General features: G+C 66.0%; 105 protein-coding genes and 1 tRNA gene (1 of these 106 cut by a window edge). 35 read left to right on the forward strand and 71 right to left on the reverse strand.

What is annotated here, in order from left to right; translation table 11 throughout:
• Positions 1–193: 193 nt before the first annotated feature.
• The 3 genes from E7V67_023665 to E7V67_023675 all read right to left on the reverse strand — a co-directional run bounded on the left by E7V67_023665 (position 194) and on the right by E7V67_023675 (position 2,882).
• Entirely contained in the window at positions 194–1,333 is a 1,140-nt protein-coding gene (locus E7V67_023665; protein WUR16333.1) for an IS481 family transposase, read from the reverse strand.
• Between the two features lie 166 nt (positions 1,334–1,499).
• On the reverse strand, positions 1,500–2,183 hold the full coding sequence (locus tag E7V67_023670) for a DUF4142 domain-containing protein (protein ID WUR12659.1): 684 nt from the start codon (positions 2,181–2,183) through the stop codon (positions 1,500–1,502).
• A gap of 207 nt (positions 2,184–2,390) precedes the next feature.
• Positions 2,391–2,882: a helix-turn-helix domain-containing protein gene (locus tag E7V67_023675; GenBank protein WUR12660.1), complete on the reverse strand. Its 492-nt coding sequence runs from the start codon at positions 2,880–2,882 to the stop codon at positions 2,391–2,393.
• 258 nt (positions 2,883–3,140) lie between these two features.
• Here E7V67_023675 and E7V67_023680 point away from each other — a divergent pair, with 258 nt between their 5' ends.
• The 4 genes from E7V67_023680 to E7V67_023695 all read left to right on the forward strand — a co-directional run bounded on the left by E7V67_023680 (position 3,141) and on the right by E7V67_023695 (position 6,361).
• Positions 3,141–3,917: a response regulator gene (locus E7V67_023680; protein WUR12661.1), complete on the forward strand. Its 777-nt coding sequence runs from the start codon at positions 3,141–3,143 to the stop codon at positions 3,915–3,917.
• A 112-nt stretch (positions 3,918–4,029) separates the two neighbouring features.
• Positions 4,030–4,410 carry a BlaI/MecI/CopY family transcriptional regulator gene (locus E7V67_023685; protein WUR12662.1) on the forward strand — a complete coding sequence of 127 codons (381 nt, stop codon included), beginning with the start codon at positions 4,030–4,032 and terminating at the stop codon, positions 4,408–4,410.
• Positions 4,407–5,651, forward strand: coding sequence for a M56 family metallopeptidase (locus tag E7V67_023690; protein ID WUR12663.1), 1,245 nt, complete (start codon positions 4,407–4,409; stop codon positions 5,649–5,651). The genes E7V67_023685 and E7V67_023690 overlap by 4 nt, the downstream gene beginning before the upstream one ends.
• On the forward strand, positions 5,648–6,361 hold the full coding sequence (locus E7V67_023695; protein WUR12664.1) for an SIMPL domain-containing protein: 714 nt from the start codon (positions 5,648–5,650) through the stop codon (positions 6,359–6,361). Before E7V67_023690 ends, E7V67_023695 begins: the two co-directional genes overlap by 4 nt.
• Before the next feature lie 4 nt (positions 6,362–6,365).
• Here the strand turns inward: E7V67_023695 and pnuC are convergent, their stop codons facing one another.
• Positions 6,366–6,923, reverse strand: coding sequence for a nicotinamide riboside transporter PnuC (pnuC, locus tag E7V67_023700; protein WUR16334.1), 558 nt, complete (start codon positions 6,921–6,923; stop codon positions 6,366–6,368).
• A gap of 216 nt (positions 6,924–7,139) precedes the next feature.
• On the opposite strand from pnuC, the gene E7V67_023705 reads away from it, so the two are divergent.
• Positions 7,140–8,672: a glycoside hydrolase 43 family protein gene (locus E7V67_023705; GenBank protein WUR12665.1), complete on the forward strand. Its 1,533-nt coding sequence runs from the start codon at positions 7,140–7,142 to the stop codon at positions 8,670–8,672.
• Here E7V67_023705 and E7V67_023710 read toward each other — a convergent pair.
• Positions 8,669–10,174 carry a tetratricopeptide repeat protein gene (locus E7V67_023710; protein WUR12666.1) on the reverse strand — a complete coding sequence of 502 codons (1,506 nt, stop codon included), beginning with the start codon at positions 10,172–10,174 and terminating at the stop codon, positions 8,669–8,671. The two genes, E7V67_023705 and E7V67_023710, sit on opposite strands and share 4 nt — an antisense overlap.
• A gap of 326 nt (positions 10,175–10,500) precedes the next feature.
• On the opposite strand from E7V67_023710, the gene E7V67_023715 reads away from it, so the two are divergent.
• Positions 10,501–11,685, forward strand: coding sequence for a S8 family serine peptidase (locus E7V67_023715; GenBank protein WUR12667.1), 1,185 nt, complete (start codon positions 10,501–10,503; stop codon positions 11,683–11,685).
• Between the two features lie 28 nt (positions 11,686–11,713).
• Here the strand turns inward: E7V67_023715 and E7V67_023720 are convergent, their stop codons facing one another.
• The 9 genes from E7V67_023720 to E7V67_023760 form a co-directional block, all read right to left on the reverse strand.
• Positions 11,714–13,354, reverse strand: coding sequence for a hypothetical protein (locus E7V67_023720; protein ID WUR12668.1), 1,641 nt, complete (start codon positions 13,352–13,354; stop codon positions 11,714–11,716).
• 154 nt (positions 13,355–13,508) lie between these two features.
• On the reverse strand, positions 13,509–14,288 hold the full coding sequence (locus E7V67_023725) for an enoyl-CoA hydratase (protein ID WUR12669.1): 780 nt from the start codon (positions 14,286–14,288) through the stop codon (positions 13,509–13,511).
• A 178-nt stretch (positions 14,289–14,466) separates the two neighbouring features.
• Positions 14,467–15,663, reverse strand: a complete 1,197-nt coding sequence (locus E7V67_023730) for an acetyl-CoA C-acyltransferase (GenBank protein WUR12670.1) — start codon at positions 15,661–15,663, stop codon at positions 14,467–14,469.
• Positions 15,664–15,684: 21 nt separating this feature from the next.
• Positions 15,685–18,072: a 3-hydroxyacyl-CoA dehydrogenase/enoyl-CoA hydratase family protein gene (locus E7V67_023735; GenBank protein ID WUR12671.1), complete on the reverse strand. Its 2,388-nt coding sequence runs from the start codon at positions 18,070–18,072 to the stop codon at positions 15,685–15,687.
• A 16-nt stretch (positions 18,073–18,088) separates the two neighbouring features.
• The gene (locus E7V67_023740; protein WUR12672.1) at positions 18,089–19,879 is read right to left on the reverse strand and encodes an acyl-CoA dehydrogenase C-terminal domain-containing protein; all 1,791 of its coding nucleotides are present in this window, start codon (positions 19,877–19,879) and stop codon (positions 18,089–18,091) included.
• 74 nt (positions 19,880–19,953) lie between these two features.
• On the reverse strand, positions 19,954–20,541 hold the full coding sequence (locus E7V67_023745) for a TetR/AcrR family transcriptional regulator (GenBank protein WUR12673.1): 588 nt from the start codon (positions 20,539–20,541) through the stop codon (positions 19,954–19,956).
• A 284-nt stretch (positions 20,542–20,825) separates the two neighbouring features.
• Positions 20,826–21,206 (reverse strand): S4 domain-containing protein, encoded by a 381-nt coding sequence (locus tag E7V67_023750; GenBank protein WUR12674.1) that lies wholly within the window; start codon positions 21,204–21,206, stop codon positions 20,826–20,828.
• A complete protein-coding gene (gene clsB / locus E7V67_023755; protein ID WUR16335.1) occupies positions 21,206–22,369 on the reverse strand; it encodes a cardiolipin synthase ClsB in 1,164 nt (387 codons plus the stop codon). Before clsB ends, E7V67_023750 begins: the two co-directional genes overlap by 1 nt.
• Positions 22,370–22,371: 2 nt before the next feature.
• Positions 22,372–23,181: an endonuclease/exonuclease/phosphatase family protein gene (locus tag E7V67_023760; GenBank protein ID WUR12675.1), complete on the reverse strand. Its 810-nt coding sequence runs from the start codon at positions 23,179–23,181 to the stop codon at positions 22,372–22,374.
• Between the two features lie 214 nt (positions 23,182–23,395).
• On the opposite strand from E7V67_023760, the gene E7V67_023765 reads away from it, so the two are divergent.
• Positions 23,396–24,073: a hypothetical protein gene (locus tag E7V67_023765; protein WUR12676.1), complete on the forward strand. Its 678-nt coding sequence runs from the start codon at positions 23,396–23,398 to the stop codon at positions 24,071–24,073.
• Here the strand turns inward: E7V67_023765 and nudB are convergent.
• From nudB to ubiE, 9 genes are all read right to left on the reverse strand, one after another.
• Positions 24,065–24,532 (reverse strand): dihydroneopterin triphosphate diphosphatase, encoded by a 468-nt coding sequence (gene nudB / locus E7V67_023770; protein WUR12677.1) that lies wholly within the window; start codon positions 24,530–24,532, stop codon positions 24,065–24,067. The two genes, E7V67_023765 and nudB, sit on opposite strands and share 9 nt — an antisense overlap.
• Positions 24,533–24,849: 317 nt before the next feature.
• Positions 24,850–26,655, reverse strand: a complete 1,806-nt coding sequence (gene aspS / locus E7V67_023775; GenBank protein ID WUR12678.1) for an aspartate--tRNA ligase — start codon at positions 26,653–26,655, stop codon at positions 24,850–24,852.
• 46 nt (positions 26,656–26,701) lie between these two features.
• On the reverse strand, positions 26,702–27,292 hold the full coding sequence (locus tag E7V67_023780; GenBank protein ID WUR16336.1) for a DUF502 domain-containing protein: 591 nt from the start codon (positions 27,290–27,292) through the stop codon (positions 26,702–26,704).
• A 21-nt stretch (positions 27,293–27,313) separates the two neighbouring features.
• A complete protein-coding gene (locus E7V67_023785) occupies positions 27,314–27,619 on the reverse strand; it encodes an FmdB family zinc ribbon protein (protein ID WUR12679.1) in 306 nt (101 codons plus the stop codon).
• 171 nt (positions 27,620–27,790) lie between these two features.
• Positions 27,791–28,423: a methyltransferase domain-containing protein gene (locus E7V67_023790; GenBank protein ID WUR12680.1), complete on the reverse strand. Its 633-nt coding sequence runs from the start codon at positions 28,421–28,423 to the stop codon at positions 27,791–27,793.
• Positions 28,423–29,991, reverse strand: a complete 1,569-nt coding sequence (ubiB, locus tag E7V67_023795) for a ubiquinone biosynthesis regulatory protein kinase UbiB (protein WUR12681.1) — start codon at positions 29,989–29,991, stop codon at positions 28,423–28,425. The genes E7V67_023790 and ubiB overlap by 1 nt, the downstream gene beginning before the upstream one ends.
• Positions 29,988–30,611 (reverse strand): SCP2 sterol-binding domain-containing protein, encoded by a 624-nt coding sequence (locus E7V67_023800; protein ID WUR16337.1) that lies wholly within the window; start codon positions 30,609–30,611, stop codon positions 29,988–29,990. Before E7V67_023800 ends, ubiB begins: the two co-directional genes overlap by 4 nt.
• A gap of 176 nt (positions 30,612–30,787) precedes the next feature.
• Entirely contained in the window at positions 30,788–31,777 is a 990-nt protein-coding gene (locus tag E7V67_023805) for a Tim44-like domain-containing protein (GenBank protein ID WUR12682.1), read from the reverse strand.
• 11 nt (positions 31,778–31,788) lie between these two features.
• On the reverse strand, positions 31,789–32,523 hold the full coding sequence (gene ubiE, locus E7V67_023810; protein WUR12683.1) for a bifunctional demethylmenaquinone methyltransferase/2-methoxy-6-polyprenyl-1,4-benzoquinol methylase UbiE: 735 nt from the start codon (positions 32,521–32,523) through the stop codon (positions 31,789–31,791).
• 196 nt (positions 32,524–32,719) lie between these two features.
• Between ubiE and E7V67_023815 the strand changes: the two genes are divergently transcribed.
• Complete coding sequence (locus E7V67_023815; protein WUR12684.1) at positions 32,720–32,974, forward strand: hypothetical protein; 255 nt, start codon at positions 32,720–32,722, stop codon at positions 32,972–32,974.
• 51 nt (positions 32,975–33,025) lie between these two features.
• Here the strand turns inward: E7V67_023815 and E7V67_023820 are convergent, their stop codons facing one another.
• Positions 33,026–34,294: an LLM class flavin-dependent oxidoreductase gene (locus E7V67_023820; protein WUR12685.1), complete on the reverse strand. Its 1,269-nt coding sequence runs from the start codon at positions 34,292–34,294 to the stop codon at positions 33,026–33,028.
• Positions 34,294–36,525, reverse strand: coding sequence for a TonB-dependent receptor (locus tag E7V67_023825; GenBank protein WUR12686.1), 2,232 nt, complete (start codon positions 36,523–36,525; stop codon positions 34,294–34,296). Before E7V67_023825 ends, E7V67_023820 begins: the two co-directional genes overlap by 1 nt.
• Positions 36,526–36,691: 166 nt before the next feature.
• Here E7V67_023825 and E7V67_023830 point away from each other — a divergent pair, with 166 nt between their 5' ends.
• Both E7V67_023830 and E7V67_023835 read left to right on the forward strand, forming a co-directional pair.
• On the forward strand, positions 36,692–37,729 hold the full coding sequence (locus E7V67_023830; protein ID WUR12687.1) for a LacI family DNA-binding transcriptional regulator: 1,038 nt from the start codon (positions 36,692–36,694) through the stop codon (positions 37,727–37,729).
• 17 nt (positions 37,730–37,746) lie between these two features.
• Positions 37,747–38,670, forward strand: a complete 924-nt coding sequence (locus tag E7V67_023835) for a sulfonate ABC transporter substrate-binding protein (protein WUR12688.1) — start codon at positions 37,747–37,749, stop codon at positions 38,668–38,670.
• A gap of 124 nt (positions 38,671–38,794) precedes the next feature.
• Here the strand turns inward: E7V67_023835 and E7V67_023840 are convergent, their stop codons facing one another.
• The 4 genes from E7V67_023840 to E7V67_023855 all read right to left on the reverse strand — a co-directional run bounded on the left by E7V67_023840 (position 38,795) and on the right by E7V67_023855 (position 44,385).
• Positions 38,795–39,214, reverse strand: a complete 420-nt coding sequence (locus E7V67_023840; GenBank protein ID WUR12689.1) for a DUF971 domain-containing protein — start codon at positions 39,212–39,214, stop codon at positions 38,795–38,797.
• Between the two features lie 8 nt (positions 39,215–39,222).
• Entirely contained in the window at positions 39,223–39,654 is a 432-nt protein-coding gene (locus E7V67_023845) for an HIT family protein (protein ID WUR12690.1), read from the reverse strand.
• Positions 39,651–43,664, reverse strand: a complete 4,014-nt coding sequence (locus tag E7V67_023850) for a DUF3683 domain-containing protein (GenBank protein ID WUR12691.1) — start codon at positions 43,662–43,664, stop codon at positions 39,651–39,653. The genes E7V67_023845 and E7V67_023850 overlap by 4 nt, the downstream gene beginning before the upstream one ends.
• A 226-nt stretch (positions 43,665–43,890) precedes the next feature.
• The gene (locus tag E7V67_023855) at positions 43,891–44,385 is read right to left on the reverse strand and encodes a YqaA family protein (protein WUR12692.1); all 495 of its coding nucleotides are present in this window, start codon (positions 44,383–44,385) and stop codon (positions 43,891–43,893) included.
• Positions 44,386–44,614: 229 nt separating this feature from the next.
• Between E7V67_023855 and ilvA the strand changes: the two genes are divergently transcribed.
• From ilvA to hprK, 4 genes are all read left to right on the forward strand, one after another.
• Positions 44,615–46,147, forward strand: coding sequence for a threonine ammonia-lyase, biosynthetic (ilvA, locus tag E7V67_023860; GenBank protein WUR12693.1), 1,533 nt, complete (start codon positions 44,615–44,617; stop codon positions 46,145–46,147).
• 146 nt (positions 46,148–46,293) lie between these two features.
• Positions 46,294–47,127: an NADPH-dependent 7-cyano-7-deazaguanine reductase QueF gene (queF, locus tag E7V67_023865; GenBank protein ID WUR12694.1), complete on the forward strand. Its 834-nt coding sequence runs from the start codon at positions 46,294–46,296 to the stop codon at positions 47,125–47,127.
• A 319-nt stretch (positions 47,128–47,446) separates the two neighbouring features.
• Positions 47,447–47,929 (forward strand): PTS sugar transporter subunit IIA, encoded by a 483-nt coding sequence (locus E7V67_023870; GenBank protein WUR12695.1) that lies wholly within the window; start codon positions 47,447–47,449, stop codon positions 47,927–47,929.
• A gap of 33 nt (positions 47,930–47,962) precedes the next feature.
• Positions 47,963–48,898 carry an HPr(Ser) kinase/phosphatase gene (gene hprK / locus E7V67_023875; GenBank protein WUR12696.1) on the forward strand — a complete coding sequence of 312 codons (936 nt, stop codon included), beginning with the start codon at positions 47,963–47,965 and terminating at the stop codon, positions 48,896–48,898.
• 113 nt (positions 48,899–49,011) lie between these two features.
• Here the strand turns inward: hprK and E7V67_023880 are convergent, their stop codons facing one another.
• A complete protein-coding gene (locus E7V67_023880) occupies positions 49,012–50,181 on the reverse strand; it encodes a fatty acid desaturase (protein WUR12697.1) in 1,170 nt (389 codons plus the stop codon).
• Between the two features lie 272 nt (positions 50,182–50,453).
• Between E7V67_023880 and E7V67_023885 the strand changes: the two genes are divergently transcribed.
• On the forward strand, positions 50,454–51,731 hold the full coding sequence (locus E7V67_023885) for a cation:proton antiporter (GenBank protein ID WUR12698.1): 1,278 nt from the start codon (positions 50,454–50,456) through the stop codon (positions 51,729–51,731).
• A gap of 57 nt (positions 51,732–51,788) precedes the next feature.
• Positions 51,789–52,652 carry an RNase adapter RapZ gene (gene rapZ, locus E7V67_023890; protein WUR12699.1) on the forward strand — a complete coding sequence of 288 codons (864 nt, stop codon included), beginning with the start codon at positions 51,789–51,791 and terminating at the stop codon, positions 52,650–52,652.
• A 34-nt stretch (positions 52,653–52,686) separates the two neighbouring features.
• Here the strand turns inward: rapZ and E7V67_023895 are convergent, their stop codons facing one another.
• The 21 genes from E7V67_023895 to E7V67_023995 all read right to left on the reverse strand — a co-directional run bounded on the left by E7V67_023895 (position 52,687) and on the right by E7V67_023995 (position 73,474).
• Positions 52,687–53,730, reverse strand: coding sequence for an amidohydrolase family protein (locus tag E7V67_023895; protein WUR12700.1), 1,044 nt, complete (start codon positions 53,728–53,730; stop codon positions 52,687–52,689).
• A gap of 13 nt (positions 53,731–53,743) precedes the next feature.
• A complete protein-coding gene (locus tag E7V67_023900; GenBank protein ID WUR12701.1) occupies positions 53,744–54,826 on the reverse strand; it encodes an enoyl-CoA hydratase/isomerase family protein in 1,083 nt (360 codons plus the stop codon).
• Positions 54,827–54,992: 166 nt separating this feature from the next.
• Entirely contained in the window at positions 54,993–56,174 is a 1,182-nt protein-coding gene (locus E7V67_023905; protein ID WUR12702.1) for an acetyl-CoA C-acyltransferase, read from the reverse strand.
• Positions 56,175–56,220: 46 nt separating this feature from the next.
• On the reverse strand, positions 56,221–57,138 hold the full coding sequence (locus E7V67_023910) for an alpha/beta fold hydrolase (GenBank protein ID WUR12703.1): 918 nt from the start codon (positions 57,136–57,138) through the stop codon (positions 56,221–56,223).
• A 62-nt stretch (positions 57,139–57,200) separates the two neighbouring features.
• Complete coding sequence (locus tag E7V67_023915; protein ID WUR12704.1) at positions 57,201–57,386, reverse strand: rubredoxin; 186 nt, start codon at positions 57,384–57,386, stop codon at positions 57,201–57,203.
• Positions 57,379–58,323 carry an alpha/beta fold hydrolase gene (locus E7V67_023920; GenBank protein WUR12705.1) on the reverse strand — a complete coding sequence of 315 codons (945 nt, stop codon included), beginning with the start codon at positions 58,321–58,323 and terminating at the stop codon, positions 57,379–57,381. The genes E7V67_023915 and E7V67_023920 overlap by 8 nt, the downstream gene beginning before the upstream one ends.
• Before the next feature lie 38 nt (positions 58,324–58,361).
• Positions 58,362–59,462, reverse strand: coding sequence for a fatty acid desaturase (locus E7V67_023925; protein ID WUR12706.1), 1,101 nt, complete (start codon positions 59,460–59,462; stop codon positions 58,362–58,364).
• Between the two features lie 14 nt (positions 59,463–59,476).
• Positions 59,477–59,806, reverse strand: a complete 330-nt coding sequence (locus tag E7V67_023930) for an acyl carrier protein (protein ID WUR12707.1) — start codon at positions 59,804–59,806, stop codon at positions 59,477–59,479.
• Between the two features lie 58 nt (positions 59,807–59,864).
• Positions 59,865–60,845, reverse strand: a complete 981-nt coding sequence (locus tag E7V67_023935) for an acyl-CoA desaturase (GenBank protein ID WUR12708.1) — start codon at positions 60,843–60,845, stop codon at positions 59,865–59,867.
• Positions 60,846–60,864: 19 nt separating this feature from the next.
• A complete protein-coding gene (locus E7V67_023940; protein ID WUR12709.1) occupies positions 60,865–61,812 on the reverse strand; it encodes an acyl-CoA desaturase in 948 nt (315 codons plus the stop codon).
• Between the two features lie 4 nt (positions 61,813–61,816).
• A complete protein-coding gene (locus E7V67_023945; protein WUR12710.1) occupies positions 61,817–63,670 on the reverse strand; it encodes a fatty acyl-AMP ligase in 1,854 nt (617 codons plus the stop codon).
• 169 nt (positions 63,671–63,839) lie between these two features.
• Positions 63,840–64,661 (reverse strand): hypothetical protein, encoded by an 822-nt coding sequence (locus E7V67_023950; GenBank protein ID WUR12711.1) that lies wholly within the window; start codon positions 64,659–64,661, stop codon positions 63,840–63,842.
• 31 nt (positions 64,662–64,692) lie between these two features.
• Positions 64,693–65,697: an aromatic ring-hydroxylating dioxygenase subunit alpha gene (locus E7V67_023955; GenBank protein ID WUR12712.1), complete on the reverse strand. Its 1,005-nt coding sequence runs from the start codon at positions 65,695–65,697 to the stop codon at positions 64,693–64,695.
• An 80-nt stretch (positions 65,698–65,777) separates the two neighbouring features.
• Entirely contained in the window at positions 65,778–66,857 is a 1,080-nt protein-coding gene (locus E7V67_023960) for a fatty acid desaturase (protein ID WUR12713.1), read from the reverse strand.
• Positions 66,858–68,046: 1,189 nt separating this feature from the next.
• Positions 68,047–68,397 carry a ribosome-associated translation inhibitor RaiA gene (raiA, locus tag E7V67_023965; GenBank protein ID WUR12714.1) on the reverse strand — a complete coding sequence of 117 codons (351 nt, stop codon included), beginning with the start codon at positions 68,395–68,397 and terminating at the stop codon, positions 68,047–68,049.
• Positions 68,398–68,481: 84 nt separating this feature from the next.
• Positions 68,482–69,942 carry an RNA polymerase factor sigma-54 gene (locus E7V67_023970; GenBank protein WUR12715.1) on the reverse strand — a complete coding sequence of 487 codons (1,461 nt, stop codon included), beginning with the start codon at positions 69,940–69,942 and terminating at the stop codon, positions 68,482–68,484.
• Positions 69,943–69,948: 6 nt separating this feature from the next.
• Positions 69,949–70,725: an LPS export ABC transporter ATP-binding protein gene (gene lptB / locus E7V67_023975; GenBank protein ID WUR12716.1), complete on the reverse strand. Its 777-nt coding sequence runs from the start codon at positions 70,723–70,725 to the stop codon at positions 69,949–69,951.
• A gap of 2 nt (positions 70,726–70,727) precedes the next feature.
• Positions 70,728–71,288 carry a lipopolysaccharide transport periplasmic protein LptA gene (gene lptA / locus E7V67_023980; GenBank protein ID WUR12717.1) on the reverse strand — a complete coding sequence of 187 codons (561 nt, stop codon included), beginning with the start codon at positions 71,286–71,288 and terminating at the stop codon, positions 70,728–70,730.
• Between the two features lie 9 nt (positions 71,289–71,297).
• Positions 71,298–71,900: an LPS export ABC transporter periplasmic protein LptC gene (lptC, locus tag E7V67_023985; GenBank protein WUR12718.1), complete on the reverse strand. Its 603-nt coding sequence runs from the start codon at positions 71,898–71,900 to the stop codon at positions 71,298–71,300.
• Positions 71,901–71,912: 12 nt separating this feature from the next.
• Positions 71,913–72,452 carry an HAD family hydrolase gene (locus E7V67_023990; protein ID WUR12719.1) on the reverse strand — a complete coding sequence of 180 codons (540 nt, stop codon included), beginning with the start codon at positions 72,450–72,452 and terminating at the stop codon, positions 71,913–71,915.
• Entirely contained in the window at positions 72,452–73,474 is a 1,023-nt protein-coding gene (locus tag E7V67_023995) for a KpsF/GutQ family sugar-phosphate isomerase (protein ID WUR12720.1), read from the reverse strand. Before E7V67_023995 ends, E7V67_023990 begins: the two co-directional genes overlap by 1 nt.
• 87 nt (positions 73,475–73,561) lie before the next feature.
• Here E7V67_023995 and E7V67_024000 point away from each other — a divergent pair, with 87 nt between their 5' ends.
• The 11 genes from E7V67_024000 to E7V67_024050 all read left to right on the forward strand — a co-directional run bounded on the left by E7V67_024000 (position 73,562) and on the right by E7V67_024050 (position 85,896).
• Complete coding sequence (locus E7V67_024000; protein ID WUR12721.1) at positions 73,562–75,541, forward strand: cation:proton antiporter; 1,980 nt, start codon at positions 73,562–73,564, stop codon at positions 75,539–75,541.
• 483 nt (positions 75,542–76,024) lie between these two features.
• On the forward strand, positions 76,025–76,225 hold the full coding sequence (locus E7V67_024005) for a hypothetical protein (GenBank protein WUR12722.1): 201 nt from the start codon (positions 76,025–76,027) through the stop codon (positions 76,223–76,225).
• 97 nt (positions 76,226–76,322) lie between these two features.
• Complete coding sequence (locus E7V67_024010; GenBank protein WUR12723.1) at positions 76,323–76,925, forward strand: hypothetical protein; 603 nt, start codon at positions 76,323–76,325, stop codon at positions 76,923–76,925.
• On the forward strand, positions 76,922–79,024 hold the full coding sequence (locus E7V67_024015) for a peptidase domain-containing ABC transporter (protein WUR12724.1): 2,103 nt from the start codon (positions 76,922–76,924) through the stop codon (positions 79,022–79,024). The genes E7V67_024010 and E7V67_024015 overlap by 4 nt, the downstream gene beginning before the upstream one ends.
• A gap of 50 nt (positions 79,025–79,074) precedes the next feature.
• Complete coding sequence (locus tag E7V67_024020) at positions 79,075–79,812, forward strand: YIP1 family protein (GenBank protein WUR12725.1); 738 nt, start codon at positions 79,075–79,077, stop codon at positions 79,810–79,812.
• Complete coding sequence (locus E7V67_024025) at positions 79,809–81,047, forward strand: efflux RND transporter periplasmic adaptor subunit (protein ID WUR12726.1); 1,239 nt, start codon at positions 79,809–79,811, stop codon at positions 81,045–81,047. The genes E7V67_024020 and E7V67_024025 overlap by 4 nt, the downstream gene beginning before the upstream one ends.
• Entirely contained in the window at positions 81,044–81,745 is a 702-nt protein-coding gene (locus E7V67_024030; GenBank protein WUR12727.1) for an ABC transporter ATP-binding protein, read from the forward strand. The genes E7V67_024025 and E7V67_024030 overlap by 4 nt, the downstream gene beginning before the upstream one ends.
• On the forward strand, positions 81,738–82,967 hold the full coding sequence (locus E7V67_024035) for an ABC transporter permease (protein WUR12728.1): 1,230 nt from the start codon (positions 81,738–81,740) through the stop codon (positions 82,965–82,967). Before E7V67_024030 ends, E7V67_024035 begins: the two co-directional genes overlap by 8 nt.
• 21 nt (positions 82,968–82,988) lie before the next feature.
• The gene (locus E7V67_024040) at positions 82,989–83,744 is read left to right on the forward strand and encodes an ABC transporter ATP-binding protein (protein ID WUR12729.1); all 756 of its coding nucleotides are present in this window, start codon (positions 82,989–82,991) and stop codon (positions 83,742–83,744) included.
• Positions 83,731–85,209 carry a hypothetical protein gene (locus E7V67_024045; protein ID WUR12730.1) on the forward strand — a complete coding sequence of 493 codons (1,479 nt, stop codon included), beginning with the start codon at positions 83,731–83,733 and terminating at the stop codon, positions 85,207–85,209. Before E7V67_024040 ends, E7V67_024045 begins: the two co-directional genes overlap by 14 nt.
• An 18-nt stretch (positions 85,210–85,227) precedes the next feature.
• Complete coding sequence (locus E7V67_024050; protein ID WUR12731.1) at positions 85,228–85,896, forward strand: thiol:disulfide interchange protein DsbA/DsbL; 669 nt, start codon at positions 85,228–85,230, stop codon at positions 85,894–85,896.
• A gap of 60 nt (positions 85,897–85,956) precedes the next feature.
• Here the strand turns inward: E7V67_024050 and E7V67_024055 are convergent, their stop codons facing one another.
• Positions 85,957–86,322 (reverse strand): hypothetical protein, encoded by a 366-nt coding sequence (locus E7V67_024055; protein ID WUR12732.1) that lies wholly within the window; start codon positions 86,320–86,322, stop codon positions 85,957–85,959.
• A 233-nt stretch (positions 86,323–86,555) separates the two neighbouring features.
• Between E7V67_024055 and E7V67_024060 the strand changes: the two genes are divergently transcribed.
• Genes E7V67_024060 through E7V67_024070 form a run of 3 tightly spaced genes read left to right on the forward strand, consistent with a single transcriptional unit; the run spans position 86,556 to position 89,639 of the window.
• On the forward strand, positions 86,556–87,659 hold the full coding sequence (locus tag E7V67_024060) for a catalase family protein (GenBank protein WUR12733.1): 1,104 nt from the start codon (positions 86,556–86,558) through the stop codon (positions 87,657–87,659).
• Between the two features lie 17 nt (positions 87,660–87,676).
• Positions 87,677–88,282: a hypothetical protein gene (locus E7V67_024065; GenBank protein ID WUR12734.1), complete on the forward strand. Its 606-nt coding sequence runs from the start codon at positions 87,677–87,679 to the stop codon at positions 88,280–88,282.
• Entirely contained in the window at positions 88,269–89,639 is a 1,371-nt protein-coding gene (locus E7V67_024070) for a Dyp-type peroxidase (protein ID WUR12735.1), read from the forward strand. Before E7V67_024065 ends, E7V67_024070 begins: the two co-directional genes overlap by 14 nt.
• 67 nt (positions 89,640–89,706) lie before the next feature.
• On the opposite strand, the gene E7V67_024075 is transcribed toward E7V67_024070, so the two are convergent.
• The 4 genes from E7V67_024075 to E7V67_024090 all read right to left on the reverse strand — a co-directional run bounded on the left by E7V67_024075 (position 89,707) and on the right by E7V67_024090 (position 94,134).
• Complete coding sequence (locus tag E7V67_024075) at positions 89,707–90,390, reverse strand: TonB family protein (protein ID WUR12736.1); 684 nt, start codon at positions 90,388–90,390, stop codon at positions 89,707–89,709.
• Between the two features lie 8 nt (positions 90,391–90,398).
• Complete coding sequence (locus E7V67_024080; protein WUR12737.1) at positions 90,399–91,553, reverse strand: sensor domain-containing diguanylate cyclase; 1,155 nt, start codon at positions 91,551–91,553, stop codon at positions 90,399–90,401.
• A 10-nt stretch (positions 91,554–91,563) separates the two neighbouring features.
• Complete coding sequence (locus E7V67_024085) at positions 91,564–92,415, reverse strand: MOSC N-terminal beta barrel domain-containing protein (protein ID WUR12738.1); 852 nt, start codon at positions 92,413–92,415, stop codon at positions 91,564–91,566.
• Between the two features lie 144 nt (positions 92,416–92,559).
• A complete protein-coding gene (locus E7V67_024090; protein WUR12739.1) occupies positions 92,560–94,134 on the reverse strand; it encodes an NYN domain-containing protein in 1,575 nt (524 codons plus the stop codon).
• A gap of 101 nt (positions 94,135–94,235) precedes the next feature.
• Here E7V67_024090 and E7V67_024095 point away from each other — a divergent pair, with 101 nt between their 5' ends.
• Both E7V67_024095 and E7V67_024100 read left to right on the forward strand, forming a co-directional pair.
• Positions 94,236–94,763 (forward strand): nuclear transport factor 2 family protein, encoded by a 528-nt coding sequence (locus E7V67_024095; GenBank protein ID WUR12740.1) that lies wholly within the window; start codon positions 94,236–94,238, stop codon positions 94,761–94,763.
• Entirely contained in the window at positions 94,764–95,987 is a 1,224-nt protein-coding gene (locus tag E7V67_024100; GenBank protein WUR12741.1) for a glycosyltransferase, read from the forward strand. It begins immediately after the preceding gene.
• 89 nt (positions 95,988–96,076) lie between these two features.
• Here E7V67_024100 and ychF read toward each other — a convergent pair whose 3' ends face one another.
• From ychF to E7V67_024155, 11 genes are all read right to left on the reverse strand, one after another.
• Entirely contained in the window at positions 96,077–97,168 is a 1,092-nt protein-coding gene (ychF, locus tag E7V67_024105) for a redox-regulated ATPase YchF (protein WUR12742.1), read from the reverse strand.
• 120 nt (positions 97,169–97,288) lie between these two features.
• The gene (locus E7V67_024110) at positions 97,289–98,905 is read right to left on the reverse strand and encodes a diguanylate cyclase (protein WUR12743.1); all 1,617 of its coding nucleotides are present in this window, start codon (positions 98,903–98,905) and stop codon (positions 97,289–97,291) included.
• Between the two features lie 13 nt (positions 98,906–98,918).
• A complete protein-coding gene (gene pth / locus E7V67_024115; protein ID WUR12744.1) occupies positions 98,919–99,503 on the reverse strand; it encodes an aminoacyl-tRNA hydrolase in 585 nt (194 codons plus the stop codon).
• A gap of 40 nt (positions 99,504–99,543) precedes the next feature.
• Positions 99,544–99,963: a DUF6691 family protein gene (locus tag E7V67_024120; GenBank protein WUR12745.1), complete on the reverse strand. Its 420-nt coding sequence runs from the start codon at positions 99,961–99,963 to the stop codon at positions 99,544–99,546.
• A gap of 1 nt (position 99,964) precedes the next feature.
• Positions 99,965–100,399 (reverse strand): YeeE/YedE family protein, encoded by a 435-nt coding sequence (locus E7V67_024125; protein ID WUR12746.1) that lies wholly within the window; start codon positions 100,397–100,399, stop codon positions 99,965–99,967.
• Between the two features lie 77 nt (positions 100,400–100,476).
• Positions 100,477–101,073 carry a 50S ribosomal protein L25/general stress protein Ctc gene (locus E7V67_024130; GenBank protein ID WUR12747.1) on the reverse strand — a complete coding sequence of 199 codons (597 nt, stop codon included), beginning with the start codon at positions 101,071–101,073 and terminating at the stop codon, positions 100,477–100,479.
• A gap of 161 nt (positions 101,074–101,234) precedes the next feature.
• Positions 101,235–102,185: a ribose-phosphate pyrophosphokinase gene (locus E7V67_024135; protein WUR12748.1), complete on the reverse strand. Its 951-nt coding sequence runs from the start codon at positions 102,183–102,185 to the stop codon at positions 101,235–101,237.
• A gap of 142 nt (positions 102,186–102,327) precedes the next feature.
• A tRNA-Gln gene (locus E7V67_024140) sits at positions 102,328–102,404 on the reverse strand.
• Between the two features lie 70 nt (positions 102,405–102,474).
• A complete protein-coding gene (gene ispE / locus E7V67_024145; GenBank protein ID WUR12749.1) occupies positions 102,475–103,377 on the reverse strand; it encodes a 4-(cytidine 5'-diphospho)-2-C-methyl-D-erythritol kinase in 903 nt (300 codons plus the stop codon).
• Positions 103,374–103,994: an outer membrane lipoprotein LolB gene (locus E7V67_024150; GenBank protein WUR12750.1), complete on the reverse strand. Its 621-nt coding sequence runs from the start codon at positions 103,992–103,994 to the stop codon at positions 103,374–103,376. The genes ispE and E7V67_024150 overlap by 4 nt, the downstream gene beginning before the upstream one ends.
• A gap of 7 nt (positions 103,995–104,001) precedes the next feature.
• Positions 104,002–105,798: a tetratricopeptide repeat protein gene (locus E7V67_024155; GenBank protein ID WUR12751.1), complete on the reverse strand. Its 1,797-nt coding sequence runs from the start codon at positions 105,796–105,798 to the stop codon at positions 104,002–104,004.
• 111 nt (positions 105,799–105,909) lie between these two features.
• Between E7V67_024155 and mutM the strand changes: the two genes are divergently transcribed.
• From mutM to mutY, 3 genes are read left to right on the forward strand one after another with little or no spacing between them, the layout of a single operon-like run.
• Positions 105,910–106,743 carry a bifunctional DNA-formamidopyrimidine glycosylase/DNA-(apurinic or apyrimidinic site) lyase gene (gene mutM / locus E7V67_024160; protein ID WUR12752.1) on the forward strand — a complete coding sequence of 278 codons (834 nt, stop codon included), beginning with the start codon at positions 105,910–105,912 and terminating at the stop codon, positions 106,741–106,743.
• A 13-nt stretch (positions 106,744–106,756) separates the two neighbouring features.
• Positions 106,757–108,679, forward strand: coding sequence for a dynamin family protein (locus E7V67_024165; GenBank protein ID WUR12753.1), 1,923 nt, complete (start codon positions 106,757–106,759; stop codon positions 108,677–108,679).
• A gap of 29 nt (positions 108,680–108,708) precedes the next feature.
• Positions 108,709–109,842 carry an A/G-specific adenine glycosylase gene (gene mutY, locus E7V67_024170; GenBank protein WUR12754.1) on the forward strand — a complete coding sequence of 378 codons (1,134 nt, stop codon included), beginning with the start codon at positions 108,709–108,711 and terminating at the stop codon, positions 109,840–109,842.
• Here the strand turns inward: mutY and E7V67_024175 are convergent.
• The 4 genes from E7V67_024175 to pilQ all read right to left on the reverse strand — a co-directional run.
• A complete protein-coding gene (locus tag E7V67_024175) occupies positions 109,839–110,129 on the reverse strand; it encodes a hypothetical protein (protein WUR12755.1) in 291 nt (96 codons plus the stop codon). The genes mutY and E7V67_024175 overlap by 4 nt on opposite strands.
• Before the next feature lie 82 nt (positions 110,130–110,211).
• The gene (locus E7V67_024180) at positions 110,212–111,342 is read right to left on the reverse strand and encodes a deoxyguanosinetriphosphate triphosphohydrolase (protein ID WUR12756.1); all 1,131 of its coding nucleotides are present in this window, start codon (positions 111,340–111,342) and stop codon (positions 110,212–110,214) included.
• A gap of 2 nt (positions 111,343–111,344) precedes the next feature.
• Entirely contained in the window at positions 111,345–112,991 is a 1,647-nt protein-coding gene (gene aroKB, locus E7V67_024185; GenBank protein WUR12757.1) for a bifunctional shikimate kinase/3-dehydroquinate synthase AroKB, read from the reverse strand.
• Between the two features lie 189 nt (positions 112,992–113,180).
• Positions 113,181–114,039, reverse strand: partial view of a type IV pilus secretin PilQ gene (pilQ, locus tag E7V67_024190; protein WUR12758.1) — the 3' portion only. It continues 1,283 nt past the right edge of the window; 859 of the gene's 2,142 nt are visible here — the last part of the coding sequence; its start codon lies off the right edge, out of view; it ends in the stop codon at positions 113,181–113,183.

A 114,039-nucleotide genomic window follows, 5' to 3' on the forward strand; every position in this document is an offset into this window, starting at 1 on the left:
GCTGGGCGGCCCGATAATCGGCGCGAAACTTCAGGGTCAGTCCCTAATGCCGCTAAGTTAAGGAAAATTATCAGCCAGCCGCGGACGTCTTTGCCCCCAAAAGCGGAGAGCTGGGGTCAGACCCGGCGGGTGTATAGCCGGGACACATAGGTAACACATGTCGGGAGACATGGGTTACACATGAAATTGCATTTTACGTCACGGCCTTGAGGTCCAGCTCCATTACTTTGTGATGGCAGAACCGGACCTCAAGAAGGCCGTCGTTGTCAGGATCGGGCCTGATCGCGACCGGCTGTCCCTGCATGCCCTCTCCGATGTAGTGGCGTTGATTGGCATACGAGATGTAGCCTTTCGCATCGACCTTTCTCACAATATCGCTGGATAGGTACTCGATGGGCCGCAAGACACTGGGCAGTTCGCGTCCGCTGCGCTCATACCGTGTGATCGGCGGCTTCATGCCTAAAGCGTGGTGGGGGCGAAGCATGTTGTATTTGTCACGCCACTCATCGAAGGCCAACTGGCACTGAGCAATCGAACCGAAGCCGCGACGATCAAGCAGCTCTAGCTTTAGAGTACGATGGAAGCGCTCATCTTTACCTTGCGTTTGCGGATGATACGGACGGCTATGGCTGATGCGGATACCGAGTCGAATGAGCCACACCTTGAGCTTTGTCAGCCCTTTGAGACCAGTACTTCCCCAAGGTGGACCGTTGTCAGCAGTAATTCGATCAGGCAGCCCGTAGCGCTCAAACGTCGCTTGCATCCCTGCCTGGACAGAGCTGAATCGCTCGTTAGAACAAGCGGTAAGGCAGACGCTATAGCGGGAATGGTCATCAAGGATGGTCAGCGCATGGCATCGCCCTGCGGCCTCTGTGGTCAGCCCGAAATGTCCTTTGAAGTCCATCTGCCAAAGCGAGTTCGGTAGGTCATGCTCGAAGCGTGTCGAGGCCAAATCCTGTTTAACCGGCGCCCCAATAACCTGGCAGCCATGGCGCTTTAAGATCGCGTCAACAGTGCTGTGGTGGGGGCGTGGCAGATGCTCGGGCAAGAGCTCACGCAGCTTGCGTGAGCCCCAGCATGGATTCTCCAAATGCAGCGCTAGCACCTGCAGCTCTAGTTCATCCGACGAGCTTGCAGGCGATGAGTGGGGTCTACGCGATTGCTCGAACAGCCCCTCCGCACCATGGTTGGCATATCGATCGAGCCATTTGTATGCAGTCTTCCGGCTGATTTGGAACGCCCGGCAGAGGGCAGCGATGTTAGCTTCCGGAGCTTGGGCGAGCATGACAAACTCGAGTCGGGACGACATAGTGGTGGACTCCTTCCAAGGTATAAGAGACGCCTGTTAGTTGCTGTGCAATGATCATAAAAGGTGTTACCTATGTCTCCCGACAAGTGTTACCTATGTCTCCCGCCCAAACACCCGGCGGGTCTGACCCCGGTTTTGAGCCTGGGGTTGAGGGATCCGCCTGCGGCCCTGTGAGTCTTACATCCTTAACTTACTTGACCGGCTTGGTGGCCGGGTTGGACGGATCGGCCGGGTTGTCGGTATTGCCGCTGCTCTCCTGTGCCTTCTGCACCTTGTCTTTCGATGCCGGCATCGTCGCGCTGCTGCCCGTCTTGCCGCTGCCGCTGGCGCCCATGGCCGTGCCGCTGTTGCCCTTCAGGCTGGCCGAGAGCTGCTGCACGTGGCCCATGTGCTGGTCGATCGTCGGCTGCAGCTTCGCTGCCAGGCCCTTGACGTCGCTGTCCTTCGCGTTCGACTGGGCCTTCGTCACGATCGTCTTGGCTTCCTTGTGGCTCTTCACGCCCGCGTGCTGCAGGTAGGCCATGTCGAACTTCTGGCCGGACAGGCCTTCCAGTTTCTTCGCCATCGCCTTGTGTTTGGCGTCCAGCTCGGTCGGCAGCGCCACGTTCTTGGCCTGGGCCACGGCTTTCACCTCATCCAGGCCCTTGCTGTGATCGTCGATCATCTGCTGGGCGAACGTTTTCACCTCGGCGTTCTGGGACTTTTGCAACGCCAGCTTGGCCGTTTCCACCTCGGCCATATTCGCCATCGCCATGTCCTTCAGCGATTTCTCATCCGCCTTGCCCAGCGACTGCGCATGGGCCGCGCCAATGCTCATCAACACCGCCAGCAACGGCACGCCCAGGAAACTCTTCCACATCCTTGCCTTGTTCATTCTGATTCTCCTATTGGTTACAGGTCAATCTACCGAAGAGGCCGCTTCCAGGATCTTATTCTTTTCTCACGTATGGAAATTCATTCTACGTTGGATGGCAGGGGAAGGTCGCACCGCACGCGGGTCAGCGGCCGGGACAAAAAAAGCCCGGGCGCCGGCCGCACGAAGGCGGCCGAAGCCCGGGCAACAGATGTCCGCGGGGGGCGGTTACAGCTGTTTGGCGGCCTGCGTCAGGCGCATGCGCATCACCTCGTTGGCGGCTGGTCCAGGCGCGAACATGTAGTCCTCGTCGCAGATGGCCCGGCCGCTGTTGGCGTCGATCAGGATCTGCGTGGCGGGTTCGCCGGTCTCGCGATTGACGACCAAGAGGCTCGCGCCTTCCGGCGCCAGGTGCTCGTTGCCCCAGGCGATGAAGGCCAGCAGCACGGGTTTGAAGGCGCGCCCCTCCTTCGTCAGCAGATATTCATAACGAGGCGGACGCGCGCTGTACTGACGCTTTTCCATCAGGCCGCCCGCGACCAGCCCTGCCAGGCGGCGCGTCAGCATATTGGGCGCGATCTTCAGGCTCTTCTCGAACTCGTCGAAGCGCGTCAGTCCATAGAACGCGTCGCGCAGGATCAGGATGCTCCACCATTCGCCAACCTTGCCGAGGCTGCGCGCGATCGGGCAAGGCATCTGGCCAAAATCGGTATGTTTCATACTTCCCTCCTACTGTTGCGTTTTAGTGAATCAGGCAGCTAGCCGTGAAGGCTATGTTTTAACCTGAAAAGGGCGTCCAGAAACTCACGAATAGTCACGTCTGCAGGATTTCACAGGGTAACCGTGCATCTATTATGTTGCACTGCGAGATGAGGCGCTTTTGCGGGAAGTGACAACGCCTTTGCCAGAGGCGAAAATAGATAAATATTTTTAAACTTGGGCATAATAGACAGCAAACTCATATGTAGTAGCCACGCCATGTACCTCACCAGCGATGCCACCGTACGCAATATACTCATCGTTGAGGACTCGGCATTCGAGCAGCGCATGCTGGTCGATCTGCTGAGCGAGATGCCATATCGCGTGTCGGTGGCGTTCAACGGCGAACAGGGTTATCAGCTGGCGCTGTCGCAGCACCCGGACCTGATACTGCTCGATGTGCGCATGCCGAATATGGATGGGTATGCGTGTTGCCGCTTGTTAAAAGCCAATCCGGTCACGCAAGATATCCCGATTATTTTCGTCAGCGGTATCGACTCGGCCGAAGACCGGATTACCGGGCTTTCCATCGGTGGCGTCGATTTCGTCTCCAAGCCTTTTACGCCGGGCGAACTGGCGGCGCGCATCCACGTGCACCTGAATCTGATGCGCCGCGCGCCCAGCCCACCGCCGGCCGATCCGGCCGCGCCCGTCGATCCGGATGCCGTGACGGTGCGCGCCGCCATGCACCTGATCGCGGACAACCTGGGCGCCCTGCCCAGCCTGGCGGAGATCGCCCGCAGCGTGGGGACCTACCGGGAAAAGCTGAGCCAGCTGTTCCGCGCCCACACGGGCAAGACGGTGTTCGCCTTCATCCGCGAAGAGCGCATCGCCCGTGGCCTGCAACTGCTGCGCGAAACCGACATGGACATCCAGGACATCGCCCTGCTGGTCGGCTTCCGCAACGCCGGCAACTTCGCCACCGCCTTCCGCGAGAAGATGGGCGTCACGCCAAGCGCCTACCGTCACGGTGCGGCGGAGGGCAGCCAGAACTAAACCTTTCGGTTTAGTCTTCTCGCTGGTCTGAGCCTGCGCTTCGGCTTTTCATCGAGAATAAGTATACATTTCGGTCTAGTTTGGCTATGCTGTCCAAAACACAAGGACAGCGATGAAACGACCCGACACCCCCAAACCCACCGCCGCCGAGCTGGAACTGCTGCAAGTGCTGTGGCCCCTGGGCGCCGCCACGGCGCGTCAGGTGCACGAGGCGATGCAACTGGAACGACCCGACCTGGCCTACGGCGCCGTGCTGCGGCTGATGCAGGTCATGCACGGCAAGGGCCTGCTGATTCGCGACGACAGCCAGCGCTCGCACATCTACGCCCCCGCCCAGCCGCGCGACGCGCTGCAGACCAGCCTGTTGCAGGACCTGCTGCAGCGCGCCTTCGCCGGCTCGGCCAAGGCGCTCGTGCTGGCCGCGCTGAAGACCGGCATCTCGAAAAAGGAGCGCGAGGAGATCGAGCGCATGCTGAAGGAGGACGAGCAATGAGCGCCCTGGTCGATGCCCTCGGCTGGACGCTCGTCCATTTCCTCTGGCAGGGTGCGCTGATCGGCCTGGCGACGGCCGCCGTGCTGGCACTGCTGCGCGACGCCGCGCCGCAGCAGCGCTACCTGGTGGCGTGCGTCGGCCTGCTGCTGTGTATCGCATGGCCGACCAGCCAGCTGACGCTGCGATTGCAAGGCGACCTGATGGTCCATGACGCGTATGCCGCGCTGGCCCCGACCGGGGTCGCCGCGGGCGCGCTGGCATTGAAACCCTATATGACGTGGATCGTGGCGGCATGGAGCGCGGGCAGCCTGGCGCTGGCGCTGCGCACGGTATTGGGCCTGGCCTGGATCGGCCGCAGCGCCCGGCACGGCGGCCGCGATCCGGCGTGGCAGGCCCGGCTGGCCGAGCTGGCACAGGCGATGGGAATGCGGCGCCCGGTACGGCTGCGCGTCGTCGAGCGACTGGCCAGCCCCGTCACGGCGCTGTGGTGGCGCCCCGTCGTGCTGGTGCCGGCCAGCCTGCTGTCCGGCCTGCCGCCCGAGCTGCTGCAGGCGTTGCTGGCCCACGAACTGGCCCACGTGCGCCGCCACGATTACCTCGTCAACCTGCTGCAGAACGCGATCGAGACGGTGCTGTTCTACCACCCGGCCGTCTGGTGGCTGTCGCGCCGCATCCGCCATGAGCGCGAGCTGATCGCGGACGCCATCGCGGCCGACCACGCCGGCGGTCCGCGCCGGCTGGCCATTGCCCTTTCCGAACTGGAGAAACGCCAGTTCACCCACCCCGAACCGGCCCTCGCGGCCAATGGAGGAGACATGATGGACCGCATTACCCGACTGCTGCGCCCCGCCCCCAGCCGTAAAGGCCCAGCCACGCTGGCCGCCGTCCTGCCCGCACTGGCACTGGCCACGGTCTGCGTCGCCAGCCTCGCGCAGGCCGGTGTCGATGTACCGGTGGAAAAGCCCGAGAAGCAGGCCTATATCGACTTCGCCACCTGCGCCAAGCCCGCGTGGCCGGCCGAAGCGCTGGCGGCAAAACAAACCGGCACCGTCACGCTGCGCTTCCTGATCGATCGCGACGGCAGCGTGGCCGACTCGCAGGTACGCAAGTCCAGCGGACATCCGTCCCTGGACGAAGCGGCGCGCGCCGGCATCGCCAAATGCCGCTTCAAGCCGGCCAGCAATGGCGGCAAGCCGGTCAAGGCATGGAACATGATGCAATACGTCTGGGTATTGGAATGATGCGGTCGATCGTCGTCGCTGGCATCGCGGCGCTGCTGGCAATGCCAGCGGCGGGCGCGGCGGAACTGCCCTCGTACCCTCTGGTTTCCACCGCCGGCAAAGCGCAAGCCTGGCTTCCCCCGGATCAGGGCGAGCTGCAGTTCGAGACGGGCGCCCAGCACACCAGCGCGGAGGCAGCCAGCGCCGCGCTGGGCGAGCTGTCCACCACCATCGCCACGCTGCTGGCGCAGCACGGCGTGGCCGACGCCGACGTCGACAGCGCGGAGCTGGCCAAGAAAACGGTCGGGCTGAGCAAGCCGGCGGCGGACGGCGCCACCTCGGCCTATGTGCTGACGCGCCACTACCGCGTGCAGGTGCGCGAGCTGGCGCGCTGGCCGGCGCTGGTGGCCGCACTGCTGGCGACGGAGCACGTGGACAGCCTGGGCGTCTCGTTCGACCGCAGCGACAGCGAACAGCTCAACCGCGACCTGCTGCGCCAGGCGGCCGACGACGCCCGCGCCAACGGCACGGCGCTGGCGCGCTCGTTCGGCCGCAAGCTGGGGCCGGCGATGGCGATCACACGCGGGCCGCTGGACAAGCTGTCGGCGCCCTTCATCGCGCAGGCGGCCGGCGGCGAGACCCTGCCGCGCGCGCCCGCCATGGCCAACTACGCTGTGCCGCCGTCGATCCCGTTCGCGCAGTCGGTGACGGCGATCTTCCGGCTGCAGTAGGCGTTCAGGTGGCGGTGCGCATCTGCCGCCGCCACCACCACCACGACACCAGCGCATTGACCCAGTACGCCGCGTACAGCACGGCCGTCAAGTTCAGCCCACGGCTGGCGTACAGCGGCACCGAGATCGTGTTCACCAGCAGCCAGACGGGCCACGTCTCGATGCGGCGCCCCATCAGCAGCAGCTGCGCGATCACGGAAAACGCCAGCACGGCGGAATCGATGAACGGCGCGTAGGCGTCCGTGAACTCGCGCAGCATCAGGCCATAGGCGGCGGTGGCCGCGATGCCGGCAACCGCCAGCTGCGCCAGGGTACGCACGCTGGCGGACGTGATCGGCAGCGGCGCGCCGCCCCCGCCGCGCAGCCACTGCACCCAGCCGACGATGCAGGTCAGGATGAAGAACACCTGCAGCGCCACGTCGGCATACAGCCGCACGTCGTGGAACAACACCGCGAACAGCGCGCAGCCGACGATGCCGAGCCACCAGGAATGGACATTATTGCGGCCGGCCAGCACGATCGAGACGGCCATGACGGCGTTGGCGGCGATTTCCAATGTCAACACGCGGCGACCCTTTCAAGTGAGGAGCGGCCATTGTCCCGGATGCGCCCGCAACAATCAATCGCTTGAGCACCAGGGCGCGACAGCGCTGCTATAGTCTGCCGAGCTTCCCACATTCCGGGACTGTCCCGGATTTTTTCGACGCCAACAATGCCCTTGTCACGCCTCGCCTCTCTCTTACTTCTGGCCGCCCTGACCGGCTGCGCTACGCCGTCCATGCCACCGTGGCAGCCCGACCAGGGCGACGGCACTTATCGCAATCCTGTGCTGCACGCCGATTATTCGGACCCGGACGCCATCCGCGTGGGCGAGCGCTATTACATGACGGCTTCCAGCTTCAACTACGTGCCCGGCCTGCCGCTGCTGGAGTCCGATGACATGGTCAACTGGCGCCTGGTCGGCCACGCGCTGCCGCGCCTCGTGCCGGAAGGGACGTTCGCGACGCCCCAATTCGGCAAGGGCGTGTGGGCACCGTGCCTGCGCTGGCACGACGGCAAATTCTGGATCTTCTATCCCGACCCGGACCACGGCGTGTACGTCATCACCGCCGAGCGTTTCGCCGGCCCATGGAGCGCGCCGCACCTGCTCCTGCCCGGCAAGGGCATCATCGACCCGACCCCGCTGTGGGACGACGACGGCAACGCCTGGCTGCTGCACGCCTGGGCCAAGAGCCGCGCCGGCATCAACAACATCCTGACCTTGCGGCGCATGGCCCCGGACGGCCGCACCCTGCTGGACGACAAGGGCCGCGACATCATCGACGGCAACCGGCTGCCGGGCTACCGCACGCTGGAAGGCCCCAAGTTCTACAAGCGGAACGGTTACTACTATGTGTTCGCCCCGGCCGGCGGCGTGGCCGAAGGCTGGCAGAGCGTGTTCCGCGCCCGTTCCATCGAGGGCCCGTACGAGGAGCGCATCGTGCTGGACCAGGGCCGCAGCGCCGTCAACGGCCCGCACCAGGGCGCCTGGGTGCGCGCGGCGGACGGCAAGGACTGGTTCCTGCATTTCCAGGACAAGAAGGCCTACGGGCGCATCGTGCACCTGCAGCCGCTGCGTTGGGCCGACGGCTGGCCCGTCATTGGCACGGATGGCCTCGCGCCGCACAAGGGCGAGCCGGTCGCACGGCATGCCAAGCCCGCCGCCGGGGCCGTCGCCGCGCCCGCGACCAGCGACGAGTTCTCGTCCACTACGCTGGGGCCGCAATGGCAATGGAACGCCAATCCGCAACCCGGCTGGCATTCGCTGTCGGTGCATCACGGCGCGTTGCGGCTGTTCACGCAGGCGGTGCCGGCCGCGCGCGACTTCGTACGCGGTGCGCCGATCCTGTCGCAGAAGGTGCCGGCGCCGGCGTTCAGCGTGCGCACCCACGTGGCCTTGCACGACGCGCTTGACGGCGACCGCGCCGGCCTGATCGTCGACGGCATGCAGTATGCGTGGATCGGACTGCGCCGGCAGGCGGGCCGCACGCAGCTGGTGTATGCGCAGTGCGCACCGGCCGTGATGCGCTGCACGGAAGCGACGCAGGTGCTGCTGGCCGATGCGCCGCCCGCAATGCACCTGCGGCTGGACTGGGCCGATGGCGCGAGGGTGCGGTTCTCGTACAGCGCCGATGGCGCGGCGTGGACGCCGGCCCCGGGATCGTTCGCCGCGCAGCCGGGGCGCTGGGTCGGGGCGACGCTGGGGTTGTTCAGCGTTGGCGAGCACGCCGGCGGCTATGCCGACTTCGATTATTTTCGGGTGAGCCGCTAGAGACCCAACGCGAACACCAGCCCGGCGACCGGTTCGCCGCTGTCCTCGCGCAAGGTGCACGCCACCTGCTCGCGCACCGTGAAACCGTGCCGCGCGGCGAGCATGGCAAGATATTCGGCCGCGTGCGCATACCGGCCCGACGCGCGCAGGGAATAGCCGTCGCCGTCCAGCGCCTCGACCGAGAACACGAACGTTCCGCCAGCGCGCAGCCCCTGCCGCGCCGCCGCCAGCACGGGATCGAGGTCGCCGACGTAGACCAGCACGTCGGCGGCCGTCAGCACGTCCCAGCGCGCCGGCGTCTGCGCCAGATAGGCCGTCAGCTCGCCGCAGGCCAGCGCATCGTAGACGCCCAGCTCGCGCGCCTGCGCCAGCATGCCGGCCGACAGGTCGACACCTTCCAGCTGACGCGCCAACGGCCGCAACAGCGGCCCGCACAGGCCCGTGCCGCAGCCCAGGTCGAGGATATCGAGCCCACTGCGGCCTGCCAGCTGGCGCGCCAGCACGTCCGCCAGCAGCGTTGGGGTGCGATAGCGCAGCACGTCGACCAGGTGGCGGTCGAAGCGGCCGGCGTATTGGTCGAACAGCGCCGCCACGTAGCCGGCGGGCGAGGCCTGCGGCGCGGGCGCGGCGCCCAGCGACGCGAGCAGGTAGGCCACAGTGGCGCCATCGGCGCCGCAGGCGGCGGCCGCCTCGTAAGCGGCAATGGCCTCATCGCGCCGGCCCAGTGCACGCAACGCGTTGGCCCGACCCAGCTGGGCACGCGGATGGCCGGGGCGCAGGCGCAGCGCCTGGTCGTAGCTGTCCAGCGCCGCGTGCGCCTCCTGCGCACGCAGCAGCAAGGTGCCGCGGCTGCACCAAGACGCCACGTAATCGGGTTGCGCACGCAGCGCGCGGTCGAACGCCTCCAGCGCATCCTCGGCCTGGTCGAGCGCCGCCAGCGAGACGCCGGCACCGTGCAAGGCCTCCGCATATGCCGGCCGCTGCGTCAGGGCCGCGCCGAAAGCGTCCAGCGCGTCGGCATGCCGGTCCAGCGCCTGCAGCGCCAGCGCGCGGTTGCAGAACGCCTCGGCATAGCTTGGCGCCAGCGCCAGTGCGCGCTCGTAGCTGGCCAGTGCTTCGTCCAGCCGGCCCAGGCGTCGCAGCGCATTGCCGCGATTGCACAGCGCCATCGGATAGTCCGGCTGCAGCGCCAGCGCGCGTTCGTAGCTGGCCAGGGCGTCCTGCTCGCGGCCGAGGTCCTGCAGCACGGCGCCCAGGTTGCAGTGGGCGATGGCACGGCCGGCGTCGATGGCCAGCGCCTGCGTGATCAGGTCCAGCGCCAGCTCCGGTGCCTGGCGCTGGCGCGCGATCACGCCCGAGAGATGGAGCGCATCGAAATTGGCAGGGTCGCGCGCCAGCACGGCGGCATACAGCGCGTCGGCCTGGGCCAGCTCGCCGCGCTGGTGGTGCGCCACGGCCTGGCGCAGCAGCGCGCCGATGTCGGAAGGGTCGATGGAATGCATGGCCCGCATTAGACCACAGCGGCGCGGCGTTGCATGTCATCGCCGCGTAAAAATCGGCATGCACAATACGCCTCGCTCAGTGGAGAGGGCAATTGGCGGCGCGAGCCGCCACTACCGGCGCCGGCGGTCGGGAAATATACCGGCACCACATTCCCATGCGGCTGTCCCCGCCATGACAGTTGCGCTAAACCTGGTGACAATATCGCGACCTTTCCCCTCATCGCGATGCTACACTTTGACAAGCCTCAGACAGCCGGCGCTCCGCCAGTGGCGCCGTCTGTGCAGTCCCCATACTGGCTCGCAAAACGCGAATACAGAGGGAGAATATGATGAAAAAATACGTGGTCCTGAGAAGCAGTGCGCCCGCCGAAGCACGCGTGCAGCCCGGCCTGGCCGGCACCCGGCTGTTCGAGACGCTGCGCCATGCCGCCGCCCAGCCGCAAATCACCGTCGAGCGCCTGAGCGACAGAGAGCTGGCGCAAGCGCGCGCCGAGCCGGATGTGCGCCTGGTCGCACCGACGATGCCGACCCGCCTGATCGAGCCGTTCAAGAGCGCCGCCCCGGCCGCCGCGGCCGACAGCTGGGGTATCGCGGCAGTAGGCGCGGACAAGAGCCGCTTCACGGGCGCCGGCGTCACCGTCTGCGTGCTCGACACGGGCATCGACGCGAACCACGCGGCATTCAAGGGCGTCGACCTCGTCACCAACGACTTCAGCGGCGACGGCATCGACGACGTGGTCGGCCACGGTACCCACTGCGCCGGCACGATCTTCGGTCGCGACGTCGGCCGCCGCATCGGCATCGCACGCGGTGTCGAGAAGGCGTTGATCGGGAAAGTGCTGGGCAACGACGGCTCCGGCAGTTCCGAGATGCTGTTCAACGGCATGACCTGGGCGCTGCAGCAGAACGCCAACATCATCTCGATGTCGCTGGGCTTCGACTTCCCCGGCATGGTGGAAGAGCTGACGAAGGGCGGCATGCCGGTCGCGCTGGCCACGTCGCAGGCACTGGAGGCGTATCGCGGCAATCTGCGCATGTTCGACGCGATCATGGCGATGCTGGACGCGCAGGGCGGGCTGGGTATCGAACCGCTGGTCGTGGCGGCCGCGGGCAACGAAAGCCGGCGCGACGACAACAAGGACTTCCGCATCGCCGTCTCGCTGCCGGCGGCGGCGAACGACGTCGTCAGCGTGGCCGCGATCGGCAAGCGCAACGACAAGCTGTTCGTGGCCAATTTCTCCAACTACATGGCACGCATCAGCGCCCCCGGCGTGGACATCACGTCGGCCTTCCCCGGCGGCGGCTTCGAAACCTGGAGCGGCACCAGCATGGCCTGCCCGCACGTGGCCGGGGTGGCCGCGCTGTGGTGGGAGGCGCTGCAGAAAGGCGGCGGCCAGGCCGACGCCCGCACGGTCGCGGCCAAACTGTCGGCCACGGCACGGCGCGACGTGTTCCCGGCCGATATCGACGGGACCGATATCGGCGATGGGTTCCTGACGGCGCCTGAGTAACGGAAGGCCGGCTGCGCTTGCACGGCGCCTATGGCAGCCTGCCCGGGTGGACTGCCATGGGCACGGCGTCGATCGGCTTGTCGCAGGCCAGCGACAAGCGCATGTCGCCCGGGCCGGCAAGGGGCACCGTGGCGCCGGCACGACCGCAGTCTGCCCGGATCCTTTCATAAGCTTGAGCGGCGTTGTCGCGCAAGTCGATGGCGAAGGCGTGGCTGATCGTCGGCGAATCGCTTACCGTCCTGCAGTTGAACCGCCCGTCCAGCCGGAAGCCCTCCGGCAGCGTCCAGTAGCCTCGCCCGCCCGAGCAGTCGTTTGCGAGCAGATAGTGCAGTACCGCGCGCGCATACACCGCATTGGCGTGCCTGCCACTCGTATTCACGATCCCCAGCTCGGTCATAACCGTCTCGAGCGGCGTCGTGTCATCGAGGCGACCGGCCGCCAACAGCTGCCCGATATACGCATGCGCGCTCGGCACGGCATCGCGGGACAGTCTGTTCATGAGGTTGACGACCGCATCGCCATCCAGCTGCAACACCGGGGCCACCGCCTTGAAATAGCTCCCTGCTCCGTCGGGCTGGACCTGGCTGTAGCGATCATACAGCGCAAACGCCAGCGTGCCACAGTCATAGAACAGCCGTTGCTCGCTCGACGTGGGTTCGACAGCGGTGAGCGAACGGTTGCCGAGGCGTGCCAGGCACTGGTTGATGCGCTCGTCCAGCGCCTCGACGACAAACGGCGTGCCCGCCAGGCGCGTGGCACGCAGGGCCTGCAGCGCCGCATACTCGGCCATTCCTTCATGAATCCATGGGCGCCCGTGATCGGCACCGCCCCCATCTTCGCGTTCAAATACATGAAACAGCTCATGGGCCAGCATCTGGCGCAGCATCAGCCGGCGCTGTTCCGACGGCGTTTGCCAGTCGCCCCCTGTCAGTGCGAGGCGAATCGACTGGCCGGGCAGCACGTCGCCGCGGTAGCTCGCACCGGGCTGCTCGGGTGCCGCGACGACCAGCATGATATTGGGCCGCAATGGTCGGCGCCACCCGAGTGCCTTGACGTAGTAATGCGCCAGCCTTGGCAGGGTCGTGCGCAGCTCGGTCGTGACCCATGGCGGCGTGCGCCGGTCGAGCAGGATGGAGCCCCCTGCCAGTCGTTGCGCAGTGAGTGGCCCCATGTATAAATAAGCGCCTTCTTGCGGCACCATCGCCGCACCGGCAGCTATTCTGTTACCGCGCACATAACCGGGTTTGGCGAGAACGAACGCGGTCGGCATCTCCAGTTCCAGGTACGACGAATAGACCGCTACGCCGCCGTCGCCGAAATCGACCAGCGCGTCATAACTTCGCAGCCGGCCTTGCTGCGCTCGGCCGATGACCAAGCGCAGGCGGCTGATTTCACCGCCATCGGCGGCGGTGACGGCGTTGCCCTCCATGACGAGGCCGGAATCGGCGGGCAGCCACCGACGCCGCGCCGCATCGACGGTGGCCTCCTTGAACCGGACGACCCTGGTGCCGGCGGGCAGGTGAAAATCCGCCGTGACGTTGCCCTGTCTGTCGATGTCGAGATTGACGACAGCTCGCGGCGACGCCATCGCGCTGCCGCCGCAAACCAGCCATAGGACGATAGCGCATACGCAGGCGCGCGCGAGCCGGACGCAGCGTGACATCAACACGCTCTCACCTCTGCCACTGGTTTCTCCACGGTTCACACCGGCTTCATGCAGCCGGCTAGTGCCTCATCTTCGGCACTTTATACGAAAGCGATGCAGGACGGGCTCCTCTGCCAGGGCGAGGAGCCCAGGAGAGCATGCCCGTCCAGCAGGATGGTTACGCGAACTTGGTGAAATCCGGCTTGCGCTTCTCGAAGAAAGCCATGAACGCTTCCTTCGCTTCCGGCGCCAGCAGCATCTCGCCGAACAGCTTGCTTTCCTTGGCGATGATGGCATTGAGCTCTTCCTTGCGGCCCTGCGTCATCAGGCTCTTGGTCGTACGGATCGACGCGGCCGGCAGCGCGACCAGCTTGGCCGCTTGCGCGCGCGCGTAGTCCAGCACTTCGGCGGCCGGCAGCACTTTCGAGACGATGCCCATGTCGTAGGCTTCCTGGGCCGTGAACGGCTCGCCCAGCATCAGCTTCTCGGCGGCGCGGGCGTGGCCGGCGGCCAGCGGCATCAGCATCGACGAGCCGAATTCAGGGCACAGGCCCAGCTGCGTGAACGGCACGGAGAACTTGGCGCTGTCGCCGGCGTAGACCAGGTCGCAATGCATCAGCAGCGTGGTGCCGATGCCAATCGCCATGCCGCCGATCGCCGCCACCACGGGCTTGGTGGTGCCCGACAGGGCGCGCATGAACTGGAACACGGGACGGTTGGCGAATTCCTCGGCCGTACTGGGGCGCGCGGTTTTCATGAAGTCGTCCAGGTCGTTCCCGGCCGTGAAGATCTCCGGCTTGCCGGCGATCAGGATGGCGCGCACTTCGTTGTCCGTCTCGGCCGCGTTGATCGTGTCCGCCATGGTCTGGTACATCGCGGAGGTGATCGCGTTCTTGCGCTCGGGGCGGTTGAATTCCAGCGTGAGGATGCCGCCTTCCTTGCTGACGAGGATGTCCATGTCTCTTCTCCTTGTTTTGAATGATGAAGGGCGCCCGGTCGAAACCGCGGCGCCCTTCTTTATCTAGCGAGCCGGAAGCTCATATTTAAACCCAAGGCCAAGAGCCGGGGTCAGACCCGACGGGTCTGACCCCAGATTTGGGTTCCGGGTTTGAGCCATGAGCCGCCGGCTCTTTGTATTACACGCGCTCGATGATACCAGCAGCGCCCATGCCGGCGCCGACGCACATCGTCACCATGCCGTACTTCAGGTTGTTGCGGCGCAGTGCGTGCACGACGGTCGCGGCGCGGATCGCACCGGTCGCGCCCAGCGGGTGGCCCAGGGCGATTGCGCCGCCCATCGGGTTGACCTTGCTGGTGTCCAGGTTCAGGTCGCGGATCACGGCCAGCGCCTGGGCGGCGAAGGCTTCGTTCAGCTCGATCCAGTCCAGCTGGTCCTGCGTGATGCCGGCGGCGGCCAGCGCGGCAGGAATCGCCACCTTCGGGCCGATGCCCATGATTTCCGGCGGCACGCCGCGCACGGCGAACGACGAGAACTTGGCCAGCGGCGTCAGGTTGTGTTCCTTCAGGATCTTCTCCGAGACGACGATCAGCGCGCCGGCGCCGTCCGACATCTGCGACGACGTTGCCGCCGTCACGGAACCCTTGGCGGCGAAGACGGGCTTGAGCTTCGCCATGCCTTCGATCGACGCGTCGGCACGTGGGCCTTCGTCCGCATCGACGGTGCGCTTACCGATCTTGATCTCGCCGGTACGCAGGTCAGGCGTGCGGGTGATGATTTCTACCGGCGTGATCTCGTCCTTGAAGTAGCCGGCCTGCTGGGCGGCGATGGCGCGGCGGTGCGATTCCAGGCCGAAGGCGTCCTGGTCTTCGCGCGACACCTTCCATTGCTTCGCCACGTTCTCGGCCGTCAGGCCCATGCCGTAGGCCAGGCCCACGTTCTCGTCCTTGAACGTGTCCATGTTGATCGACGGGTGGTGGCCCATCATCGGCACCATCGACATCGATTCGACGCCGCCGGCGATCATCACGTCGGCTTCGCCGACGCGGATGCGGTCCGCCGCCATCGCCAGGGCGGTGATGCCGGAGGCGCAGTAGCGGTTGACGGTGACGCCGCCGACCGTGTTCGGCAGGCCGGCCAGCACGACCGAATTACGGGCGATGTTGAAGCCCTGCTCCGCTTCCGGGAACGAGCAGCCGACGATCGCGTCGACGATCAGGGCCGGGTCCAGGTTCGGCACGGCGGCCATGGCGCCGCGGATCGCGTGCACCAGCAGGTCGTCCGGGCGCGTCTTGTTGAACATGCCGCGTGGCGCCTTGCCGATCGGGGTGCGGGTCGCTGCGACGATGTATGCGTCTTGAAGTTGTTTGCTCATGTTATTCGTCCTAGTAGTCGCTTAGTTCCGCACTGGCTTGCCGGTCTGCAGCATGCCCATGATCCGCTCTTGCGTTTTCGGGTTGTTCAGCAGTTCCAGGAAGGCTTTACGTTCCATGTCCAGCAGCCACTGCTCGGACACCACGCTGCCTTGGTCGATGTCGCCGCCCGACACGATCTCGGCGATCATGTCGCCCAGCTTGTAGTCGTGGGCGGAGATGAAGCCGCCGTCGCGCATGTTGACCAGCTGGCCGCGGATCGTGGCCCAGCCGTAACGGCCGGTGACCGGGACCGGGCGCTGCAGCGGTGCGCGGTAGCCTGCGTCGAACATAGAGCGCGCGGTCACTTTGGCCACGTGCAGCAGTTCGTACGGGTTGAAGACGATGATGTCGTCTTCCTTCAGGTAACCCATCGCCTTCGCTTCCAGGGCCGACTTCGACACGTTCGCGGTGGCCGCGTTGGTGAAGCCCGTCTTCAGGAATTGCAGGATGTCGTTGCCCTTGGCTTCCTTGGCAGCGCGCACGGCCGCTTCCTTCAGGCCACCACCGGCAGGGATCAGGCCCACGCCCACTTCGACCAGGCCGATGTACGACTCGATCGAGGCGACGCGGCGCGACGCGTGCAGCGCCATTTCGCAGCCGCCGCCCAGCGCCAGGCCAGCCACCGCGGCGACGACCGGTACGTTCGAATACTTCATCGCCATGAAGGTGTTCTGCAGGTCCTTGATCAGTGGATCGAGGGCTTTCGCGCCGCCGGCCATGAAGGCTGGCAGGGCCGATTGCAGGTCGGCGCCGGCGGAGAACGCGCCGCCTTCGGCCGCATCCGTACCCCAGATCACCAGGCCCTTGAAGTTCTGTTCCGCTTCCTTCAGACCGCGCTTCAGGCCGTCGATGACGCCCTGGCCGATGACGTGCATCTTGGTCTTGATCGAGGCGACCAGCACTTCGTCGCCCGAGTGCCACAGGCGGATGCTGTCGTCTTCGAACACGGTGGTGCCGGCCTTGGTTGCATCGGTGGCGCCTTCGCCCAGTACCGGTGCGCGGAATTCCTGGCGCTTGTACACGTCCAGGTTCGAACGTGGCACGAATTTCTTCGACGCGGCGGAGTACGAACCTTCGGCCGTGTGCACGCCGTCCACTTCGAAGACCCAGCTTGGGAGCGGTGCGTTGGTCAGCGCCTTGCCGGCGTCGATGTCTTCCTTGACCCACTCGGCGATCTGCTTCCAGCCGGCGGCTTGCCACGTTTCGAACGGGCCGATCTTCCAGCCGAAGCCCCAGCGCATGGCGAAGTCCACGTCACGCGCGTTGTCGGCGATCGATTCCAGGTGGTAGGCGATGTAGTGGAACGCGTCGCGGAAGATCGCCCACAGGAACTGGCCTTGCGGGTTGGTCGATTCGCGCAGCGCCTTGAACTTCTTGACCGGATCCTTTTCTTTCAGGATGCGGGCGATGATGTCGGCCGCTTTCGCGCCGCCGGCCACGTATTCGCCGCTGGCGAAGTCCAGGCGTTGAATCTCCTTGCCGACCTTCTTGTAGAAGCCGCCGCCAGCCTTCTGGCCCAGCGCGCCCTTCTCGATCAGCTTGGCCAGCACGTCCGGCGTCTTGTAGACGGCGGCGAACGGGTCGTCCTTCAGGTTGTCCTGCATCGTCTTGATGACGTGGCCCATCGTGTCCAGGCCCACCACGTCCGCCGTGCGGAACGTGCCGGACTTGGCGCGACCCAGCTTGGCGCCGGTCAGGTCGTCGACGACGTCCACGGACAGGCCGAATTTTTCGGCCTGGTGGATCGTGGCCAGCATGCCGAAGATGCCGACGCGGTTGGCGATGAAGTTCGGCGTGTCCTTGGCGCGCACGACGCCCTTGCCCAGCACGGACGTCAGGAACGTTTCCAGCTGGTCCAGGATTTCCGGACGGGTCGCTTCGGTCGGGATCAGTTCGACCAGGTGCATGTAGCGCGGCGGGTTGAAGAAGTGCACGCCGCAGAAGCGCGCCTTCAGGTCCGCGTCGAAGCCTTCGGCCAGCTGGTGGATCGGCAGGCCGGACGTGTTGGAGGCGAAGATGGCGTTCTGGCCGATGTGCGGCGCGACCTTCTTGTACAGGTCGTGCTTCCAGTCCAGGCGCTCGGCGATCGCTTCGATGATCAGGTCGCAGTCGGCCAGCTGGTCCAGGTTGTCTTCATAGTTCGCGACCTGGATCAGGGCGGCGTCTTCCTTGTCGCCCAGCGGTGCTGGCGACAGCTTTTTCAGGCCTTCGATGGCTTTGAGGACGATACCGTTCTTCGGGGTGCCTTCTTTCCCAGGCAGGTCGAACAGCACGACCTGGACCTTGGCATTGACGCAGTGGGCGGCGATCTGCGCGCCCATCACACCGGCGCCCAGGACGGCGACTTTTTTTACACTGAAGTTGCTCATGTTTTTCCTCTAGTTTTTAGAACAGGTCGGCGTCCAGCGCCATCAGGTTCGCGGCGCCGGAACGGGCCTGGCGGATCAGCATTGCGGTTTCAGGGTACAGGCGCGCGAAGTAGAAGCGCGTGGTCTGCAGCTTGGCTTCGTAGAACTTGTCGCCCGAGTCTTTCTTTTCCAGCGCGATCTTGGCCATCTGGGCGAAGAAGTAGCTGTACACCAGGTGACCCACGACGCGCAGGTAAGGCACGGCGGCCGCGCCCACTTCGTCCTGGTTCTGGAAGGCCTTCATGCCGATTTCCATCGTCAGCTTGCCCACTTTTTCGCCCAGCTCGCCCAGCGGCGTGACGAATTCGGACATCGCTTCGTCGGTGCCGTTTTCTTCGACGAAGGCACGCACCTTCTCGCCGAACTTGCGCAGCTTGGCGCCGTTGTCCATCAGGATCTTGCGGCCCAGCAGGTCCAGCGACTGGATCGTGTTGGTGCCTTCGTAGATCAGGTTGATGCGGGCGTCGCGCACGTACTGCTCCATGCCCCACTCCGAGATGTAGCCGTGGCCGCCGTACACCTGCATCGCTTCCGAGGTGGCGATCCAGGCGTTGTCGGTGATGAAGGCCTTGATGACAGGGGTCAGCAGCGCGACTTCGTCGGCGGCTTCCTTGCGCACTTCTTCGTCAGGGTGGTTCAGTTCGCGGTCGATCTGCAGCGCGACGTAGGACGAGAAGGCGCGCGCGCCTTCGGCGTAGGCCTTGGCGGTCAGCAGCATGCGGCGCACGTCCGGGTGCACGATGATCGGGTCGGCCGGCTTGTCGGCAGCCTTGACGCCGGACAGACTACGCATTTGCAGGCGGTCCTTGGCGTACACCAGCGCGTTCTGGTACGCGACTTCGGTCAGGCCCAGCGACTGCATGCCCACGCCCAGGCGGGCCGCGTTCATGAACACGAACATGGCGTTCAGGCCCTTGTTCGGCTGGCCGATGATCCAGCCTTTCGCGCCGTCCAGGTTCATCTGGCAGGTCGAGTTACCGTGGATGCCCATCTTTTCCTCGATGGCGCCGCAGAAGATCGGGTTGCGCTCGCCGACCGTGCCGTCGTTGTTCGGCAGGTACTTCGGTACCAGGAACAGCGAGATGCCTTTCGAGCCTTCCGGTGCGTCCGGCACGCGGGCCAGCACCAGGTGCAGGATGTTTTCCGACATGTCGTGCTCGCCGGCCGAGATGAAGATCTTGTTGCCGGTGATGGTCCAGGAACCGTCTTCGTTCGGGATGGCTTTCGTGCGCAGCAGGCCCAGGTCGGTGCCGCAGTGTGGTTCGGTCAGGCACATGGTGCCGGTCCATTCGCCGGAGACCAGCTTCGGCAGGTACAGGCGCTTCTGCTCGTCGGTGCCGTGCTCCTTCAGGCACTCGTAGGCGCCGTGCGACAGGCCCGGGTACATCGTCCAGGCCTGGTTGGAGGAGTTCAGCATCTCGTAGAACGAGTTGTTCAGCACGACCGGCAGGCCCTGGCCGCCGAATTCCGGATCGCATGCCAGCGCGGCCCAGCCGCCTTCGACGTATTGCTTGTACGCTTCCTTGAAGCCCTTCGGCGTCGTGACGGTCTTCGTCTCGGCGTCGTGCTTGCAGCCTTCGCGGTCGCCGGAGTGGTTCAGCGGGAACAGCACTTCGGACGTGAATTTCGCACCCTCTTCCAGCACCTGGTTGATGATGTCGGCATCCGTCTCGGCGTGGGCCGGCAGTTCCTTGAGCTGCTCTTCCACCTTCAGGAACTCATGCAGCACGAATTGCATATCCCGGATTGGCGCGACGTATTGACCCATGTTTATCTCCTGACGACTAAAGGCTAAAGTTGTTTGTTGAGGTGCCGCTGTATCTGATCTGACTACGCGCGGCGTTAGGACTGATAGTTTTCGATAAGACGGTTGAAGCCGACGCTGGCCCGTTCCACGCTGCCGGGAATGCGCAGGAAGCGGGCATCGTGATGGACGGCCAGGATCAGGCCATACATCTCGTACACCAGCTGCTGGGCATCCGTACCGGCCTTCAGGTGGCCGCACTCGATGGCCTGCTGGGCCGCGCGCAACAGCGCGCTCTGCCACGCACCCACCATCGACACCAGCTCCTCGCGGATCGGACCCGGACGATCGTCGTACTCGACGGCGCCGCTGATATAGATGCAGCCGGACGCGATCTCGATGCTGACCCGCTTGACCCAGTGCGCGAACATCGCGCGCAGGCGCGGCAGGCCGCGCGGCTCCTTGATGCTCGGATAGAACACATCCTGCTCGAAGCGGCGGTGGTACAGCTTCAATACTTCCAGCTGCAAATCTTCACGCGAACCGAAGTGGGCGAACACACCCGATTTGCTCATGTTCATCTTGTCCGCCAACAGACCGATGGTCAGGCCTTCCAGCCCGTCACGGCTGGCCAGGTCCAGGGCCACGTCCAGGATGGCGGCACGGGTCATCTCACCCTTGCGCATGAATTTTGTCGAGGTATTAATAACTAGGGCACTCACTTGGAATCCGGCTCGAAGAGAAAAAAGTTCATTCTCTCTCCGGGGATAAGCATCGTGTGAAAAAAATTACGAACGCTCGTACTATTATCCAGAGCAGGATAAATGTCAAACGCCATTGTTAGAGGTGGCGTTCTATTTTGACGGGGGCGCTTGCCCCCATGTTTGACGTTGCCAAAAAAATGGGGACAGACCCCAATTTCTCGGCAATGTTTCCTGAAAAATGGGGTCTGTCCCCATTTTTTGAGCAACTACTCTCCCGTGTCGATACGTTCGCGCACGCGCCGGTCGCGCTTGGTTGGCCGGCCCTTGAAGTCGGCGGCCGGTTCGGCGAACAGCCGGCGCCGCTCGGCTTCCTTCTGGCGCCGCGCGATCGATTCTTCGGACTCCTCGTACAAGGTGCGGGCGATGGGCGCGCCCTGCCGTTTGTCGGACAGCCCCAGCACCAGCACGTCCCACTCGTCCGAGCCGTTGTCGATGTGCAGCTTCTCGCCCAGCTTCAGCAGGCGCGCCGGTTTCACGCGGTCGCCGCCGATCTTCACTTTACCGTTGTCGATCGCGTCGATGGCCAGGTTGCGCGTCTTGAAGAAGCGCGCCGCCCACAGCCACTTGTCGATCCTTACATTGTCCATCAAGCGTATTTCCCCACTGCGAAAATGCGCATCAGCGTCTTGTAGACCACGTACGCGATCTCGTAGCCGATGCGGCGGAAGCGGCCCACGTGCTGGTATTCGTGCGGATGGATTTCGACACCCTCCGCCACCGCCGCCTCGATATGCCGGCGCAGGTCGACGGCAAACGCGGCGTCCTTGATCACGACGTTCGCTTCCTGGTTTAAAAACAGGCTCAACCCGTCCACGTTGGAAGAGCCCACGGTGGCCCAGTCATCGTCGATGACGGCCACCTTGGCGTGGAGCTGGGTCTTGTGATATTCCACCACCTTCACGCCAGAGGCAAGCAGCTTCGGGTAGAACGAGTGCGCCACCGCATCCTGCAACCAGTGCTCGCCCACGCCGATCAAGAGCACGACCTCGACACCGCGCTGCGCCGTCTGCGACAGCGCGCGGCGGAACTTGCGGCCCGGTGCGAAATACGGGTTGGCCAGCAGCACGCTCTTGCGCGCCCGGCCCAGTGCGTTCAGGTAGGCCTTCTGGATGGTCTGGCGGTTGCGCAGGTTGTCGCGCACGACAAAGCCGGCCCGCACCGTCGACTCGGCCGCGACCTTGTTGGCGCGGCGCAGTTCGTTGTACAAATGAATACGATTTTTCAGCGTCATCCGGCCCAGCCGCAGCCATTGCGCCTCCGCTTCCTTGTGGATGGCGGCCACCAGCGGGCCCTCGACGGCCACGGCGAAGTCCCAGCGCGGCGCGCACAAGGCCTTGCTGTGGTCGTAATCGCAATACATGTCGTCATTGACGTTGATGCCGCCGACAAAGGCAATGCAGCGGTCCACCACGCAGATCTTGCGGTGCGTGCGGGTGACGCCGCGGCGGAACCACGGATTGAAGATGCGGTGCTCGACGCCCGCTTCGAGCAGTTGCGCGTGCATGCGTTTCGAACGGCCGTTGCCGGTGCCGAACCAGTCGGTGATCACGCGCACGGTCACGCCCCGTTGGCCGGCGCGCATCAGCGCGGCCAGCACGGCCTGTCCCGTTTCGTCATCGGCGAAGATATAGGTTTCGAAGTACACGTCGTACTGCGCGGCATCGATGGCTTCCACCATGGCGGGGAAATATTCGGTACCGCAGTGCAGGAGTTTGACTTCGTTATCGGCGATGAATTCGACGGGACGCATGGTCAAGCAAGTTTCAGGGTAGCCACAATCGGCGCATGGTCCGACAGCTTGGCCCACAGCTGGCCATGCAGGACCTCCGCCGATTCTACCTTGAAGCCGCGCACGTAGATACGATCCAGGCGGAAGAAGGGCAAGGCCGCCGGGAAGGTGCGGGCCGGACGAATCGCCGCCTGGCGCCGCGCCAGGGTACGGACCAGGTCGCCCAGGCTGGAGCCGGCGCCGACCTCGTCGAAGACCTCCACCACGCCCAGCGCCTTGCGCAGTTTGGCGCTCAGGGTATTGCGCCAGTCGTTGAAGTCGCCGGCGATGATCACCGGCTCGCCGTTCGGTGCCGACAGGTTGACGGCATCGATCAGCGCCTCCACCTGCCGCACCCGGCTTTTCTCGAACAGGCCCAGGTGGATCACGTAGCAGTGCACCGTGCCCTTCGGCGTCTCGACGATGGAGTGGAGGATGCCGCGTGCCTCGTAGGCGTGGTCCGAAATATCCGTGTTGGTCCACTTGGTGATGGGAAAGCGCGTCAGCAGCGCATTGCCGTGGTGGCCATGGTCGTACTGCGCGTTCAACCCGTACACCGACTGGTGCGACTCGCCCGCGAAGAACTCGTGCTGGCTGCCCTGCGGCCAGTGCCGGTGCCCGTGCCGTTCCTCGCCGTAGCGGGCCGCGATGCGGTCGTGCTGCCCCTGCACTTCCTGCAGGAAGATCAGGTCAGCGTCGAACGCGGCGATGGCCTGCTTGAGGGCGAGCACCCGCGGCTTGCTGCGGTAAGACACGCCCTTGTGGATGTTGTAGGTGGCGACTTTGATCTTCATGGAATGATTTTAGCCCCAACCGTATCCTTTTCTCCTCGGCAATCGTGCGGCGGCGTGACGATTCTCCATTGCAATTTGCAAGACGACTTCAACGAAAACCCAACAGTCGAGCTGCGCACAGTACATTGCTGAAGACAACGGTTGAGTTATGACCTACATTAAGGTGTACAAAAAAGCATCACTCATGTTCTGACGGCGGGGCGGGGAGGCCACTATGGCGATCAGAAGCAAACGGGCAGGCGTATTGGCAATGCTGGCGTGGATGGGGTGTGCGGCCGGTCCGGCGATGGCGTCACCGATCCTGCTGGACTGGAGCCCGCAGGCCTTGCTGGGCGCGACGTCCGGCGATGCATACAGCAATATCAACCGGGGCCAGCATTTCGCGGAAGTCGTGTCGTTTGCCGTCAATACGCTGGTCGATGGCATGGCAATCTACTCAGGCATTGGTTATGGCGGCGTCGGCACCCTCGTCGACATCGCCATCTGGGCCGACGACGCCGGCCGCCCGGGCGCGCTGCTGGGCCGCTTCGGCAGCGCAATCGACCTTGTCGACATGGACGGCGCCAGCGGCGGCAACGTGCGCAAGCACGCGCAATTTGCCGGCTTCACGATGGCGGCGGACGTGTCGTACTGGATCGGCATGGCGGGCCACAGTGTGGAGCTGGCGCAGACGGCCATCCGTAATGCCAACGGCGGCGACGGCCAGATGGCCCAGTTCACCGGCCGTGGCAGCTACCTCGGCCAGGCCGGCGTAGGCGACATGGCGTTCCGGCTGTACGGCACCCCATTGGGACCGCAGCAGCACGTGGCCATTCCGCTGCCCGGCACCCTACCCCTGTTCGGGCTGGCCGGTGTGGGCCTGCTGGCGGCGCGCTGGCGGCGGTCAGGCTGACAGCTTGCGCAGCTGGCGCGGCAGCTGCAGGATCGCCTCGGCATTGGACGGGCTGAAGCATTTGTCGGCCGCGGCCAGGTAGGGCAGCCAGACGTAATCGACGTGCTCGCGCGGCGCCAGAGTGATGGCGATGTCGCGCGGCACCTCCACGCTGAACACATGCTCCGTGTTGTGCGTCACGCCCGGCGCGTAGCGATGGCGCCAGACCGGGTAGATCTCATAGACATTCGACAGCTGCCAGTCGCGCAGCACGATGCGCTCGCCATCGGCATGGATGCCGGTTTCCTCGAACAATTCACGGGTGGCTGTGGCCAGCAGCGGCTCGTCCGGCGCGTCCAGCGAGCCGGTGACCGACTGCCAGAAGCCGGGATTGCCGGCGCGCTCGATCAAGAGGACGTCGAGGTCGGCGGTGTGGATGACGACTAATACCGATTCCGGGATTTTGTGGGAAGTAGTCATTGATGCGGGCGGTTGGGGACTGTCCCCAAAGGGGACTGTCCCCGAAGTTTTGTTCGCGTTGAGATGACGTTTGCTGGCTTGGGGTCTGTCCCCGGTAAGGGTTGGCATCAGCGCTTGCCTGTGGCGGCGTCAGGGGACTGACCCCGGTTTTCATCGCAGGCCCCGAGGGAGGCTGGTTCATTTCCGCCGCCGATAAAAACCGGGGTCAGTCCCCTCGATCCGCCAACAATCCCGCTGCAGCCAACACTTACCGGGGACAGACCCCTGCGGATCCGCAGCCAACAGCCCAAAAAAAGGGCGCCGCAGCGCCCTCTTTTTTAGCCAGCCACCTTCGGCTCGGCCGCGCGCAGGCGGATGTGCAGCTCGCGCAGCTGCTTCTCGTCCACTTCCGACGGTGCGTGCGTCAAGAGGTCCTGAGCGCGCTGCGTTTTCGGGAACGCGATCACGTCGCGGATCGAGTCCGACTTCGTCATCAGCGTGACGATACGGTCCAGGCCGAATGCCAGGCCGCCGTGCGGTGGCGCGCCGTATTGCAGTGCGTCCAGCAGGAAGCCGAACTTCAGGCGTGCTTCTTCCGCGCCGATCTTCAGCGCGCGGAACACCTTCGACTGCACTTCCTCGCGGTGGATACGGATCGAGCCGCCGCCCAGTTCCCAGCCGTTCAGGACCATGTCGTAGGCCTTGGCGATGCAGGCGCCCGGGTTGGTTTCCAGCATGTCCTCGTGGCCGTCCTTCGGTGCCGTGAACGGGTGGTGGGTGGCGGTCCAGCGGTCGTCTTCCTCGTCGTATTCGAACATCGGGAAGTCGATGACCCACAGCGGTGCCCAGACGTCGTCGAACAGGCCGTTCTTCTTGCCGAACTCGCTGTGGCCGATCTTCACGCGCAGCGCGCCGATGGCGTCGTTGACGACCTTCGCTTTGTCCGCGCCGAAGAAGATCAGGTCGCCGTCTTCGGCGCCCGTCAGTTCCAGGATCTTGGCCAGGGCTTCGTCGTTGATGTTCTTCACGATCGGCGACTGCAGGCCGTCACGGCCCTTGGCCTTCTCGTTGACCTTGATGTAGGCCAGACCCTTGGCGCCGTAGATGGCAACGAACTGGGTGTAGGCGTCGATTTCCGAACGTGGCATGTCGCCGCCCTTCGGTACGCGCAGGCCGACCACACGGCCGTTCGGCAGGTTGGCCGCGGCGGAGAACACCTTGAAGTCGACGTTCTTCATCACGTCGGTCAGTTCGGTGAACTCGAGCTTTACTCTCATATCGGGCTTGTCCGAACCGTACTTGCCCATCGCTTCGGCGAAGTCCATCACCGGGAACGGGTTCGGCAGGTCGATCGACAGCGTGTTCTTGAACACCTTGCGGATCATGTCTTCGAACAGGTCACGGATTTCCTGTTCGTTCAGAAACGACGTTTCGCAGTCGATCTGGGTGAATTCCGGCTGGCGGTCGGCGCGCAGGTCTTCGTCGCGGAAGCACTTGGTGATCTGGTAGTAGCGGTCGAAGTTGGCGACCATCAGCAACTGCTTGAACAGCTGCGGCGACTGCGGCAGCGCGAAGAACTGGCCGGCGTTGACGCGCGACGGCACCAGGTAGTCGCGCGCGCCTTCCGGCGTGGACTTGGTCAGGGTCGGCGTCTCGATGTCGATGAAGCCCAGTTCGTCCAGGTACTTGCGCACTTCCATCGTCACCTTGTAGCGCAGGCGCAGGTTGTTCTGCATCTGCGGACGGCGCAGGTCCAGCACGCGGTGCGTCAGGCGGGTGGTTTCGGACAGGTTGTCGTCGTCCAGCTGGAACGGTACGGCCACCGACGGGTTCAGCACTTCCAGCTGCGAGCAGATCACTTCGATCTTGCCCGACTTCAGGTTGTTGTTGACGGTGCCGGCCAGGCGGTCCTTGACCGTGCCCGTGATGCGCAGGCAGAACTCGTTACGTACGGCTTCGGCGGCCTTGAAGACTTCCGCCTGCTCCGGATTGCAGACGATCTGAACCAGGCCTTCGCGGTCGCGCAGGTCGATGAAGATCACGCCGCCGTGGTCGCGGCGACGGTGCACCCAGCCGCACAGGCTGACGGTTTGGCCCAGCAGTGCTTCAGTGACGAGGCCGCAGTAATGAGTACGCATAGACATGGTTAATTCTCGGTTCAGGTTAAGTTCGTTAATTCAGTCGAAAGCGTCAGTCGGGAGCGACGACGCCCATCGACACAATGTACTTCAAGGCGGCATCCACGGTCATGTCCAGCTCCACGACCTGCGAGCGCGCCATCATCAGGAAGAAGCCGGAGGTCGGGTTCGGCGTCGTTGGCACGTAGACGCTGACGTAGTCGCCCACCAGGTGGTTCTTGACGTCGCCGCCGGGCGTGCCGGTCAGGAACGCGATCGTGTACGAGTTCGCGTGCGGGTACGGGATCAGCACGGCCTTGCGGAAGGCGTTGCCGGACGACGAGAACAGCGTGTCCGACACCTGCTTGACGCTGCCGTACAGCGAGCTGACGACGGGAATCCGGTGCAGCAGCTTTTCCCACAGGCGCAGGATGTAGTTGCCGATCAGGTTGTTGGCCAGCAGGCCGACGCAGAACACGATGACGATCGTCAGCACCGCGCCCAGGCCAGGCACGTTGAAACCGAGCAGGGTCAGCTTCGGCCGCCAGTGTTCGGGCAGGACCAAAAGCGACTGGTCCAGCGTGCCGACGATGATATTGAGCACCCACAGCGTGATCGCCAGGGGTACGAGGATCAGCAGACCGGTAAGAAAGTATTTGCGTATCGTGTTCATCGTTCCTGGGATTTACTTCGTGTCGCCGCCGGACGTGGTCGTCGCGGCAGGTGCCGGGGTGGCCGGCTTGGCGTCGCTGGCGGGCGCAGCGGCGGGCGCATCGGTCTTCGCGGCCACGCCGGTGGCTGGCGCATTGCCGCCTCGGAAATCCGTCACATACCAGCCGGTGCCCTTCAACTGGAAGCCGGCAGCGGTAAGCTGCTTTTTAAAAGTCGATTTGCCGCAGGCCGGGCACTCGGTGAGCTGAGGATCGGAAATCTTCTGCAGCACGTCCTTGGCAAAGCCACATTCCTCGCAACGGTAAGCGTAGATAGGCATCGGTTACTCCGCAAAAATCGTCAAAAACCCTGAATTATAAAGCTTTTTTGCGGCAACAAGACAGTTGACAACGACCGCCGGGATCGTGAGTTGCCGGAGAAATGGGGACAGACCCCATTTCTCCGGCAACTGTTTCTCAAAAAATGGGGTCTGTCCCCATTTTAGGAGCAACTAGCGGCGGCGCCACTCCAGCCAGCGCTCGCGGCCCTCGAACACGGGCAGCGAGTCCTTGACGGCTTCGTCCGCTTCCAGTTCGAAATGCGGCGCCAGCAGTTCGTCCAGCCGGGCGCGCTCGATGCCGAATGGCGGGCCCTTGGGCGTGGCGCCCAGGAAGAAGTAGCCGGCCAGCAGGCCGCCGCGCGGCAGCAGCTGGGCCCAGCGTTCGGCGACTTGCGGCCACATGTCCGGCGGCAGCGCGCACAGGAAGGCACGCTCGTAGATCACATCCAGCGGACGCGGTGGCTGGTACGTGAAGAAATCGGCCTGGACGATGCGCTCGGGCCAGCGCTTGACGACGTGCCGGGCCCGCTCGACGGCGGCTGGCGAGAAATCGATCGCGGTCGCGTCCCAGCCCGCCTCGCACATCAGGTCCAGCTCGTAGGCGGAGCCGCAGCCGGGAATCAGCGCGACGGGCGGCACCACGGCCGCATCGGCCGCCGCGTCGCGCTCGGCGACCAAGTGGCGCAGGCGCTCGGGTATGCCGCCTTTGTCCCATGGCATGAAGCGCTGGGTGAAACGCTCGTCCCAGAACGCCGCTTGCAGGGGATCGCGGCTCTCGAAATCAGGGTTGGCAGGCTCGGCCATCACATCACTCCTTGCCAGCGCAGCCAGGCCTGAAAGCCCACCGCGCCGGCGACAAACGCACCGACAAAGAACACGAAGAAACTCAGCAGACGATTGGTGCGGCGCTGCTCCTCGGCCAGCTGACGCAACAAATCGTTGGTATGCGGATCGCGGTCGCTGATGGCCATCAAGGCCTGCTGCGTCAACCGCGGCAGCGTCGGCAGGATGTGCGAGTAGCGCGGCGCTTCCGCCTTCAGGCGGTCGATCAACCCGCGCCAGCCCACCTGCTCGGACACCCAGCGCTCGAGGTGCGGCTTGGCCGTTTTCCACAGGTCGAGGTCGGGATCGAGCACCCGCCCCATGCCCTCGATATTGAGCAGTGTCTTCTGCAGCAGCACCAGTTGCGGCTGCACTTCGACATTGAAGCGGCGCGACGTCTGGAACAGGCGCAACAGGATCTGGCCGAACGAGATGTCCTTCAGCGGCCGGTCGAAGATCGGCTCGCAGCAGGCGCGCACGGCCGCTTCCAGCTCGTCGACGCGGGTGGTCTTCGGCGCCCAGCCCGATTCGATGTGGGCCTCGGCCACGCGCTTGTAGTCGCGCCGGAAGAAGGCCAGGAAGTTCTGCGACAGGTAATCCTTGTCGTAGTCGTTCAGGGTGCCGACAATGCCGAAGTCCAGCGCGATGTAGCGGCCGAACGTGGCCGGGTCGATCGACACGAGGATGTTCCCCGGGTGCATGTCCGCATGGAAGAAGCCGTCGCGGAACACCTGGGTGAAGAAGATCTCCACGCCGTCGCTGCCCAGCTTCTTCAGGTCGACGCCGGCCTCGACCAGGCGATCGATCTGCGACACGGGAATGCCATGCATGCGCTCCATCGTGATGACATTGCTGGAACAGTAGTCCCAGAACATCTCCGGCACCATCAACAGGTTCGAATCGGCGAAGTTGCGGCGCAGCTGGGCCGCGTTGGCCGCCTCGCGCATCAGGTCCAGCTCGTCGTGCAGGTACTTGTCGAACTCGGCGACCACTTCCTTCATCTTCAAGCGCTTGCTGTCGCGCCACAGCCGGTTGATCCAGTCGGCGGCCAGGTTCATCAGCGCCACGTCCTCGTCGATCAGCTTTTTCATGCCGGGGCGCAGCACCTTGACGGCCACCTGCGTGCCGTCCGGCAGCGCGGCGAAGTGCACCTGGGCGATCGACGCGGACGCCACCGGGATGCGCTCGAAGCGGGCAAACAGCTGGTCCGGATGCGCGCCCAGCGACCGTTCGATCTGCGCGACCGCCAGGTCGGAATCGAACGGCGGCACGCGGTCCTGCAGCTTGGACAGCTCCACCACGATATCGGGCGGGATCAGGTCGCTGCGGGTGGACAGCACCTGGCCCAGCTTGACGAAGATCGGGCCCAGCTCTTCCAGTGCCATGCGCAGGCGCACGGCGCGCGGGCTGGACAGGTTACGCCAGAAGAATGCCGTGTCGATCACGCGGGTGATGCCGGGCTTGTCGAAGCCGGAAATCGCGATCTCGTCGAGCCCATATTTGACGAGTACGCGCAGAATCTTAAGCAGGCGAAGAAATTTCAGGATCATCGAGTTTCCGTGTCGGGGGTGGTGCCGGCAGGCGCTTGCGCAGGGTGCCGTTGCGCGAATTTCTGTTCCAGCTTCTCCAGCCGCTTGATGGCGCGCTCGACATCGTCACGCAAGCGCGTGACGCCCGCTGCGAACTCCTCGGTCACGGCGGGCCGTACCAGCAGCGGCTGCTCCTCCAGGAAATACTCGGCGACGTTTTCCGTCAGCTTGCGCTGGCCCGTCTGCAGCGACGCCAGCGCCGACTTCGCGCCGGACACCAGCCGCACGGCGGCGATCGGCCCGACCAGCTTTTCCAGGTCGTGCTCGGCTTCCCAGCGCAGCGACTGCGACAGGCGCGAGATCGCATTGGCGAACTCCGCGTCGCCTTCGATCTGCACGTAGGAAAACGCCCGCTCGCGGTTCTGCGCGATCAGCGGCAAGTCGGAGAGTTTCAGCCGGATCGTCACGGCCGGTACGACATCGCTCGAGGCGGCCTGCACCATGCCGTCGGCGGCGACCATCAGGCGCAGCTCGGCCGGCGACGCGTCGATGCGCGCGACCTTGCCCGCATACTGTTTCAGTTCGGCGCGCGCCCAGTCCTCCTGCGCCAGCAGGTGGTTGATCGTGGCCGCGGCCGGCATCGACAGGGTCGGCAGGCCGGACAACTGCCCCGGGAAAGGCAGCAAGGCAAACAAATTGGGAAGCATATCGGGAGCCCAAAAAACAAAACCGCCCTGGAAAATCCCGGGCGGTCTTGATCTTACCAGTTTGCAGGAGTTTAACCCTGCACAAAGAACACTTTCGTGGGTCGGCCCCGTCAGGCGACCTGCTGGATACCGCCCAGCAGCCAGCCCGCATTGCCTTGCACCGGCTTGACCAGGTTCCACACTTCGTGGAAAGGCTCGGCCAGCGCGTCCGGTGCCGGCTTGATCTGGCCACGGAATTCCACGCTGGCCAGGTAGTCGGTACCGTTGTTCTCGATGCCCAGCAGCTCGGCGTCGATGTGCACGACGTCCGTGTAGTCGGCCTTGCCGCCGCGCTCCGCGATCTGCATCTTCAGCTCGGCAAACACTTCCGGCGTGGTGAACTCGCGGATATCGGCCACGTCACCCTTGTCCCAGGCCGCCTGCAGGCGGATGAAATTGCCTTTGGCGTGGCGCAGGAAGCTTTCCTTGTCGAAGTCGGCCGGCACGCCCCATGGGGTATGGGCCGGGGCCGGCTTGTTCAGGTCGATACCGGACGAGACCGGCTGGTACGACGACGGCTGCAGGCCGGAACCGATTTCCGGCGTGGCGACTCCCCGGCTGACCGGCGTATCGAAGCTCTTGTTGTTGCCGAGGCCGGCACCACCGAAGCCGCTGCTGGCGCCCGTGCCGCTGTAGCCGGCCATGGCGGGACGACCGCCCTGGGCACGATTGCGGAACATGCGCCAGATCAGGAAGATGGCACCAGCGATCAGCGCGAACGTCAGGATCGTGCCGATGGCACTGGCCAGCGCGCCGCCGATACCGAGATGCGACAGCAGCGCGCCCAGGCCGAGGCCCAGCAGGGCGCCGCCCAGGATGCCCTTCCATGGGCTCGGCCGCGGCGGCGTCATGCCCGGCGTCGGCGCCGGCGCGGCGGCCGGACGGTTGACGCCCTGCTGCGGCGTGGCGGCCGGTGCCGGCCGTGGCGCCATCTGCTTGACGCTTTGCGACTGGCGTCCGATGGAACGGCCGCCGCCCATCGGCCGGGCAGCGAGCTCGGCCATCATCGACATGGCCGACAGTGCGATCGTCGCGCCGATCAGGAATTTTTTCAGTTTCATTTGGCAGTTCCTTACAGTTTGATGCCAGTGTGTAAAGCGGCCACACCTGCCGTCAGGTTGTAATACTGGACCCGCTCCAGGCCCGCCGCCTGCATCATCGTCTTCAGGGTTTCCTGATCGGGATGCATGCGGATCGACTCGGCCAGGTAGCGGTAGCTGTCCGCGTCGCCGGCGATCTTCTGCCCCAGCCACGGCAACACGGAGAACGAATACAGATCATACGGCTTTTGCAGGGGCTCCATCACTTTCGAGAACTCCAGCACCAGCAGTTTGCCGCCCGGCTTCAGGACGCGCCGCATTTCGGAGAGTGCCACGTCCTTGTGCGTCATGTTGCGCAGGCCGAACGCGACGCTGACGCGGTCGAAATAATTGTCCGGGAACGGCAGCTTTTCCGCGTCGCACAACAATGTGGGGGTAACGAGGCCACGGTTCAAGAGCCGATCGCGGCCCACGCGCAACATCGATTCGTTGATGTCGGTCAGCCACACCTCGCCGGTCGGGCCAGCCTGCTTGGCGAACGCCTTGGCCAGGTCGCCCGTGCCGCCCGCGATGTCCAGCACCTTGAAGCCCGGCCGCACGCCCGCGTTGGCGATGGTGAACGTCTTCCACAGGCGGTGCAGGCCGCCCGACATCAGGTCGTTCATCACATCGTACTTGGCGGCGACGGAATGGAAGACCTTGGCGACTTCCTTGACTTTCTCGTCTTCGTTGACGGTCTTGTAACCGAAATGGGTGGTGTTGGTCATGGTGAGGGGGCCTGTTGAACTGACAGCATTATACAAGCGCCACCGCCTCCATCCCGCCGTCTTGACGAATCCTGCAAAATCGCTTGACTTATTTGCAATTTCAAGCATTTCGCGAAATGGCTGTCAACCGGCGTGCTCAACGCTGCGTTAAGTGATCAGTCAGGCCCAACAGCCAAGTCAACAACGGAGGAACACCATGCAAGTTCAACATCAACTCCCGAAGGATATCTATTTCCCGGAGATCGATGAGGCAACCCGTCAGATGATCGACGCCACCGACGCGCAGGCCCGCCGCGCGCAGGCAGACAAGGTCCCGGCGCCGATGCCGTTCAATGCAGAAGCCATCCGCACCCTGCCGCCGGCAGCCCGCGCCGCCTTCCGCTACATCTGGGAACGCGAACAACGCCGCTACGAAGAGTTCATGCTGAACAACCGCGCGGCCGCGAACTGAGATAAGTTGCCAAAAAATCGGGGACTGTCCCCGATTTTTGGCAATATTGCATTACAGCTTCAGGTGGCCGCGCAGCGTGCTGCTGTCGTAGGCCGTGCGGAACAGCCCGCGGCGCTGCAATTCCGGCACGACCAGTTCCAGCAGGTCGTCCAGGCCGCCCGGCAAGGTCGGCGGCATCAGGTTGAAGCCATCGGCCGCCTCGTTCTCGAACCATAGCTGCATCTGGTCCGCCACTTGCGCTGCCGTGCCGACCACCGTCAGGTGGCCCCGGCCACCGGCGATGCGCTCATACAGTTGCCTTATCGTCAGGTTTTCCCCTTGTGCAAGTTGGGTCAGCAATTGCTGCCGGCTGCGCTGGCCGTCCGCCGTTTCCGGCAGTGCCGGCAGCGGGCCGTCGAGCGGATAGCCCGACAGATCGAAATTGCCGATCATCCGGCCCAGCAGCGCCAGCCCGGCCTGCGGTTCGATCAGGCCCTGCAAGGTGGCGAACTTGTCCCGGGCTTCCCCTTCCGTTTTGCCGACCACCGCGAAGATGCCCGGCGTGATGCGCAGGCTGTGTGCCGTGCGGCCCTGCTGGACCACCCTTTCCTTCATGTCGCGGTAGAACGCCTGCGCGGCCGCCAGCGACGGCTGCGCCGTGAACACGACGTCCGCCGTGGCCGCGGCAAGCGCGCGCCCCGGTTCGGAACTGCCGGCCTGCACGACCAGCGGCCGGCCCTGCGGGCTGGGCGGCACGTTCAGCGGCCCGGCCACGCGGAAGTGCTCGCCCTGGTGATCGAGCTGGCGCACACGGCCCGGATCGAGCAGCTTGCCGGCCGCCTTGTCGTTGACGAAGGCGCCCTCCTCCCAGCTGCGCCATAGACCATCGACCACTTGGTGAAACTCGCGCGCGCGAACATAGCGCTGGCCGTGCTCGACGTGCCGGTCGCGCCCGAAGTTGGCCGCCTCCGCCGCATTGTCCGAAGTGACCAGGTTCCAGCCCGCGCGGCCATTCGAGATGCTGTCCAGCGAGGCGAACAGCCGCGCCACGTGATACGGCTCGTTGTAGGTCGTCGTCGCGGTGGCGATCAGCCCGATACGCTCCGTCACGGCGGCGAGCGCCGACAACAGCGTGATGGGCTCGAGCGACGGCGCGCCGGTCAGCGCCACGCTGTCGGCAAAGAACACGGCGTCCAGCGCCGCGCGTTCGGCCTTTTCCACCAGCTCGCGATAGACGGCGAACGGCGGCGCCACCAGGTCCGTGTCCGGATGGCGCCATGCAGCGACATGGTGGCCGTGGCGCAGCAGGAAGGCGCACAGGCTCATCTGGCGGGTTGTCATCAGAACTCCTTGCGCGCCGTGATGCCGAAGTAGCGGCGATCGTCGCGCGGCACCGCGCGCGTGACGTAACCGGTGGCGCTGACGAGGTTCGTCGCATACGACTTGTCGGCCAGGTTCTTGCCGACCAGCGCCACCTTCCAGCCATTGGCGGACGACGAGAGCTCGATGGCCGCGTTGACGATGCCGTAGGCCGGCTGGATCGCATCGGGCGACTGGAACAGGTCGTATTGCGTGCGCGTCTGGTACGAGTAATCGGCGCTGACGTCGGCGTTCCAGCCGTTCGCCAGCGGCAGCGCGTACGCTGCGCGCACGAAGCTCTTGAAGTGCGGCGCGAACGGCAGCGTCCTGCCGTTCAGGTTGCAGGATGCGGCGGCGGCCGGCGGGCAGTTGAACCGGTCGATGCGCGCGTCCGTGTAGGCCAGCGCGGCGCTGACGGTGACGCGATGGGTTGGCCGCGCGCTGACGTCGATCTCGGCGCCGCGCGTGGAGACGTCGCCCGCGTTGATGAGGCGCGTGACGACGGCACCGGCCACGGTGTCGTAGAAATTGGCCTGGTAGTTCGCGTACCCGGCATGGAACAACGCCACGTTGACAGTCAACCGGCGCTCGAACGCGCTGCCCTTGATGCCGGCCTCGAACGAGTTCGACGTCTCGGGGGCCAGCGCCAGTGCATCGCGCGGCAGCATGTTGAAGAACACGTTATAGGCCGGCCCCTTGTAGCCACGCGACCAGGTCGCGTACGCCGTCGCGTTGGCGGCCAGGTCGTGCTGCACGCCCAGCCGGCCCGAGTAACCCGTCTCGGACGTGTCGCCAGCGCTTTGCGTGCCCGGCTGTACGCCGGGGAAGGCCACCGTGCGTGTCGAGCTGCGGACGTGATCGTAGGCCAGCTCGTCGCGCGTCCAGCGCGCGCCGGCGATCAGGCGCCACGCCGGCGTCAGGTTGAAGGTGCCTTCGCCGAACAGCGCGTAGCTGTCGCTGTCGATGCCGTAGTCGGCGCGACCGCTGTCGGTGGCGCTCGTGGTGACGCCGGTGGTGACGATACGTCGGTACGTTTCGCGATCGCGCCCATGCAGGTAGAACGCGCCGGCCACGTATTCGACGGCCTGTCCGCGCGGCGACACCACGCGCAGCTCCTGCGATACCTGGCGGAAGTTGAGCGTGCCAATGTCGCGCGTGGCCGGATAGGCGCTCGTCACGCGCGCGACGTCGGCGCTGTTGCCGATCGGGGAAGTGGTCGTGCGCTGCGTATTGTCCCAGTCGCGCAAGGCCGTGATGAACGTGACCGTGTAGCCATCGCGGCGCCATTCGACCTGGGCCGAGATGCCCTTGTTGATGTCGGCGATGGCGTTGACCAGGTCGGCGTTGACCTGGCGGTTCTCGACGCCGGCGACGACGGGCAGCAGCGCCTGCGCAAAGGCCGCGCTGCTCTGGCGATACACCGTCTGCGTGGGCGTGCTGTCCGACTTCAGGTAATCCGCGATCAGCGCGATATCGAGGTCGGCGTTCGGCGTGAAGTCGAGCCGGCCGCGCACGCCGCGCCGCTCGTAGCCGTTGACCCTGCCGCCGCCCTGCACATTGTTGACGTTGCCGTCGTAGTCGGACAAAACGGCGCTGACCGCGCCACGCAGCACACCCGGCTTCAATGCCCCGGTGACGCCGGCGCGCACGCGCTTTTCCTTGCCCTGGTAGTAGGACGCGTCGACAAAGCCGCCGGACTGCTCGCTGGCCGCGCGGCTGACGATATTGAGCACGCCGGACGATGCGTTCTTGCCGAACAGCGTGCCCTGCGGCCCGCGCAGCACTTCGATGCGATCGATGTCGAGCAGGTCGATCGTGGCCTGGCCCGGGCGCGCGTAGACGACGCCGTCCACCACCGTGGACACGGTCGGTTCCACGCCGGGCGAGGTCGAGATGGTACCGATCCCCCGGACGAACAGGGTGGAATCCTTGTTACCGCCCTGCTGGCGGAACGTCGCGCTCGGCACTTCCTGCACCACCGTATCGATGCTGGTGCGGTTGCTGCGCTCGAGCCGTTCGCCATCGACCACCGACACCGCCAGCGGTACCGACTGCAATGACGCGCTGCGGCGCGTGGCCGTCACCGTCACGCTGGCGACGGCCTCGCCCTGGCCGGCGTCAGCCGCATCGTCTTCCGCGGCTCCCGCCAGTGCCGCACTCAACACCAAGCCGCTACCGACCGCGAACCGGACCCTTCCCGACTGCTTCCTCATGACCTCTCCATATGCGAAAAACCGCGCTGCAAAGCCGGAAAACCAGCTTTGCTCCGGCCCCCTGCGCTGTTAAGATTTTTGTATGGTACCGATACCGCCGCAGTGTCCGCGACGGTCAGAATGAAGTCAAAGAATTAAAAAAACCTTCGATATGTCGATTGAGAATATGAACCAACCCGCCCCACGCAAACGCCGCGGCGCCGGCCGCGCGACGATCCACGACGTGGCCCGGCTGGCCGGCGTCGGCTCCATCACCGTGTCGCGCTACCTGAAGAAGAACGGTTACGTGTCGGCCGAACTGGGCGCGCGCATCGACGCCGCCGTGGCGCAGCTGAACTACGTACCGAACCTCGTCGCCGGCGGCCTCGCTTCGGCGCGTGGCAAGATCGTCGGCATGGTCATTCCGAACATCTCCGGTCCCATTTTCGCCCCCACCATCCAGAGCTTTTCCGACACGCTCAATCGTCATGGCTACCAGGTGCTGCTGGCGTCGAGCTACTTCTCGGCGGAGCAGGAGGAAAACGCCGTGCGCACGTTTCTCGGCTGGTCGCCGGCGGCGCTGGTCGTCACGGGCCGCTTCCACACCAAGGGCACGGAAGCGTTGCTGACCGGCGCTGGCGTTCCCGTCGTCGAGACCTGGGACTACCATCCGCGCCGCAAGCCGATCCAGGTGGGCTACTCGAATGCCGAGGTGGGCGCGCAATCGGCGCGCTATCTGCTGGACAAGGGTTACCGCCGCATCGCCTATGTGCTCAACAGCGCGGCGGGCGACCTGAGCGCGGTGGACCGGCGCGACGGCTACGCCGCCATACTGCGCGAGCACGGCCTGGAACCGTGGACCTACACGCCGACGGAACCGGCGCCGTTCGACGCGGGCCGCCAGGCACTGGAGGCGCTGACCCGTGGCCGGCGCAAGGCCGATGCCATCGTGTTCGCCAACGACAACCTCGCCGCCGGCGCCCTGCTGGCGTCGCAGCGCGCCGGCATGCACGTGCCCGAACAGTGCGCGCTGATGGGCTTCGGCGATTACGCGTTCTCGCCACTGCTGTTGCCCAGCCTGACGACGATCCGCCCGCCCGGCCGCGAGATCGGCGAACTGGCCGCGCGCCGCATCCTGCAGGCGTTGGGTGAGCTCGAGCCGGACCGGCGCAACGGCCGCTTGAATTTGCTCGACTGCGAGCTGCTGGCGCGCGAGAGCGCCTGACCCCGACTGGAGAGACCATGCAACGACTGCTTACCCTGTTCTTCACCCTCATGTTGGCCGGCACCGCCCACGCCGCGGACACGCTGCGGATCGGCTTCCAGAAAGGGGGCGGCCTGCTGACGCTGCTCAAGCAGCAAGGCGCCGTCGAGAAGGCGCTGCCCGGCACCACGGTGCGCTGGATCGAATTCCCGACCGGACCGCAGTTGCTGGAGGCGCTCAACGCCGGCAGCATCGACTTCGGCACGACCGGCGCCCCGCCGCCCATCTTCGCGCAGGCCGCGGGCATCGATGTCGTTTACGTGGGCGCGGAGCCGCCGCCCGTGCAGGGCGAGGCCATCGTCGTCAAGCCGGGCTCGCCGATCCGCACCGTCGCCCAGCTGAAGGGCAAGAAGGTGGTGTTCGCCAAGGGCTCCGGTTCGCACCTGCTGCTGGTGGCGGCGCTGAACCGGGCCGGCTTGTCGCTGCGCGATGTGCAGCCGGTGTTCCTGGGTCCTGCGGAGGCGCGCGCCGCCTTCGATGGCGGCAGCGTGGACGCGTGGGTGGTGTGGGACCCGTACCTGGCGGCGGCGCAGAAGGCCTACCACGCGCGCGTCGTGGCGGACTACACCGGCCTGCCGCAGGCCAACGGCTTCTACCTGGCCTCGCGCGCCTTGACGCAGCGCTCACCGCGCACGATCGGCGTGCTGCTGGAGCAGATCGCGGCGGCGGGGCAGTGGGCCAATACACACCAGCAAGAGATGATCGCGCTGATGGCGCCGCAGGTAGGCGTGCCGGCGGATGTCATCGCGACGTGGCTGGGCCGCGCGCATGCGGGCGTGACGCCGGTGACGCCCGCCATCGCGGCCAACCAGCAGCGGGTGGCCGACCTGTTCTACCGCGAGAAGCTGATTCCGCGGCCGGTGACGGTGGCTGGGCAGGTGTGGAGCTGGCAGCGCAGGTGAGCCTTGCTGACGGCTGTTGCGACCCGGGGTTCGCTGGCTGATCCGAGGCGAAACCCGATGGTGTCAGGCACCTGTTTGCGGGTCGTCGACCCGCAAACAGGTGCCTGACACCAGGCGTCTTGTTTCAGTGGTGATGGCCGCAGGCGTGCGGCTTGCCGGCGGCGCCCGGCAGCACCGTGCCCGGCTCGCGCCCACTGTCGCCGTCGAAGCCTGCGGCATGCAGGCGGGCCATGTAGTCGGCCCAGCGCTCCTCGAGGTTCGCGCCCAGGTCGTACAGATATTCCCAGGTGTACAGGCCCGAATCGTGGCCGTCGCTGAACGTGGGCTTGACGGCGTAGTTGCCGACCGGTTGCAGGTCCAGCAGGGTGACGTCGCGCTTGCCGACCTGCAGCACTTCCTGGCCGGCGCCGTGGCCGCGCACTTCGGCCGATGGCGAATACACCCGCAGCAGCTCCAGCGGGATGTTGAACGTGCGGTCGTCGTCGAAGCCGATCTCGAGGACGCGCGATTTGTTGTGGACGGTCAGGCCGGTGCAGGCAGGCATGGTGGAGCTCATTTCAGTTGGTCGATGATGGCCGCGTGCAGCCGAGGCAGCAAAGCGGCACGCGCTTGCAGCGCCTCGGGCAACGCGTCGCGCTGGCGCGCACCCCACGTGGGGTTCGGGAAGTGCGCGTCGTCAGTGTAACGCGGGATGACATGCCAGTGCACGTGCGGCGTCATGTTGCCGAAGCTGGCCAGGTTGACCTTATCGGGCGCCATGACCGCGCGTTGGGCCTCCTCGACGGCGAAGACCGCCGCCATCACGTGCGCGCGCTCGGCCGGCGCCAGGTCCGTCATCTCCTTGACGTGCGCCTTCCAGACCACGCGCGTGAAGCCGGGGTAGCCCGGCTCGTCGACGGCGACCACCGCCAGCCGGTCATCCTGCCAGACGACCGCGCCGGCGGGCGGCGCCGCCAACAGCTGGCACAGGTCGCACGCGCTCACACCAGCACCCGCTCGATGCCGCCGTCGTTGGCGCGCCTGACGTAGTCCGGCAGCCAGTTCTCGCCCAGCAGGTGCTTGGCGATCTCGACGACGATGTAGTCGGCCGTCGTACCGGAGTCCTCGTTGTAGCGCGACAGGCCCTGCAGGCAGGACGGGCAGCTCGTCAGGATCTTGACGTTGCCGTCGAAGCCGTCGGCGCGCAGCTTGTCCGAGCCCTTGACCATCTCCTCTTCCTTGCGGAAGCGCACCTGCGTGGAGATGTCCGGCCGCGTCACGGCCAGGGTGCCCGACTCGCCGCAGCAACGGTCGTTCTTCTCGATCTTGACGCTGTCCACGGTCTGCACCAGCGCATTGACCGTCTTGACGGGGTCCTGCAGCTTCATCGGCGTGTGGCACGGATCGTGGTACATGTAGCGCGTGCCGGTCACGCCTTCCAGTTTCACGCCCTTCTCCAGCAGGTACTCGTGGATGTCCATGATGCGGCAGCCCGGGAAGATCTTCTCGAACTCGTACGTGGACAGCTGGTCGTAGCAGGTGCCGCAGGAGACCAGCACCGTCTTGATGTCCAGGTAGTTCAAGGTGTTCGCCATGCGGTGGAACAGGACGCGGTTATCCGTCATCATCTTCTCCGCCTTGTCGTAGTCGCCGGAGCCGCGCTGCGGATAGCCGCAGCACAGGTAGCCCGGCGGCAGGACCGTCTGCACGCCCACTTCCCACAGCATGGCCTGCGTGGCCAGGCCGACCTGCGAGAACAGCCGCTCCGAGCCGCAGCCGGGGAAGTAGAACACCGCTTCCGTATTGGCATTGGTCTTCTTCGGATCGCGGATGATCGGGATCATCTTGTTGTCCTCGATGTCCAGCAGCGCGCGCGCGGACTTCTTGGGCAGGTTGCCCGGCATCTTCTTGTTGATGAAGTGGATGACCTGTTCGCGCACGGGCGGCTTGCCGGTCGTCGGCGGCGGTGCCTTGGTCTGCGCGCGCGCAACCTTCTTGAACACCTCGTTGCCCAGGCGCTGGGCCTTGTAGCCCCAGCCGATCATGGTCTGGCGCGCCGCGTTGATCGTGCCCGGATCGGTCGCGTTCAGGAAGAACATCGACGCGGCCTTGCCGGGGTTGAAGGAACGCTTGTCCATCTTGCGCAAGAGGTTACGCATGTTCATCGACACGTCGCCGAAGTCGATGTTGACCGGGCACGGCGTCACGCACTTGTGGCACACGGTGCAGTGGTCGGCCACGTCCTCGAACTCCTCCCAGTGGCGGATCGAGATGCCGCGGCGGGTCTGCTCCTCGTACAGGAACGCCTCGATCAGCGACGACGTGGCGAGGATCTTGTCGCGCGGCGAATACAGCAGGTTGGCGCGCGGGATGTGCGTGTTGCAGACCGGCTTGCACTTGCCGCAGCGCAGGCAGTCCTTGATGCTGTTGGCGATCTCGCCGATGTCGCTCTGCTGCATGATCAGCGACTCGTGACCCATCAGACCGAACGACGGTGTGTAGGCGTTGCGCAGGTCCGCATCCATGCCCGGCAGGTTCAGCAGCTTGCCCTTGTTGAAGCGCCCTTCCGGGTCCACGCGCAGCTTGTAGTCGCGGAACTCGCCGATTTCCTCTTCGGTCAGGAACTCCAGCTTCGTGATGCCGATGCCGTGCTCGCCCGAGATGACGCCGTTCAGCGAACGGGCCAGCCGCATGATGCGGGCCACGGCCTGGTGCGCGTCCTGCAGCATCTCGTAATGGTCCGAGTTGACCGGCAGGTTGGTGTGCACGTTGCCGTCGCCGGCGTGCATGTGCAGCGCCACGAACACGCGGCCGCGCAGCACGGTCTTGTGGATCGCCGCCGCCTCATCCAGGATCAGCTTGAACGCGGCGCCGTTGAAGATCTGGCGCAGCGGTGCGCGCAGCTCCTGCTTCCAGCTGACGCGCACGGTGCGGTCCTGCACGATATCGAACAACGTGGCCTGCGGCTGCGTTTGCAGGCGCTGTTCGAACGCGCCGCCCAGCTCCTCCAGGCCCAGCTGATACAGCTCGACGCGGGCGTCCGCCAGCGGCTTGTCCAGGTTCGCCAGCAGGTAGGTCCAGCGTGCCTGCACCTGCTCGATCAGCGCCAGCGCCTGCTGCGGGCGTTCGCCCAGCATCTCGGCGTCGCCGACCTTGTCGTCGCTGGCGTCGTCGCTCTTGCCGATCGGGAGGTTGCCGGCGGCGATGAACGCGCGCAGCGCCTCGGCGAACTGCAGCTTGTTCTTGATCGACAGCTCGATGTTGATGCGCTCGATGCCGTCGGTGTACTCGCCCATCCGGTTCAGCGGAATGACGACGTCCTCGTTGATCTTGAACGCGTTGGTGTGCTTGGCAATCGCCGCCGTGCGGGCGCGGTCGAGCCAGAACTTCTTGCGCGCTTCCGGGCTGACGGCCACGAAGCCTTCGCCCACGCGGGTGTTCGCCAGGCGCACCACTTCCGAGGCGGCCAGCGCGACCGCGTCTTCGTTGTCACCGACGATGTCGCCGAACAGCGCCATCTTCGGCAGCACCCCGCGCTTGGACTTGGTGGCATAGCCGACCGCGCGCAGGTAGCGCTCGTCCAGGTGCTCCAGGCCGGCCAGGCGCAAGGTGGCGAACTGCTCGCCCTGCGCGGGCAGGCCGTCCAGGTAGTCCTTGATCTCGACGATCGACGGGATCGCGTCGCGCGCCTGGCCGAAGAACTCGAGGCAGACGGTGCGCGTAAACTTCGGCATCTTGTGCAGGATCCAGCGCGCCGACGTGATCAGGCCATCGCAGCCTTCCTTCTGAATGCCCGGCAGGCCGGCCAGGAATTTGTCGGTGACGTCCTTGCCCAGGCCCTCCTTGCGGAACTTGCGGCCGGCGATCTCCAGGATCTCCGTCTTGAAGGGCGCGCCCTTCGCTTCGCCCTTGGCGTTAGGATGCGTCCACTCCAGCTGGAAGCGGGCCACCGGCGCGTCGTGGATCTTCGACAGGTTATGGTCCAGGCGCGTGACCTCGAGCCAGTCGCCGTTCGGGTCGACCATGCGCCACGAGGCCAGGTTGTCCAGCGCCGTGCCCCACAGCACGGCCTTCTTGCCGCCCGCGTTCATCGCGATGTTCCCGCCGATGCAGGAGGCGTGCGCGGAAGTCGGGTCGACGGCGAACACGAAGCCGGCCTTCTCGGCCGCTTCCGACACCTTGTTGGTGATGACACCCGCTTCCGAGTAAATGGTCGCGTATTCGCGGTCCACGCCCGGCAGCACCTTCATCTCGACCTGGCCGAGCGTCAGCAGCTTTTCCGTGTTGATCACGGCCGACATCGGCGACAGCGGAATGGCGCCGCCGGTGTAGCCGGTACCGCCGCCGCGCGGGATGATCGTCAGTCCCAGCTCGATGCAGCCTTTCACCAGGCCGGCCATCTCGTCTTCCGTGTCCGGCGTCAGCACCACGAACGGATACTCGACGCGCCAGTCGGTGGCGTCGGTCACGTGGGTGATGCGCTTCATGCCGTCGAAGCGGATGTTGTGCTTGTCCGTGTAGCGCGACAGCACCTTGACCGCGCGCTTGCGCAGGTCGTACATCTGGCGGAATTCCTCGCCGAAGTCGGCCACGGCCTTGTTGGCGGCGGCCAGCAGCTTCTCGACGTTGCCGCTGCGGCGCGCGGCGTCGCCGCCCGCTTCGTCGGCATCGACCGTCAGGCGGCGCTTGTCCACCTCGGCCAGGCGGTGATGCAGCGCGTCGATCAGCGCCTGGCGGCGCTTCGGATTGTCCAGCAGGTCGTCCTGCAGGTAGGGATTGCGGCGCACGACCCAGATGTCGCCCAGCACTTCGTACAGCATGCGCGCCGAGCGGCCGGTCTGGCGGGCGCCGCGCAGCTCGTCCAGCAGTTGCCAGGACTCTTCCCCCAACAGGCGGATGACGATTTCGCGGTCGGAAAACGACGTGTAGTTGTAGGGAATTTCACGGACGCGGCTCGGTGCATGACCGTCGGGAGATTCGGCGAGAAGTGCCTGGATTTGTGCTGGGGCGTTCATTATGCTGGAGGAACAGAAGACGCTAGGAGGGCCATTCTAGCGTATTGCGGCGCACAACGCGGCAACAGCCCTCGGTTTGGCCGGGGTTCCGTTAACGTCAAGTGACAGAATAATATTTGGAGGAATATCCGCCGACAGCCTCTGCTGACGGTTTCACAAGCTTGCAATAACGAAAATTCGTCGTTGTAGTGGAATTACAAAATAAGCTGCAGCGCAAGATGGCGCATCAGCCGCCCAGCATCTGCGCCACGCCGCGCCAGAAGCCGTCCGGCACATACAACAGCGCCACCGTCATCGTCAGGTAGCGGGCGAACTTGCCGATCGCCATGTAGATGACGGCCGGCCAGAACGGCAGCTTCAGCCAGCCGCCCAGCGTGCACAGCGGGTCGCCGATGCCGGGCACCCAGGACAGCAGCATCGTCTTGGCGCCGTGCCGCGCCAGCCAGCCGAACCAGCGGCTCTCGCGTTCCTTGGCGAACGCGGCCTTGGCGTAGTAGCCCATCCAGTAATCGACGACTCCGCCCAGCGTGTTGCCACAGGTGGCCACCGCAATGGCGGGCCAGAACATGGCCTCGTTGGCCTTGACGACAGCGAACACGGCCGGCTCGGAGCCCAGCGGTACGAGGGTGGCGGAGACAAAGCTGATCAGGAAGACCGACGTCAACCCTACCGCGGGCGCGGCCAGGAACGCGAGCAGCCAGGCGATCGCCGATTCGATCATGGCGTGGTCCGGTTCCGGTAGGGCTGCTGCGGTGGCGCTGGCGCGGTGTCGGTCATCTCGATTTGAGGGTGGCGGGAAGAGTCCATTATAATGATTCGCACCCAACGCATCCCGCACGAATGAACTGCCCGGCAGACCCGCCCGGCCTGTATTCGCTGCTTCTCTCCGGTTACCCGCCGTTGACATGTTGTCTCCTCCGGAACGATCCGGCCAACCGACTTTGCAGACCATGACAATCGACTACCTGAAGAAAATCCTGACCGCGCGCGTCTACGACGTGGCTTCCGAAACGCCCCTGGAACTGGCGCCGACCCTGTCGCAGCGTTACCAGAACCGAATTTATTTCAAGCGTGAGGACATGCAGGACGTGTTCAGCTTCAAGGTCCGCGGCGCCTACAACAAGATGGCCAACCTGACGGAAGCGCAACTGAAGCGCGGCGTCATCTGCGCCTCGGCGGGCAACCATGCCCAGGGCGTGGCGCTGTCCGCCGCGCGGCTGAACTGCCGCGCCGTGATCGCGATGCCGACCACCACGCCGACGCTCAAGATCGAGGCGGTCAAGGCGCGCGGCGGCGACAACGTCGAGATCGTGCTGCACGGCGAGTCGTACACGGATGCCTACAACCACGCGCTGACGCTGGAACAGGAACAGAAGCTGACCTTCGTGCACCCGTTCGACGATCCGGACGTGATCGCCGGCCAGGGCACCATCGGCATGGAGATCCTGCGCCAGCATTCCGGCCCGATCCACGCGATCTTCTGCGCCATCGGCGGCGGCGGCCTGATCTCGGGCGTGGCGGCGTACGTGAAGCAGATCCGGCCCGACATCCGCATCATCGGCGTGCAGTCGCTGGATTCGGACGCGATGGCGAAAAGCCTGAAGGCCGGCGAGCGCGTGACGCTGCCGGACGTGGGCCTGTTTTCCGACGGCACCGCGGTGCGCCTGGTCGGCGAGGAAACGTTCCGCCTGGCGCAGCAGTACGTGGACGAGATCATCATCGTCGACACGGACGCCATCTGCGCGGCCATCAAGGACGTGTTCACGGACACCCGCTCGATCCTGGAGCCGGCCGGCGCCCTGGCGGTGGCGGGCGCCAAGGCCTACATCGAGCGTTCCGAGCTGACCAAGAACCCCATCAAGAACGAGACGCTGGTGACGATCGCCTGCGGCGCCAACATGAACTTCGACCGGCTGCGCTTCGTGGCCGAGCGCGCCGAGCTGGGCGAGTTCCGCGAGGCGGTATTCGCCGTCACGATGGCCGAGCAGCGCGGCAGCTTCAAGCGCTTCTGCGCGCTGGTGGGGCCGCGCAACGTTACCGAGTTCAACTACCGCATCAGCGACAAGGAGCAGGCCCATGTGTTCGTCGGCGTGCAGATCGCCGATCGCAACGAGTCGAGCGCACTGGCGCGCCGCTTCGAGGAGCACGATTTCAAGACGCTGGACCTGACCAACGACGAACTGGCCAAGACCCACCTGCGCCACCTGGTGGGCGGCCACAGCGCGCTGGCCAAGGACGAGCTGCTGTACCGCTTCGAGTTCCCGGAGCGCCCCGGCGCGCTGATGCGCTTCCTGGACAGCATGGCGCCGAACTGGAACATTTCGCTGTGCCACTACCGCTCGCAGGGCGGCGACGTGGGCCGCATCCTGATCGGCCTGCAGGTCCCTCCGGAAGAGATGGACGAGTTTGCCAAGTTCCTGGCGACGCTGGGCTACCGCTATTGGGACGAGACGCAGAATCCCGTCTACAAACTGTTCCTCTAACATCTTGCTGCAAAAATGGGGACAGACCCCATTTTTGCAGCAATAGTTGCCGGGAAAATGGGGTCTGTCCCCATTTTTCTGGCAACTGCGCTGGCGCCGCTTTTGCGCTACCATGGCAGGCTTTCCCGCACTAAAGCCGCACCGCCATGACCAATACCGCCGACCAGTCCCCCCTGGGCAAGAACTCCGCCTACCGTACCGATTACGCGCCCGAGCTGTTGTTCCCGATCCCGCGCCAGGGCAAGCGCGACGAGCTGGGCCTGACCGGCACCCTGCCCTTCTTTGGCGTCGACATCTGGAACGCCTATGAGCTGTCGTGGCTGAACATGCGCGGCAAGCCGCAGGTGGCGGTGGCGCGCATCACCGTGCCGGCCGATTCGCCCAACATCATCGAATCGAAATCGTTCAAGCTGTACCTGAACTCGTTCAACCAGACCCGCCTGGGTGGCCCGGACGCGCTGCGCGACCTGCTGCAGCAGGACCTGTCGGCCGCGGCGGGTGCCAACGTGCACGTCGTGCTGACGTTGCAGGAGGACTTCGGCACGCTGCAGATGGGCGAGCTGGACGGCTTGCTGCTGGACCGCCTGGATATCGAGGTCGACAATTATTCGCCCCAGCCCGAGGTGCTGAAGGCGAATTTCGACGAGCTGCCCGTCGAGGAAACGCTGGTGTCGCACCTGCTGAAGTCGAACTGCCTCGTCACGGGCCAGCCGGACTGGGGCAGCGTGCAGATCACGTATGCGGGACCGCAGATCGACCAAGAAAGCCTGCTGAAATACCTGATCGGGTTCCGCGACCATAACGAGTTCCACGAGCAATGCGTCGAACGCATCTTCACCGACATCCTGCGCCAGTGCCGGCCCCAACACTTGAGCGTGTACGCGCGCTATACCCGTCGTGGCGGTCTTGATATCAATCCGTGGCGCACCAACTACAGCAAAGGCGGCCGACCGTCCAACCTGCGCAACGCAAGGCAATAAACTGTTCCCAGTCAAAACTTTTTCGCCTGCAAACGCTCTGCTGGATCGCAAGCGGAGTAGGATGGGCACAGACGCGCAAAAAATCGGCGGAAGGTCAGATCGTCAAGCAAAAAGCAGGTGGGCAGCCGGGTTTTGACGTACAAATTGCCGTCAACTGGACCGGTGCATTTCTCATCATTTTGTTGTCAGGTGCAGAACGCTCCCGGTATTGTCCAAGACACAAGCCGGGCCGAGCAATTTCGAGTTACACGACGGACAAAGAGGCCTATAATTCTGCTCGCCAGTCCCTTTTGTGCGCCGCACCATATCACGTCGCGTTATGAACAACCTGAGTAAAATCCTGTCGCCCGAGAACGTCCAGCTGGATCTGGAAGTCTCGAGCAAGAAGCGCGCTTTCGAGCAAGCCGGCCTGATCTTCGAGAACAACTGCGGCATCGCCCGCTCCACCGTTTCCGACAACCTGTTCGCGCGCGAGCGCCTGGGCTCGACCGGCCTGGGCCATGGTGTGGCGGTGCCGCACGGACGCATCAAGGGGTCGAAAAGCCTGAAGACGCCGCTGGCCGCATTTGTCCGCCTGGCCGAGCCGATTCCGTTCGAATCGCCGGACGGCAAGCCCGTCAGCCTGCTGTTCTTCCTGCTGATTCCCGACCACGTGACGCAGCAGCACCTGGAAATCCTGTCGGAAATTGCCGAGATGTTCTCGGACGACAGCTTCCGTACGGCGCTGGCCACCGACCCGGATCCCCGCTCCGTGTATCGCCGCATCGTCAATTGGCAACCCAGCCTGCAGGCGGCAGGTTAAACTAAGGGATCGATATTTTCTGCGGGTAACACCATGTTGCAATCTCCTCTGACGATCCAACGGCTGTACGACGATAATCGGGAGACTTTGCAACTGGGCTGGTTCGCCGGCTTCCCCGGCGGCGAGCGCCAGATATCCGGCGACGCCGCCTCCGCCGCCGACCAGGTCGGCCACCTGAACACGATCCACCCCGGCCGCATCCAGGTGTTCGGCCACCAGGAAATCAATTACTACCACCGCCTCAAGGCGCTGACACGCGCCCACGTCATCGGCGAGCTCATCGCTGGCGGCCCGCCCGCGCTGATCATCGCGCAGGGGCTGGAAACGCCGCCCGACATCCTCGCGATCTGCGACGAAAAGAACATCCCGCTGTTTTCCACGCCGCTGCCCGCGGCCCAGGTGATCGACTTCCTGCGCGTCTACCTGTCGAAAAAGCTGGCGCAACGCATCATCATGCATGGCGTGTTCATGGACGTGCTGGGTGTGGGCGTACTGATCACGGGCGATTCCGGCCTGGGCAAGAGCGAGCTGGGCCTGGAGCTGATCTCGCGCAGCCACGGCCTGGTGGCGGACGACGCTGTCGAGTTCTCCCGCATCGCCCCGAACATGATCGAGGGCCGCTGCCCGCCGCTGCTGCAGAATCTGCTGGAAGTGCGCGGCCTGGGCCTGCTGGACATCAAGGCCATCTTCGGCGAGACGGCCGTGCGCCGCAAGATGCGGCTGAAGCTGATCGTCCACCTGGTGCGGCGCTCGGCACTGGAGGAAGAGGTGGAACGGTTACCGTTCCAGTTCCCGACGGAGGATGTGCTGGGCCTGCCGATTCGCAAGGTCGTCATTCCCGTGGCGGCTGGCCGCAATATCGCGGTGCTGCTGGAGGCGGCGGTGCGCAACACCATCCTGCAGTTGCGCGGGATCGATACGTTGCAGGAGTTCATGGAGCGGCAACGGCAGGCGATGAGCGGCGACTGACGCTAGGGTCTGTCCCCAACGGGGACTGACCCTGAAGTTTGCTCGCCGATCTGCGAACTCCAGGCAAACTTCGGGGTCAGTCCCCTCTGGGGACAGACCCCAACTACGCAGCCTCAAGCGTAACTACGCAACCGCCCCGCATACCGCCGCAGCGGCTCGCACGCCGACGCCTCCGCCTTCGCGCACCACGCCGTCAGGCTGGCCAGCAGTTGCTCCGGCGAGGCGTGCGAGCGACGCCATAGCGCGGCCAGCTCGCTGCGCAACTCGTGAACATGGCGCAATACGTCGCTGTGTGCCAGCACGGCCTGCAGCCGATGCAACTGTTCTCCGTCCAGGTAGCCCGGATCGCGTGGCAGCAGCGCGCGGGCATGGCGCCACAGCGCCGGATCGAAGCGCCGCAAGGCCGCCGTTTCCTCACGCCACACGCGCCCCAGCGCGCCGCTCAATTCAGCCATCACGCGCGCCCGGTTGGCCAGCACCACCGATAATGTGTCCATGTCCACTTCGCGCTTGCCCGGCAGGGCCCGGGGCCGGACGGGCAACGGCCGTACTTGCGCCAGGCCCAGCCAGCGCAGCAAGGTGATAACCATCCAGCCCGCGTCGAACTCGTACCAGCGTACCGACATCTTGGCCGAGCTGGCGAACGCATGATGGTTGTTGTGCAGCTCCTCGCCGCCGATCAGCAAACCCAGCGGCAGGAGATTGGTCGCGGCCTCCGGGCAATCGAAATTGCGGTAACCCCAGTAATGCCCGGCCCCATTGATGACGCCGGCCGCCAGCACGGGAATCCACAGCATTTGCACGGCCCACACCGTTGCACCGATGACCCCGAACAGCAACAGATCGAGCACCAGCAATACCCCCACGCCCTGCCAGGTGAAGCGGCTGTACAGATGCCGCTCGATCCAGTCGTCCGGGGTGCCAGCGCCATAGCGCCGCACCAGCTCGCCATCGGCCGCGGCCGTGCGATACAGTTCGGCCCCCTCCAGCAAAACCTTGCGTATGCCCAGCACGACGGGGCTGTGCGGGTCCTCGGGCCGTTCGCAGTGCGCGTGATGGGCGCGATGCACGGCCACCCATTCCCGCGTCACCATACCGGTTGACAACCACAGCCAGAAGCGCAGCACGTGCGCGACGGCCGGGTGCAATGTCACGGAACGGTGCGCTTGCGAACGGTGCAAATAAACAGTGACGCCGATAATGGTCAGGTGCGTCGTGGCAAGCGTGTACAGCACGATGCCCCACGCGCCCGCATGCGCAAGGCCGGAAGTCAGGAATTCCATCAGGCACTCCTTGGTAACGCCGGCGCGGCGAATCCGCGTGACGACCAAGCCAGTCTACGCCGTTCGTGCCGCCCAGGCCACCGATTCCGCACCCTGCAAACCGCACGCACCAGCGTGCCTGCCGCCGTGCGGCGTGCTACGCTGAAGACCAGTCGAAGGAGCCCGATGAACCGACCGCCCCCGTTGCCGATCCTGCCCGCGCTGTCCCACCGCGGCCGCCCACTCCTGGTGCCGCGACCTTGAACCCGGACCCGACACCCCTGTCGAGCGCAATGGCCAACTACCAGTGGTTCCTGCTGCTGGGATGCCTGATGCTGGCGCGCGGCTTGTGGGGCACGCCGATCGCGCGGCTGCCGTTCACTTCCGCCATCATTTACCTGGCGATCGGCCTGGTGCTCGGGCCGCTGGGGCTGAATTTCTTCGCCTTCGACGTCTTTGCCGCCGCCCCGCTGCTGGAGGTGCTGACGGAGGTGGCCGTGCTGATCTCGCTGTTTTCGGCCGGCATCAAGATGCCCGTGCCCGTCACCTTGCGCCGCTGGGGCGCACCGATCCGTTTGGCCTGGGTCGCCATGGCGCTCTCCGTCGGCCTGATCGCCTTGTTCTGCTGCGCCGTGCTGGACATGCCGCTTGGCGCCGGCGTGCTGCTGGGCGCCCTCCTCGCCCCGACCGATCCGGTACTGGCCTCGGACGTGCAACTGCGCCACGCCGGCGACAGCGACCCGCTGCGCTTTACGCTGGGCTGCGAGGCGGGCATGAACGACGGCAGCGCCTTCCCGTTCGTCATGCTGGGTCTGGGGCTGCTCGGCCTTCACGACCTTGGACCCTGGGGCTGGCATTGGGTCGCCGTGGAATTGGTGTGGGGCACGTTGGGTGCCGTGCTCATTGGCGGCCTGTGCGGCATGGCGCTGGCACGCGTCAATTTCGCGCTGCGCCGCAACCGCCCCGGCCACGAGGTGCTGGACGACCTGATGGGCCTGGGCCTGATCGCCGTCGTCTACGGGCTGGGCCTGGCCGCGCACGTGTGGGGCTTCCTTGCCGTGTTCTGCGCCGGCGTCGCCCTGCGCCAGACCGAGCAGACACTGGCGCGGCGGGCGACTTCGCGCGCGGCACAAGAGCGGCCGCTGACACCGGACGACCGGGCCGACACGACACCGCCCACCGTCAGCGACGGTACCCTGCTGTTCAAGGAGCACCTGGAGCGCCTGTCGGAACTGACCCTGGTGCTGCTCCTGGGCGGCGCCGTGACGACCTTGCTGTTCGACTGGCGCAGCTGGGCCGCCGCGCTGTTCCTGTTCTTCGTGGCGCGCCCCGTCAGCGTGCTGCTGGCGCTGGTCGGCAGCCCGACCAGCCCACGCATGCGCGTCATTGCCGCCTGGTTCGGCGTGCGCGGCATCGGCTCGCTGTACTACCTGATGTACGCGATCAACCACGGCCTGCCGCAAACGCTGGCGCAGGACCTGATCAACCTGACACTGGCCGTCATCGTGCTGTCGATCGTCATCCACGGCACCAGCGTCACGCCCTTGCTGGACCGCTTCTGGCGCAAGTGAGGCCGCCGGCGCGGCGGCGCGGCCGGCGGATCGGGCGAATTGGGTTATCATGCGCGCATGCGTATCGTCCTCATTACCGGCATTTCCGGCTCGGGCAAGTCGGTTGCCCTGAACGTCCTCGAAGACACTGGTTTCTATTGCGTGGATAACCTGCCGCCCGCACTGCTGGCCAGCCTGGTCGCCACCCTGAGCGAGGAAGGTACCCAGGCGCTGGCCGTCGCGGTCGACGCGCGCAGCGCCGCCTCGCTGGCGACCCTGCCGGGCAATATCCTGAAACTGAAGGAAGCGGGACACGACGTCAAGGTGATGTTCCTGACCGCGAACACGCATTCGCTGGTGGCGCGGTTTTCGGAGACGCGGCGCAGCCACCCGCTGTCGCACGAGCTGCATCCAGGCCAGAACCCGGCGGCCCGGCGCACACTGATCGAATGCATCCAGGAAGAGCGCGAGCGCCTGTCCGCCATCGAGCAGCTGGGCCACGTGATCGATACGTCGGAACTGTCCGCCAACAAGCTGCGCGGCTGGATCCGCGACCTGGTCGAGAGCGAGAACGCGCCGCTGACCTTGTTCTTCGAATCGTTCGCGTTCAAGGTGGGCGTGCCCCAGGATGCCGACTACGTGTTCGACGTGCGCGCGATCCCGAACCCGTATTACGACCTGACCTTGCGGCCGTTGACGGGGCGCGACGCCCCCGTGATCGCCTTCCTCGATGCGCAACCCAGCGCCGAGGAGATGTTCCTCGACATCCGCGCTTTCATCGAAAAATGGCTGCCGGCCTTCAAGAAGGACAACCGCAGCTACCTGACGGTCGCCATCGGCTGCACCGGCGGCCAGCACCGCTCCGTCTACATGGCGGAGCGGCTGGCGCAGTACTTCAACGACGCCGAGCGCGTCGTGCTGCGGCACCGCGAGCAGTCCTGATCCTCGCGGCGGCCGCGCCGCTGGCCTGACGCCGCTATTGCCGCGCCGGTTCGCGCAGCCGGGCGACACGCTGGCGACGCCGGCTGCCGGTCTGCTCCGGCGAGCGCAGGTACGGCGCCACGTTCCGGGCGATGCGAGTCCATTCCGCTTCCGTCATCGGCAGCTGGCGGAACGCCGCCCAGCCTTCGCGCGGGCGCAGGTTCTCGCCCGATGCCGCGTCGGACCCGTACAGGATGCGGTCCACGCCGATCTGGCGGATGCGCTGCACCAGGTTGGCCGCATCATGTTCCTTCATGCCGGGCCGCGCCAGCGACGCCACGTCGAAGTACAGCCGGCGCGTGCGGCGGTCCTGCTTCGCCACCGCTTCGGCCAGCACCGACAAGGCATCGTCCGCCGCCGGATCGTCGTAGCCCGGCCCCGTGCCCGCCATGTGCGCCACCTGCACCGTCACGTCCGGCGCGGCCGGCAGCAGCTCGTCCAGGAACACGCGGGCCTGCACGGCGCCGTACGGACGGCGCTTCGAGACCGAGGCACGCAGGTGCACGGCGAGCGCCATGCCGTGCCGGTTGGCGGCGGCGAACACCTCCTTCAGCCGTTTCGCATGCTCGGGGTTTTCCAGCTGGATGTCGGAATTGCCGAAGTGCAGCTTCAGCCCATGCCGCAACTGCGGGTCGGCGGCGCAGCGCGCGAGTTCGTCGAGCGCATAGTCCTTCAGCGGATTGACGCTGCAGAATGCGCGCAGCCGGTCCGGGAACAGCGCCGCCTGCGCGCCGTTCCAGTCGTTTTCGGCCCGCACCTTGGCGTATTCGTCGTCGATCCTGCGTACCGGGCTGCCGTACACATACGCCACCGACAGCAGCACGGCGCGGCGGATTCCCGCCGTATCGAGCAGCGCGATGACGTCGCTGGCCGTGATCGTGGGCGGGCCGCTGCCGGCACCGGTGTCCAGCAGGCGCGCCATCGCGGGGCTGAACAGGTGCTGGTGGTGGTCGGCGGCCGGGGCCGGCGCGTCGGCCGCCCACGCCGGCATTGGCGCGGCGGCAGCGCACAGCAGTTTCAGGAGGTCGCGGCGCTGCATTGTCCCCTCCCCGTCACAGGTGGCGCAGCGGGTGCGCGTGCGCCGGCCAGGGCGGTTCGAACAAGCGCGCCACCATCTCGTCCGTCACGTTCGCCAGCGCCGGCGGATTCCAGCGCGGCGCATTGTCCTTGTCGATGACGAGCGCGCGCACACCCTCCAGCACCTCGCCGTGCTCGAACGTGCGACGCACCAGGTTGCGTTCCAGGCGCAGGCAATCCGGCACGTCCAGTGCCGCGCCGCGCTTGAGCAGCTCGAACGTCACGCACATCATCAGCGGCGAGCGCTGTTCCATCGCGCGCAGCGCCTGGCGTGCGAACGAGGCATCGTCACCGCGCAACGAGTCCATGATCGCCGCCACCGAAGCGTGGCCGAAATGGCGGTCGATCAGCTCGCGCTGCGCCGCCAGCTCGCTTTCGCCCGCCGCCGCGCGCAGCGGCCGGGCAAACGTCGCCACCGCCTCGCGCAGGCCGCCGCCCGCCGTGGAATCGATCAGGTCGGACAGCGCGGCCAGTTCGGCCTGCGGCACGTAATGGTCGGCCAGGCCCAGGTACAGCGCATCGGCCGCGCCCACCGTCAGCCCGGTCAGGCCCAAATAGAAACCCAGGCGACCCGGCGCGCGCGACAGGAAATGGCTGCCGCCCACGTCCGGGAACAGGCCGATATTTACTTCCGGCATCGCCATCTTGGTGCCGTCCGTTACGATGCGCACGCCGCAGCGCGGGCCGCCCTGGGCGATGCCCATGCCGCCGCCCATGACGACACCGTCCATCAGCGCAATGTACGGTTTCGGATAGAAATGGATCAGATGGTTGAGCGCGTACTCTTCCGTAAAGAAATCTTCCAGCAAAGCGCTGCCGCCCTGCGGCGTGGCGTGACCCGCTTCGTGGAAGAAGCGGATGTCGCCGCCGGCGCACAGTGCCTTGGCGCTGCTGCTGCGCACGACGACGGCCGCCACGGCGGCATCGTCGCGCCAGCGCAGCAACGCTTCCGTCATGGCGCGCACCATGTCGAGTGACAGCGAGTTCAGGGCCTTGGGACGATCGAGCGTGATGAAACCGGTACCGTTACCGACGCGTGTATGGACGTGTTCGCTCATGGCAGCAGGAATAGTGAAAGGAAACCTATTCTAGCGCGGTGCCGGGCGAATATTGTGTTGAAAGAAGCAAGCGAAACAGCGTTGGGTTGCCCGCTACGGCCGGGCCTGTGTCAACATTCGTGCCTGACCCCGATGTTGACACGAGCTCGGCCGTATGGCGGATCGATTACACGCGTTCCAGCGCCAGCGCGATGCCCTGGCCGCCGCCGATGCACAGCGAGACGACCGCGCGGCGCTCGCTGGTGCGGCGCAGCGCGTGGGCGACCTTGGTCAGCAGGATCGCGCCGGTGGCGCCGATCGGGTGGCCATGGGCGATCGCGCCGCCGTCGACGTTGAAGCGCTCGGGGGCGATGCCCAGCTCGTCGCGCACCACCAGGCCGACGGCCGCGAACGCCTCGTTGACTTCGAAGCGGTCGACGTCCTGCACCTGCCATTGCGCCTGGGCCAGCGCCAGCTTGATGGCCGGTACGGGACCGAAGCCGAACAGGCCCGGTTCGACCGCCGCCACGCCGATACCGCGGATCACCAGCTGTGGCTGCAGCCCCAGCTCGGTCGCCGTGGCGTGCGAGCTGACGATCATGGCGGCGGCGCCCGCGTTCAGGCCGGGCGCGTTGCCCGCCGTGATGGTGCCGTCCTTGCGGAACGCCGGGCGCAGTTTCGCCAGGCCCGCTTCCGTCGTGTCCGGCCGGTTCGCCTCGTCCTTGGCGAACACCGTCTCGCCCTTGCGCGTGGTGATCGTGACGGGCACGATTTCCCCCTCGAACCAGCCGGCCGCCTGGGCCGCCGCGAAGCGCTGCTGGCTGACGGCGGCGAAGCGATCCTGCGCCTCGCGCGACACTTCGTATTTCGCCACCAGGTCTTCCGTGTGCCAGCCGGAATGCTGGTCGGAGAACGCGTCGTTCAGGCCATCGCGCAGCAGCGCGTCCAGCGCCTGCGTGTGGCCCATGCGCGCGCCGTGCCGCAGGGACGGCATCAGGTACGGGGCCTGGTCCATGTTCTCGACGCCGCCGGCGATCACCAGGTTCGACAAGCCGGAACGGATCTGCGCATACGCCGTCACGACCGCCTGCGCGCCGGAGCCGCACACCCGGTTGACCGTGTGCGCCGGCACGGCGACCGGCAGGCCGCCGTTGACGGCCACCTGGCGCGCCACGTTCATGCCATTGCCAGCTTGCAGCACGTTCCCCATCACCACTTCGTCAACGCGCTCTGGCGCCAGGCCGGTGCGCTCCAGCAGCGTCTTGACGACGTGCGCGCCCAGCGCGGCCGCCGGAGTGTCCTTCAATGTGCCCGAGAAGGCACCGATCGGTGTACGCAGCGCGGAACTGATGACGATTTCATCTTTCACGAGGCTCTCCTAAAAGGTTGGAACAGCGGGTTAAGGATGCGCGGGATCAGCCGCGCGCCGGTCCCAGAAAATCCGCCACGATACCCACCACGCCCGGGTCCTTGAGCAAGCGACGATGGCCCAGGCCGCTGGTGGTGTGCAGTCGCGGGTTGGGCAAATGTTTGACGAGCGTTTGTGCCGCCCCATGCGGCACCGTTGTGTCCTCCAGGTCGTGCACGACGAGCGTCGGCAAGGCGATGCGCGGCGCCAGGTAGGTGGCCGCGATCGTGTCGAACGGCACGCGTTCGCGCGCCTCGATGTGGGCGATGGTCTCGGCCAGCACCCGCTCGGACAACCGCAAGGCCTGGCCCATCGAGCGCGTTTCGTCGGTCAGCGACACCGGCGCGGAAATCAGCACCAGCTTGTCGGCCGCCAGCCCCTCCACCACCGCGTGGGATATGGCCGCCCCGCCCATCGAATGGCCGACCAGCGCGTGCAGCGGGCCCAGGCGTGCACCGACGAAACGCAACGCGCGCGAGAACTGCTGCAGGTTGCCGGTCCAGCCGGCACTGCGGCCATGGCCCGGCTGGTCCATCAGGATCACCGCCCAGCCGGCCGCGCTGAGCGCCGCGCCGACGTTGGTCAGCTGCAGGCCGTAACCGGCCCAGCCATGCGTCAGCAAGACCCGCGGCGCATCGCTCGCTGCCGGATAGTGGTACAGCGTGACCGATGCGCCCTCGAACGGCACCTGCTCGACGCGCACGCCCGCCGGCACCTTGGCGCCACGGGTCGCGCGCTTGGTCGGCAGCGGCGTACGGAACAGCAGCGCCGCTATCCTGACCGCCGTGCCGGGCGCGACCCGTTGCGTCACGCCCAGCGCCAGCCGCAGCAGCGCCAGAATCAGGTTGCCGGATGGCTTCTTCGACGGCCGCTGCGCGGCAGGACCCGCCGCGCCAGCGGTGGAGTCGTTGGTATCGGTGTGCATGGTCCTGCCTCCCTGTCACGCTGCCATCGGGTCACGGCCGCTGCCGGTGCAAGCCCGGCAGCTCAGAATTCCACCATCGTGAAATCCTCTTTCTTAACACCGCATTCCGGGCACGTCCAGCTGTCCGGAATGTCGTCCCAGCGGGTGCCCGGGGCCAGGCCGTCTTCCGGTGAACCGTCCTTCTCGGAATAGATCCAGCCGCACACCAGGCACATCAGGGTTTTGTATTCAGCTACGGTTTCAGTCATTGCCAGATTCCAGTTCAGTTGAGGTCAGTCGGGCGTCGCCGACGAAGCGGGTGATCGATTCCTTGACCGGGGCGGCCGACAGGATGCGGCTGTGCCCCAGCCCGGAGGTCTGCTCCAGGCGCACGTTCTTCAGGCTGCGCAGCAGGCGCTGCGCCTCGCTCAGCGGCACGACGGGATCGAGCTCGTCGTGCACCACCAGCATCGGGATCTCCAGCGCGGCGCCCAGCACGCTGATGTCCCAGTGGCTGACCGGCACGCCGTTCTGCACCAGCAGGCGGTCGTAGATCCGGTCCGTCACCGCACGCGGCAACTGCTGCTGGTGGCTGTTGGCCCAGCGCTCCAGCACCGTGGACAGCGACACCGGCGCGGCGATCAGCACCATCCGCTGCACAGCCTGGGCGTGCTCCGGGCTGGCCTTGGCGACGGCGGCCACCGAGGCGATCGACCCGAGCGAGTGGCCGATGATGACCTGTACGTTGCCGAGCGACTTGATGGCGGCGCCGACGGCCGCGACGAAGCGCGTCATCGTGGTCTTGTTGCCAGCCGATTCGCCATGGGCCGGCGCATCGAACGCCGCCACCTGGAAGCCCAGCGCCAGCAGCGGCTTGACGAAGCCGATCATGCTGCTGCTGTCGGAACCCCAACCGTGCACCAGCAGCACGGTGGGGCCGTCGTTCGCCCATAGGTAGCCGCGCCGCACGTCGTCGTTGCCGGCGATGTCGAACGTGCGCGCGCCCAACGGCATGCGGAACTCGGTCCGCCCGCCTTTCGAACGCGAGCGACCGAACGCGTCGGCCGCGATCCGGCCCGCCAGCTTGGGCGCCAGCCGGCCGCCCAGCCGGTAGCCGGCTTGGGCCAGCAATGCGCCGATGCCGGGCGCCGGCGGTGCCGCCGGCTGTTGCGCCAGCCGCGGCGAGGGTGATGTGATGTCAGTCATAGCGTCAGGTCCTGCGGTTGCCCGGCACGGTGGAAAGATCAGGTATTCGGCACGGAGGAAGCGGTGCGGGGGACGACCGCGCGCCGCTCCGCCGAATCCGTGTAGTAGCCCGAATCGAGATCGTAGAAGTGGCAGTTGCGGATGACCCACCACAGGTCGCCGAAGCTGAAGTTCTTTTCCCGGATCATCCCTGGATAGGCTTCCTTCAATGCCGCCTGCGCCTTCTGCAGGTTATAGAACGGCACCACCGGCGCCACGTGGTGGGCGGTGTGGATCGTGATGTTGTGGGTCAGGAACAGCAGCCATTGCGGATAGCGGTAGTCCGTCGTCACCAGCATGCGGCTGGCGTTGGTGCTCCAGTGCTCCGACGTCAGGAACGGGATGTCGGCCGACGTATGGTGCATCAAGGTCGTCATGCTGAACCAGGTGTGGATGGCGATCCACGGCAGGAAGAACAGCAGGAAGAAGCCCATCAGGCCCGTGAAATAGATCAGCGCGCCGAAGTAGACGATCGAGGCCAGCACCACGAACGCGATCGAACGCCGCACGTCGCTGCGCATGTCCTTCTTCGGGAAGAAGCCGGGACGGAAGCCCGACACGATCCAGTAATTGATCGTACCGGCCCAGAACAGCCAGGTGCGGGTGCCCATGTAGACGAAGCGCTGGCCCAGCGACATGCGCTTGTACATCTCGCGCGGGATCGGCCGCCAGTCGGTATCCATCTCCAGGCTGTTGGTATGGAAGTGGTGCAGGTTGTGCACGTGCTTCCACGAATAGAACGGATACAAGAGCGGCAGCAGCGACAGGTGGCCGATGACGATATTCAGCGTCTTGTTGCGCGAGAACGAGTTGTGCCCGCAGTCGTGGGCGATGCAATGCAGCCCCCAGCCGCCCAACCCGGCGATAACGTACAGGGGCAGGTAGAAGCCCCAGTGCGGCGCATAGGCGACGCCGACGATGGCGCCGATGTAGAGCGCGTAGCTGACGAAGAAGCCCAGCAGGCCGCGCCAGACGCGCGGTTCGAAATACGCTTTCGGGATCGCTTCGGCCAGGCGTTCGCCTTCGAGCGTCTTGCTCTTGTCCAGGAACGCCTCGAAGTCGGGCCCCGGCGATGATGGGTAGCTTTTTGCGGACGGCATTGTTGTCTCCCAGTTTAGGCGGTTGCGTTGAGTCCGAGTTCCGTGGCCAGGTGAGCGCTCAGCTCATCGATGCTTGGGTGCTCGAACAGCAGCGCCGGCGACAGGCGCTGCTCGACCAGTTTTTCCAGGTCGCCGGAAACCTGCACCGCCACGATCGAATCGAGGCCGTACAGTTCGAATTTCTTGGCCGTGTCGATCTCGCTCGGATCGACCTTGACCTGCTTGGCCAGGCGCTTGACCAGCCATTGGCGGATGACTTCCTCGCTCAGCGGCTCATTGCTTTCCACTTCCTTCCCGCCTTTGCGGAAGAAGCCGAACAGGCCTCCCTTGTTTTCTTGAGACATGAATTTCTCCTGGGTGAATGTGAATCAAATAGTGCTTGTTTATAGTTATAAGGTCAGGTTATTGGGTCAGCGCGCGCTTGCGCATCTTCTCGATCGTCTTCTGGTCCGGCTCGCGCAGGTTCCAGACGACGCCAAGCTTGCCCAGGCCGTACAGCAGCCAGCCGCTCAGGTCGGGCTCCCACCACTTCACGCCGTGGCGGAACGAGCCCGGGAATGCGTGGTGGTTGTTCTGCAGGCCTTCGCCGAACGTCAGGATGGCGACCGTCCAGTTGTTGGCGCTGTTGTCGTCCGTCTTGAACGGCTTGCTGCCGATCATGTGGCAGATCGAGCCGACGCACCATGCCGCCTGGTTGGCCAGGAACACACGCGCCAGGCCGCCGAACAGGAAGCCGCTCCACGCCGCGTCCCACGTGCCGCCGATGGCGCCGCCGATCGCGGCCGGCAAGGCCAGGCCGAGCAGGATCCACAGGCCGTAGGTGCGGTGGTAGAAGAACAGCTTGCGGTTGGCCAGGATGTCCGGCGCGAAGAAGTTCCAGCCAGAGACGTCCCGCGCCAGCATCCACGGCATGTGCGCATACCACAGGCCGCGCAGGCGACCCAGCACGCCGGGACCATGCAGGTTCGGCGTGTGCGGATCGCCATGCTGGTCGCTGTAGGTATGGTGACGGCGGTGCGTCGTGACCCAGAACATGATCGGGCCCTGCGCGGCCATCGACCCGCAGATCAGCAGCAGGCCTTCGAAGAACGGCGACGTGTTGAACGTCTTGTGGGCCAGGTAGCGATGGAAGCCCATCGTGATGCCGCCCATGTGCAGGAAATAGAACACGCCGAACAGCACCACGTCGGTGGTCGACATGCGCCCTTCCAGCGCGCGCTGCACCGCGATCACGAATCCCACCAGCGGAATCAGCATCACGGCCAGCGCCGTGACCTGCTTGATGGTGGCGCCGATGCCCGTCAATGGCGCGATGCCCGGTCGCAGGGCGGGGCCGGCGGCGCTGGCCGGCTTGGGCGGTAAGGTCTTGGTTTGCGTAGTCATGGCGTTTCCCCGACGATGGTTATTTATTGATGGTTTCCGGTCCCGCGGACGGTTCGGTGTTCTGGCGCTGGCGGATGTCCCAGGCCAGGCCGAGCAGGCCCAGCGTGCGGATCACCCAGGCCGTCGTGTCGATCTGCCAGAAGTGGTAGTCGTTGTGCGCCAGCGCCGGATTGGCGTGGTGGTTGTTGTGCCAGCCGCCGCCGGCCGAGACCAGCGCCAGCCAGCCGATATTGCCGCTGGTGTCGCGCGTCTGGTTGGGCCGCTTGCCGAACGTGTGGCCGATCGAATTGACCGCCCAGGTCACCTGGTCCAGCAGGAAGACGCGGGCCAGGCCGCCCCACAGCAGGCCGCCGACGGCGCCTTCGACGCCACTCAGCGCGCCACCGATCGCGGTGGGGATCGCCAGGCCCAGGAACACCCAGCTCAGGTAGTGCTGGTTGACGAACAACACCACGCGGCTGGCAAACAGGTCCGGCACGTAGCTGCTCCAGTTGCTGCGCTTGACGGTGAACAGCCAGCCCACGTGGCCGTGCCACAAGGCTTTGAGGCGGCCGCGCCAGCCCGGGGTCAGCACGCGTGGCGAGTGCGGATCGCCGTCCTGGTCGGTAAACACGTGGTGCATGCGGTGCGTGGCCGCCCAGAACAGGATCGGCCCCTGCGCCGCCATGCAGCCAAGGATGCCGATGATGGCTGTCGTCACCGGTCCCGCCTTGAACGAACGGTGCGAGAAGAAGCGGTGCAAGCCTCCTTCGACGCCGAACGACGTCAGGAAGTACATGACGCCGAGCAGCACCATGTCCTGCTGCTTCAGGCCGAAATGCAGCGAATACCAGATCGCGGCCACGAAGCCGATGGCGGGCGTCAGCACCGTGATGTAGGCCAGGCGGCGGGCGCGGCTGTCGCCATCCTTCTGCGCCTGCATGCTGGCGCCGGTCGCTGCCGCCGTGGGGGTTTTGGTCGTCGTCACTGCTTTACTCCTGTGGCAAGAGGGTGCTGGTGTCCGCTTCGGCGGCCGCCGCCGGCGTGGGCCGGGGCTTGACGAGGGCCAGCGCGCCCGCGTTGAAGGCGTCGCGGCAGGCACTGCGGCGCACCTTGCCACTGGTCGTCAGCGGGATCGTCGAGACCGGCGCCAGGTGCACCGTGTGCGGCGCCACGCCGTGGCTCAGCGTGATGGCGGCGGCGATCGCATCCTCGACGTTTTCCAGGTCCTCGGCGTTCAGCTTGGCCGAGCGCAGGATCTCCGCCACCACGACCAGGTGCTCCTTGTCGTCGCGCGTCACGGCGAAGGCCGCCACGCCATTGGTGCGGATGGCCGGATGGCAGGCCTGCGCCACCGCCTCGATGTCCTGCGGGTACAGGTTGCGGCCGGCGAAGATGATGACGTCCTTGATGCGGCCGGTGATATACAGCTCGCCGTCCATCATGAAGCCCAGGTCGCCCGTGCGCAGGTACGGACCATCCTGCGCGTCGCGCGCGAGGTGGGCGCGGAACACTTCGTCGCTGACCTCCGGCTTGTTCAGGTAGCCTTGCGCCACGCTGGCGCCCTTGAACCAGATCTCGCCCACCGTGCCCTCCGGCATGGGCTCGCGCGTTTCCGGGTCGACGATCATCATCACGTGATCGGTGGCTACCGTACCGCAGCTGATGATCGCCGTGGCGGGCGCGTCCAGCGTGGCGGGCGCGATCACGCCGGCGGCCAACGAGGCCTGGTCCAGCAGGATGCGGTGCGGCACCGCGCTGCAGTCGGCCTTGCCCGAGATGAACAGCGTGGCCTCGGCCAGGCCGTAGCACGGCACGTAGGCGGTGCTGGAGAAACCGGCCGGGCCGAACTTCTCCGCGAAGCGGTCCAGCGTGGCCTGCCGCACCGGCTCGGCGCCGCAGAACAGCAGCTTCAGGCTGCTCAGGTCGAGACCGTCGACCTCCTCGTCCGTGATCGTGTCGACGCACAGGTCGAGCGCGAAATTGGGACCGACCGAGCTGGTGACGCGGTACTTCGACAGCCCTTTCAACCAGCGCAGCGGCCGCTGCACGAAATGGGCCGGCGTCATCATCACCAGGGTGAAGCCGCTGTACACGGACAGCAGCAGCGCGCCCATCAGGCCCATGTCGTGGTACGGCGGCAGCCACGTGAAACCCACGTGTTTTTCGGCCGTGCCCATGCGGATGTCCAGCACGCGGCTGTTGCTGATCAGGTTAGCGGCGGACAGGATCACGCCCTTCGGATCGCCGGTGGAACCGGACGTGTATTGCAGCAGCGCCGGAAACTCCGGGTCGGCATTGGGTGCGCCCTGCGCCACTTCCGACTGCGCGTCGAGCGCCTCGAAGAAGTCGGCACCGGCGAACAGCCATGCCGGCACCTTGCCCTGGGCGGACAGCGCGGCGTTCAGGCGCTCTTCGGAAGCGCGCAGGCTGCCTTCGGCGATCACCAGCTCTGCGCCGCAGTCGTTGCAGATGCTGGCGAAGCGCGACACGGCACGGGTGCCGACCGGCGGGAACGACGGCACCGCCGTGGCGCCCGCCTTGAAGATGGCGAACAGCGCGGTGACATAGTTCAGGCCCGGCTCCAGCACCAGCAGCACGCGTGCACCCGGTGTCAGCTGCTGGCGCAGCTGGTGGGCCAGGCGGGCGGCGCGCTGGTCGAGCTGACGATAGGTCAGGTCGACGACGTCGTCTTCACCGTTTCTCAGGAAGCGCATGGCCACCTCGTCCGGCGTCGCCGTGGCGCGCCGGCGCAGGACCGCGTCCATGTCGACGTCCTGGGCGTGGACCGGTGCGGTCGCCGTCGTCGCGCTTACCGCTGTACTGATGCTCGAGCTGGAAGTCATCTGAAACTCCGTTGTGTGATGTCCGAAAAACGTCGTGCTGCCGGGCGAACGGCGACACGCTGCCGCGCCGCATCCGATGGGAGCGGTTCGACGTTGTACTGCGCTGGTTCACCGCCGCCAGCCACGCGCTGTTGGCATGGCGGCCGCGTGTCGATGGGCGGCGCCCCGCTTAGGCTTGCGCCCGTTCGCGCACAGCCGCTTCGGCGGCCGGCTCGAAATAGGAGTCATCGAGGAACGGCAATGTGCGCGCCTTCATCCGTGCCTGGAACAGTTCGACGACGGGCCATGGCCGCATCGCCATCGCCATCAGCTTCACGTGCTGCTGGTCCTGCCAGTGGATGACGTTGGCCACCTCCAGCGGCAGCCCCGCGACCTCACCCGTCCACAGGCTCAGCGTGGTCGGTCCGACCGTCAGGCGCGGTCCGCTGGCCCGGCCGCCATAGACCTTGATCGAGTGGCCGCAGATGCGCACCACGTCGGCAGCACCGTTGATCGGCTTGACGGCTACCGGGCTGGTCAGCTGGGCGTCGTCGGTCAGCTGGAACGCCAGCTTCGGATCGAGCACTTCATCGGCCGGCACCGGCGGCAGCGCGGTATCGATCCCCGCTGGCAGCGACCAGTGCTCGGCGGCGATCAGGCTGCCGCAGGCTTCGCGCAGCGCATGCCGCACCGGTGCCGGGAAGGTGGCGAGGAAAATGTCGACCTCGACGCGCTGGCCGTAGCGCCGCGCCACCGTCATGCCGCGAATGCGGCGGTCGTGGATCTGGCCGTGCCACTCGCGCCCGCCGATATCCGGACCGCTCCAGCTGTGGGCCGGTTCGACCGTGGCGAAGACGCCGCCGGTCGCGGCGGCCAGCTGGTCCACCCGGGCGCGGCCGGCGGTCTCGCCGAACGTCATCGGGTGGCGCAGGATGACCTCGTCCCTGGCGGTCGTCTCGAGCTCGCGCAGCAACTCGTCGACATAGAGACTGGCGTGTGCTTGGTGGTTCATCGTGATGGCTCTTTCTGCAAGGGTTGAGGAGTCAGACCGTCGCGCGGATGGCCGCGGTGGCGCCCATGCGCTCGAGGATGCGCCGCGCCGCATAGGCCGGCCGGTCGAGCTGGATGTCGATCATCGGCGCCGTGGCGCTCCAGTTCGCCTGCAGGCTCTCGGCGACATCCTTGTCTTCCATGACGGTGTTGAACACTTCCTTGGCCGTGAATTCCGTGAACATGTGGTTGTCCACGTCGAAGTCACGGTGCATGCCCACGAACACATGGCTGGTGGTGTCGGTGGCCGGCGTGAAGATCGTCGTCGTATAGACGTGGTATACCTTGCCGTCCTCGTCGCCGCAGGCGTGCGCGCGCGTCTCCACGCGCGTGTTGCCGATCGGCCAATACAGCACTTCCTGCGAGCGGTCGATGTACTCCATCTGCAGGATGCGGGTGTACAGCGGCGGCGTTTTCTCGCGGCGCATGTAGCGGCGCACGCGCACCTCGTTCTCGCCGATCAGGATCTCCGGCGGCGTTTCGACGATGTCGAGCGAGCCCAGCGTCTTCTGGTGCACGAAGGCCGCATGCGAGATGTCGAGGATGTTGTCGATCCCGAACAGGTAATTGCAGTTGATGGTGCAGTAGCTCATCTTGCCCGCCAGCTCGGGCGCCGCGCACACCCAGTGGTCCGGGATCGTTGCCTCGTCCGCCTTGGCCGGATCGCCAGGCCACAGCCAGACCAGGCCATGCTTCTCGACCACCGGAAAAGCGCGCACGCGCGCATTGATCGGGATCGTGTTCTGGCTGGGGATGCTCACGCACGCGCCCGAGCAGTCGTAGCGCAGGCCGTGATACCAGCACTGCAGTTCGTCGCCCACCAGGCGACCGCGCGACAGCGGTACCTGACGGTGCGCGCAGCGGTCTTCCAGGGCCACGACCTGCTCCGTCGAGGTACGGTACATGACGACTTTCTCGTTCAGGATCGACCGGGCAAACGGCTCGCGCTTGATTTCACCGGACAGGGCTGCTGCGTACCATGCGTCTTGGATGTACATGTTTCCTCACTTGCCGCGCAGGCGGCGTTCTGCCACGGCCGGGCTGGAACCGGCATGGCGGGACATTCAAAAAATTGTTGTTATTTGTTGGCGACGGCGACCTTCGCGTCGCTGCCCTGCGTGTTCGGGTCCGCATCGCGGTCGAGGCGGCCGTCGGCGATCCGTTCGATGAACTCGTCGGCCACCGGCTGCATCTTCACGCAGGGGTACTGGAAGCGTCCCGTCGTGTAGCGCAGCGCGCCGAAGAACGTCGGTTCGACCTGGGCGTTCTTGCCCTCGAGCACACGCATCGACTTCAGGTAGCGGTGCAGCTCGGGCAGCCGGTAGCACGGCACGGCCGGATACTGGTGGTGCTCGAGATGGAAGTTGCTGCCGAAGAAGAGCAGCGTGTACAGCGGCGACGTATAGCTGCGGCTGTCGACATAGCGGCCCGGCACCGTGCCCGTGTGTTCGATGTAGGCGCGCATGCTGCTGAGCACATACAACGTGGCGTAAGGGATCAGCATGACCGTGAAGCCGAGCCAGGTCGAGTGGTACCAGATGAAGCCGTACACGGTAACGAAGAACAGCACCAGCGCGGCATTGATGCGCGCGATCCAGCGCATCTCCAGCGGCGTGAACGGCAGCTTGGTGTTCTCCGGCCAGTCGCGGCCGAACGCCATGCCCAGCGCGTTCTTGGTGTACACCCGCACGCTGGCCGAGCGCGCCACGAAGAAGCGCGACCAGAAGGTGCGGTACTGCGAATAGATCTGCACGTCCGGATCGATTTCCTGGCCGGTGAAGCGGTGGTGCTTCCAGTGCGTCATCGCGAAGCCGACGATCATGAAGAGCGGCACCATCGAGGCAAACACCAGCGCGATGCCGGCGCTGACGTACTTGTTGCGATGCAGGTTCGTGTGCATGCCTTCATGGCCCACGAAGGTCAGCAGGTGCATGCCGTGGCCGCCGATGAGCCCGAGGCCGATCGCGGTCGCGATGCGCACCGGCGTCGACATCGGCACGTCGACAATGGCGAACGCCACGATCGCCGGCCCCAGGAAGAACACGAGGGCGTGCGCGAGGTAGAGCAGCGTGGTGACGTGGCTGATGCGGTGGAACTTGGCGGGAAGCCGGTGCCGCGCGAATGCGGCGCTGGTCCCCAGCGTTGCTTCGATGGTCATGGCCGGACTCCTTGGTTGGCTGGACGGTTGCCCCGCGCATGCCGGCACGGCAACACGAGGAAGGAAAAGCAGGCGCCGGTTCTTGCGATTGTCCGGTACGAGTCATCGCCGACCTTGATTTCGGTCATGATCCCTGCCGATGGCAGGGGCGCGGTGACGAGCTGTCCATGGGGACGAGCCAGGGCTGGGCGGCAAGATGCCGGTAGCGAGTCCGCGCCGTGCACGATGGCCCGCTTGCGGACGCGGTGAATCTCAAGCTCGGCACCGCCTCGGCGGGCCTGATCGATCAGGGGATGTAACACGCGGCAATTCCTTTAGAAAATGAATCAAACCGGGATTACGACTGACGCGGTGTCAAACCAGCCCGCGCTCACCGACTGGGCCCTCGAGCTGCGCTCAATGGCTGCGACGTTTCCGAGCGATCACCTGATACTGCGGCTTGCAGAGTGTCCGCGCGGGGCTGCCGCGAGACACGTTCACCTCCAACAAGCTACCTGCATCGAGTGGCATGACATCGGAATTAGTGAATCTTTTTGCAAGATTATTCTCCGTACTTTTGGATTGATATCGCAACCTGTCAACGTTGACGGTTTCCTTCCGCTGCGTGCTGCAGCGCACCGTAAGCGCTCTATGAAAGCGTGCTCAGCAGTGATGGCGCCTCGCCTGCGCAACCGGTACGAATTCCGTTGTGATCGTTCCACAATGCCAGTCACCGCCGGTGGATGTCGTCCACGGACCACGGATGTAACTATTAGTAATAGATTTAAACTCAGCGGGCTACCGCTCCGTCCACCGCCACACCCGGCCGCCGTCTCAAGCGTCAGGCCAAAGATTAAGGGCTGGCGGCGAGAATGGATATCGGCAGATCGTATTCGTTTGAAAGAAATTGTCGGGACAATGTAATCAACTCAGCCTTAAGAGCGCTCGGCCGTAGCGGCCGCGGCACGCCAGCTGCTTGCAAAACGGAGGATGGAAAGTTCCGTTAAATCAGCCATGTACAGCGTGGCTTTGGTAACTTCCAGTTGGCAAGGAAACGGCTGGCGAGCCAGGTCGATTTGTAACTCAGCCATTGGCGAATGGCGCTGCGGAAGGATGGGCGGAAGGACGCCTGGGACGTGAGGCGGGCTGTGCGGTGCACAACAAAAAAGGGCGCTGTCTGCGCCCTTTCGTCCGGTACTACACAGCTGCCTTATGCAGCGGGTACATCGCTTTCGGACAGATGCTTGATCGAATCATGGTTGTGATTCTGCACCTTGTCCTTGTATTTCATGACCGAGCGGTCCAGCTTATCGATCAGCGTATCGATGGCCGCGTACAGGTCCTGTGCCATGCTCTCTACAAATATGGTCTTGCCCGACATGCGCAGGTTGATCTCTGCTTTCTGGCGTTTCTCTTTCTCGGTGAGGTTATCTACAGTCAGGATGACAGCGACGTCGATCACTTGATCGAAATGTCGTTTGACGCGCTCCAGCTTGTTCTGCACGTATTCGCGGATCGCTGGGGTGACGTCGATATGATGTCCACTGATGGTGAGATTCATACACACTCCTAAAGATGATGTCGCTCTACAGGTTCATGCGATGCTCCGCCGTAAAAAAGCTGGCGGCGCAGAGGAACCCATGCACTACAAGGACTTGCGGAGGCTGACGGGAGGGATTTTCAGGGCTTCACGATACTTGGCAACAGTTCGTCGCGCAATCACCATGCCCTGTTCTCCCAGCATGTCCGCAATCTTACTGTCGGATAAAGGGTTCTTCGGGTCTTCGGCTCCTGTGAATTGCACGATCAGCGCACGGATCGCAGTCGAGGAAGCTTCTCCCCCAGCTTCGGTTGCGACGTGGCTGCCAAAAAAGTACTTCAACTCAAACATGCCATGTGGGGTCAGCATATATTTCTGAGTTGTCACCCGAGAGATGGTGCTCTCGTGTAGCCCCAGTGTATCAGCTATTTCACGCAACACAAGGGGTCTCATCGCCACGGCGCCGTGCGAGAAAAAGTTCTTCTGGCGCTCGACGATCGCCTGGGCGACGCGAAGGATCGTGTCGAAGCGCTGGCGCATGTTCTTGATCAGCCACTTCGCTTCCTGCAGTTGCGCGCTCATCTGCGACTCGCCCTTGCCTTGCTTCAGCAGGCTGGCATACAGCGCGTTCACCCGCAGGCGCGGCATCACGTCGTTGTTCAGCGTGACGACCCAGCCATTGCGGCCCTTCTTCACAATCACATCCGGTACGACATAGTCTGACACGTCGGACGCGAACGCGGCGCCCGGATGCGGATTGCACTGGCGGATCACGGCCTGCGCTTCGCGCAGGTCCTCGTCGTCGCAGTCGAGCGCCTTTTTCAGCTTGTTGAAGTCGCGCTGGGCGAACCAGGCCAGGTGCTTCTCGACGATGCACAGCGCCATCCGGCGCGTCACCAGCGGCACGCCCGGCATCTTGCGGATCTGCAGCGCCAGGCACTCGGACGCACTGCGCGCGCCCACGCCGACTGGGTCGAAGCTCTGCAGCAGCGCCAACGCCGTGCGCAGCTCTTCCATTTCCACTTCCAGCTCTTCCGGCAGGCGGCCGTGGATCTCTTCCAGGCTTTCCTCCAGGTAGCCGTTCTCGTCCAGCGCGTCGATGATGAGCTCGACCAGGGCGCGGTCGCGCGGCTCCTGCACCGTCACACGCATCTGCTCCATCAGGTGTTCGCGCAGCGTGTGCTGGCTCGCCTCCAGCTGCGGGCGGGCGTCGTCGTCGTCCGGCCCCTTGTTGCGACCGACGTCGCTCCAGTCGCTGTCGCCTTCCGGGCCACCTTCGCCGTCGTACGGTTCCGCTTCTGCCGGGGCGGGGGCGTCGGCCTGCTGCGGCGGGCCCTCGGCAGGCGCCTCGGGTGCGCTCTGCTGGCCGATGGCACCATCGGCCAGCAGCCGCAGCGAACGGTCGAGCGGGTCGTCCAGGCGTTCCAGCAGCGGGTTATCGGTCAGCAGCTGTTCCAGTTCCTGATGCAGCTCCAGCGTGGAGAGCTGCAGCAGCCGGATCGACTGCTGCAGCTGCGGGGTCAGCGCGAGGTGCTGCGACGTTCGCAGTTGCAGAGACTGTTTCATGAGGGGTCACATACGGAAGTGTTCACCAAGATAGACACGACGCACCGACTCGTCGGCGATGATGTCGTCCGGCCGTCCGGACGCCAGGACGCTGCCCTGGTTGATGATATACGCGCGGTCGCAGATGCCCAGCGTTTCGCGCACATTGTGGTCGGTGATCAGGACGCCGATGCCGCGCTCCTTCAGGAAGCGCACGATGCGCTGGATCTCGATGACGGCGATCGGATCGACGCCGGCAAACGGCTCGTCCAGCAGCACGAAGCGGGGATTGGTGGCCAGCGCGCGCGCGATCTCGACGCGCCGGCGCTCGCCGCCGGACAGCGACAGCGCCGTGTTCTGGCGCAGCTTCTCGATCTGCAGGTCGGCCAGCAGCGTGTCCAGGCGCTCGTCGATCTGCGCCTTCGTCAGCGCACGGCCATCGACCTTCTGGATCTCCAGCACGGCGCGGATGTTCTCCTCCACCGTCAGCTTGCGGAACACCGAGGCTTCCTGCGGCAGGTACGACAGCCCCAGGTTGGCGCGCTTGTGGATCGGCAGGCTGGAGATGTCGGTGCCGCTGATGTCGATGGTGCCCGCGTCGGAGGCGACCAGGCCGACGATCATGTAGAACGACGTCGTCTTGCCCGCGCCGTTCGGTCCCAGCAGTCCGACCACCTCGCCGCAGGCCACCTGCAGCGAGACGTCGTGCACCACCTGGCGCTTGCCGTAGCTCTTCTGCAGGCCGCGCACGATCAGCGTGCTGCCGCCGGTACCGGTTGCCGTCGCCGTGTTCAGGTCCGCCATCGTTATTTCTCCGCCGCCGGCGCGGCCTCGGGCTGCGTGCGCTTGGGCTGGATCACCATCGTGCCGCGGCCGGCGCCCGGCTTGTTGTCGCCGGTATTGGTATTGCGCACGCTGAAGAATTCCTTGCGGCTGTCGTAGGAGATGAACTCGCCCTCGACCTCGTCGCTGGGCTTCTTGCCTTCCAGGCGGCGGATCTTGGCCTTCGAGTACAGTTTCACCAGCTCGGCCTTCTCGTCGTATTCCATCCGTTCGGCCTCGCCTTCCATCCACTGGTCGCCTTCGCCGTCGCGCTTCTGGCGGAACGATACCTTGCGCGCGCCGCCCGTCAGGGTCGCCAGCTGGTAGCCGTCCGGCGTATAGGTGACGACGGCCTTGTCGGCCTTCATCAGCAGCGTGCCGCGCGTGAGCACGACGTCGCCGGTGAAGGTGTAGATCTGCTTGACGTCGTCGATGTCGAGCGAACGGTAGTCGATCACCGTCTTCTGGTACGAGTCGGCCTTCTCGGCCGCGGCATAACCCGTTGCGCCCAGCAGCAATACCGCCGCCAGTATGAGTTTCTTCATGTCTTGATCCTATTTGGTCTGTTGCCCGCGCGGCGGATACACGAGGGTGCCGCGCCCGGCCAGGTGTACCTGGCGCGTCGCATTGTTCGCTTGCATGCCCGTCCCCGTGGCCGTGGCGTCGCCGAACTGCAGCCGTACCGGCTGATCCGTCTCCATCCGGTCTTCCTCCGGATACACCGTCAGCGCCTGGGTAGCCAGGTGCATCTCGCGCGAGTCCTTCGACGCCGCGCGGTCGATGCGCACGTCCTTCGTCAACGTCACGCGCGTGTTGTCCTGGTCCACGCGGGCGAATTGGGCGCGAATGTCCATCGGCGGGTTCTCGCCGGACAGGCTGCGCACCACGGGCTTGACGATGTCGGACGAATCGTCGACCGGACGGTGCGTCAGCTTGGCGCCCGAGATGATGTAGCTGGGCTGGCCCGTCTTCGTCATCCGCACGAACGAGAAGTTCTCGACGATGTAATCGGGCTCGTTCAGCTTCAACCCGGCCTGCATCTCCTCGCCCGCGCGGTTCATCAGCTCGACCAGCCAGAAACTGCCGAACGCGCCGAACAGGCCGAGCACGAGGCCGACGGACAGGCGATAGCGGTGGGCGACCCTTTGATTACGCATGGCGAAACTCCGTCAGACCAGGAACTGGGCCATGATGTTGTCATAAAGGCCCTGCGCGCGCAGCACGAATTCGCACACTTCGCGCACGGCACCCCGTCCGCCGCCGTTTTGCGTGACGTGGTGCACGCGCGTCATCACCTCCGGCCGCGCGTTCGGCACGCCGACGGCGAAGCCCACGCGCGACAGGATCGGCAGGTCGACGATGTCGTCGCCGATGAAGCCCACCTGTTCGTTGCTCAGCCCGAGCTGCGCGACCAGCGCGTTGAAGGGCGTCAGCTTGTCGTGACCGCCCTGGTGGACGAATTCGATGCCCAGGTCCTTCGCCCGCGCCGTCACCTGCGGCGAGCGGCGCGCACTGATGATGGCCGTGCGAATCCCGCCTTCCTGCAGCAGCTTGATGCCCAGGCCGTCCTGCACGTTGAACGTCTTCAACGCCTCGCCGTCGGCACCGTAGTGCAGGCTGCCGTCGGTCAGCACGCCATCCACGTCGAAGATCATCAGGCGCACGTTGGCGGCACGGGCCACGTTGTCCATGTCGTAAGCCTGCGCCATCAGATCACCTTCGCGCGCGTCAGGTCGTGGATGTGTAGCGCACCCGTCAGCTTGCCGGCGTCGTCGACGACCAGCATCTGGTTGATGCGGTACTGTTCCATGATGGCGACGGCGTCCACCGCCAGCTTGTCCGGACCGATCGTGCGCGGGTTGGCGTGCATCACGTCGCCGATGATCACCTTGCCGAAGTCCTGCACCTTGTCGATCATGCGGCGCAGGTCGCCGTCGGTAAACACGCCCACCGGCCGGTAGTCTGCATCCACCACGGCCGTCATGCCCATCCCCTTTTGCGTGATCTGCATCAAGGCATCGGGCAATGCCGTATCGGCCGTGACGGCGGGGATCGCGTCGCCGCTGCGCATCACGTCGCGCACGTGGGTCAGCAGGCGCCGGCCCAGCGCGCCGCCCGGGTGCGAGCGGGCGAAGTCCTCTTCCTTGAAGCCGCGCAGGTCCAGCAGTGCGACGGCGATAGCGTCGCCCAGCGCCAGCGTGACGGTGGTGGACGCCGTCGGCGCCAGGTTCATCGGGCAGGCTTCCTTGGCGACCGAGACGTCCAGGTGAACGTCGGCCAGCCGTGCCAGGCTCGATTCCGGCTTGCCCGTCATCGAGATCACGGTGCCGCCCATGCGCTTGACGACCGGCAGGATCGCCATCAGCTCGGCGCTTTCGCCCGAGTACGAGATAGCGATGAAGGCGTCGTCCGGCGTGACCATGCCCAGGTCGCCGTGCGCCGCTTCGGCCGGGTGCACGAACAGGGCCGGCGTGCCGGTGGAGGCCAGGGTCGCGGCGATCTTGCGCCCGATATGGCCGGATTTGCCGATGCCGGACACGACAACGCGGCCCTTGCAGTTCAGCAGCAGCGAAACGGCTTTCCCTACGCTCTCGTCCGTTGCCAGACGGGCATGCAGGGCGACCAGCGCGTCTGCCTCGATTTGCAGGGCCTCGCGCGCCAGTTCCAGCGCACGGCTTGCGGTTGTTGCATCAAAAGCTTTCAGCATTGTTTTTTCATGGGTTACACTCATGCCGAAAGTATAGCCGAATTGGGAAAGCAAAAAACTTGCCAGATGTTACAAAACATCCGCACCGACGGAGCGGGCCGCCGCTGATCGATGTTCTCACCCCTTGAACTGACCCTCCTGCTCCTGGGCAGCGCGGTACTGGGCGTTGTGGCCTTCCGCATGCTGCACCTGCCGCCCATGCTGGGCTATCTCGCCGTCGGCATCCTGATCGGCCCCCATGCGCTGGGGCTGGCCGAGGAAAGCCATGCGACGCATTCGCTGGCCGAATTCGGCGTCGTCTTCCTGATGTTCTCGATCGGCCTCGAATTTTCCTTGCCCAAGCTGAAGGCCATGAAGGGCATCGTGTTCGGCCTTGGGCTGGCGCAGGTGGTAACGACGATCGCCGCCACCGTGCTGTTCGGCTGGGTGATCGCGCAGACGCTGCCGCCGACGATCAAGGTCAGCTGGCAGGCCGCATTTGCCCTGGGCGGCGCGCTGGCGATGTCGTCCACCGCCATCGTCGTCAAGATGCTGACCGAGCGGCTGGAACTGGAATCGGAGCACGGCCGCAAGATCGTCGGCATCCTGCTGTTCCAGGACCTGGCCGTGGTGCCGCTGCTGATTTTGATTCCGGCGCTGGCCCGTAACCCCGACAACCTGGGCCCCACGCTGGGCTGGGCCGCGCTGAAAGCGGTCGCTGTGCTGGTGCTGCTGCTGTTCTTCGGCCACAAGCTGATGCGCGGCTGGTTCACGGTGGTGGTCAAGCGCCGTTCCCAGGAGCTGTTCATGCTGAACCTGCTGCTGGTGACCCTGGGCGCGGCCTGGATCACGGAGCGCGCCGGGCTGTCGCTGGCGCTGGGCGCGTTCGTCGCCGGCATGCTGATCTCGGAGACGGAATATAAACACCAGGTGGAAGAGGACATCAAGCCGTTCCGCGACGTGCTGCTCGGCCTGTTCTTCATCACCGTCGGCATGCTGCTCAACGTTCAAGTGGTCCTGGAGAACTGGTGGCTCGTGCTGGTGCTGCTGATCATTCCCGTGCTGATGAAGTTCGCGCTGATCGCGGGCCTGGCCAAGGCCTTCGGCGCCTCGGACGGCGTGGCGATGCGCACCGGCCTGGCGCTGGCGCAGGCGGGCGAATTCGGTTTCGTTTTGCTGAACGTGGCCGGCGGCATGGAGCTGGTCGATCCGTTCGTGATCCAGGTGGTGCTGGCGTCGATGGTGCTGTCGATGCTCGCGGCTCCATTCCTGATCGAGCAGTCCGACCGCCTCGTGTTGAAGTTCTCCAGCAACGAATGGATGATGCAGTCGCTGAACCTGACGCGGATCGCGGCGCGCACGATGTCCACGCAAAAGCACGTCATCGTGGCGGGCTTCGGCCGCAGTGGCCAGAGCCTCGCGACACTGCTGCAGGAAGAACAGATCGAATACCACGCGCTGGACCTGGACCCGACCCGGGTGCAGGAAGCGCAATCGGCCGGCGCCAACGTCTCGTATGGCGACGCGGCCCGCCGGGAGAGCCTGGTCGCCGCCGGCATCTACCGCGCCAGTGCCGTCGTCATCACCTACGCCAACACCCAGTCGGCGCTGAAGGTGCTGCACCTGGTGCACGAGCTGGCGCCCACGCTGCCCGTGATCGTGCGCAGCCACGACGATACCGACCTGCACCGCCTGAAGGACGCCGGCGCGGCCGAAGTGGTGCCGGAACTGCTGGAGGGCAGCCTGATGCTGGCCTCGCACGCGCTGGTGATCCTGGGCGTGCCGCTGCGGCGCGTGGTGCATCGCGTGCAGGCCGCACGCGAGGAGCGCTACGACTCGCTGCGCGGCTACTTCCATGGCATCAGCGACGTGGGCGACGACGCTGACATGGAGCGCCTGCACAGCGTCACGCTGACGGACCATGCGGCCGGCGTCGGCAAGGCGCTGGGCGAGATCGACCTGGCCGCGCAAGGCGCCGAGGTGACGACGGTCCGGCGTGGCAAGGAGCGGCTGGCCGTGGGCCCGGAGACGGTGCTGGCCGTGGGCGACGTGGTCGTGCTGCGCGGCGGCGCCCAAGCGGTCGCGCGCGGCGAGGGGCTGCTGCTGGGGTAAGCGCCCCGGCCTGCCACGTGCGGACAGCACCTTTCGCTGTCGCTGCCTCATCTTCGGCATGCCAGCCATGCCCCGGTTGGCGCCCCCCTGCTGGCACTGGCCGCGGTTCCACCGGCTGCGGGCGCCATCCCTGACTTTGCCGCAACGGCACAGTTTTAACTGGTCGCGGCCACCCTGCCTCGATCAGTTCCTTAGTCCCTCAACGACAAGACCTCCGCCGCGCCGGAGCGGCGCTTTATTGCGCTTATAAACGGCACCTCCCCCCGGCACGACCAATATAAAAACAGCCCCCTCAACAAAAATCATATGGTTATATCGAAACATTAGTTGTTGGCATCAGGAACCATCTTTATTATTCGCATCACTCTTGCACAATTAATATTTAAGACGCTCAAGGAATTAATGACCAGCCATCCGGCTGGGCATCGATCGGTACAGACTTCCGTTCAAGTCTGGCATTTTTACTTAATTGGAGTAGTTTGCATGGCAATTCGTGAATTGGCTGTAGAAGAGTTTGAAATCGTCAGTGGCGCGGGCAGTTTCTGCGAGGACCTGTACACCGGTTTCGGCGGTGGCGTTGGCGCGGTGCTGGGTTCGGGCGGTGGCCCGGCCGGCACCATTATCGGCGGTACGCTCGGCGGCGCCGCGGGCGGCTGGCTGGGCCGCAAATTCTGCACCAACTGATTTATTCTGATTAATTCGGCCGGCCCGCTTTGATATATATAGGGCAGGCCGTCCGATTAATCTCCGGCCAGAAAAACGAACAACAACTCATCAGAAAATGGCGTCGGCAACAAAGAATAATATTTTCCGCCCCCAGGCCCTGTCCGGGAATAGCTACGGCAATTTCGGTGAAATTCGCCTGGTGCACACCATGTCGGGCTGGGCGATCAGCTCGGGCTGTCTGATCATCGCGCTGGGGCTGGTGCTGCTGCTGGTGTATGGCAGCGTGTCCAGGAATGCCGTGGCCATCGGTGTGACTGAGACGGCAGCCAGCACGCAGCCTAATGCTCCTGTTGTTGCCCGCATATTCGTACCGGTCATCGACGCCGCGGCGCTCGCGCCTGGCCGGCAGGTCACCCTGCATTACGACGCTTTTCCCTATCAGAAATACGGCTTGCAAACCGGTGTCGTGCGCGCGGTCGACAGCGCTTATCTGCACGCCAGCGCTCTGCCAGCAGGCATCCAGGCCAAGCTGCGTCGCACCACGCATGCCGTCGATCCCGACACCATGACGTACCGCCGCGTGACGCTGGCGCTGCTGTCGCCACAACTGCGCCGTGACGGCGTGCCGCAAGACGTGCCCGCCGGCTTGCTTCTCGAGGTGAACCTGCCGCAAGCGCCCACGCCGCTGTCCCGCTGGCTGTTCGGAGGCCGGCCATGAAATCCAAACTCGTCCTGCAGGGTGAGTCGAGCGAATGCGCTCTGGCCTGCCTGGCCATGATCGCATCCCATCACGGCCAGGTGCATGACATGGCCGCCATGCGGCGCCGCTTCGACACCAGCCAGCGCGGCGCCACCGTGGCGGAACTGGTGCGGCATGCCAGCGCCCTGGAACTGGCGGCGCGGCCCGTGCGGCTGGAACTGGAAGACCTGCCGGAGCTGAAACTGCCCTGCATCCTGCATTGGAACCTGAACCACTTCGTGGTGCTGACGCGGGTCCTGGCTGGCGCGCGCGGCGTGATCGTGCTGGACCCCGCGCTGGGTGAACGCCGGCTGTCGATGGCGCAGGTGTCGCACAGCTTTACAGGCGTCGCGCTGGAGTTTACGCCGACCCCGCGCTTCGAGCGCCACGATCATTCGACCCCGCTGTCGCTGCGCGGCCTGGTCGGCCCGGTGCGCGGCCTGCGCCGCGCCACCGTGCAACTGCTGCTCTGGTCGGCCGCGCTGGAGCTGTTTGCCGTGATGCTGCCGATCTTCAACCAGGTGGTCGTGGACGAGGTCATCCTGTCCGGTAACCGCCCATTTCTGACGACACTGTTCTGCGCCTTCCTGCTGCTCGTCGCGGTCTACGCCGGCATCGACTACGCACGCTCCCGCTTCCTGATGCGCTGGAGCTTCGAAGTCAATCTGCAGTGGGTGGCGCGCGTGTTCAGCCACCTGACGCGCCTGCCGGTGGCCTATTTCGAGAAGCGCCAGCTGGGCGATATCACGTCGCGCTTCGAGAGCATCACGATCGTGCAGAACACACTTACCAGCCTGATGCTGGAGACCGTGCTGGACCTGGTGCTGGCGCTGTTGTCGCTGGCGATGCTGCTGGCCTATTCCTGGCAATTGGCGGCGCTGACGCTGGGCTGCGTGCTGGTGTACGGTGTCATCCGCGCGCGCTTGCAGGAACCGCTGCGCAACGCCACCAACGACGGCTTGCTGATGCACGCCAGGGAGCGCAGCTATTTCATCGAGACGTTGCGCACGATGACGGCCATCCGCCTGTACGGACAGGAAAGCGATCGCACGGCGCGCTGGCTGAACCTGAAACAGGATGCGGCCAATTGCGAGGCGCGGCGCCAACGCATCATCGCGCTGGCGAAGGTGCTCAATACCGCAGTGTTCAGCATCGAAGCGCTGGGCATCTTCTACCTGGGCGCCGGCCTGGTGATGGACCGGGCCATGAGCGTTGGCATGCTGATGGCCTGCAGCGTGTATGCGGTGATTTTCTCCAACCGTGCCACGCGCCTGATCAACCTGCTGGTGGACCTGAACATGGCGCGGCTGTATGCCGAACGCCTGGGCGGCATCGTCCATGAACCGGCGGAGCCGACCGAGACGGCCGCGTTCGATCTCGGCCAGATACGCGGTGCCATCACGCTCCGGCAAGTACGGTTCCGCTATTCGCCGGCCGACCCATGGATACTGGACGGCATCGACCTGCACATCGATGCCGGCGACAGCGTGGTGCTGACCGGCGCCAGCGGTTGCGGCAAAACGACGCTGTGCAAGATCCTCATGGGCTTGCTCGAGCCCAGCGAGGGCGAGATGCTGGTGGATGGCATCCCCGTCGCCACGCTCGGGCTGGCGAACTATCGCAGGCTCGTCAGCGCGGTCATGCAGGACGACAGCCTGCAGCAGGGTTCGATCGCCGACAACATCAGCTTCTTCGCCCACGACGCCGAACCGGCACGCATCCGCGCATGCGCACGCCAGGCCGCGATCGACGACGAGATCATGGCCACGCCGATGACGTACCAGACACTGGTCGGCGAGACGGGCAACGTCTTCTCGGGCGGCCAGAAGCAGCGCATCCTGCTGGCGCGCGCGCTGTACAAGCAACCGCGCATCCTGGCCTTGGACGAGGCCACCAGCCATCTCGACAACGACAACGAGCTGCGCATCAGCCACGTGGTGCGCCAGCTGCGCTTGACCCGCATCATCGTGGCCCATCGCTCTGGCGCCATCGCCGAAGGCGACCGCATTTTCGAGATGCAGGCAGGCAAGCTGCACGAGCGGTCTGCCGCCCTCCCGCTGGCGCAGGCCGCCAGCTGAGCGCGGCCCGGCAGCCGCCGATTCACTTCTTTTTCAATGGACCCAAGCATATGACTATCTCCCAAACTGGCACACCCGTTCCACTGACGCCGGAACGGCCGTCCTTCAATACCCTGTTCAGCCAGGCGATTACCCAGCCGCGCCAACTGTTCGCGTCGCTGGACAGCCATCCCGTCTGGCTGGCGCCGCTGTTGCTGCTGGCCTTGAGCACTGCGGCGGTGTCGGCCTGGTACTACAGCGTGGTCGACTTTGAATGGCTGAAGGAACAAGCACTGTTGAGCATCAGCGACGTCAACCTTCGCGAAAGCGCCCGCCTGTCGATCCGGCGCGAGGCAATGCTGACCAGCACCCTGATCCACGACCTGGTGCTGCTGCCGCTGGGATGGCTGCTGATGGCGCTGTACCTGTTCGGCGTTTCCAGGCTGCTGGCATTCCAGCGCTCCTTCCGCCAATGGTTTTCGCTCGTGGTATGGAGCAATATGCCGCACTTCATCCTGCTGGCATCGGGCGCGGTACAGCTCCTGCTGAACACCGACGGCCACATCAGCAATGCGCAGCTCCATCCGTTGTCGCTCAACCAGCTCGTGCTGCGACTGCAGAGCGGTCCATGGATGGGCCTTGCCGAGGCAATCGACGTGGGCCTGGTCTGGAGCATTGCCCTGCTCGCGCTGGGCGTACATGACTGGACGCGTCGCGGCTGGGCCAGCGCGCTGGCGATCGCGCTGCTGCCGCCCCTGCTCGTCTACGGTGGCTGGGCGCTGCTGCTGGCTCAGGGCATCACGCAGTGACTCGACGTGTCATCGTGGTCGCCGTCCTGGGCGCCGCCATCGCCGCGCCTGTCGTGATGCGCACGCTGCGGCCGGCGTCCGCCCAGGCCGTCACGCTGGAGGTGGCGGCGCCGCGCGAGATCCACGCTTCGGTGCTGGCATCGGGCTCGCTGGTCTATCAGCAGCAGGTACAGCTGTCGTCGGAAGTGATCGGCCGTGTCGCCGCCATCCTGGTGCAGGAGGGCGAGCAGGTCGCGGCGGGGCAGGCACTGCTGCGGATCGACGATGCGCTGCCGCGCGCCGAGGTGGCGCAGCAGCAGTCGGTGGTGCGCCAGCAACAGATCAATATCGACAACCAGCGTCTGGCCCTGGCCAACCAGGAAAGCCAGTACCAGCGCAAGCAGATGCTGTACAGCCACCAGATGATCGCCGCCGCCGCGCTGGACGATGCGCGCTACGCCCTCGACCAGGCCAGGATTCAGCTGCGCAACAGCGCCGAGGCGCTGCAGCAGACGCAGGCGGCGCTCAAGCAGGCGCTCGACCGCGCCGCCAGGACGGTGGTGACTGCACCGCTCAGCGGCACGGTTACCGCGATCGACATCAAGACGGGCGAAACGGCCGTGCCCAACCAGGTCGGCTACCGCGGCTCGAGCCTGCTCACCATTGCCAACACCGCTACGCTGATGGCGGAAATCAGCGTCGACGAAGCCGACATCGCGCGCGTCCGCGCGGGCCAGCAGGCGGCCATCTTCACGGCCGCCCATCCGGACCTGGTGCTGCGCGGGGCGGTACGCAGCGTTGCATTGTCCCCCCAGCGTAACGAGGGCGGCGCGGGCAATGGCGCGCTGGCGCGCAGCTACCTGATCAAGCTGTCGCTGGAAAACCCCACGGGTGTCGCCCTCCAAGCCGGCATGAGCTGCCGCGCAGAGATCTATACGGCCAGTGCCAAGGCGGCCCTCAGCGTCCCGCTGCAGGCCATCCTCAGCCCGGCGGGCGAGAAGAGCGACGGCGCCGAAGCCATGTTGGGCGAGCGCCGCACCGCTGCCAAACGCCAGCGTGACGGGGGCCACTATGTGATGGTGGCGCGCGCCGGCCAGGCACTGCGCAAGCCCGTGCAACTGGGCATTGCGGACGACGAGCGCCAGCAGGTCACCAGCGGCTTGGAGCGGGGCGACGCCGTCATCACCGGGCCGTTCAAGGTGCTGCGGCAACTGAAAAGCGGCGACCGCGTGGCGACCGCGGCGGAGACATCGTGAGCACGTTGCTGGCATTGCGCGACGTCCAGCGCAGCTTCCTCATGGGCAGCGAACGGATTACCGCCCTCGACGACATCAACCTGACGGTGGCGGCGAACGACTATCTGGCCCTGACCGGGACCTCGGGCTCGGGCAAGTCGACGCTGCTGAACATCCTCGGCTGCCTGGACCGCCCGACGGGTGGCAGTTACCTGTTCCGCGGTGCCGACGTGGCCACCATGAGCGACGCCCAGCTGGCGGCCTTGCGCAGCCGCGAGATCGGCTTCATCTTCCAGCATTTCCATCTGCTGACGCGGGCGACCGCGCTGCAGAACGTCATGCAGCCACTGGTCTACCAGGGGGTACGACGCGGCGAGCGCGAGGCGCGCGCACGCGCCGCCCTTGCCAAAGTCGGTTTGGCGCACCGCCTGCACCACCTGCCCAGCCAACTCTCCGGCGGGCAGCGCCAGCGCGTGGCGGTGGCACGTGCCCTATGCGGAACGCCATCCCTGCTGCTGGCCGACGAACCCACCGGCAATCTGGACAGCAGCACCACGGCGGAGATCATGGCGCTGTTCGACGCGCTGCATGCCGAGGGCCATACGCTGATCATCGTCACCCACGACCCGGCCATCGCGGCCCGGTGCCGGCGCCATGTACGGCTGCTCGACGGCAGGATCGTCGCCGGCGCCAGCGGCGCGGAGCACGGCCGTGTCTAATCTGCTGGACAGTTTCGGCCTGGCGCTGGCCAGCATTCGCAGCCATGGGTTCCGCAGCGTGCTGACCATGCTGGGCATCATCATCGGCGTTGCCTCCGTCATCGCCATCGTCGCCTTGAGCCAGGCCATGGGTGACATCATCGCCAGCAATTTCAAGGGACTGGGCAGCAACAGCATGAGCCTGCGCTCGCTGACGACGCCGGAACAAGCGCTGCAGGGCAAATTCAACCGCATCACCCTCAACGATTACCGCCACATCCTGCGGCACGTGGGCGACATCGACGACATCGCGCCGTCCTTCTCGCCGTTCGGCGATTACGGCACGGCGATCAAGCACGGCTCGACCACGGTGTTCGCCCGGGTCAGCGCCGTCACGCCCAACTATCGGATCCTCAGCCAGGCCACGCCGCAATATGGCCGCTACATCAGCAATGACGACGTCGCCACGCGCCGGCGCGTCTGCGTGATCGGCCGCAAGCTGCGGGAAAAGCTGCACCTGCCGGCCAATCCGGTCGGCCGCTTCATCGAACTGGGCGGGCAGTGGTTCAAGGTGGTCGGCGTCACCGAGCCGCGCACCGAAGCGTTCGGCGGCGCGCCGGACGATCACGCCGTGATTCCCTTCTCGACCGGACAGTCGCTGGTAGCCGATCCGGCGCAACTCGATCTCGCCATCACCTTCAACGTCATCGACAGCGAGCAGTTGGCGGCGGTGCAGGATCGCACCGCAAGCCTGCTGCGCCAGCTGCATCGCATCGCGCCCGGCCAGAAAGACGACTTCGAGATCTTCACGGCCGTGCAGTTGCAGGAAATGCTGTCGCGCGTGGTGGGATCGATGACGATGGTACTGGCCGGCATCGTCGGCATCTCCCTGCTGGTGGGCGGCATCGGCATCATGAACGTGATGCTCATTTCCGTGACCGAACGCACGCGCGAGATCGGCATCTGCAAGGCGCTGGGCGCGCAGCGTCACCATATCCTCGTCCAGTTCCTGATGGAGGCCGCCATGCTGTCGCTGGTGGGCGGCATCATCGGCGCGGTGCTCGGCTACCTGCTGGCACTGCTGGCCAGCAGCCTGGTGCCCGGCCTGGCGGCGCCAACGATCCCCTGGTGGGCGATGGTGCTGGCGCTGGCATTTTCCACCGTGGTGGGACTGCTGTTCGGCATCCTGCCCGCGGCCAAGGCCGCCAACCTGGACCCGATCGAAGCCCTGCGCTTCGAATGACCGACTCTTTCGACAATACCTATGTCCGACTTTGACAACCCTGCTCTGGCCCTGCGCGGGCTCAGCAAGAAGTTCGACCGCACGGTCGTGGCTGCGCTGGACCTGACCGTCCGGCGCGGCGAGATCTACGCCCTGCTGGGCGCCAATGGCGCCGGCAAGACCACCACGCTGCGCATGGCGACCGGCCTGCTGCTGCCGGATGCCGGCAGCGTGCACATCTTCGGTGTCGACCTGCACGCCCAGCCGGAGGCGGCGAAACGGCCGCTGGCCTACCTGCCGGACGAACCCCTACTTTACGGCAAGCTGACGCCGCGCGAGTACCTGGTCTTCATGGCCGGGCTATGGAGCATCCCCGCCAGGCAGGCCGCCGCCAGCGCGGACGAGCTGCTGGCGCTGCTCGGGCTCGCCCCGCACGCGCGGCAACTGACCGAAAGTTTTTCGCGCGGCATGAAACAAAAACTGGCGCTGGCCGGCGCCCTGATCCATCAGCCGGCGCTGATCATCCTGGACGAACCGCTGACCGGACTGGATGCCCACGCGGCGCGCCAGGTCAAGGACCTGCTGCAGCGCCACGCCGCGGCGGGCGGCACGGTCGTGATGACCACGCACATCCTGGAAGTGGCGGAACGCCTGGCCGATCGCATCGGCATCCTGCAGCATGGCCGCCTGGTCGGCCAGGGCAGTCTCGATCAGTTGCGGCACCAGGCGCAGCGGCATGAGGCCTCGCTGGAAGATGTCTTTCTGCGCCTGACGGGAAGCGCCGATGCCACTGCCTGACTTCCTGTCGCCGCGCCCGGGCGGAGCGGCGTGGTTGATGCGACACGAACTGCGCCTGTTCGTCGCCGAGTCGGCGGCGGCCGTCGGCCGCGCCCTGCAGCGCGCCCCCAACCAGCGCGCCCTGCCGGCACCGATCCTCGGGTGGATCGTCACGGTCTACCTGGTGTTGCACGTCGCCGCCTGGGGTGCGCTACCCACCCTGCCCTACTGGCGCCCGGCGGAGGGCACCGCCCAGCTCCATCTCGACGGTGCCGCCGCTGCCGTGTTGTTCGTGCTGATGCTGTCGGCCGCGATGATACGCTGCGTCCACGTGATCTACCGCCGCGACGACATCGATCTGCTGCTGTGCGCGCCCGTCCCGGCCGCGACCATCCTGCGCGCGCGGCTGGGCGGCGTGGTGCTGGGAACGCTGCTGCTCGCGCTGTTCCTGATCAGCCCTGTCATCCACGTCGGCGTCGTGAGCGGGCGGCCGCGGCTGCTAATCCTGTATCCTGGTCTGGCGGCGCTGGCCACGCTCGCGGCCAGCCTGGCGATGCTGCTCGCCATCCAGCTGGCCCGCTGGATAGGGCCGCGCTACACCGCCATCATCGCCCAGGTACCAGGCACCGCCGTCATCGTGGGCCTGTATTTCCTGCCCCAGCTGCTGCACAAGCTACCCGCCGGCATGCGCGCTGGACTGTCCGGCCTGCTGGAACAGGGCGCCTTGCTGGGCCCCGCGAGCCCGCTCTGGCTGCCAGTGTGGGCGCTGCAGGGCGATCCGGCAGCATTGCTGCTGCTTGGGCTGGTCGCGTCGGGACTGGCCTACGCGGCCACGGCGTGGCTGCGGCATGGCTTCCTGCACCTGCAGCAGCAGGGCCGCCACCTGCCGTCGTCGACATCGGCCAATCCGGTCGGCGTCGGCTTGCGGTTCGGAACCGGCCTGCGGCAGCTGGTGCTGTACAAGGAATGGCTGCTCATCCTGCGCCAGCCCCTGGCGTGGGGCCAACTGGCCAGCCGCCTGATCTGGCCGGCCGTGACGCTGCTCGCGGCCGGCACCAGCAGCCTGCGCCCGCTCGTCATCGCCGCCATCATCGTGTATGGCAGCGCGGCGCTGGCGGGGACGTTGACGCGCCTGATCGAAGCCGGCGAGCAGGCCTGGGACCTGCTCGCATCCGCCCCGGTAGCGCCAGTCGCGATCGCCGCGGCCAAGCGCCGGGCCGCCCTGATCCCCGCACTGGTGCTGGCCATGCCAACGCCGCTGTGGTTGGCGAGCGCCGATCCGAAGCTGGGCGTGTTGACAGCCGTTGTCGCGGCTGGCGCCTGCATCTCGGCCAATCATCTGAACCGTACCGACCGCGCGCTCGCCGTGGCCCCGAACGGACCACGACTGGCGCCGGTGGCGCCATCGAACGCGCCGCTGCCCGAAGTGCTGAGCAGCGGCCTGTGGGTCGTCCTCTTGCTGATCGCCTATGCGATCGTGGAATAAACCGAGACCTGTCACACCATGCGCACATCGCTCATCAAGCTGCCAGGACTGGCCTTGGCCGGCTTGCTGGCTGCCTGCACGCCGCCGGACCGTCCAGCAGCCTTTACGGAACTGCACATCGCCCGCGACCGCCTCGCGCCAGCTGGCGACGCCATCGACGTCACCGAGTTCTTCATGTATTCATGCGGCCATTGCGCCGCGTTCGACGCGCCCCTGCATGCCTGGGCGGGCCAGCGCCAGGCAGTCCGGTTGCAGCGGCTGCCGATCGCGTTCAGCGACCGCGACGTTCCGCTGCAAAGGCTGTATTTCGCCGTCCAGGCCCTGCCCGATCCGCAGCGGCTCCATCGACGCATCTTCGACGCGATCCATCGCCAGCACCTGAAGCTCGACAGCGAAGACGCGCTGGCCGATTTCATGGCCGCACAAGGCATCGACCGCGCCGCCTTCCTGGCTGCCTATCGCGCCCCGGCGGTACAGGGCCAGCTCGATCGCGTACTGGCGCTGCGACATCGCTACGCGGTCAGGGCGGTGCCGACGCTTGTCGTCGCCGACCGCTTCGTGACCTCGCCTGGGATGGTCGAAAGCAGTGCCTTGGCAGAGGATGCCGGACAGACGGTCGAACAGGCCACGCTGCGCCTGGTCGATCGGTTGCTTGTGTTGGCGCGCACGGGCGTCCCGGGGGGCTGAAGCAGGCAGGTACCGCTGTATAGCGCCAGGCGGGCCGGGAGTTACTGCCGAGGCGAATGCTCAGGCGCTCCGGGCAAGCTCGTCGTCGCCCGAGGTACCGGCGTACTGGCGATCCTTTCCCTCGTCGTGCTGCTGGTCGTTGTGGGCGTAGCGGTATTTTTCGTCGCCGCCCAGGTAGATCACTCGCAGGCTGACCGCGAGCGTAGCCTGGCGCCCCAGCAGGGATGCCGGCGCCAGGCAGGCGCTGGTGGACAGGGCGATGACATCGCGCGCGCCGGTCTCCTGCAGTGCGTCGGTCGCGGCAAAAGCCTCGACCAGCAGGTGCTCGTCGTCCGCGCCGCCATCGAGGTGGAGTTCGTACAGGCGCGACACGCTGGAAAATTGCGCGAGCGCCGCGCCGATCCGTTGAATGATTGCGTCGGACATTGCAACGTTCCGGGGGCAAAAGTTATTGATTGTAGCCACGGTCCCCAGCGTCAGGCAATGATTGCACGTTGTCGCATGCCACTTACGGAATAGGCCTCAGTTGCCGAGTTCAGCCACTGCCACAAGCAGCACTGTAGCGCTACCCGCCACCAATAGTCTAGAAGACCCACTCTACCGTACGTTACAAACGTGCTTCCTATACTGGCTCGACCGTAACCGCCAGAAGGAATCTGATGAGTCACGACCAACCGACTTATGTCCGCTACCACCCCGGCCTGGAAGTCAAGCAGGCCAACGAAGACGCCATCATCGACACCATCGTCGAATCGATGCTGCGGGTGAACCAGAAGGTCTTCGACAAGCACCGGCACGCCACGCGCGATGCCCACGCCAAGAGCCACGGCGTGCTGAAAGGCCGGCTCGACGTCTACGACAACCTGCCCGAGCCGCTGCGCCAGGGCGTGTTCGCCAGCCCGGCCAGCTATCCCGCCGTGCTGCGCCTGTCCACCGCGCCGGGCGACCTGCACAGCGACCGCATCCCGGCGCCGCGCGGCATGGCGATCAAGCTGCTGGGCGTACCAGGGCCGCAACTGCTGCCCGGCCGCGAGCACGCCCACACGCAGGACTTCCTGCTGGTGAACCACCCCGTGATCGCGTTCGGCCACGCGGCCGCCTACCTGAAGACCCAGCAACTGCTGGAGAAACACGCCGACGATCCCGAGGCCGTGCGCAAGCTGCTGGCCGCGCTGGCCCATGGCGGCAGCAAGGCGCTGCACCTGCTCGGGATCGAGAACCCCACCGTCGACACGCTGGGCGCGCCGAACCATCACATCCTGGGCGAGACGTTCTACAGCATGGCCGCGCTGCGCCACGGCGACTACGTGGCCAAGTTGTGCGCGGCACCGCTGTCGGAGAACGTGCGTGCGCTGACCGGCCAACCGCTGCGCGACGATGCCGGCGACTCGGAACTGCGCGACCTCGTGGTCGACTTCTTCCGCCAGCAGGGCGCCGAATACGAGCTGCGGGTGCAGCTGTGTACCGACATCGAGAAGATGCCGATCGAGGACGCGTCGGTGCGCTGGGACGAGGAAGCATCGCCCTATCTGCCGGTGGCGAAGCTGACGATCCCGCCGCAAGAGGCCTTCAGCCCCGCGCGACGCGTGTTTGCCGACGACGTGCTGTCGTTCAATCCATGGCAGGGCATCGAGGCGCATCGCCCACTGGGTTCGATCATGCGTGCGCGCATCCGCGCCTACGAGACGTCGAGCCGCTTCCGCCACGAGATGAACGCGCAGCCGCGCATCGAGATCGACGACCTGGCCCAAGTGCCGGACTGACCATCAAGGAGTAATCAATGACCGAACCACGCAACGACCTTGCCGACATCAAGCGCAAGGTGGAAGAAGTGCTGGGCGACGCGCCCCAGCTGTTGAAACTCGCACTGGAAAACGTGCTGCGCGAGCACGATCCCCATGCGGACGCGCAGCCCGGCTCCGCCGGCCGCGTCGGCCGCCAGTCCGGCAAGGTGTCCGAGCTGACCGCCATCGCGCCGCTGAAGCCGGGCGGCGCCGACCGCCTGCGCCGCATCTTCAAGCTCGTCAACGGCAATTTCGCCGGCGCGCAGAAGGTCGCGACCCTGCATGACATGCGCTTCGTCTTCTTCGAGAACGACACCAAGATCCTGTTCGCCACCACGTATGACGGCGACTGGGACACCTATATCGACGACTTCGCCACCAAGATCCCGGACCTGATGGACCTCTTGTTCTCGTCGGTCGAAGGCTGGCCCGGCATCAAGGACCCGGGCGTGAAGGACTTCATCGCCAGCCACCAGCTGACGGCCGATGGCTGGTACGTCGCCAACCCGCATCTGTCCGTCGTCGACACGCGGCGGCTGCAGCGCATCAACGACGCGCTGCAGGAATTCCTCGACAAGGTGAGCGGCCATGTCGATTCTTGAGAAGGTCAAGGCGCTGGTCCACCATGAGGCCGCGGGGCCGGCGCTGGAACTGGACGACATCCAGGCCACCGTGCTGTTCGACCGGCCCGACCCGTACTTCGGCACCCACGTGCTGCTGCGCTTCGACACGGCAGCCGGCGGCCGCGCGCTGCTGGCCAGGCTGGCACCGCACGTGCGCAGCGCGGCCGACGCGCGCGACAACCAGGAGGCATGGATCGCCGTCGCGCTGAGCCACGCCGGCCTGCGTGCACTGGAGCTGGACCCGACCGTTCTGGACAGCTTCCCGGCGCCCTTCCGCGCCGGCATGGCGGACCGCGCCGATCACCTGCAGGACGTCGGCCCCAATGCGCCCGACCAGTGGGAAGCGCCCTACGGCAGCGGCCAACTGCACCTGGCGGTCTCGATCTTCGCGCCGGACGAGGCATCGTGGCGCGCCGCCATGGACACGGCGCGCGCGCAGTTCGCCGGTCTGGAGGGCGTGACGCTGCTGGGCTCCCACGACTTCGGCGCCCAGCCGGACAGCCGCAATCCGTTCGGCTACCGCGACAACATCAGCAATCCGGCCGTCGAAGGCGGCACGGCGCCTACCTGGCCCGGCCAGGGCCGGCCCGTCAAGGCCGGCGAATTCATCCTGGGCTATCCGGGCGAAGCGGGTGTGCCGCTGGCGCAGCCGGGACCGGACCAGGATTCGATCGGCCGCAACGGCAGCTATGTCGTGCTGCGCAAGTACCGGGCCGACATCGCCGCGTTCAACCGCTTCCTGCGCGAGCACGGCGGCGACGCGGACGGCCAGGAACTGCTGGCAGCCAAGCTGGTGGGCCGCTGGCGCAGCGGCGCCCCGCTGGCCCTGGCACCGGAACGGGACGACCCCGCCCTGGGCGCGGACCGCCAGCGCAACAACGACTTCACCTATGCCAGGGACCAGGAAGGGCTGCAGGTGCCGCACGGCTGCCACATGCGCCGCATGAACCCGCGCGACAGCAAGCTGGCGATCCTGACGGACGTCAACCTGCACCGGCTGATCCGGCGCAGCACCACGTTCGGGCCGCCCTACGATCCGGATCTGCTGAAGGACGACAGCGCCGAGCGCGGCCTGTTCTTCATCGGCCTCTCCGCCAAAGCACACGAAACGATGGAGTTCATGCAGCAGGAGTGGATCAACCACGGCAACTTCATCGACCTGGCAAACGAGCGCGATCCGATCGTCGGGCAGCAGCCGGAAGGGGCCATCTTCACGGTGCCCGAACGGCCGGTGCGGCGCCGCATCCACGGCATCCAGAGCTTCTGCACGCTGCGTGGTGGCGAGTATCTGTTCATGCCGGGACTACGGGCATTGCGGCGGCTGGCGCAGGGGTAGTCCACCCCTGGGGACAGGCGCCAATCCGAGCGCCACGTGGGCCTCGGATTGGCGCCTGTCCCCGCTGTCATGGCCGCGGACCCTTGCCCTGCTCGTTCAAGCGTGCCAGGCCACGCTGCGCATCGGCATCGCCGGCGGCGGCGGCCGGCGTGTACAGCGCCAACGCCTGCGCACGGTCACGCTGCACACCCGTGCCGGTTTCGAAGCAGTACCCCAGCAGCGTCTGCGCCGCCGCGTTGCCCCTGGCGGCGAGCGGGCGCAGCGCCGCCACCGCGGCAGGCGGATCGAAGGCCGCCTGTGCTGGCGTCAGCTGGACCCGCGCGAGCCGCAGCACCGCGTCCGGCGCGCCGCCCGCCGCGGCCTCGCGCATCGTCTTGAGTGTCGCCTCGTCGTAGCGCGGCGTGGTGTCGAGCGTCCAGACGTACTGCAACTTCATCCATGACTCGACCGGCTGGCCGTCCTTCGTGGCGGGCTTGAAGCGGCAGCGGCGGATGCCATCCTGCGCCGCCACGTCCAGCAGCGGATAGCCGCTGGAGCCGGCAATGCGTGCATCGCGCACCGCGCCGTCCTCGCCCACCAGGAATTCCAGCGTCACCTTGCCGTGCTGCCCCAGGCGCAAGGCCTCCTTCGGCCATTCCGGCTTGGCGCAATTGTTGATATCGGCGGCGGCGGGGGCATCGGCCGCGCAGGCGGCGCCGGACAAGCCAAGCGCCAGCAGCGCGGCGCGGAGCAGCGATCGGGTAACGCTCATGATTTCCTTCAGCTGGGGGTGAATCGCATCACGCGGTTGCGCCCGCCCGACTTGGCCAGGTACAACGCCTCGTCGGCATGGGCGATCAGTTCCAGCGCGGCCGCTTCGGCCGGGCCGTCGTCGGCTTCGTCCAGGCAGGCCACGCCGATCGATCCGGTGATCGACAGCTGCACGCCCTGCGCCAGGCCGATCATGCTGGCGGCGATGCTGGCGCGAATACGCTCGGCGACGAAGGCCGCGCTGTCCAGGTCCGCGTCGATCAGCAGCACGACGAATTCCTCGCCGCCGAAGCGGGCCAGCGCGTCGGACAGGCGCAGTTCGGCCTTGATCCGGTTCGCCACCTCGCGCAGCACCTCGTCGCCGCCCTGGTGGCCGACGGTGTCGTTGACGCGCTTGAAGTGGTCGATGTCGATGTACATGAACGAGATGGCGTACTTCTGGCGGCGCGCACGGCCGATCTCCTCCAGCAGGCGGCGGTCGATGTAGCGGCGGTTGTAGACGCCCGTCAGCGAATCGGTCAGGCCGATGTACTTCAGCATCTCGTTGCTGATCACGTTTTCCAGGCAGATCGCGATGATCGACGCCATGTGTTCGATGAAATCGGTGCCCAGGCTGGGTGTGAAGCGCGCCGGGTCCGCGCTGCCCAGGTTCAGGCTGCCAATGATGCGCTTGTTGCGCAAGAGCGGCACGATGGCCACGCTTTGCAGGCGCCGCGCCGGCTGCGGGAACTGGCGCGCATGGCGCACGGGATCGAACATGCCCAGCATCGGCTTGGGCGGCGGCGACAGCGCATGGCGCGTGCCCAGGTCGAAACCCAGCTGGTCGATGCCGGGCACGAACAGCAGGTCGGGGAACGCGGCGAAATCGACGCCCAGCTTTTCCATCACGGTGCGGATGTCCGCGTCCTCGTCGATCAGCGACAAGGTCACGCTGTCCAGCTCCGAAATCGCCGGCAGCGAGCGGAAAATGCTGCCGATCAGTTCCGGAAAACTGCCTGCGCCGACGATCTCCAGGTCGAAGGCCTGGTGGCGCATCATGATGGAGTGATTGCGCTCGGCCTGTTCGATCATGTAGGCCATGCGCGCGCGCAGCTGCTGGTTTTCGACCGCGAGATCGGTGGCCGATGCGGGCGCGGGGGGCTTGCCGGGAATGGTATGGGACATGCGGCCCCGCTCAGAATGCCAGCGTGACGTCGACCGGCTGGCCGACCTCCACGCGCTGGCCCTCGCCGGCCAGCAGGATGTTGTTCATGCCAAAGCAGATGGCGCCATCCACTTCCGGCTTGGCACGGTAGCCTTGCAGGATGTCGAGCGGGTCGGGTCCGTACTGGCCGGTCTCCTGGTCGATCGACGGCATCGGGCAGCGCGGGCATGGCTTGACCGGTTTCAGTACCGCTTCACCCAGCTGGAACGTCTCGACGTAGTCTTCTTCGAATGCCTCGATACCGTCCACCACCAGGTTGGGACGGAAACGGTTCATCGGCAGCGGGTCGCGGCCGGCCGCCCGCAGCTTGCCGTTCAGGTCACGCAGCGATTCGGCGCCGATGACGAGCAGCGGATAGCCATCGGAGAACAGCGTGGGCGCCTCGACGCCACCGGTCCACTTCGGGCTGGCCAGGCGCTGCGCGTCCGCATGGAAGCGCACCAGGCGGCACGGCACGCCCAGATAATTGGTGAACCAGGCCGCCGTCAGGGCGTCGCAATCGTAGGCCTTGACGCGGTCTTCCCACACTTCCACTTCGATAGCGACCGAAGCGTCCGGGTCCGGCAAACCGAGCGGAATCTCCAGCCGCAGCATGCCGGGCGCGCGCAGCTCCAGCGTATCGGCCTTCAGGCGCGGCACGATCAGGGCCATTTTCGGATGTTCGCGTTGGGTCAGGCACTGGCCGTTGGCATCGACCACCATCCATTCGCGGTCGTAGATCTGGTCCGTCATCAGGCCGGCACGGGTCAGCGTGGCAGCACGCAGCGCGATGCCGGCGCACGACTTGATGGGATAGAGGGTGAGTTCGGACAGTGTCGCCATGAGGATGCCGCCATAATGATGCCTGGACCCGCAGTATGGCAGCAAAGCGGCGGCCCGTAAATCGGCGGGGCCACCTTGGCGGGGCCACCTTGGCAGGGCGGCCGCGGCCGGGACGGGAATGCCCCCGCCCCGGGCGGGCGCCGCTCAGGCTTCTGGCTTGGCCTTCGGTTTGCGCGGCAGGCGGCTGCGCGCCGGAGCCTTGTGCGTGCCGGGCTTCCTGGCCCGTTTCGGCGCCGTGGCGCCTTCCGGTGCCTCGGCCGTGTCGGCCGCCGTGCTGTCCACCGGAGCGGCCTGCGCGTCGTCGCCTGCCGGGGCAGGCTCGCTGGCCGGCCCGGCTTCCGGCTCGGCCGCGGGGACCTGGGCCAGCGCGGCCTCGACCGCTTCTGCCGCGTCCGCCGCGGCCTTGGCGACCTTGCTGGTGCGGGCCGGCTTCTTGGCCGCCGGCTTGCGTGCGCCGCGCGCTCGCTTGGCCGGCGCGGCGTCGGCTGCGACCTCGGCTTGCGCCGCGGTCTCGACCGGCTCCTGCGCATCCGCCGGGACGGCCGGCGGCAGGTCGTCTGCCAGCGCGGCCTGTTCGGCCACCGTGCCGTCATCCTCCTCCGGCGCCAGCTCCTGCAGCGCTTCCTCGGCCGAACGTACCAGCGCCGCGTAGTCGGCGGCCGCCGATTCCAGCGCCACCGCCACTTCCTGCGTTTCGGTCTCGCTCATCGGTGCGCCCGACTGCTCGGCCGGATCGGCCGCGCCACCGCGACGGTTGCGGCCACCGCGGTTGCCGCGGCCACGACGGCCCTCGCGCGCCTCACGGCTCTCGCGCGGTTCACGCGCTTCGCTGCCTTCGACTGCCGGTTGTTCGCCCGCGACGTCCGGCTCGGTACCGACCTCGGTCGGCGACACTGCCACCGGCAGCGTGCTGCTGCGGTAGACGTAGGCACCGGATTTCTCGTCACGGCCGAATTCGAGCAGGCCGCGCGCCTTCATTTCTTCCAGCAGGTTGCCGAAGGTGCGGAAACCGTAGAACGATTCGCTGAAGTCCGGCTTGCGGCGCTTGATCGCTTCCTTCAGCACGGAGGCCCAGATCTTGCCGCTGTCGCCCCGTTCGGCCACGAGCGCGTCGAAGGTCTCGAAGGCGATGTCCACGGCCTGGTTGCGGCGCTTGTCCATCTCCTCGCGCTTGCGCTTTTCCTCTTCCGGCGAACGCTTCGGCGGCTGCTCGCGCGAATCGCGCTTGGCCATGCGGCGGCTTTCACGCACCAGGTCGTCATAGAAGATGAATTCGTCGCAGTTCGCCACCAGCAGGTCGGAGGTGGAGTCCTTGACGCCCACGCCGATCACCTTTTTCGCGTTCTCGCGCAGCTTCGATACCAGCGGCGAGAAATCGGAGTCGCCCGAGATGATGACGAAGGTGTTCACGTGCGCTTTGGTGTAGCACAGGTCCAGCGCGTCGACGACCATGCGGATGTCGGCCGAGTTCTTGCCGGACATGCGCACGTGCGGAATCTCGATCAGTTCGAAGTTCGCCTCGTGCATCGGGCCCTTGAAGCCCTTGTAGCGATCCCAGTCGCAGTAGGCCTTCTTGACCACGATGCTACCCTTGAGCAGCAGGCGCTCGAGCACGGGCTTGATGTCGAATTTTTCGTAGTTCGCGTCGCGCACGCCAAGCGCGACGTTCTCGAAGTCGCAGAACAGCGCCATGCTGACATTGTCGTTGGATGAAGCCATGGGTCTCTAGGTAGCAGTGAACCCGCCGATTATACAGGCAGCATTGGCTGGCACCGCGCGCTGGTGTATTCTGCGCCATCCCTGCTCAACCGGAGAACACGATGAAGAGCGCCCTCGCCTGCTCGACCCTGGCCGCCGTGGCCCTGCTGCTGTCCGTGCCGGCCTGCGCGGCCGAGCCGCCAGCCGCCACGACGGCGACCGCGCCGGACGCGGCGTTCGTCCGCCAGGTCAACGCCTTTGTCGACGGCTGGCATGACGACGCGGCGCACACGCGGCCGGCCTACTTCGACAAGATCGCGCCGCAGGGCGTCTACATCGGCACCGACAAGAGCGAGATCTGGACGCGCGATCAGTTCAAGGCCTGGGCCCGGCCGTTCTGGGAACGCAAGAAGGCCTGGTCGTTCACGGCGCAGAAGCGCAATGTGTATTACTCGCCCGACCGTCGCTACGTGTGGTTCGACGAGCAGCTGAGCACGCAGATGGGCACCTGCCAGGCCAGCGGCGTGCTGCGCAACACCGGCGACGGCTTCCTGGTCGAGCACTACCAGCTGTCGATGGCCGTGCCGAATGCCCTCAACGCGGGCTTTGCCAAGGCGATCGCCGAGTACGAAAGCAAGGCCCCGCGGTAAATGGCGCGCATCCTGTTCATCCACCAGAATTTCCCCGGCCAGTTCCGCCACCTGGCGCCGGCACTCGCCGCCGATGGCCACAAGGTCGTCGCGCTGGGCATGACGGACAAGGGCGAAGCCCTGCCGGGAGTACGCTACCTGCGCCACCAGGTGCGCGTGCCGGCCGAGGCGCGCCAGCAGCTGCCGCAGTTGAAGGACCTGTACAGCAAGATGCTGCGCGGCGAGTCGTGCGCGGCCGAACTGGCGCGCCTGAAGGCGGAGGGGTTCATACCCGACATCGTGTTCGTCCACCCCGGCTGGGGCGAAGGCCTGTTCGTGCGCGACGTCTTCCCGCGCGCGAAAGTGCTGGTGTATGCCGAGTATTATTATGAGAGCGAAGGCGGCGACACCTACTTCGATCCCGAGTTTTCCAGCCCGCCGGGCCTGGCCAGCCTGCAGCGGATGCGCTTGCGTAACACGCACCTGCTGCATGCGATGTCGGCGGCCGATGCCGGCCTGTCGCCCACCGTGTTCCAGCGCGACCGCCATCCGGCCTGGTTCCGCGAGCGCATCCGCGTGATCCACGACGGCATCGACACGGAACGCTTCCGCCCCCGGCAGGACGCCCGCGTCAGCCTGGCGGGGGCGCGCGTGACGCTCAAGCCGGGTGACGAGGTGGTGACGTTCGTCGCGCGCCAGCTGGAACCCTATCGCGGCTACCACACCTTCATGCGCGCGCTGCCGGCCCTGCAGCGGCTGCGCCCGAACGCGCGCATCGTCATCGTCGGCGCGGACGGCACCAGCTATGGCGCGGCGCCGCCGCCGGGCCAGACCTGGAAAGCCATCTTCCGCGACGAGGTGGCGGCGCGCCTGGACATGCGCCGCGTGCACTTCGTCGGCCGCCTGCCGCACGAGCTCTTGACGCAGCTGATGCAGGTCTCGGCCGTGTACACCTACCTGACCTATCCGTTCGTGCTGTCGTGGTCCCTGATGGAGGCGATGAGCACGGGCTGCCTGATCGTCGGTTCGCGCACGGCGCCGCTGGAAGAGGTGATCCGGCACGGCGAGAACGGCCTGCTGACGGACTTCTTCGACCACGAGGCGCTGGCCGCGACGATCGCCGATGCGCTCGAGCGCCGTGCCAGCCTGGCGCACCTGCGCGAGGCCGCGCGCCAGACGGTCGTGGACGGGTATGACCTGCAACGCATCTGCCTGCCGGCGCAGAAGCGGTTCGTGCTCGAGTAAGCGCAGCCGGGCGCCTGCGTGCGCGGCGCGCCTTGGCCGCAAAGTAAAAAAGCCGCGTCGAAACGCGGCTTTTGCTGAGATGTCGGGAATCAGACGTTGAACAGGAAGTTCAGCACATCGCCATCCTTGACGACGTATTCCTTGCCCTCGGCGCGCATCTTGCCCGCTTCCTTGGCGCCCGCTTCGCCCTTGTAGGCGATGAAGTCGTCGAAGGCGATGGTCTGGGCGCGGATGAAGCCGCGTTCGAAGTCGGTGTGGATGACGCCGGCCGCTTGCGGCGCCGTGTCGCCCACGTGGATCGTCCAGGCGCGCACTTCCTTGACGCCGGCCGTGAAGTAGGTCTGCAGGCCCAGCAGCTTGAAGCCGGCGCGGATCAGGCGGTCCAGGCCCGGCTCGTCCATGCCCATGTCGGCCAGGAAGGCGGCCTTGTCCTCGTCTTCCAGGTCGGCGATTTCCGCTTCGATGGCGGCGCAGATGGCGACGATCGGGGCATTCTGCTCCTTGGCGTAGGCCGTCAGCTGGTCCAGCAGCGGGTTGTTGGTGAAGCCGTTGTCGGACACGTTGGCCACGTACATGGCCGGCTTGGCCGTGATCAGGCACAGTGGCTTGATCAGCAGCATTTCGTCTTCGGTCAGGCCCAGGGCGCGCACCGGCTTGGCGTCGTTCAGCGCCGGCATGATCTTTTCCAGCAGCGCGACCAGCTTGGCCGCGTCCTTGTCGCCCGAGCGCGCCTTCTTGTTCTCGCGGTGGATCGCCTTCTCGACGGTGCCCATGTCGGCCAACGCCAGTTCGGTCTGGATCACGGCGATGTCGTCCAGCGGGCTGACCTTGCCGGCCACGTGGATCACGTTCTCGTCCTCGAAGCAGCGCACCACGTTGACGATGGCGTCCGTTTCGCGGATGTGCGCCAGGAACTGGTTGCCCAGGCCTTCGCCCTGCGACGCGCCCGCCACCAGGCCGGCGATGTCGACGAATTCGACGATGGCGTTGACGATGCGCTCAGGCTTGACGATTTCCGCCAGCTGCTTCAGGCGCGGATCGGGTACCTCGACCACACCGACGTTCGGCTCGATCGTGCAGAATGGGTAGTTCTCGGCCGGGATGCCGGCCTTCGTCAGCGCGTTGAAAAGAGTGGACTTGCCGACGTTGGGCAGGCCGACGATGCCGCATTTGAGACTCATGGAATTCCTTGTGAAATGTGAATGCCGCCGCCGGGCGCGAACGCAGGGGCCGGTAATACCGCCATTATAGCGCCCGGCGGGCCTGGGCAAGCCCTTCGGGGCCGGCCCTGGCCGGCAAAATCATGTGCCCGGCGCCACGCCCCCATCCACCCGCACGCAATCGCGCCCCGCATGCTTGGCCGCGTACAGTGCGGCATCGGCGCGCCGGATGGTCTCGCCGATGTCCGCCTCTTCCGGCCGGTACTGCGCCACCCCGATCGACACAGATAGGCGCAGGCCGGCCATGCCGGGCGGCGCCGGCTGGGCGGCGACGCGGCCGCGGATGCGTTCGGCCAGCTCGCTGGCCGCCTGCGCCGTCGTGTGCGGCAGCGCGACGATGAATTCCTCGCCGCCGTAGCGGGCCGCGACGTCGCCCTCGCGCGTTTGTGCCGTCAGCACGGATGCCAGCAGTTGCAGCACCGCGTCGCCGGCCGGGTGGCCGTATTCGTCATTGATGCGCTTGAAGTGATCGGCGTCGACCAGCAGCAGCGCCAGCGGCGTGCCGTGGCGCTTGGCGATGCCGACCATGGCGGCCGCGCTGTCGAGGAAGAACGCGCGGTTGGCCATGCCGGTCAGGCTGTCCGTGATCGACTTGCGGCGCAGCTCCTCGCTGAGCAGGCGCAGTTCCTCGTTCTGCTGCCCCAGCGCCCGGTGCGCCCGTTCCAGGCGGCGGCGCGAGCGCTTGCGTTCGCGCACCCGGCTGCGCAGCTGGGCCAGCAGCACGCCCAGCATCAGCAGCAGCGCGATGCCGGCGGCCGCCGTCAGCGCCCCGACCCGCGCGATGTCCTCCACGCGGGCCATCGGCATCAACAGGTTGGCGTTCCACTCCGAATCGGCGATACGGCGGCGCACGAGCAGCCAGGCCGACGCGACGCCGTCACCACCGCGCAGGCGGACGATTTCCGCGCCCGCCGCCAACTGGCGGCCGGCGGCCGACGCCAGCGGCGCTTTCAGCACGCCTTCGTACTGGCGTGTGCTGCGCAGTTGCGCCGCCGCCGCCGGGGTCACAGGCCGGATCGGCCGGTAGTTCCAGTCGGGCCGCGAGCTGAGAAAGGCCACGCCGGCGGCGTCGGTCACGAGCATCTCGCCGTTGCTGCCGCCCAGGTCGGGCAGGCGCAAGTCGATCTTGACGACGGCCACCCCCAGCGTGCGCTCGCCTTCCTTGACGAGGTACGAAAGGTAGTAGCCCGGCTTGTGCGACGTGACGCCCATGGCGAAAAACCGGCCGGCGCCGTCGCGCAAGGCATTGGTGAAATAAGGCCGGAACGCATAGTTGCGCCCCACCAGGCTGTCGGCCGCGTCCCAGTTGCTGGCCGCGACCGTGGTGCCGCGCAGGTCCAGCAGGTACAGCAGCGACGTGCCGGTGCGCTCGTTCAGCTGGTGCAGGAAGGCGTTTGCGGCACGCACCCGGGCCGCATCGTGCGGCGCGCGCAGGGCGTCGTTCAGGATGCGGTAGTTGGCCAGCAGGTTGGGCAGGTAGCTGTAGCGCTCCGCGGGTGCCAGCAGCAGTTGCGACAGCTGGCGCAGGCGGCCGTCGGCATTGGCTTGCAGCCGCGCGATCTCACGCTCGCGAATGCCGGTGTAGGACAGCCAGACGACGCCCGCCGACGCCACCAGCAGCACGGCGACCAGGGCCGCACGCGGCACGATGCGCCAGCGCAGCCGGCGCCGGACGGCGGCAAGCCCCTTGGTTTTCATGGTTGGACGGGTCTCAGGCGCTGTGCAGTTCCATCGTCGCCTGCGCCATCTTGCCGGCGACGGCGAGCGGAATGATCTTCAGGCTCTTTTCGATCGCTTCGTCGATCAGCAGCTGCTCCTCGCGGCGCGGGCGGTGCAGCACGAAATCGGCCACGTTCTGCGTCAGGTTCAAGGTGCGCGGGTGGCCGATGCCGATGCGCAGGCGCCAGTAGTCCTGCGTGCCCAGCGCCGCCGTGATGTCCTTCAAGCCGTTATGGCCGCCGGAAGAGCCGCCCTTTTTCAGCTTGGCCACGCCCGGCAGCATGTCCAGTTCGTCGTGCACGACGAGGATCTCGTCGGGATTGATCTTGAAGAAGCGCGCCAGGCCGCCGACCGACTGGCCGGAGCGGTTCATATAGGTCTGGGGCTCGAGCAGCCACACTTCCTGGCCGCCGATCGACGTCTTCGCGGCCAGTGCGTTGAAGCGGCTCTCGCGCTGCAGGAAGGTGCCGGGCAGGCCGCGCGCGAGATTGTCGACCAGCCAGAAGCCGGCGTTGTGGCGGGTTTGTTCGTATTCGGCGCCGGGGTTGCCGAGGCCGACGATCAGGCGGATGGTCATGGGAAGCGCATGCGGGGAAAAGCGCGATTATCCCGGAGTTTCAGCGGCCACGCCACCATTGCCGCGCTTCGTACAACGCCATCCCCATCAGCATCGCCGCGACGAACAACCAGGGCGCGCCATCGGGCATCGACAGCGACGCCAGCGCCGGCCCCGGGCAGTAGCCGGCCAGGCCCCAGCCGGCACCGAACATCACGCTGCCGGCGATCAGCGGGCGGTCGAGATGGCGCGCCGTCGGCAACTGCAAGGGCGCACCGTCCAACGTGGTGCCGCGCCGGCGTGCGACGTAAAACGCGGGCAGCGCCACCAGCAACGCGCCACCCATGACGAAGGCCAGCGACGGATCCCAGGCGCCGGCCACGTCGAGGAACGCCGTGACCTTGGCGGGATCGGTCATGCCGGACAGGATCAGACCGACGCCGAACAGCAGGCCGGCCAGCAGGGCGAACAGGTTGGGCATGTCAGCCTCCCACCAGGTGGCGCAGCACGAACACGGTCACGGCACCGGCCAGCATGAAGGTGACGGTGGCCGCCAGCGAGCGTGGCGACAGGCGCGCCAGCCCGCACACGCCATGGCCGCTGGTGCAGCCGGCACCCAGCCGCGTACCGAAGCCGACCAGCAGCCCGGCCAACACCAGCGCGGCGTCGCCAGCGACCGGATGCATCGCGGGCAGCGGCGCGATGCCGCGCCACAGCGGTGCGGCCAGCAACAGGCCGCCCAGGAAAGCGAGGCGCCAGCGACGGTCCGTGCGCGGGGCGCGCAGCAGGCCGCCGAGGATGCCGCTGATGCCGGCGATGCGGCCGTTCAGCAGGATCAGCAGCGCGGCGGCAGCGCCGATCAGCAGGCCGCCGGCCAGCGAGGTCCAGGGAGTGAAATGAAGCCAGTCGATCGTCATGGTGGCAAGTATGAACGAAAAAAAACCCTGCCGGGGCAGGGTTTTCGATCCGCAGCCGCGTCGCCGCGGCGGCAGGATTACTTCTTCTCTTCGGCAGCCGCGTCGGCGGACACCTGGCCGGCCGGTACCGAAGCGGTAGCGATCGTCAGGTTGTTGCCGTGGGTGACAGCGGTCACGCCAGCTGGCAGCGTCAGGTCGTTGATGTGCAGCGTGGTGCCGACGTCCATTTTCGACAGGTCGACCGAGATGAACTCAGGCAGGGCCGATGGCAGGCACGAGATTTCGATCTCGTTGGCCACGTGGCTGATCGTCGCGCCGTGCAGTTTCACTGCTGGGGAAACGTCGGCGTTTTCGAAGTGCAGTGCCACTTTGACGTGCACTGGCTGGTTCGCGTCGACGCGCTGGAAGTCAGCGTGCAGGACCAGTTGCTTGTATGCGTGCATCTGGAAGTCGCGCAGCAGCACTTTCTGGACTTGGCCGTCCAGTTCCATGTCCAGCACGGCGCCGTGGAAGGCTTCTTTCTTCAGCGCGTGGTACAGCGCGTTGTGGTCCAGGGCGATCGTCACCGGGGCTTCGGTGCCGCCGTAGATGATGCCAGGGGTCTGGCCGGAATTACGCAGGCGGCGGCTCGCACCCGTGCCCTGCAGTTCGCGTTTGAATGCAACAACTTTCATTTGATACTCCAAAAGAGTCGGGGCTTGCGCCCTCGGTTATAAAGCCTCCCGCGACCAGGATGGCTTCGAAATCGGCGGCCAGACAACGACCACCGGATAAAACATCGGCGGCGCGCCAGTAAAACCGGCGCGCCGCCTGAAATTGCTCGCGTTCGGGCGACTTAGTCGACGAACAGGGAGATCACGGAATCGCCCTTGATGATGCGCTTGAACGTCTCTGCCAGCAGCGGTGCGCAGGTCAGTTGACGGATCTTGCCGCAGGCCTTGCCGGCTTCGGACAGCGGGATCGTATCCGTCACGACCAGCTCGTCCAGCGACGAATTGGTGATGCGGTCGATCGCCGGGCCGGACAGCACGGGGTGCGTGCAGTAAGCGATGACTTTCTTGGCGCCGCGTTCCTTCAGGACTTCGGCGGCCTTGACCAGCGTGCCGGCCGTGTCGACCATGTCGTCCATGATGACGCAGTTGCGGCCTTCCACGTCGCCGATGATGTTCATCACTTCGGAGACGTTGGCTTTCGGACGGCGCTTGTCGATGATCGCCAGGTCGCAGCCCAGGCGCTTGGCCAGCGCGCGGGCGCGCACCACGCCGCCGACGTCCGGCGACACGACCAGCAGGTCCTGGTGGTCTTTCTTCTGCAGGTCGCCCAACAGGATCGGCGATGCGTAGATATTGTCGACCGGGATGTCGAAGAAGCCCTGGATCTGGTCGGCGTGCAGGTCCATGATCAGGACGCGCTCGACACCGGCTTCTTCCAGCATGTTGGCGACGACTTTTGCCGAGATGGCCACGCGGGCGGAACGCGGACGGCGATCCTGGCGGGCATAGCCGAAGTAAGGGATGGCGGCCGTGATGCGGCCAGCGGATGCGCGTTTCAGGGCATCGACCATCAGGATCAGTTCCATCAGGTTGTCGTTGGTCGGCGCGCAGGTCGATTGCAGCACGAAGACGTCTTTACCGCGGACGTTCTCGTTGATTTCGACCATTACTTCGCCGTCCGAGAATTTCGAAACGACCGCTTTGCCAAGGGGGATGCCGAGATTTTTTGCGACCCCTTCTGCCAACGCAGGATTAGCGTTGCCGGTAAAAACCATCAGGTTTTCGTAAGCCATGGGAGTCCCAGGAAGGTAAGCATTGAACTTGAAATACCACCGGATTCAATCCGGCGCGGAATAAAAAAGCCCCAGCTCGGCAGGGGCATTTTTTTATTTTTTCCGGCTGGACGCCTGCGCATCGACAGACCGGAGAAAAGGGTGGCAGGGGAACAAGGATTCGAACCTTGGTATGCCGGAATCAAAATCCGGTGCCTTAACCAGCTTGGCGATTCCCCTACTCTTGACTGACTGCTTTCTGTCAGATGGCGAGCATTATACTGCACTTCCAACATAAAGCCAAATCTTTTTACGCTTCACAACTTTCAGTGCCTGGCAACATATCCAGCAGCGGGTGATGTCGCAGCGCTTTCGCTTTCCAGCCGGTCCAGGCGTCGGGCACTTTCGCAAGCACCGCATCGGCCTGTTCCTCGCTGTCGAACGCGCAGAACACACAAGCTCCGGAGCCAGTCATCCTGGCATCGCCGTACCCACCCAGCCATTCTACCGCCTCTGCTACCGGCGGGAACAAGCGGGTGGCCACCTGTTGTAAATCGTTCCTTCCAAATCCCTGCAAACCGTTTCGTTTTGCGAGGTAGCTGGAAAAGTCCGACATTATGACGAGCGGCGTGTTTCTTGTCAAATGTTCCGACGTAAAAATCTTTGCGGTGGGCACGGCCACGCCCGGCTCGATGACGACATACCAGCAATCCGGCACCTCTACCGCTTGCAGCGCTTCCCCCACGCCTTCCGCAAACGCGGTGCGGCCGAACACGAAGAACGGGATGTCCGCGCCCAGCGGCAGGCCCAGGTCCATCAGCTCCTGGCGCGACAGGCCGGCCTGCCACAGCGCGTTCAGCGCCAGCAGCGTGGTGGCCGCATCGGACGAGCCGCCGCCCAGGCCGCCGCCCATCGGCAGGATCTTGTCGATGGCGATGTCGACGCCGGGCGGCGTGCGGCCCGTGCGTCGGATCGCCTCGGCCTGCAGCAGGCGCGCCGCGCGCACGATCAGGTCCTGCTCTTCCGGCACGCCCGGCACGTCCGTCGCGCGGCGGATCGCATCGTCGTCGCGCAAGGTGAAGTGCAGTACGTCGCCCCGGTCGATCAGCTGGAACACCGTCTGCAGCAGGTGGTAGCCGTCCGGGCGCCGCCCCGTCACGTGCAGGAACAGGTTCAGCTTGGCCGGCGCCGGGCAGTTCAGCAACTGCCTCATGACGCGCTCGCGGCCGGGCGGATCGCGATGCGGATCTCGATTTCCTCGATATCGCCGCCGGGACCGCGGCGGGCGATGATGCGGCGCGGCTGCGGCGCCGCGCCGCTGTTGCCCACATCCCCGTCCTGCCAGGCGTCGAACTGCAGCTGCCAGCCGTCCGCCGTGGTGACGCTGCTGTTGGCCGGGCTGGCGGCGAAGCGCTTGCCGCCGACGGCGGTGGCATAGCCCTGCAACCAATCGCGCAGGCCGGACACGGGCAGCGGCCAGCCCAGCGTGCGGGCGGACAGCGTGTCGATGTCCGGCGCGCTGCGCGGCGGCTGGTTGCCTTCGTGGTAAGTGGCCTGCTGCGGCGTGACGGTGATGGCGGCGATCTGCTGGCCCAGCGGCGAGGACAGGGTCACGTCGGTGCGCGGCCCCTGCTGCTGCCAGGTGAATTTGCCGGACAGCGACTCGCGCTTGCCTTCCTTGACGTAGTTGACGCTGAGGGAGCCTTCCAGCGCCAGCGTCTCGCGGTACGGCGCGACGGCGGTGCTGGACAGCGGCGCCGTCGGGCTGGTGGCGCAGCCGGCCAGCAGCACGGCCGCGCCCAGGATCAGGGGGTAAATCGAATGCTTCATGCGGTCCTTATAGGCTGGTGTTCAGGCGCGCCAGCGTATCGCGCAGCGCGTCGCTCTTCGGGTCCTTGGCGCGGGCCTCGCGCCACAGCTTCTGGGCTTCGGCGCGCTGGCCCTGCTGCCACAGCACCTCGCCCAGGTGCACGGCGATCTCGGCATCGTTGCGAAGGGCGTAGGCGCGGCGCAGGGTCTGTTCGGCGTCCTTCAGGCGGCCCATGCGGAACTGCACCCAGCCCATGCTGTCCATGATGTACGGGTCGCCAGGCGCCATCGACAGCGCCTTCTCGATCAGCGCGTACGCTTCCTCCAGGCGCTCGCCCCGTTCGGCCAGCGAGTAGCCCAGCGCGTTGTAGGCGTGATGGTTGTCCGGCACGGCTTCCATCACCTTGCGCAGCGCCGTCTCCATCTCGTCCGGCTTGCCCTGCTTCTCGGCCGCCAGTGCGAAGTCGTACAGCAGGTCCGGGCTGTCCGGGAATTTCTTGATGGCGTCCGCCAGCAGCGCGTAGGCCTCGGCGCCGCGGCCGGCGTCGCGCAGCAACTGGCCCTCCGTCTGCGCCACCTCGGCCTGCTCGGCCGGATCGACGGCGGGGATGGCGCGCAACTGCTTCAGTGCCGCCTCCAGGTCGCCTTTCTTCGACGTCAGGTGGGCGCGCTTGAGCTGGGCCGTCAGGGCGATGCGCGGGTCGCCGCTGTCGATGCGCTCCAGCCAGGCCAGCGCGCCATCGATGTCGCCGCGCTCCTCCGTGATCTGCGACAGCAGCATCACGGCCTTGGAGGCGTCGCCGTCGCGTTCGCCGTCCTCCTGGCGTTGCACCAGCTCGACGTGGCGGCGCAGGTACTGCTCGGCCGCCTGCGGGTCGCCGGCCTGCACGGAAATGATGCCGAGCGCGTACAAGGTAGCGGGATTGTCCGGCTGCTCCTTCAGGATGGCCTCGAACTGGGCACGCGCCCTGTCGTAGCGCTTCTGCTCGACCAGCAGGCGGGCGTAGGCCGCCCGCACCTCGCGCGCGCCGGGGTTCTTCTCCAGGAAGCCGCCGAACAGTTGGCCCACCGCGTCGACATCGCCCAGCACCTGCGCCATCGTCAGCACGGCCAGTTCGGAGTCGGGCTTCAATTCGAGGGCGCGGCGCGCCTCGCGCAGCGAGCGCTCCTTGTCGTCGGCAGCAAAGGCGCCCTGCGCCAGCACCAGGTGGCTCTCCATCATGCCCGCATACGGCGCCAGCACGCGCTCCATCAGCGCGAACGCGGCCGCCTTGTCCTTGGCGCGCAGCAGGTACTGCTGCATCTGGAACATGACGAGGCCGCGCGCCTGCGGCGGCGCGCGGTTCAGGCGCTGGGCGAAGACCTGCTCGGATTCGGTCAGGTCGTCGCCCAGCACGGAAAAGCCGAGGAAGTACTGTACGGCGTCGTCGGAATCGGGCGCCAGCTCGCGCCACAGGCGGATCGCCGCCAGCGCCTCGTTGCCCTGCTTGGCCGCCAGCGCCATCTCGGCGGAGCGGCGCGCCAGGCGCGGATCGCGGGTCTGCTGGGCCAGCACCATCATGCTGACGTACGCGCTTTGCCATTGGCCGCGCTTGAAATCCAGCTCGGCCTTCGTCAATTTATAGAACAGCTCGCTCGTCAGCTCGACGGCCGGCAGCTTCTCATCCGGCTTGGTGACGGCGGCAACGGCCGTGGCCGCGGTGTCCGGCGCCGGCGCATCCGGCGCGGTGGCGGACGGCGCCGGTTCGGCTGCCTGTTTTTGCGGCGCAACAGCGCAAGCGGACAGCAGGGCCGACAGCGTTACAATGGCGAATGCGTTTTTCAAGGGTGATCCTGCAAAGTCGGGCTCGATCCCTGATTTTACGCCCAACCTACCGCTTGCGACATTTGCACGTGTAACAGATGCTTACCAGGAGCATCGCAGACCAAGTCATCCATGCCAGAACTGCCAGAAGTTGAAGTGACCCGGCGCGGTGTCGCGCCCCATATCGAAGGCCGTGCCGTGCGCGACGTCGTGCTGCGGCGCGCCGGCCTGCGCTGGCCCTTCCCCGCCTGCCTGCCGGAGGTGCTGGCCGACCGCACCGTCGTCACGACGGGCCGGCGCGGCAAGTACCTGCTGGTCGAATTCGAACACGGCACCCTGATCATCCACCTCGGCATGTCCGGCCACCTGCGCGTGTTGCCGCCCGGCGTGCCGCCGGAAAAACACGACCATTTCGACCTGGTCGTGGAAGGCGCCGAGGGCCGCCAGGTACTTCGCATGACGGACCCGCGCCGCTTCGGCGCCGTGCTGTGGCACCCGAAGGACGAGGGCGACGTCGATGCCCACCTGCTGCTGCGCGGCCTGGGCGTGGAGCCGCTGGGGCCGGACTTCACGGGCGAGCTGCTGTACCGCCAGACACGCGGGCGCAGCGCCGCCATCAAGCAGGTACTGCTGGCGGGCGACATCGTGGTCGGCGTCGGCAATATCTACTGTTCGGAAAGCCTGTTCCGCGCCGGCATCAACCCGAAGACGCCGGCCGGGCGCATCGGCCGGGCGCGCTACGACAAACTGGCGCAGGCGATCCGCGACGTGCTGGCCGAGGCGATCGTCCAGGGCGGCAGCACGCTGCGCGACTTCATCGCCGTGAACGGCCAGTCGGGCTACTTCCAGCAATCGTATTTCGTGTACGACCGGGCCGACGTGCCGTGCCGCGTGTGCGCCACGCCGATCCGCCAGATCAAGCAGGGCCAGCGCTCCACCTTCTATTGCATCAAGTGTCAAAAATAACGTAGAGGACACGATGGTCAGGGATCTCGAACAGTACAGCGCGTGGCGGCAGGGCGTGGTGGCGGCACTGCAGGAGTACCGCGCCTGGGTCGCGGCCGCCGGGCTGCTGGACGGCGCCACCGAGCAGCGCCTCGCCGCCACCTTGGCGCGCCTGGCGGACGACAAGCTGTCGGTCGCGTTCGTGGCCGAGTTCTCGCGCGGGAAGTCGGAGCTGATCAACGCCATCTTCTTTGCCGGCTACGGCCAGCGCATCCTGCCCTCGGCCGCCGGGCGCACGACGATGTGCCCGACCGAGCTGTCGTACGACCCGGCCCAGCCGCCGTCGATCCGGCTGCTGCCGATCGAGACGCGCGCGACCAACCTGTCCACCAGCGACTACCGCGACGACCCGCGCGCCTGGACGGTGCTGCCGCTGAACGTGGACGCGGCCGACGAGATGCACGAGGTATTCCGCCAGGTCAGCCAGACGCGCCAGGTGAGCGTCGAGGAAGCGCAGCGCTACGGCCTGTACGACGCGGACGATCCCGACCTGCCCGTCACCCTGAGCGAGGACGGCATGGTGGAGATCTCGCGCTGGCGCCATGCGATCATCAATTTCCCCCATCCGCTGCTGAAACAGGGCCTGGTGATCCTCGATACGCCCGGCCTGAACGCCATCGGCACGGAGCCGGAGCTGACCTTGAACCTGATCCCGCACGCGCACGCGGTGCTGTTCATCCTGGCCGCCGACACGGGCGTGACGAAAAGCGATATCGAGGTCTGGCGCGAGCATATCGGTGCCGGCGCGGGCCGCCTGGTCGTGCTGAACAAGATCGACGGCATGTGGGACGCGCTGCGCAGCGATGCGGAAGTGGACGGCGAGATCGGCCGTCAGCAGGAGCACGTGGCGCACCTGCTGGGCGTGGCGATGCGCCAGGTGTTCCCGGTCTCCGCCCACAAGGCCCTGGTGGCGAAGATCACGCAGGACGACGACCTGCTCGAGCGCAGCCGGATCCACGCGCTGGAGACGGCGCTGTTCCAGGAACTGATCCCGGCCAAGCAGGACATCGTGCGCCGCCGCCTTGCCGACGACCTGGCTTCCTTGAACGAGGCGCAGCAGGCGCTGCTGGCGGCACGCATGCGCGGCTTCACGGAACAGCTGCACGAGCTGCGCAGCCTGCGCGGCAAGAACCAGAACGTGATCGCCCTGATGATGCGCCGGGTCGACGCCGAGAAGAAGGAATTCGACGCCAGCCTGTTCCGCCTGCAGGCCACGCGCGCCGTGTTCACGCGCCTGTCCACGGAGCTGTACGGCACGCTGGGCATGGACGTGCTGCGCGACCACGTGCTGCACGTGCGCGACGCAATGGGCCGCAGCCGCTTCTCGACCGGCATGCGCGACGCGGTGCGCACGTTCTTCGACAGCGTGCAGGCGGAACTGGAAGCCTCCGAGCGCAAGGTGGCCGAGATCCGCGACATGATGGAGGTCATGTACCGCAAGTTCGCCGGCGAGCATGGCCTGGCGATCACGCCGCCGCTGCCGTTCTCGCTGGCGAAGTATCGCAGCGAGATCTCGGAAGTCGAGGCGATCTACCAGAAGCAGTTCGGCACGGCCACGCTCTTGATGACGAGCCGCGTGGTGCTGATCGAGCGCTTCTTCGACACCATCGCCTCGCAGGTGAAGCGCTGCTTCAAGGCCGCCAACGCGGACGCGGAAAGCTGGCTGAAGAACATCATGGCGCCGCTGGAGGCGCAGATCCGCCAGCACAAGGACCAGCTGAAGCACCGCCAGGCCTCGATCCAGCGCATCCACGATGCGACGGATTCCCTGGAACAGAAAATCGAAGCGTTCGAGGCCAGCCAGGCCGCGCTGGAGCAGCAGAAGGCCCGCCTGGCCGAACTGGCCGCCGCCATCGGCCACGCCGTGGACGCGCAACGCATCGCCGCCGCGGCCTGAAGCCCGGCGCAAACCACCGAAGGACAACCTTGCAGTACCAAGAAATCGACACGACCCTGCACGACCCCAGCTTCGCCGACGCCCTGATCGCCTGGCAGAAGCAGCACGGCCGCCATACCCTGCCGTGGCAGAACACCCGCGACGCCTATCGCATCTGGCTCTCCGAGATCATGCTGCAGCAGACGCAGGTCGCCGCCGTGCTGGGCTACTACGCCCGCTTCCTGGAGCGTTTCCCCACCGTGCACGACCTGGCCTCGGCGCCCGTCGAGGACGTGATGGCGCAGTGGAGCGGCCTGGGTTACTACACCCGCGCGCGCAACCTGCACAAATGCGCCCAGCGCGTGGTGGCCGAATACGGCGGCGTGTTCCCGTCCGATCCCGCCCTGCTGGCCGAGCTGCCCGGCATCGGCCGTTCGACGGCGGCGGCCATCGCCGCGTTCTCGGCCGGCGCGCGCGCGGCCATCATGGACGGCAACGTCAAGCGCGTGTTCGCGCGCGTGTTCGGCATCGACACCTATCCGGGCGAGCGCCGCACCGAGGAAGCGATGTGGCGCCGCGCCGAGGCGCTGCTGCCGGCCGAAGGCATCGAGGCGTACACGCAGGGCCTGATGGACATGGGGGCCACGCTGTGCACGCGCAGCAGCCCCGATTGCGCACGCTGCCCGATGCAGCCACGCTGCGTGGCCCACGCCACGGACAGGACCAAGGAACTGCCGGTGCGCAAGCCCAAGAAGGCGACGCCGGAAAAGCACGCGGCCATGCTGCTGCTGGTACACGACGGCCAGGTGCTGCTGGAGCAGCGGCCCGCGAGCGGCATCTGGGGCGGTCTGCTGTCGCTGCCGGAAGTGGCCGGCCACGTGGCCCTGGACGACGACGAGCAGCCAGACATCGACGAGGATGCGGTCGCGCGCGCCGTGCAGCCCTTTGGCGTGCCCGAATCGCGCGAACGGCTGCTGCCGGTCACGCACGGTTTCACGCACTACAAGCTGCACATCGTGCCGCTGCTGGTCACGCTGGCGCAGCGTGCTCCGCTGGCGGGTGACGGTCGTTACGTTTGGCTGGATATCGGGGAGATCGGCCAGGCCGCATTGCCGGCGCCGATCAAGAAGCTGCTGCTGGAGCTGCTGGGGAACCGGGCCGATGCGCAAGCCCGGATGTTTTAGAGGAATTTGCCGGCCGTGAAGGCGACGGCGGCCAGCGAGACCGTGGTGGCGAAGAACCAGCGCACCATGCGGCTTTCCAACTCTGCCATGGTGGCATCCAGGCGGCCGAAGCGGTCCAGCAGTTTGAGTTCGACCCGAGCAATGTCTTCCTTCGTGCAGTAATTCGACACCAGCACTGCCACGTCGCGCTCGATCGCGGCAAAGCGGCGCTCGGTGCCGCCGCCATTGCCCGCGGCGCCACCGTGGCAGCGCGTTTTCGCATCGACTTCCATGGTCTCTTCGCTCATGACAGTCTCCTTTGCTTGATGACTCATCGTCGGCCAGGCAAGCTGTCAAGTCAAGCGGAACACTACTTCAGCTTGGTACAGATCAGAGTTCTTCCAACGAATACAAACGGCTGTGCTCGCGGATGGCGTAGCGATCCGTCATGCCGGCGATATAGTCGGCAATTCGCCGCGCTTGCTTCGTCGCATCGCCGCTGCTGTCGCGGTAGTCCGGCGGCAGCAGTTGCGGGTCCTGGGTGAAGGCGTCGTACAGCTCGCGCACGATGCGGCTGGCCTTCAGGCGCATGCGGTTGACCTTGTAGTGGCGGTACAGGTTCTCGCGCAGGAAGCGCTTCAGCTCGGTGGCATCGCGCCGCATCGGGTCGGAAAAACGGATCAGCGGCGGCCCGGCGCGCACGGCGTCGATGTCGCGCGGCGCCACCTCGGCGATGCGCTGCTGCGACGTGGCGATCAGGTCGTCCGCCAGCGCCGTGATCAGGCGGCGCAAGGTCTCGTAGATGGCGCGCCGTCCCGTCAGGCCGGGGAAGGCGCCCTGCACCTCGCGCCACAAACGGCCGAAGAAATCGACCTGCTCCATCTGCGCGATCGTGATCAGGCCGGAGCGCAGGCCGTCGTCGATGTCGTGGCTGTTGTAGGCGATTTCGTCGGCCAGGTTGGTCAGCTGGGCTTCCAGCGACGGCTGGGTCTTGTCGAGGAAGCGCTGCGCCACCTCGCCCAGCAGCCGGGCGTTGTTGACGGAGCAGTGCTTGAGGATACCCTCGCGCGTCTCGAACATCAGGTTCAGGCCATCGAACGCGCCGTACTGCTCCTCCAGGTAATCCACCACCCGCAGGCTTTGGAGGTTGTGCTCGAAGCCGCCGTGGCCGGCCATGCATTCGTTCAGCACGTCCTGGCCCACGTGGCCGAACGGCGTGTGCCCCAGGTCGTGGGCCAGCGCGATGGCTTCCACCAGGTCTTCGTTCAGGCGCAGGTTGCGCGCGATCGAGCGGCCGATCTGCGCCACTTCCAGGCTGTGCGTCAGGCGCGTGCGGAACAGGTCGCCCTCGTGGTTCAGGAAGACCTGGGTCTTGTACTCGAGCCGGCGGAACGCGGTCGAGTGGATGATGCGGTCGCGGTCGCGCTGGAACTGGCTGCGCGACGCGTGCGGGGTTTCGTCGAAACGACGGCCGCGCCCTTGTTCCGAGTGCGCGGCGTAGGGAGCGAGCGCGTCTTCCATGCTTACTCCACGCAGGCGGCGATGGTCTCGAGCAGTGCGGCTTGCGGCGCGCTCGTGACCAGGGCCGTGCCCAGGGGTTTCAACAGGATGAACTTGATGGCGCCGCCCTCGTTCTTCTTGTCCACTTCCATCAGCTCGAGCCAGCGCTCCGTGCCCAGGTCGGGCGCCGTGACAGGCAGGCCGGCCGCGGCCACCAGCGCGCGGATGCGCGCCACCGTGGCCGGGTCGATAAAGCCCAGACGCTGCGACAGCTCGGCTGCCATCACCATGCCGCAGCCGACGGCTTCGCCGTGCAGCCAGTGGCCGTAGCCCATGCCCGCCTCGATGGCGTGGCCGAACGTATGGCCGAAGTTCAGGATGGCGCGCAGGCCGCCTTCACGCTCGTCCTGGCGCACCACGTCCGCTTTGATCTCGCACGAGCGCGCGATGGCATAGGCCAGCGCGGCGCGGTCGCGCGCGACCAGCTTGCCGATATTGGCCTCGATCCAGTCGAAGAAGGCGCTGTCGATGATGGCGCCGTGCTTGATCACTTCGGCCAGGCCGGCCGCCAGCTCGCGCTGCGGCAGCGTCTCCAGCGTGGACGTATCCGCCAGCACCACTTTCGGCTGGTAGAACGCGCCGATCATGTTCTTGCCCAGCGGGTGGTTGATGCCCGTCTTGCCGCCCACCGACGAATCGACCTGCGACAGCAAGGTGGTCGGCACCTGGATGAAGTCGACGCCGCGCATGTACGACGCGGCGGCAAAGCCGGTCAGGTCGCCGATGACGCCGCCGCCCAGCGCCACCAGCGTGGTCTTGCGGTCGCATTTGTTGGCCAGCAGCGCGTCGAAGATCTGCATCAGGCTGGCCCAGTTCTTGTGTTCCTCGCCGTCTTCCAGCACCACGGCGATGACTTCCTTGCCGGCCGCGGCCAGCGGTGCGCGGATGCGCTCCAGGTACAGGGGCGCGACGGTGGTATTGGTGACGATCGCGACCTTGCGGCCGTTGACGTGGCGCGCCAGCAGGTCCGGGTCGTCCAGCACGGCGGGGCCGATGGAAATCGGGTAGCTGCGCTCGCCCAGGTCGACATGGAGAAGGATATTGGTCTGTTCGTTCATCGAAGGTAGTGGATGCGTCGTGCAGTTGGGCGCGGCCTGGCAGGCCCGCGCCTCGAGCTGGTTGATGATGATCTGGACCATCGATTGTACGTTAGGTCGGCCGGTATCGACGACGAGGTGCGCCATTTCCAGGTAGAGCGGCTCGCGCTGGGCCAGCAGCTCTTCCAGCTTCCTGCGCGGATCGGCCGTTTGCAGCAGGGGGCGGTTCTTGTCGTGGCTGGTGCGCGCCAGGATGCTGCCGATGCTGGCGCGCAGGTAGATGACGGTGCCGCGCTGCTGCAGCAGCGCGCGGCTCTCGGGATTCAGGATGGCGCCGCCGCCGGTGGCCAGCACGATGCCTTCCTGGCCGCACAGCTCGCGGATGACCTCCGCCTCGCGCCGGCGGAAGCTGCCCTCGCCCTCGATTTCGAAGATCCACGGGATCGTGGCGCCCGTGCGGGCCTCGATCTCATGATCGGAGTCGACGAAGCGCATGCCCAGCTTGCGGGCCAGCATGCGACCGATGGTCGTCTTGCCCGCTCCCATCAGCCCTACCAAAAATACATTCCCCATCGAGTTCCGTCTCGCCAATGTGTCACAGTCGTGTCATTGTAATCCGAGCGGCCCCGGGCGCGCCCAAACGGGACGGGTCAACGCAAAACGGCCGGGCTGCGAGGCAGGCCGGCCGTTCGGTCAAGACAGTCGAGGCCGTGTCCCACCGCGGTGTCAGTCACCGCCGTGAGACACGAGCTGATGGGTAGATCAGCGCGCCGACAGGCGCTCGGCGACCACCTTCGGCGTGATGAAGACGAGCAGTTCGGTCTTCTCGCTGGTCCGGCTGGTATTGCGGAACAGGTGGCCGACCACTGGCACGTCGCCCAGCAGCGGCACTTTCGATACCGTATTGCGTTCGGTCTGCTGGTAGATCCCGCCCAACACCACGGTGCCGCCGTTCTCCACCATCACCTGCGTCTTGACGTGCTTGGTGTCGATGGCGAAACCGGCCCGGGTCTCGGCGCCCACGCTGTCCTTGTTGACGTCGACGTCCACGACCACATTGCCGTCCGGCGTGATCTGCGGCGTCACTTCCAGCCGCAGGTTGGCCTTGCGGAACACGATCGACGTGGCACCGCTGCTGGTCGCCACCTGGTACGGCAGCTCCAGGCCCTGCTCGATCAGCGCGACGGACTTGTCGGCCGTGACCACACGCGGGCTGGAGATGATCTTGCCGGTGCCATCGGCCTCCAGCGCCGACAATTCCAGATTCAGGAAGCGATTGGCGGCGGCGTTGAACAGGCTGATGGCCAGGTTGCCGGCGGCAACACCATTGATCGGCGCGGCCGGCAGGTTGATGAACTGGGTGTTGCCGAAGTCGCCGATCGAGTCGCTGGTGGCCACCTGCCCCGTGACCTGGCCGACGCCGTTCATGTTGCCGCCCACGCCGACACGGTTCCCGCCCAGCGACCAGCCGGGCTGGCCGCCGCGCAGGCCGCGCATGTCGGCAAAGCCCAGCTTCGCGCCCAGGTTACGGGTGAAGCCGTCGTTGGCCTCGACGATGCGCGCTTCGATCAGCACCTGCTTGGTCGCCACGTCGGTCTTGGCGATCAGCTTGCGCACGTCC

This window comes from [Empedobacter] haloabium (genome assembly GCA_008011715.2).
GTDB classification, from domain to species: Bacteria; Pseudomonadota; Gammaproteobacteria; order Burkholderiales; family Burkholderiaceae_D; genus Rugamonas; species Rugamonas haloabia.

What these genes read in the sequence shown, in the direction of transcription:
- E7V67_023725 (WUR12669.1), bottom strand. Translation starts at nt 14,288, where the DNA reads ATGGACATCCTCGTCAGCAAGGAAGGCGGCATCCTCACGCTGGAATTC.
- E7V67_024090 (WUR12739.1), bottom strand. Translation starts at nt 94,134, where the DNA reads ATGGCTTCATCCAACGACAATGTCAGCATGGCGCTGTTCTGCGACTTC.
- E7V67_023800 (WUR16337.1), bottom strand. Translation starts at nt 30,611, where the DNA reads ATGCCGGCCGCGGCCACGATCAACCACCTGCTGGCGCAGGAGGACTGG.
- E7V67_024010 (WUR12723.1), top strand. Translation starts at nt 76,323, where the DNA reads ATGGCGTCGGCAACAAAGAATAATATTTTCCGCCCCCAGGCCCTGTCC.
- lptC (WUR12718.1), bottom strand. Translation starts at nt 71,900, where the DNA reads ATGCGTAATCAAAGGGTCGCCCACCGCTATCGCCTGTCCGTCGGCCTC.
- E7V67_024015 (WUR12724.1), top strand. Translation starts at nt 76,922, where the DNA reads ATGAAATCCAAACTCGTCCTGCAGGGTGAGTCGAGCGAATGCGCTCTG.
- E7V67_023895 (WUR12700.1), bottom strand. Translation starts at nt 53,730, where the DNA reads ATGCAGCGCCGCGACCTCCTGAAACTGCTGTGCGCTGCCGCCGCGCCA.
- E7V67_024020 (WUR12725.1), top strand. Translation starts at nt 79,075, where the DNA reads ATGACTATCTCCCAAACTGGCACACCCGTTCCACTGACGCCGGAACGG.
- E7V67_023685 (WUR12662.1), top strand. Translation starts at nt 4,030, where the DNA reads ATGAAACGACCCGACACCCCCAAACCCACCGCCGCCGAGCTGGAACTG.
- mutM (WUR12752.1), top strand. Translation starts at nt 105,910, where the DNA reads ATGCCAGAACTGCCAGAAGTTGAAGTGACCCGGCGCGGTGTCGCGCCC.
- E7V67_024175 (WUR12755.1), bottom strand. Translation starts at nt 110,129, where the DNA reads ATGAGCGAAGAGACCATGGAAGTCGATGCGAAAACGCGCTGCCACGGT.
- E7V67_024150 (WUR12750.1), bottom strand. Translation starts at nt 103,994, where the DNA reads ATGAAGCATTCGATTTACCCCCTGATCCTGGGCGCGGCCGTGCTGCTG.
- lptA (WUR12717.1), bottom strand. Translation starts at nt 71,288, where the DNA reads ATGAAGAAACTCATACTGGCGGCGGTATTGCTGCTGGGCGCAACGGGT.
- E7V67_024005 (WUR12722.1), top strand. Translation starts at nt 76,025, where the DNA reads ATGGCAATTCGTGAATTGGCTGTAGAAGAGTTTGAAATCGTCAGTGGC.
- ilvA (WUR12693.1), top strand. Translation starts at nt 44,615, where the DNA reads ATGACAATCGACTACCTGAAGAAAATCCTGACCGCGCGCGTCTACGAC.
- E7V67_024065 (WUR12734.1), top strand. Translation starts at nt 87,677, where the DNA reads ATGACCGAACCACGCAACGACCTTGCCGACATCAAGCGCAAGGTGGAA.
- E7V67_023900 (WUR12701.1), bottom strand. Translation starts at nt 54,826, where the DNA reads ATGAGCGAACACGTCCATACACGCGTCGGTAACGGTACCGGTTTCATC.
- ispE (WUR12749.1), bottom strand. Translation starts at nt 103,377, where the DNA reads ATGAGGCAGTTGCTGAACTGCCCGGCGCCGGCCAAGCTGAACCTGTTC.
- clsB (WUR16335.1), bottom strand. Translation starts at nt 22,369, where the DNA reads ATGCGTCCCGTCGAATTCATCGCCGATAACGAAGTCAAACTCCTGCAC.
- raiA (WUR12714.1), bottom strand. Translation starts at nt 68,397, where the DNA reads ATGAATCTCACCATCAGTGGACATCATATCGACGTCACCCCAGCGATC.
- E7V67_023850 (WUR12691.1), bottom strand. Translation starts at nt 43,664, where the DNA reads ATGAACGCCCCAGCACAAATCCAGGCACTTCTCGCCGAATCTCCCGAC.
- E7V67_023885 (WUR12698.1), top strand. Translation starts at nt 50,454, where the DNA reads ATGGCCAACTACCAGTGGTTCCTGCTGCTGGGATGCCTGATGCTGGCG.
- E7V67_023830 (WUR12687.1), top strand. Translation starts at nt 36,692, where the DNA reads ATGAACCAACCCGCCCCACGCAAACGCCGCGGCGCCGGCCGCGCGACG.
- E7V67_023805 (WUR12682.1), bottom strand. Translation starts at nt 31,777, where the DNA reads ATGAAACTGAAAAAATTCCTGATCGGCGCGACGATCGCACTGTCGGCC.
- E7V67_023945 (WUR12710.1), bottom strand. Translation starts at nt 63,670, where the DNA reads ATGACTTCCAGCTCGAGCATCAGTACAGCGGTAAGCGCGACGACGGCG.
- hprK (WUR12696.1), top strand. Translation starts at nt 47,963, where the DNA reads ATGTTGCAATCTCCTCTGACGATCCAACGGCTGTACGACGATAATCGG.
- E7V67_024045 (WUR12730.1), top strand. Translation starts at nt 83,731, where the DNA reads ATGCCACTGCCTGACTTCCTGTCGCCGCGCCCGGGCGGAGCGGCGTGG.
- E7V67_023735 (WUR12671.1), bottom strand. Translation starts at nt 18,072, where the DNA reads ATGAGCAACTTCAGTGTAAAAAAAGTCGCCGTCCTGGGCGCCGGTGTG.
- E7V67_023930 (WUR12707.1), bottom strand. Translation starts at nt 59,806, where the DNA reads ATGTCTCAAGAAAACAAGGGAGGCCTGTTCGGCTTCTTCCGCAAAGGC.
- E7V67_023815 (WUR12684.1), top strand. Translation starts at nt 32,720, where the DNA reads ATGCAAGTTCAACATCAACTCCCGAAGGATATCTATTTCCCGGAGATC.
- ubiB (WUR12681.1), bottom strand. Translation starts at nt 29,991, where the DNA reads ATGATCCTGAAATTTCTTCGCCTGCTTAAGATTCTGCGCGTACTCGTC.
- E7V67_023710 (WUR12666.1), bottom strand. Translation starts at nt 10,174, where the DNA reads ATGCATTCCATCGACCCTTCCGACATCGGCGCGCTGCTGCGCCAGGCC.
- ubiE (WUR12683.1), bottom strand. Translation starts at nt 32,523, where the DNA reads ATGACCAACACCACCCATTTCGGTTACAAGACCGTCAACGAAGACGAG.
- E7V67_024040 (WUR12729.1), top strand. Translation starts at nt 82,989, where the DNA reads ATGTCCGACTTTGACAACCCTGCTCTGGCCCTGCGCGGGCTCAGCAAG.
- E7V67_023715 (WUR12667.1), top strand. Translation starts at nt 10,501, where the DNA reads ATGATGAAAAAATACGTGGTCCTGAGAAGCAGTGCGCCCGCCGAAGCA.
- E7V67_023690 (WUR12663.1), top strand. Translation starts at nt 4,407, where the DNA reads ATGAGCGCCCTGGTCGATGCCCTCGGCTGGACGCTCGTCCATTTCCTC.
- E7V67_023675 (WUR12660.1), bottom strand. Translation starts at nt 2,882, where the DNA reads ATGAAACATACCGATTTTGGCCAGATGCCTTGCCCGATCGCGCGCAGC.
- aroKB (WUR12757.1), bottom strand. Translation starts at nt 112,991, where the DNA reads ATGGGGAATGTATTTTTGGTAGGGCTGATGGGAGCGGGCAAGACGACC.
- E7V67_023960 (WUR12713.1), bottom strand. Translation starts at nt 66,857, where the DNA reads ATGACCATCGAAGCAACGCTGGGGACCAGCGCCGCATTCGCGCGGCAC.
- E7V67_023670 (WUR12659.1), bottom strand. Translation starts at nt 2,183, where the DNA reads ATGAACAAGGCAAGGATGTGGAAGAGTTTCCTGGGCGTGCCGTTGCTG.
- nudB (WUR12677.1), bottom strand. Translation starts at nt 24,532, where the DNA reads ATGACTACTTCCCACAAAATCCCGGAATCGGTATTAGTCGTCATCCAC.
- E7V67_024060 (WUR12733.1), top strand. Translation starts at nt 86,556, where the DNA reads ATGAGTCACGACCAACCGACTTATGTCCGCTACCACCCCGGCCTGGAA.
- E7V67_023760 (WUR12675.1), bottom strand. Translation starts at nt 23,181, where the DNA reads ATGAAGATCAAAGTCGCCACCTACAACATCCACAAGGGCGTGTCTTAC.
- E7V67_023680 (WUR12661.1), top strand. Translation starts at nt 3,141, where the DNA reads ATGTACCTCACCAGCGATGCCACCGTACGCAATATACTCATCGTTGAG.
- E7V67_023925 (WUR12706.1), bottom strand. Translation starts at nt 59,462, where the DNA reads ATGCCGTCCGCAAAAAGCTACCCATCATCGCCGGGGCCCGACTTCGAG.
- E7V67_024135 (WUR12748.1), bottom strand. Translation starts at nt 102,185, where the DNA reads ATGGCTTACGAAAACCTGATGGTTTTTACCGGCAACGCTAATCCTGCG.
- E7V67_023820 (WUR12685.1), bottom strand. Translation starts at nt 34,294, where the DNA reads ATGACAACCCGCCAGATGAGCCTGTGCGCCTTCCTGCTGCGCCACGGC.
- E7V67_024085 (WUR12738.1), bottom strand. Translation starts at nt 92,415, where the DNA reads ATGGCGACACTGTCCGAACTCACCCTCTATCCCATCAAGTCGTGCGCC.
- E7V67_024095 (WUR12740.1), top strand. Translation starts at nt 94,236, where the DNA reads ATGAAGAGCGCCCTCGCCTGCTCGACCCTGGCCGCCGTGGCCCTGCTG.
- E7V67_024110 (WUR12743.1), bottom strand. Translation starts at nt 98,905, where the DNA reads ATGAAAACCAAGGGGCTTGCCGCCGTCCGGCGCCGGCTGCGCTGGCGC.
- E7V67_024075 (WUR12736.1), bottom strand. Translation starts at nt 90,390, where the DNA reads ATGAGCGTTACCCGATCGCTGCTCCGCGCCGCGCTGCTGGCGCTTGGC.
- E7V67_024080 (WUR12737.1), bottom strand. Translation starts at nt 91,553, where the DNA reads ATGTCCCATACCATTCCCGGCAAGCCCCCCGCGCCCGCATCGGCCACC.
- E7V67_024180 (WUR12756.1), bottom strand. Translation starts at nt 111,342, where the DNA reads ATGGAAGACGCGCTCGCTCCCTACGCCGCGCACTCGGAACAAGGGCGC.
- E7V67_023740 (WUR12672.1), bottom strand. Translation starts at nt 19,879, where the DNA reads ATGGGTCAATACGTCGCGCCAATCCGGGATATGCAATTCGTGCTGCAT.
- E7V67_023765 (WUR12676.1), top strand. Translation starts at nt 23,396, where the DNA reads ATGGCGATCAGAAGCAAACGGGCAGGCGTATTGGCAATGCTGGCGTGG.
- E7V67_024000 (WUR12721.1), top strand. Translation starts at nt 73,562, where the DNA reads ATGTTCTCACCCCTTGAACTGACCCTCCTGCTCCTGGGCAGCGCGGTA.
- E7V67_023880 (WUR12697.1), bottom strand. Translation starts at nt 50,181, where the DNA reads ATGGAATTCCTGACTTCCGGCCTTGCGCATGCGGGCGCGTGGGGCATC.
- E7V67_023745 (WUR12673.1), bottom strand. Translation starts at nt 20,541, where the DNA reads ATGCGCAAGGGTGAGATGACCCGTGCCGCCATCCTGGACGTGGCCCTG.
- E7V67_024125 (WUR12746.1), bottom strand. Translation starts at nt 100,399, where the DNA reads ATGACGATCGACTGGCTTCATTTCACTCCCTGGACCTCGCTGGCCGGC.
- E7V67_023790 (WUR12680.1), bottom strand. Translation starts at nt 28,423, where the DNA reads ATGGCCGAGCCTGCCAACCCTGATTTCGAGAGCCGCGATCCCCTGCAA.
- E7V67_023840 (WUR12689.1), bottom strand. Translation starts at nt 39,214, where the DNA reads ATGCCTGCCTGCACCGGCCTGACCGTCCACAACAAATCGCGCGTCCTC.
- E7V67_023935 (WUR12708.1), bottom strand. Translation starts at nt 60,845, where the DNA reads ATGACTACGCAAACCAAGACCTTACCGCCCAAGCCGGCCAGCGCCGCC.
- E7V67_023915 (WUR12704.1), bottom strand. Translation starts at nt 57,386, where the DNA reads ATGACTGAAACCGTAGCTGAATACAAAACCCTGATGTGCCTGGTGTGC.
- E7V67_023825 (WUR12686.1), bottom strand. Translation starts at nt 36,525, where the DNA reads ATGAGGAAGCAGTCGGGAAGGGTCCGGTTCGCGGTCGGTAGCGGCTTG.
- E7V67_023995 (WUR12720.1), bottom strand. Translation starts at nt 73,474, where the DNA reads ATGAGTGTAACCCATGAAAAAACAATGCTGAAAGCTTTTGATGCAACA.
- E7V67_024050 (WUR12731.1), top strand. Translation starts at nt 85,228, where the DNA reads ATGCGCACATCGCTCATCAAGCTGCCAGGACTGGCCTTGGCCGGCTTG.
- E7V67_023705 (WUR12665.1), top strand. Translation starts at nt 7,140, where the DNA reads ATGCCACCGTGGCAGCCCGACCAGGGCGACGGCACTTATCGCAATCCT.
- E7V67_023750 (WUR12674.1), bottom strand. Translation starts at nt 21,206, where the DNA reads ATGGACAATGTAAGGATCGACAAGTGGCTGTGGGCGGCGCGCTTCTTC.
- E7V67_023990 (WUR12719.1), bottom strand. Translation starts at nt 72,452, where the DNA reads ATGGCGCAGGCTTACGACATGGACAACGTGGCCCGTGCCGCCAACGTG.
- E7V67_024070 (WUR12735.1), top strand. Translation starts at nt 88,269, where the DNA reads ATGTCGATTCTTGAGAAGGTCAAGGCGCTGGTCCACCATGAGGCCGCG.
- E7V67_023695 (WUR12664.1), top strand. Translation starts at nt 5,648, where the DNA reads ATGATGCGGTCGATCGTCGTCGCTGGCATCGCGGCGCTGCTGGCAATG.
- E7V67_023835 (WUR12688.1), top strand. Translation starts at nt 37,747, where the DNA reads ATGCAACGACTGCTTACCCTGTTCTTCACCCTCATGTTGGCCGGCACC.
- E7V67_024055 (WUR12732.1), bottom strand. Translation starts at nt 86,322, where the DNA reads ATGTCCGACGCAATCATTCAACGGATCGGCGCGGCGCTCGCGCAATTT.
- queF (WUR12694.1), top strand. Translation starts at nt 46,294, where the DNA reads ATGACCAATACCGCCGACCAGTCCCCCCTGGGCAAGAACTCCGCCTAC.
- E7V67_024120 (WUR12745.1), bottom strand. Translation starts at nt 99,963, where the DNA reads ATGCCCAACCTGTTCGCCCTGCTGGCCGGCCTGCTGTTCGGCGTCGGT.
- E7V67_023730 (WUR12670.1), bottom strand. Translation starts at nt 15,663, where the DNA reads ATGAGCAAACAACTTCAAGACGCATACATCGTCGCAGCGACCCGCACC.
- E7V67_023970 (WUR12715.1), bottom strand. Translation starts at nt 69,942, where the DNA reads ATGAAACAGTCTCTGCAACTGCGAACGTCGCAGCACCTCGCGCTGACC.
- pth (WUR12744.1), bottom strand. Translation starts at nt 99,503, where the DNA reads ATGACCATCCGCCTGATCGTCGGCCTCGGCAACCCCGGCGCCGAATAC.
- lptB (WUR12716.1), bottom strand. Translation starts at nt 70,725, where the DNA reads ATGGCGGACCTGAACACGGCGACGGCAACCGGTACCGGCGGCAGCACG.
- ychF (WUR12742.1), bottom strand. Translation starts at nt 97,168, where the DNA reads ATGAGTCTCAAATGCGGCATCGTCGGCCTGCCCAACGTCGGCAAGTCC.
- E7V67_024100 (WUR12741.1), top strand. Translation starts at nt 94,764, where the DNA reads ATGGCGCGCATCCTGTTCATCCACCAGAATTTCCCCGGCCAGTTCCGC.
- aspS (WUR12678.1), bottom strand. Translation starts at nt 26,655, where the DNA reads ATGTCTATGCGTACTCATTACTGCGGCCTCGTCACTGAAGCACTGCTG.
- E7V67_023910 (WUR12703.1), bottom strand. Translation starts at nt 57,138, where the DNA reads ATGCACACCGATACCAACGACTCCACCGCTGGCGCGGCGGGTCCTGCC.
- E7V67_023920 (WUR12705.1), bottom strand. Translation starts at nt 58,323, where the DNA reads ATGACTGACATCACATCACCCTCGCCGCGGCTGGCGCAACAGCCGGCG.
- E7V67_024165 (WUR12753.1), top strand. Translation starts at nt 106,757, where the DNA reads ATGGTCAGGGATCTCGAACAGTACAGCGCGTGGCGGCAGGGCGTGGTG.
- rapZ (WUR12699.1), top strand. Translation starts at nt 51,789, where the DNA reads ATGCGTATCGTCCTCATTACCGGCATTTCCGGCTCGGGCAAGTCGGTT.
- E7V67_023955 (WUR12712.1), bottom strand. Translation starts at nt 65,697, where the DNA reads ATGTACATCCAAGACGCATGGTACGCAGCAGCCCTGTCCGGTGAAATC.
- E7V67_023870 (WUR12695.1), top strand. Translation starts at nt 47,447, where the DNA reads ATGAACAACCTGAGTAAAATCCTGTCGCCCGAGAACGTCCAGCTGGAT.
- E7V67_023785 (WUR12679.1), bottom strand. Translation starts at nt 27,619, where the DNA reads ATGCCTATCTACGCTTACCGTTGCGAGGAATGTGGCTTTGCCAAGGAC.
- E7V67_024130 (WUR12747.1), bottom strand. Translation starts at nt 101,073, where the DNA reads ATGAAAGTTGTTGCATTCAAACGCGAACTGCAGGGCACGGGTGCGAGC.
- E7V67_023855 (WUR12692.1), bottom strand. Translation starts at nt 44,385, where the DNA reads ATGATCGAATCGGCGATCGCCTGGCTGCTCGCGTTCCTGGCCGCGCCC.
- E7V67_023950 (WUR12711.1), bottom strand. Translation starts at nt 64,661, where the DNA reads ATGAACCACCAAGCACACGCCAGTCTCTATGTCGACGAGTTGCTGCGC.